Source organism: Rhodococcus sp. NPDC003382 (genome assembly GCF_053589135.1).
This window is the reverse complement of sequence record NZ_JBSFRH010000024.1, coordinates 1-99,328: the sequence shown is the minus strand read 5'-3', so window position 1 is coordinate 99,328 and position 99,328 is coordinate 1. Positions and strand designations below refer to the sequence as shown.

Here is a 99,328-nt window from a genome sequence, read left to right as displayed (position 1 = left end):
GTGCCTTTGTGGCGGCTGGGACCGCCACAAAGGCACACCGGGGCCGAAGGCCCACCTAGTTGCGTTCGACTTCGATGGGGTGCGTCGCGAGCAGGGCGAGCGGCAGAGGCTGGCGGCGCAGGACGCGGGCCCACAGGTCCAGGCGGGCCGGGGCGAGAAGGTCCTGCGGCAGTGCCGACAGGACCATCCAGTCGCGGTTCCTCAGTTCCCCCTCGAGCTGGCCGGCGCTCCAGCCGGCATAGCCCGCGAAGATCCGGACGCCTTCGACGACGGGTCCGACGACCTGCGGGTCGGTGTCGAGATCGATCATGACGACACGTCCGTCGACGCGGCGCACTCCGGGGATTCCGTCGGCGGAGGCGCCGATTCGGAGGGTGCCGAGGCACAGCGCGGAGTCGCGCCGGACCGGGCCGCCGACGAACAGGGCCTTCGGTTCGGCGGAGACCGGTACCCACTGGGGCAGGACCGCCCCGACGGCGGTGTCGCTCAGGCGGTTGAGCACGACACCGAAACTGCCCGATTCGTTGTGTTCGATGATGTAGACGACGGTGCGGCGAAAGGTGGGTTCGACCAGGTCGGTGGCCGACACCAGCAGGCTCCCGGCCCGCACGTTCGGCGTTGTTGCTGCCGTTCGGTCCTCGGGTTCGTCCTGGTGTTGCGCCACTCGGACATCATCCCACTGTCGCCACCCGGACGCCCGTAAGCCCCGCTCACGATTTTGGCGGTCCGGCCCTGAGACCGACCGTCTCGGCGAGGACCGTGAGATGGTGCTCGAAGAGGTCGTCGGGGGCGGCGAAGGTGTTCTCGCCGTATTGCCCGAACACCTCGAAACTCACCGCCCCGAACAGCGAGGACCACAGCAGAATGCCGCGGGCCAGGGCCGCGTCGGGCAGATCGGTGCCCGTTTCGCTGCGGATCCGGTCGAGGTCGGCGTGCAGGCTGCCGGGAATCCCGTCCGGCTCGGGCAGTCGCAGCGTGCCGTCCGCGTAGGCGCTGGTGAGAATCTCGACGAGCCGGGTCACGACGCGGGTGCCGGGTTCGGTGGTGCGCTCGGCCGGCGCGCGGTAACCGGGCACGGGACTGCCGAACAGCAGGGCGTAGCGGGCGGGCTCGCGCAGCGCCCACCGGCGGACCGCGCGGGCGAGGGCGCGGAAGCGTTCGGGCGCGTCGTGCGGGTCGACGACCACGACGGCGTTGTCGACGGCGTTGCCGAGTTCCTCGTAGGCGTCCACGACGAGCAGGGTGAGCAGTTCGTCGCGGTTGGCGACGTAGCGGTAGACGGCGGACGACACGACGCCGAGGTCGCGTGCGACGGCGCGGAGAGACAGCGCGGCGGCGCCGTGCACGGCGAGATGTTCGCGGCCGATGCGCAGGATGTCGGCCATCGTCTGCGCCCGGGCCCGGGCGCGAGGTGTCGTTGCAGCCATGCCTCCGAGCCTGCCCTCGTCCGTGAGCACTGTCAACAAAAGTGAGCAGTGCTCTTGACAGTGCGCATCCGGGGGCGCATGCTCGTTTCAAACGAGAGCAGTGCTCACATTTCGATGCAGAAGGAGAACACCATGTCGAATCTCCAGGTCGTGTGCGGTGCCGGACCCATCGGATGGACCGTCGCCCAGCAGCTCGCCGACAGCGGCCGCCGCGTCCGCGTCCTCACCCGCTCCGGCAGCGGACCGGACCATCCGCTCGTCGAACGCGTCCGCACCGACGTCTCCGATCCGGCCGCCCTCGCCGCCGCGTTCGGCGACGACACGATCACCGCCGTCCACATGTGCATCCACGGCTCCGCCTATCGGGCCGAGGCGTGGGAACGCGAACTTCCGGCCGCCGAACGCACCGTCCTCGACGCGGCCGGAAAGGCCGGAGCGGTCGTGATCTTCCCGGAGAGCCTCTACTCCTACAGCGAGCCCGACCGGGTCATGCGCGAGGACTCCCCGCGCAACGCCACCACCGGCAAGCGCGGCGTCCGTACCCGCCTGCTCGCCGAACGCGCCGCGCACACCACGCCCACGGTCAGCGTCGTCGCGTCCGACTACTTCGGCCCGCGCGCGCTGAACGCCCACGCCGGAGAGCGCATGGTCCCCACGATCCTCGCGGGACGCACCCCGCGGGTGCTCGGCTCGGCCGACGTCCCGCACTCGTTCACCTACGTGCCGGACCTGGCCGCCGCGATGATCGCCGCCGCCGACACCCCCGCCGTGTGGAACACCGTGGTGCACGCACCCACCGCACCGGCCGTCACGCAGCGCGAAATGGTTGCCGCGTTCGCGACCGCCGCGGGCGTACCGGTACCGAAGGTCGGCACCATCCCCGCGTGGGTGCTGCGCGGCGGTGCCCTGGTCAACCGCGACGCACGCGAGCTCGCGGAGATGCTCTACCAGTTCACCGACCCGTTCGTCATGGACTCGAGCCGCAGCGAGGAGGCACTCGGCGTGACGGCCACACCGCTGCCGGTGGCCGCCGCCGAAACCGTGCGGTGGTGGCGCGAGCACCGGGCGGCTGCCTGACGTTCCCACCGCCTCTCGGGCGGGGGATAGTGTCGGGTCGTGCAGGAGTCGAAGCGGCAGGCATTGCGATCCACAGCGACGGCTCTCCGTCACTCACCGGACCTCGCCCGGCTCACCACCGTCCGCTTCGCGAGCCAGTTCGGTGACGGACTGTTCCAGGCCGCGCTCGGCGGGGCGATCCTGTTCAACCCCGAACGGCACGCCGATCCGGCCGCCATCGCCGCCGGGTTCGCGGTTCTGCTGCTGCCGTACTCGGTCGTCGGACCGTTCGCGGGTGCGCTGCTCGACCGCTGGGACCGGCGCCTCGTGCTGCTGTGGGCCAACATGCTGCGCGGCGCATTCATCCTCTCCGCGGCCGCGGTGCTGCTCACCGGCGGGGGAGAGACCGCACTGCTCCTGCTGGCGCTCGCCGCCGTCGGCGTGAGCCGGTTCGTGCTCGCCGGGGTATCCGCGTCGCTACCGCACACCGTGGCCCAATCCTGGCTCGTACCGGTCAATTCCGTGCTCGCGACCGTCGGATCGGGGGTGTCCGCCGCGGGTGCCGCGGTCGCGGTGAGCACCATCGGGATCGTCGGCGCGGGCGACACCGGATCGGGAATCGCGGTCGCGCTGGGAGCGTCCGGATCGGTGATCGCGGCGGTCGCCGCCGGCGGCTTCCCGCGGCACGGTCTCGGTCCGGACGAGATTCTGCCGCGCAGCGCCGTGCGATCCGTCCTCGACGGACTGCACACCGGCGCCGTCGCGGTCTGGCAGGCACCCGGCGTCACCGTCGCGATGATCGGAATCGGCACCCACCGCATCGTTTTCGGCATCGACACCCTGATCATGGTTCTGGTGTTGCGCGAGGGCGGGAACGGCTCCGCGGCCGAAGGGCTCACCGGGTTCGGGGTCGCGGTCGCCGCGACCGCGACGGGCATGCTCGTGGCCGCGATCGTCACCCCGATCCTCCTGCCCCGGGCGGGACGGCCGCGCACGATCACCGGCGCACTGCTGACGGCCGCGATCGTGCAACTGCTGTTCGTCACGCTCCTCACCCAGACGGCGCTGCTCGTCGCCGCGTTCCTCCTCGGTCTCGCCGGGCAGGTCGTCAAGCTCTCGGGTGACGCCGCGATGCAGATCGAGATCGACGACGCCCGGCGCGGCCAGGTCTTCGCGCTCCAGGACACCGTGTTCAACATCGCCTTCCTCGCCGCGATCGCCGCGGCCGCCGTGGTCGTCGCACCCGATGGACGCTCGCCCGCCCTCGCCGTCGCGGGTGTCGGGATCTATCTGGCCGGACTCGCCGGGGTCCTCGCCGTGCGCCGCCTTCGGATGTGAACGGGCCCGATTTGCTAGGTTCTCCTGGTTCAGCACTCGAGTGCAGTTCCGTCAGGAGGCGCCCATGTCCCGTCGCGCGGTGCTCACGTCGCTGGCCCTCGTCTCGCTGACGCTGCCGCTTCTCGCGGTGCCCGCGAGCGCCGAGGGCGCAGCTCCGGTGAACTCGTGCGGGGAGACCGGTTTCGATCCGTCCGCCGAGAAGCCCGGATCCGGCGCGCCGCCGATCGAGATTCCGCGCGTCCTGGAACTGCCGGTGCCGTACCCGGAGTTCGTGCAGGTCGAGGTGCCGGGGCCCGCCCCGGACACCACGCGGGTACCGCAGGCGCCGCTGCCGGCGGATCCGTGCGCGGACCCGTGCCCGGAGACCCTGCCGAAACCGGACAGCCCGATCGGCGGCTCGAGCGGATCCAGCGGATCCAGCAGTGGGTCCTCTTTCCTCCCTCGCATCGAGATCGATCCGCAGCCCGAGACGATCCCCATCCCGGTTCCCGGTGGCGAGGCGCCGCCGCCGCAGCCGGCGCCGGATCCGGTCGCCCCGCCCGTCGAGCCCGGGGCGGCCGTCGCCCGCCTGGGCGCACCCGAGGTGGGCGAGGTTTCCCTGGTGTCGCAGTTGACCGGTCACGGCTCCGAGAACCGCACCGACTCGCGCTGGCAGGTCAACGGCACCGATCTCGGGATCTTCTGGGAATCGGCGCCCGGTGAGGTGGCCGTCGCGTTCGGCGACACCTTCGGCCACGAATGGGAGCCCCCGGGTGGTGCGGGCGGTGACTGGCGCAGCAACGTCCTCGCCTTCAGCACCGACACCGACCTGTCCGACGGCATGACCATCGATTCGATGGTCCAGGACAGCCCCTGCCACGCCGCCGAGATCCTCGATTCGCGGCACGTGCACAACTACGAGACCACCGTCATCCCCACGTCGGGATTCGCCATCGGTGACCGGCAGTACCTCAGCTACATGTCCGTGCGGCGGTGGAGCAAGATCCCCGGCATGTGGTACACGAACCTGGGCGGCATCGCCTGGTCCGACGACCACGGGCAGACGTGGACGAAGGACCAGCACGCCCGGTGGGACAACTTCTTCGGCGTCGGCCGGTTCCAGGTCGCGACGATGGTGCCGCAGGGCGATCACGTCTACATGTTCGGTACCCCCAACGGGCGCATCGGCACCGTCGGGCTCGCCCGGGTTCCCACCGCCGAGGTCCTGAACCCGACCGCGTACCAGTACTGGGTTTCCGGCGAATGGGTGCCTGCTGCAGAACATGTCGCGACGCCACTGTTCGCGGGCGTCGCGTCCGAACTGTCGGTGCGTTACGACGACGAGCACGACCGCTGGCAGATGAGCTACCTCGACCCGGTCGCGGGAAGCATCGTGCTGCGCCAGGCCACCGTCCCGCAGGGGGAGTGGTCCGACCCGTCCGTGTTGGTCCGCACCTCCGACTACCCGAAGGCCTACGGCGGATTCATCCACCCGTGGTCGAGCGGTGACGACCTGTACTTCACGATGTCGGAATGGGACAGCTACAACGTCTACCTCATGCGCGCCCACGTCGGCGGGTGACGGGAAGCGTCGTCACGCGGAGCGGTGAATGCCGATCTCGGTGGCTTTGACGACGAACCACACCTGAGCACCGGGTTCGAGGGCCAGGTCCGCGACCGCGGCGGCGGTGATCTCGGCGGCGAGACCGGTGCCGGCGGCACGGACCAGCACCGTGGCTCCGCGCGCCTCGAGGTCACCGACGGTGACCCGGAAACTGTTGCGGGGACTTCCGTGCGGTTCCTCGGCATACACCGCCACCGCGACGGGTGAGAACACCGCGACCGCGCGGTCGCCGGGCCGGCACCCCTCGTCGACGGTGCCGTGGACGGGACCGAACTCGGTGTCGAGACCGTCGGCTGCGACGGTGCCCGCGACCAGGTTGACACCGGCGATGCGCGCCGCGAACGCGCTCCGGGGTCGGGTGAGAACCTCACGCACCGAACCTGTTTCGACGACGCGGCCATCGTCGATCACCGCGACCCGGTCGGCCAGCGCCAGCACGTCGAGGGGGTCGTGGGTGACCACGAGTGCGGTGCGGTCCTGGTCGCGCAGGATGCGCCGCAACAACGAGCGGATCGCGGGGGCGGCGGTGACGTCGAGCGCCGACATCGGTTCGTCGAGCATCAGCAGGTGCGGCTGTGCAGCGAGTGCACGGGCGATCGCGACGCGCTGGGCCTGACCGCCCGACAACTCGCGCGGCCGGCGATACGCGAATTCCGTGGCATCGACGGCCTCGAGCCAGCGCATCGCCTCGCGGTGGGCCCGCCGCCGGCGCGTACCGGTGCTGCGCGGCGCGAAGGCCACGTTCGCGATCGCCGTGAGATGGGGGAACAGCAACGGTTCCTGCGCCAGCATGGCCACGGACCTGCGGTGCGGCGGCACGTCGACGCCGGCTTCGGTGTCGGTGAGGACGCGGTCGCCGAGGGTGATGCGCCCGGTGTCGGGGCACAACAACCCGGCGACCAGGTTCAGCAGCGTCGATTTCCCGGCACCGTTGGGTCCGAGAACCGCGAGTACACAACCGGATTCGACGTCGACGCTCAGATCGACGTCGCGCGCCGCGATCCGGGCCTCGAGGTGCAGGGCGCTCACAGTGCACCTGCGATGCGTCGTCCCCGCGCGGCGACCACGATCGCGACCGCGACGAGCACGAGCAGCAGCGAGAGGGCCACCGCCGCATCGGGATCGGTCTCGCGCTGCAGGTAGATCTCCAGCGGCAGGGTGCGGGTGACGCCCTGCAGGCTGCCCGCGAACGTGATGGTCGCACCGAACTCGCCGAGCGCGCGAGCGAACGCGAGGACCGCGCCGGACGCGAGGCCCGGGAGCACGAGTGGCAGGGTGACGCGCCGGAACACGGTGGTGGGTCGCGCACCCAGGGTCGCGGCGACGGCCTCGTAGCGACGGCCCGCGGTACGCAGGGCACCTTCGAGGCTCATTACGAGGAACGGGAGGGCGACGAACGTCTGGGCGAGCACGACGGCGGTGGTGGAGAACGCGATCCGGAGACCGAACGCCTCGAAGTACTCGCCGAGCAGCCCACGACGGCCGAACGTGTAGAGCAGGGCGATACCGCCGACGACCGGAGGCAGCACGAGCGGCAGCAACACCAGCGACCGCAGGACCGGAATGATCCGAAACGTGCTGCGCGCCAGGACCGCTGCCATCGGAACCCCGAACAGGACACACAGAACGGTGCTGGCGGTCGCGGTGCGCAGACTGAGCGCCAGCGCCTGCAGCGACGCCTCGGAGGTGACGAGTTCGGGGAACCGCGACCAGTCGACGGCCAGCACCATCGACACCAGCGGCAGGATCACGAACACGCCCCCGACGGCCGCCGGCAGGTAGATCCACCCCGGCAGGCCCGCCCGGCTTTCCGGCCTCGAGGTCACGGCGCTCCGAAACCGGCTTCCGCGAAGACCGTCCGCGCGTCGTCGCCGGTGACGAACTCGAGGAACTTCGACGCCAGCTGCGGATTCTGCGATTCCTCGAGCAGCGCGATCGGGTAGGTGTTCACGGTGTCGGCGGATTCCGGGAACGGCACCGCGGTGACCTTGTCGCCGGCGTTCGTGGCGTCGGTGACGTAGACGAGTCCGGCATCGGCCTGACCGGAGGTCACCTTGCCGAGCACGTCGGTCACCGACGATTCCTCGCTGACCGGTTGGATGTCGACCCCGGTCTGGGTTTCGATCCTGCTCGTCGCAGTGCCGCACGGTACCTGCGGTGCACACACGACGACCTTCAGGCCCGGGCGGGTCAGATCCGCGAACGACGTGATGCCCTGGGGGTTTCCGGGTTCGGTGACGATGGTGAGGGTGTTGGTCGCGAAGTTCACCGGGTCCCCCGAGACCACACCGGCTTCGACCGCCTTGTCCATGTTCGCGGTGTCGGCGGAGGCAAACACGTCGGCGGGTGCGCCCTGGGTGATCTGCGCGACGAGATCGGACGATCCCGCGAAGTTGAATTCGACGGTGCTGCCCGGGTGGGCGCTTTCGAACTGTGTGCCGAGTTGGGTGAATGTCGCCTTCAGCGAGGCCGCGGCGAACACCGTGATCGTCTCGGCGCTCTCCGGGGCGGACGCGGTCGTCTCCGACGCCGAGTCGTCACTCGTGCCGCAGGCAGCCAGTGTCAGAACTGTACCGACCAGGGCGGCAACGATTCTCGCGCGCATCACGACATCCCTCCGGGGGTTTCGACGATGACGGTGGTCGCCTTGACGACGGCCACCCCGATGCTGCCCGGTTCGAGGCCGAGTTCGTTCACCGCTTCGGTGCTCATGAGCGAGACGACGCGGTGCGGGCCGCACTGCATCTCGACCTGGGCCATGACCGTGTCCGCGACGACGCGGGTGACGATGCCGACGAACCGGTTGCGCGCCGAACTGCCGACGCCGAGCAGATCCGGGGCCGCGTCCGCCTGATGCCGCACGAATTCGGCCAGGACCTTGCCGTCGACGACCTTGCGCCCGGATTCGTCCCTGCTCGCCTCGAGCACACCCTGGTCGATCCAGCGGCGGACGGTGTCGTCGCTGACCCCGAGCAGCGCCGCGGCATCGCGGATCCGGAGGGCCGTCACCGTCGGCTCCGATCCGCACCTGACCGAAACACGAGCTCATTCATCCGCACATGCGTCACGGATCTGAGGATATACCCGCGGATGCGGCTACAGTGGATTCCGCTCAGTACACATCGCGGACGTAGCGCTTCTCGGAGGCCAGCTTGTCGACGAACGCGTCGGCGGCATCGGCGTCGAGACGGCCGTGGGTCTGCACGACCTCGCGCAGCGTCGCGTCCACGTCCTTGGCCATGCGGCTCGCGTCACCGCACACGTAGAAGTGCGCGCCGTCCTGCAGCCACTTCCACAACCGGGCACCGTGCTCCCGCATGCGGTCCTGCACGTACACCTTCTGCCGCTGATCGCGGGAGAAGGCCAGATCGAGGTTCGTCAGGAAACCGTCGGAGTGCATCGATTCGATCTCGTCGCGGTACAGGTAGTCGGTGTCCGAGCGCTGATCGCCGAAGAACAGCCAGTTCGCGCCGGTGTGCCCGAGTTCGCGCCGGTCGTGCAGGAACGCGCGGAACGGGGCGATGCCGGTTCCCGGCCCGACCATGATCATCGGGGTGTCCGAGGCGGAGGGCGGACGGAAATGCGGGCTGCGCTGCACGAAGATCGGGATGTCGACGCCCTTGCTGTGGTCGGCGAGGAAACTCGAGCACACACCGGCGCGTTCGTGCCCTTCGTATGCGTACCGCACCACCGAGACGGTCAACTGGACCTCGCGCGGATCGGTCTTGGGACTCGACGAGATCGAGTACATGCGCGGCTGCAGCCGGGTGAGGATGGGCATCCACTCCTCGATCGGGGCCTTGAAGGGGAACTCCGAGATCACGTCCATCGCCTGCTTGCCGTACAGCCACTGCTGCAGTTCGATCTTGTTGCCGGGACGGAGCAGCTTGCCCAGTTCCGCACTGTCACTCTGCTTCTGGACGAATCGCAGAAGGTCCTTCGTCACGCGGGTGATGTCGAGGAATCGGGTGGCGGCCTCGCGCAACGGGATCGTCGGCATGTCGCCGAGTTCGATCGGCGATTCCGGGTCGAGCGCGGTCACCTGAAGCCACTCGTCGACCGTGCCCGGGCCGTTCGTCGGCATCACGCCGAGGGCGTCACCGGCCTCGTATTCGAACGCCGGGTCGTAGAGTTCGAATCCGAACTGCCGCACGTCCTTCGACGATCCCGGACCGCTGAGCGGCACGTTGCGGGTCAGCCGGGTCACGAGCGGGGACTTGCGGGTGAACACGGGTTCGCGCACCGCGACCGGCGCGCCGCCCGAGATGCTTCCCGACGTCCCTGTTCCCCGGAACATCTCCTCGACGCCGTTGAGCCACGCGAAAGCGGCGTCCTGGTAGTCGGGTTCGCAGTCCACGCGCTCGGTCAGCCGGGTCGCGTCGAGTTCGGCGAGCCGCTCGTCGATCCGGCGACCGTGCCCGCAGAAGTCGTCGTAGTTGGAATCACCGAAAGCGAGCACCGCATAACGTGTTCCGGGAAGCTTCGGCGCGTCCTCCCGGCTCAGCGCCTTCCAGAACGCGCTTCCGTTGTCCGGCGCGTCGCCGTCGCCGAACGTGCTGGTGATGACGAGCAGATCCTCGATCTCTGCGAGCGAGGCGACGTCCATGTCGTTCATCCCCATCAGGGTCACGGCTCGGCCGGCCGCTCGGAGACGGTCCACGCACAGCTGCGCGAACTCCTCGGCGTTGCCCGTCTGCGAGGCCCAGGCGACGACGATCGCGGAGGACGAATCTTCCTCCAGCACCGTGGAATTCGAGTACCGCACCGCGACGGGAGCGTGCGAGAACAGGCCCGCGAGCAGCCCGTCGAGCCACACCCGCTTGGCGGCCGGGAACGGCGCGGACTCCGGCAGCACCGGCACCACCTCGGCCGGCGCGTTGCGCAGTCCGGCGAGCAGCCCGGCCAGATAGAGCTGCTCGTTGCCGTCGAAGACCGGCACGGCCTGTTCGTCGATTCCGAGGGCCGCGGCGAGACGATCCACGGCCGGCGCCGTCTGCACCTCGGGCTTCTCCGGTTCGGGAGCCGAGGCGACCTTCGTCAGCGACACCGCGCACACCTTGAACTCGGGTTGCTGCGAGGCCTGGTCGATCGCGTCGTTGGTCACCGCGTTGATCGCGAGGTATTCGCCGTAGATGTCGTTCCAGTGGAACGGCGCGAACACCGTACCGGGCAGCACCCGGTCGGTGACCACGGCGGGCAGCACGGCCCGGCCGCGACGCGACGCGATCTCCACCCGATCGCCGTCGACGATCGAATACTGCTGCGCATCAACGGGATTGATATCGACGAACGGATTCGGATTCAGCTTCTCGAGCTTGGCGACCTTCCCGGTCTTGGTCAAGGTGTGCCATTGGTGCTGCACACGCCCGGTGTTCAGGACGACGGGGTAGTCGTCGTCGGGCATCTCGGCGGGCAGCATGTGCGGGCGCGGGAAGAACACCGCCCGCCCGTTGTCGGTCGCGAACGCCAGGCGCGGCACCGAGCCGTCCTCCCGGACGACCAGCGATCGGCTGTTCCCGTCGTTGAGATAGCGGATGGGGTTGCGGTCGCTGTCGGCGTTCGGCGGGCAGGGCCACTGCACGGGCGTGTTGCGCAGCTGCTCGTAGGTGACGCCGCGCAGGTCGTACCCGGTGCGCGGATTCCAGAAGGCCTTGAGTTCCTCGAAGATCTCCTCGGCACTCGAGTACGTGAAAGCCTCGGCGTAACCCATCTCGCACGCGACCCGCGCGATGATCTCCCAGTCCGGCATGGCCTCGCCGACCGGATCGACGGCCTGCTGCAGGAGGGTCAGGTTCCGTTCCGAGTTCACCGCGACGTACTCGGATTCGGCCCACAGGGCACCGGGAAGCAGGATGTCGGCATACGCGTTGGTCTCGGTTTCGAGGAACACGTCCTGTGTGACGACCAGTTCGGCCTTCTCGAGACCCTCGAGAACGGTTTTCCGGTTCGCGACGCTGGCAACGGGATTGGTGCAGATGATCCAGCACGCCTTGATCTCGCCGGCCGCCATCTTCTCGAACATGTCCACGGTGCCGCCACCGACGGTGGTGCTCAGCGTGCCGCGCGGAACGTTCCAGACATCCTCGACGAACTCCCGATCGGCCTCTGCGAGCACGGTGCGCTGCCCCGGAAGACCCGGCCCCATGTAGCCCATCTCGCGCCCGCCCATGGCGTTCGGCTGGCCGGTCAGCGAGAACGGGCCGCTGCCGGTCCGGCAGATCGCGCCCGTCGCGAGGTGCAGGTTGCAGATGGCGTTGGTGTTCCAGGTGCCGTGAGTGCTCTGGTTCAGCCCCATGGTCCAGCAACTCATCCAGTTGCCGGCCTCTCCGATCCACTGCGCGGCGGTGCGCAGATCCGCCTCGGGGATCCCGGTGATCTGCGAGACCGTCGCGGGCGGGTAGTCGGCGAGGAACTCGGGCATCGCGTCCCAGCCGTCGGTGAACTCGGCGACGAACTGCTCGTCGACGTGCCCGTTCTCGACGATCAGGTGCAGCAACCCGTTGAGGAGAGCCAGGTCGGTGCCCGGCTTGATCTGCAGGAACAGATCCGCCTTCTCCGCGGTCGCACTGCGCCGCGGATCGACGACGATGAGCTTCGCGCCGGCCTTGACGCGGTCCATCATGCGCAGGAAGAGGATGGGATGGCAGTCGGCCATGTTCGAGCCGGTCACGAAGAACACGTCGGCGTGGTCGAAGTCCTCGTACGAACCGGGCGGACCGTCCGAGCCGAGGGACTGCTTGTAGCCGGTGCCGGCACTGGCCATGCACAGCCGCGAGTTCGATTCGATGCGGTTGGTGCCGATGAACCCCTTGGCGAGCTTGTTCGCCAGGTACTGCGCCTCGAGGGACATCTGGCCGGACACGTACAGCGACACCGCGTCGGGGCCGTGCGTGTCGACGATGCTCCGCAGACGCCGCGCGGTCTCGGTGATCGCCGCCGCGACCGGAACGGGCACGGGGTCGGCGCCGCGTTCGCCGCGGCGGTACGCGGTCTCGAGCCGGCCACCGGCGGCCAGCATCTCGGCGCTGGTGGCGCCCTTCGTGCACAGCCGGCCGAAGTTGGTGGGGTGGTCCTTGTCGCCGTATGCCTTCAGGACACGGCGTGTGCCCGTCACGGCGTCGGTCTCGACGTCGAGCACCATGCCGCAGCCGACACCGCAGTAGGAGCAGGCAGTCTTGACCGTCGTGATGTCGCCCCGCATTGCACCGCCCCTCGAGTGAACAGGCCGTCCGATTCCGGCCGCGTTCCATGCTGCTGATGCGGTGTTGCGGGGGCATTAACAGGGATGAGTCCCCCGTGACATCTGGCTCACGAAATCAGGGGAGACCGGGTGAGGTACCCGAAACAGTCCCGAACTGTCACGATTGTCCGGCTCGGCCGGAGTCGTAATTGTCCGGCTCGGCCGGAGTCGCGACCGCCCGGCTCAGCCGGCGGTCTGCTCCGCCCACCACCGCCGCAACTCGGCCTCCGCCTCGTCGGGCCCGAGCGGACCGCGGTCCAGGCGCAGTTCCTTGAGGTAGTTCCAGGCCTTGCCGACCTGCGGACCGGACCGAATCCCGAGGATCTCCATGATCGCGTTCCCGTCGAGGTCGGGACGGACTCTGGCCATGTCCTCCTTCTCCGCCAGCGCGACGATCCGCTTCTCGAGGTCGTCGTAGGTCGCCTGCAACGCGGCCGCGCGACGCTTGTTGCGTGTCGTGCAGTCCGCGCGCACCAGCTTGTGCAGCCGCGGCAGCAGATGCCCGGCGTCGTGCACGTACCGGCGCACCGCCGAGTCCGTCCACTGTCCCTTGCCGTAGCCGTGGAACCGCAGGTGCAGGTAGACGAGCTGCCCGACGTCCTCGACCATCTGCTTCGAATACTTCAGGGCCTTCATACGCTTGCGCACGAGCTTCGCGCCGACCACCTCGTGGTGGTGGAAGCTGACCCCGCCTCCCGGCTCGTTGCGCTTGGTGCCGGGCTTGCCGATGTCGTGGAGCAGCGCCGCCCAGCGCAGCACCGGGTCCGGGTCGCCGTCCTCGAGGTCGATGGCCTGCCGCAGCACCGTCAGCGAATGCCAGTAGACGTCCTTGTGCTGGTGGTGTTCGTCGATCTCGAGTTTCATCGCGGGGATCTCCGGAAGCACCCGGTCCGCGAGTCCGGTCTCCACCATGCACTCGATGCCGTCGACCGGGTAGTCGCCGAGAATCAGCTTGTCGAGTTCGGCCTGCACCCGCTCGGGGCTGATACGCAGGATCTCGTCGGCCATCTGCTCGATCGCCGTGTGCACCCGTTCGGTGAGGGTGAAGCCGAGTTGCGAGACGAACCGGGCCGCGCGCAGCATCCGCAGCGGATCGTCGTGGAACGAGTCCTGCGGCAACGCCGGCGTGTCCAGGACCCCGGCGAGCAGCGACTCCATTCCGCCGAGGGGGTCGACGAACTCCCCGACGCCGTCGGGTCCGATGCGCACCGCCATCGCGTTGACGGTGAAGTCCCGGCGGACGAGGTCGTCCTCGAGTCGCGTGCCGTACTCGACGATGGGATGCCGGGAGACGCGGTCGTACGCGTCGGTCCGGAACGTGGTGATCTCGATCTGCTCGACACCCTTGACGGCGCTGACCGTCCCGAAATCGATGCCGGTGTCCCACTGGTGATCGACGAATCCGTGGAGCAGTTCCTGGACCCGGGTGGGATGCGCATCGGTGGTGAAGTCGAGGTCGGTACCGAGGCGGCCGAGCAGGGCGTCGCGGACGCTGCCACCCACCAGGTACAGCTCGTGGCCGGCGGCGGCGAAACGCTCACCGAGCGGCGCCAGCACGTCGGACAGGGCACGCAGCGTGACATCGGCGCCGGCCAGCAACCGGGTGCGCCGATCGGCATCTGCGGAGGGAGAGTTCACGTCTTCGAACCTTACCGAGGCGGGCAAACGCGTGGTTCGGCCGGCAGCCACCTCACGCCAACTACTATCGACAAGGTGTCACCCGCCGAACGTGCCAACCGGAACCGCCGCAGCTCGCGGCGGCGTGGCGGCAGCGGCGGATCAGCCGTCCGCTCGGGGGCGAACCCCGCCAAATCCACGGCGAATCCTGCCAAACCCCAGTTGAGGACGGTGCGCGAGACGTCGGCCGGGGGACTGGTCGTCGACGGGCTCGGTGGCCCGCCCGAGCAGCTGTGCGCTGCGCTGATCGGCCGGACCGACCGGCGCGGCCGGCTGCTGTGGTCGCTGCCGAAGGGGCACATCGAGAAGGGCGAGACCGCCGAGGAAACGGCCATGCGCGAGGTCCACGAGGAGACGGGCATCCGCGGCAAGGTCCTCGCCGAGCTCGGCAGTATCGACTACTGGTTCGTCACCGAAGGCCGCCGCGTGCACAAGACCGTGCATCATTATCTGCTCCGCTACCTCGGTGGCGAACTGTCCGACGCGGACATCGAGGTCACCGAGGTCGCGTGGGTGCCCCTGACCGAGCTGCGGTCGCGGCTCGCCTATGCCGACGAACGCAAACTCGCCGACGTCGCGGATCAACTGATCGCCGAGATGACCTCCGCGTGGCGGCTCGGCACCGGCGGACCGGAGGCCCGTCTCGGATGACCCTGATGATGCACCGGGCCGGTGCTGCGGTGCTTGTCGTGCTCGCACTCGTGTTCGCGACGATCGGCGGCACCGTGATACTCGGGACGCTCGGCGGAGCGACCGCACGCGCCGATACCGAGTCCTCCCGATTCCTGGAACTGCTCATCGACGAAGTCACCCCGTCCGTCGTGACCGACGGCAGCGAACCGGTGGTGAAGGTGTCCGGGACCGTGCGCAACATCGGCGACCGGGACGTCTCGGACATCGCCGTGCGGTTACAACGCGCACCGATGGTCGCCGATACGACCGAACTGCGCACCTCCCTCACCCTCGACCAGAGCGGCTACGACACGGTCGGCGAATTCGAAGCGGTCGACGACCTGCTCGAACAGGGCGAGGAAGAACACTTCAGCCTGGAGATGCCGCTGCGCTCGGCGGCCGAACCGTCGCTCGGCATCGACACGCCCGGCGTGTATCCGCTGTTGGTGAACGTCAACGGCACCCCCGAGTACGGCGGGGAGGCGCGGCTCGACGACGCCCGGTTCCTGCTCCCGGTCCTCGCGGTGCCCGACGACGGCGAGGACCTTCCGCCGGTGTCACCGACGCAGGGCGATCCCGCCGTCGTGACGATGCTGTGGCCGCTGGCCGACGAGCCGCGGCTCGCGGCGGGGGTGGCGGGATCCGTCACCGACCCGGTGCGGTTGGTCGACGACGAACTGGCCACGTCCCTCGCGTCCGGCGGCCGCCTCGACGGTCTGCTGAGGGCCGCGGAATCGGTGGCCGGCGCCGACCAGGGCCGGCTCGGCGGGGCCCTGTGCCTGGCGATCGACCCGGACCTGCTGGTGACCGTGGCGAACATGACGCGGGGCTACCTCGTCGTCGACGACCCGGCCGATCCGCTGGGTGACGCGAGCGACGGCGCAGGCACCGAGGCGGCGATCGACTGGCTGGCCCGGCTGCGCGCCCTCGCATCGTCGACGTGCACCGTCGCGGTGCCGTTCGCCCAGGTCGATCCGGTCGCGCTGGCCGATGTCGCCGCGGCGTCGCCCGCGGGTGACACGCTCGCCGCGGCGGGGCTCACCGCGCCCGCCGACATCGTCGACAACATCCTCGGCGTCACGTCGATGCGGGGCGTCGTGTGGCCGGATTCCGGTGTCCTCACCGAGAAGGCCGGGCTGCTGCTGGCCCAGGACGGCCCGGTGACCACACTTCTCGCCGACAGCGGGGTCGACACCTCCTCGGCCACACCGTCCGTCACGCGCGTCTCGGGCGTGGACGGACTCACCGCCGCACTCTTCGACAGCTCGGCCGCCGCGGCGCTCGCCGCCGTCGGGGACCGCCCGTCGACGCCGTCCTTCGTGCCCGAGTCCGCGCGCTACGAACTCGGGGAGGATTCGGCGACCGCTCGCCTGCAGGACGCGCTGGGCGCTCTGGCGTGGCCGGCGCTGAACGGATCGGACGCGAACGGGTGGGAGGACGGCACGGCGAACCGTTCCGTGCTGTTCGCGCCGCCGCAGACGTGGACCCCGACCGAGGACGAGGCCACCGACATGCTGTCGCTGCTCGAGACCCTCATCCGGGCGGGGCTCGCGGTGCCGCGTCCGTTCGAGCAGGTCGTCGGGGCCGCGGCGGCGACCGTGAACGCCCCGGAGACCGTGCTGCTGTCGTATCCGGAGCAGGCGATCGTCGACGGTGCGTCGAACGTGGTGGTGGGGCACGCCGCCGAACAGGCCGGGCGACTCGACGCGCTGCAACTCGCGCTGGTCGAGGACCCGCAGGCCCAGCTCACCCCGCAGATGTTCATGGCTCCGCTGCGCGAGGACCTGCTGCGGTCGATGAGCCTGGCCGGTCGCCGGGGACCCGATCCGGGAGCGGCCGAACACGCCGCCTACACGCGGTCGAGGGCCGTCAGCGACGCAGTGGACGGGATGTTCGCGGGCGTGACGGTCCTCTCACCCGGCGGTGTCTACACGCTGACCTCGGAGCAGAGTCCCCTAGTCTTGGTCGCGCGCAACGATCTGCCCGTGGGCATCACCGTGCGGTTGCACGTGGACGCGCCCCCGGAGATGGAGATCACCGACATCGGGCCGACCCAGCTGCCGCCGCGCGGGAGCCGCACTCTCACGGTGCCCACGCAGATCAGCGACTCGCGGAAGCTCGGTGTGGAGTTCGCGCTCACCACCGAGTCCGGTTTGTCTCTCGGCACGCCGACGAGTGTGACGGTACGTTCCAATGCGTACGGCCAGATCCTCGCCATCGTCACCGGCTGTGCGGGGGCGCTCCTGCTGTTCCTTGCAGGGCGGCGACTCCTGCACCGGTTCCGCGGTGAACCGGATCCAGCCGACGAAGGGTACGAGAAGCGATGACCGGGAACCCGACCCGCGACGGTCGCGCGACGCCCATGCCCGGCGGCGCGTCGGCCGAGGCAGAGGCCGTGTCGACCCGAGCTGTCTCGACCGAGGCCGTGTCGGCCGATGTTGCGGATTCCGGCGCCGCCTCCGAGTCCGCCGTTTCCGAGTCACGGAAGACCTCCGGTCTGCTCGCCGCATCCGGCTCCATCGCGATCGCGACACTGATGAGCCGCATCACCGGGTTCTTCAAGCAGGTCCTGCTGCTGACTCTGCTCGGTGCGGGTGTCGCGAGTTCGTTCACGGTCGCGAACCAGATCCCGAACATGATCTCGGAGCTGGTGCTGGGCGCCGTGCTCACCTCGATCGTCGTGCCGGTGCTGGTCCGCGCGGAACGGGAGGACCCGGACGGCGGTGCGGCCTTCGTCCGTCGTCTGTTCACGATGTCGCTGACGGTCCTGGCCGTCGCCGCGTTGTTCGCGACCGCCTCGGCCTCGTTCCTGGTGACCCGGTTCTTCCTCGACGCGGACGGCGAGGTCTCGACCACGCTGACGACGGCACTGACCTATCTGCTGTTGCCGGCGATCCTGTTCTACGGCCTGTCCGCGCTGCTCACGGCGATCCTGAACACGCGGCAGGTGTTCAAACCGGGCGCCTGGGCGCCGGTGCTCAACAACCTCGTCGTGCTCGTGGTGCTGGTCCTGTACTTCGTGCTGCCCGGCGAGATCACGCTCGATCCGGTGCGGATGAGCGATCCGAAGCTGCTTCTGCTCGGCATCGGTGTCACGCTCGGTGTCGTCACCCAGGCACTGTCGCTGGTGCCGGCGCTGCGGCGCGAGAAGATCAGCCTGAAGCCGCTGTGGGGCCTGGACGACCGGCTGCGGCAGTTCGGCGGCATGGCCGCCGCGATCGTGCTGTACGTGCTGATCAGCCAGGCGGGAACGGTCTTCGCCACCCACATCTCCTCCGGTGCCGACGAGGCCGGTCCGGCGATCTACAACAACGCGTGGGCCCTGCTACAGCTGCCGTACGGCGTGCTCGGCGTGACGCTGCTGACCGCGATCATGCCGCGGCTCAGCCGCAACGCCGCCGACGACAACACCCCGGCCGTCGTCGACGACCTGTCCGTCGCGACGCGTCTGACGATGATCGCGCTGATCCCGATCGTCACGTTCTTCACGATCGCGGGACCTCAGATCGGCACCGCCCTGTACGGGTACGGCAGCTTCGGCTCCGTGAACGCCGACCTGCTCGGGCAGGCGGTGAGCTGGTCGGCGTTCACGCTGATCCCGTATTCGCTGGTCCTGATCCACCTGCGGGTGTTCTACGCGCGCCAGCAGGCGTGGACGCCGACGTGGATCATCCTGGGGATCACGGCCGTCAAGGTCGTCCTGTCGGCTCTCGCACCGGCCCTGGCGAGCGACAACGAGCACGTGGTGCTGCTGCTCGGTGTCGCCACCGGCATCGCGTTCACGGTCGGCGCGTGCATCGGCGGTTTCCTGCTGCATCGGACGCTCGGCAATCTGCAGATGTCGAACGTCGGCCGCACCGTCTGGAACGTGGTGATCGCGTCCGCCGCGGCCGCCGCGGCGATCCTGCTCGCGGACCGGTTGCTGCAGCTCGACGCGTTGAGCGAGCGTTTCGGCGGCATCGGATCGATCGTCCGGGTGGGCATCACCGGGGTGCTGATGATCCTCGTCGCGCTGACGGTGATGTGGGTGCTCAAGGTGCCCGAAGTGCTCGCGATCGTCGCCGCGGTCCGGCGCAAGGTCGAGGCGCTGCGCGGTCGCGGCGCCCCCGAGGTCGCCGAGGTCCCCGAGGCCGACCCGACCCGGGTGCTGCCGGCGAATCCCCCGGCCGCGCCCCGCCGCCGCTACCCGGAGAGCGACGCCGAGAAGACCGTCGTACTGCCGCGCCTCGATTACCTCTCGTACGGCGGTTCCCCGTACGACGCGATCACAGAAGTCATCCCTGTCATCCGGGACCGGCCTGGGGAACTCGATGCTCAGCAGCACCTCCCGTACCCTGGTCACCAGCAGGTTCGGCCCTCGCGGTACGGGTTGCAGCGGTTCCCGGGTCCGAGCGGTGCCCGTTTCCGCGCGCCAGGTGGACGAGTCGAAGAAGAAGGAGTCAGGGTGAGCGACGACCACGCTGCCGGCAAGTCCACGATCGATGCTGCCGTCCCCCCGGAGGCGAACGCTGCACCGGCGGACGAGTCCGCCGCGGCGAAGAACGCGCAGGCCACGCCGCCGGAGGGTGTCGCGAAGCCGAACCCGTCGACCGACCGGGTCCAGCCCCCCGCGCCGAAGAGCGCCGCCCGTCCGAAACGCGACCCCAACTACGACACCGGGGTCATCCCGATCGGGTCGCCGCAGCTTCCCCCGCTGCGGGTCTCCGGTTCGGCACCGCGGGCGCCGATGCGTGGACCCGAGCTCATTCCGGGTGCCTCGGTCGCCGGTGGCCGCTATCGACTGCTCGCCCCGCACGGCGGTGCCCGGGGGCTGCGGTTCTGGCAGGCCCAGGATGTCAAGCTCGACCGCGAGGTGGCGCTGACGTTCGTCGACGCCGAGCAGCAGTCCGCGAACGTCACGGGCCCCGACGGACCGCAGGCCATCCTGTCCCGCACGCTGCGTCTCGGCCGGATCAGCTCGCCGGGTCTGGCCCGCGTCCTCGACGTGGTCCGCGGCAGCTCGGGCGGCATCGTCGTCTCCGAGTGGACGCCGGGCCGGTCGCTGCGGGAGATGTCCGGGACCGAGCCGTCCCCGATCGGCGCGGCCCGTGCCGTGCGCGCGCTCGCCGCGGCCGCGGAGGCCGCCCACCGCGCCGGCAGCGCCCTGTCGATCGACCATCCCGACCGCATCCGCATCAGTGTCGCCGGCGACGCGGTCCTCGCGTTCCCCGCCACGTTCGCCGACTCCGACGCGGTGTCCGACGTGCGCGGCCTCGGCGCCGGCCTGTACGGGCTGATCACCGGCAGGTGGCCGCTGCCCGACGTGGCGGCGTCGGGAGCCCCCGCACCGGCGGGCGGAACCATCGGCGGCATGGCGCCGGCCGACCACGGTGCCGACGGCGCGCTCGTCGAACCGCGCGCGTTGCGGCCCGAGGTGCCCTTCGAGATCTCCGCGGTCGCGGTGCGGGCGCTCCAGAACGACGGCGGGATCCGGACCGCGGCGACCGTGCAGCACATCCTCGACCAGGCTTCGGTCGTCGACCAGAAGACGGACATGATCCCGGCGTTGCGACTGGGACAGCGGGCGGCCGCCGAGGCACACGCACTCTCCGATCCGGAAGCGCTCGCCGAGAAGAAGAAGCGCTCCGAGCGGATGCTCATGGCGCTCGTCGGACTGGGCATCACGACCGTGGTGCTGCTCGCGCTGATCGGCTGGTGGATCGCGAATCTCCTGGCCGGCGGCAGCTCCGACGAACCGCTCACGAGTCAGGAGTTCGGGCTCACTCCGACCGCGGAGACGCCCGCCCCCGAAGCGGCGGCACCGGCGGAGGAACCGGCCCCGGCCGGCCCGGTCTCGGCTACCTCGGTCGAGGTGTTCTCGCCGCAGGGCACTCCGGACTCGCCTGCGACGGCGTCCCTTGCCATCGACGGTGATCCCGGCACACAGTGGAGCACCGACGCGTACTTCGATCCGTTCCCGTCGCTCAAGAACGGCGTCGGCCTGATGTTCGGTCTCGCCGATCCGGTAGCGCTGCAATCGGTCTCGGTCACCACGGACGATCCGGGCACCGTCGTCGAAATCCGCAGTGCGCCTTCGGATCAGGCGTCGCTGGATCAGACGCAGGTGATCGGTTCGGCCACTCTGGGTTCCGGTACCACGGAAATCCCGATCAGCGCGGAGGGCAGGACGTCGAACGTGCTGCTGTGGATCACCGACCTCGCCACCAGCGGCGGCAGCAACAAGAGCACGATCGCCGAGGTCACCTTCACCGCAAGCGAATAACCGCTTCGCTCACCGCAGATTCCGCGGGCGGATCGGATACCATCCGCGCGTGCGAATTTTCGGGGGGATCGCAAAAATCGCCGTGTCCGATGCCGAGTTACTGGCAGCGCATGCGGCCGGGGACGACCAGGCGTTCGCAACACTGCTGCGCCGACACTACGACCATCTGTGGAAAGTCGCCCGGCGAACGAGTTATTCGCCGGAGGACGCGGCGGATGCACTGCAGGAGGCGCTGTTGTCGGCGCACCGCACCGCCTCGTCGTTCCGGGCGGACGCGGCGGTCCGGAGCTGGCTGCACACGATCGTCGTGAATGCGTGTCTCGATCGGATCCGCCGGAACCGGGCCCGGCCCACGGTTCCTCTCTATCTCGAGGACGGGGACGAACCGAGAACCGAACGCAACCACATCGCCGAGGTCGAGACCGCACTCGATGTGGAGGCCGCTCTCGAGGCTCTTCCCGACGATCAGCGGGTCGCGGTGGTCACGGTCGACATCGAGGGGTACTCGATTCGGGAGGCGGCCCGGCGCCTCGGTGTCCCGGAGGGCACCGTGAAGAGCCGCTGCGCACGCGGACGCTACAAATTGGCAGTACTTCTGGGCGATCTGCAGGACCCGGGGAACCGAACCTGAGTCCGGACCGTCTAATTGTCTCGAGAGGGCACCGAACCGCCGAGGAGGACTTCGCATGAACGAGGGCGAACTGCTGCGTCCGCCGTACCCTGCGGACCTGCTCGCCGACCTTCACGCAGGCGCGCTCGACGATGAGGTTGCCGAGCGTCTGTGGCCGCTGGTGCGCGAGGACTCCGACGCCATGGCCGTTCTCGACGCCCTCGACGCCGTGCAGGAGCGCCTGCGCGGGCTCGCGGATCCGGATGCGCCCGGCGAGCCGATGCCGGCCGAGGTGGCGATGCGACTCGACGACGCGGTCCTCGGTGCCGTCCGGGCCCACCGGCGCCGTCGTCGCATGTTCGCGGGTGCGGTGGTCGGTGCTGCCGCGGCCGTCGTCGCGGTGGTCGCGGTCGTGGTCGTCGGGGGAGTGGGTTTCCCGGGCCCGGATTCCTCGACCGAGGGACCGGTCACGCCGATCGCCGAGGGCCCGGACGACGCCGCGGCGCTCGAACCGGACACCCTGCGCAGCCTGGTCGGTTCCACCGATCTCGGGCCGCTGTCCGACGATCGCGCGCTCGCCGATTGCCTGGCCGCGAACGGCATCGACCCCGCGGGGCCGGTGCTCGGGTCCAGGACGATCGAGTACGGCGACCGGGACGCGGTCGTGCTGCTGGTGCCGGGCGAGGTCCCGCCGCAGCTCACCGCTGTGGTCGTCGGAACAGGTTGCGACGCAACACATCCCGAAACTCTGTACGTGACCTCGATCGGGTGAGGTCGGGGATCAGCGATCCGCCACGGGCAGCAGCAGTTCCAGGATCCGGGCCCGCAGCGCGGGCGTATCGTCCTCCGCGGCGATGAGGCTGCTGAACAACGCGGAGCCCGCGGCCATCACGAGAACGGCGAGCGCATCGAGCGGGTCCCGGTCGGTACCGTCGGAGAACAACGCGGTGCTCGGGCCACTGAAGGTGCGCCACAACGTATTCCGCAGATCTTCGTGGTCGCGGAGTGCGGTGAGCAGTCCGGGGAGCGCGGCCCGCACGTCCGGGCGGGAGAACAGTTCGGCGCTGCCGGTGACCACCCATTCGATCCATCCGCGCCGATCGATGCCGTCGTACGGTTCGAGATCCGGCGCGGAACCGAGCAGTGCGTCGAGCACGAGATGTTCCTTGCTCGACCAGCGGCGGGTCAGGGCGGCGCGGCCGACGCCGGCGCGGGCGGCGATGCCCCGCATGCTCAGACGTTCCCAGCCGACCTCGACCAGCATTTCTCGGGTCACGGCCAGTACTTCGGCGTCGATTCGGGGTTCGCGGGGGCGTCCGGGTGCGGCCAGCGACATACAGGTTGTATCTTTCCGTATGCGATGTGATCCAGACCATCGCGCAGGGCTATAGTTGAACGGCAATTACGATACCACTGGCATCGAAAGTAGGGCCATGTCTCCGTCGCGACCCCAAGTGTTCGAACCGGCTCGACTCGGACCACTCACGCTCCGCAACCGCATCGTCAAAGCGGCCACCTTCGAAGGGGTCATGCCGCTCGGCGCGATCACCGACGAACTCGTCGAATTCCACGCCGAGGTGGCTCGCGGTGGCACGGCGCTGACCACCGTCGCCTACTGCTCGGTCTCCCCGGGAGGTCGCGTCCATCGCGACACCGTCGTCCTCGACCGCGAAAGCATCCCCGGACTGCGCCGCCTCACCGACGCCGTGCACGCCGAAGGTGGCCTCGCCTCCGCCCAGGTCGGCCACGCGGGTCTCGTCGCCAACCAGATCTCCAACGGCACCAAATCGCTCGCCCCGTCCACCCGCATCAGCGCGCCCGGAATGGGCCTGGTCCGCGGGGCCTCCCTCGAACAGCTCGACCGTGTCGTCGAGGACTACGAGAACGCCGCCCGCAACGCCGTCGAGGCCGGCTTCGACGCCGTCGAAGTGCACCTCGGGCACAACTATCTGCTCAGCTCGTTCATGAGCCCCAACCTCAACAAGCGCACCGACCGTTACGGGGGATCCCTCGAGAAGCGCAGCGCGTACCCGCGCCGCGTGCTCGAAGCCGTGCGCAAGGCCGTCGGGGACAAGGTCGCGGTCATCGCGAAGTTCAACATGACCGACGGCGTCCCCCAGGGCCTGTGGCTCGACGAGTCGCTGCCCATCGCCAAGATGATCGAAGCCGACGGCCACATCGACGCGATGGAACTGACCGGCGGCAGCTCGCTGCTCAACGGCATGTACTTCTTCCGCGGCGAGGTCCCGCTGAAGGAGTTCGTGGCCTCGCAGCCGAAGATCGTGGGCTGGGGTCTCAAGTTCTACGGTCCCAAGATCTTCCCGACCTACCCCTTCGAGGAAGGCTTCTTCCTGAAGGAAGCGCGCCAGTTCCGCTCCGAACTGAAACTGCCGATCATCCTGCTCGGCGGCATCAACCGGCTCGACACCATCGAGAACGCCCTCGAGGAGGGATTCGACTTCGTCGCGATGGGCCGGGCACTGCTGCGCGACCCCGACGTCGTCAACAAGTTCCGGGACAAGAAGGCCGACGAAGGTCTGTGCATCCACTGCAACAAGTGCATGCCGACCATCTACTCCGGCACCCACTGCGTGATCCGCGAAGCGCTCCGCGAGGCACCCCAGACGGTCTGATCCGCTCCCGCGACACCGCTGCCACCGCCCGCCTGCGGACGGTGGCAGCGGTGTCACTGCACGGTGGCAGCGGTGTCTCTGCACAGTGGGGGAGGGGAGTGGTTCCGCCCCGGCAGCGGACGACGAACGGGCCCGAACGGACAGAGTGTGGTGTGACGCACGGCGCGGGCGGAACAACACCCTTTACCCTGGTGTTGTTTCTTTCGTTGCTGCACACCGACGCGCATCGCACCACCAGTCACAGACGAACCGGAAGGCCCGAATGACCACTCCGCCCACGATTCACGACCTCATCATCGTCGGTTCGGGACCGGCCGGATATACGGCCGCGGTGTACGCAGCCCGCGCCGAACTCGCGCCCCTCGTCTTCGAAGGCACCCAGTTCGGTGGCTCCCTCATGACCACGACCGAGGTCGAGAACTTCCCCGGTTTCAAGGACGGCATCATGGGCCCCGAGCTCATGGAGCAGATGCGTGAGCAGGCGCTGCGCTTCGGCGCCGACATCCGCACCGAGGACGTCGACGAACTGGACGTCACGGGTCCGATCAAGACGGTCGTCGCGAACGGTGAGACCTACCAGGCCCGCGCGATCATCCTGGCGATGGGCGCGGAGCCGCGCTACCTCGGCGTCCCGGGCGAGGAGCGGCTGCTCGGCCGCGGCGTCAGTGCGTGCGCAACCTGCGACGGCTTCTTCTTCCGCGACCAGGACATCGCCGTGGTCGGCGGCGGGGACTCCGCCATGGAGGAGGCCACCTTCCTCACCCGCTTCGCGCGCAGCGTCACGCTGATCCACCGCCGCGACGAGTTCCGCGCATCGAAGATCATGCTCGAGCGTGCCCGCGCCAACGAGAAGATCCGCTTCGTCACCAACGCGCAGGTCGTCGAGGTGCAGGGAGAGAACAGCGTCACCAACCTCGTCCTCGAGGACACCGTGACCGGCGAGCGCAGCGACCTGGCCGTCACGGGCCTGTTCGTCGCGGTCGGACACGACCCGCGCAGCTCCCTCGTCGCCGGTCAGGTCGACCGCGACGCCGCCGGCTACGTGCTCGTGCAGTCGCCGACCACGGCCACGTCCGTCCCGGGCGTGTTCGCCGCCGGCGACCTGGTCGACCGCACCTACCGGCAGGCCATCACCGCGGCCGGCACCGGCTGCTCCGCGTCCATCGACGCCGAGCGCTGGCTCGCCGAGCATGCGGCCGCCGACCTGTCCGCAGCCTCGGCAGAGGCCTGAGCGACAGCCTCGGCAGAGGCCTGAGCGACAGCCTCGGCAGAGGCCTGACACCCCCGCTTCGCCCATCCGAATTTCTAGGAGACATCGTGGCCAACACCATCACCATCACCGATTCCTCGTTCGTCGAGGACGTTCTGCAGTCCGAGAAGCCGGTCCTCGTCGATTTCTGGGCCACCTGGTGCGGCCCGTGCAAGATGGTCGCCCCGGTCCTCGAGGAGATCGCCGGTGAGCACAGCGACAAGCTGACCGTCGCGAAGCTCGACATCGACGCGAACCCCACCTCGGCCCAGGACTACAAGGTGATGTCGATTCCCACGATGATCCTGTTCTCGGGTGGCAAGCCGGTGAAGACGATCGTCGGCGCCAAGGGCAAGGCTGCGCTTCTGCGCGACCTGGGTGACGTTCTGTAGTAGCGTCCCACCGATCGACGCCCGGCGAAGGACACGACACCTTCGCCACGGATGCGCCCGGATTTCTCCTGTTCCGGGCGCATCTGCGACAATCGAGCGATGCGGCCTGCCCTGCGGGCACCATCAGGTCAGCACGGAAAGGCCCGAGACATGCACCGACTGCGTCACGGCGACCACGGCCCCGCTGTCGCCGAGATCCGCAGCACTCTTGCCGGTTTGGGCTTCCTCCACGACGCCACCGCTTCGCGGGACTGGGTCGGCTCCGACGTCGTCTTCGACCGTGAACTCGACGGTGCCGTGCGCGCCTTCCAGCAGCAGCGGGGGCTGCTCGTCGACGGGATTGTCGGCCCCGCGACCTACCGGTCGCTGAAGGAGGCGTCGTACCGGCTCGGCGCCCGCACACTGATCTACCAACTGTCGGCTCCGCTGTACGGGGACGACGTCGCCGCGCTGCAGACCCGCCTGCAGGACCTCGGGTTCTACGTGGACCGGGTGGACGGCTACTTCGGGCCCCGCACCCACGAAGCGCTCAGTTCCTTCCAGCGGGAGATCGGCCTCGCCTCGGACGGCATCTGTGGTCCGGAGACACTGCGCGCGCTGGAACTGCTCGGCACCCGCGTCTCCGGTGGTTCACCGCACGCGATCAGCGAAGAGGAAATCGTCCGCCGCTCCGGCCCACAACTCAGCGGCAAGCGGATCGTGATCGATCCCGGTCTCGGCGGCAAGGATCACGGCGTGATCGTGCGCAGCCGCCACGGTGTGATCTCCGAGGCGGACATCCTGTGGGACCTCGCCCGCCGGCTGGAAGGGCGGATGGCCGCCACCGGCATGGAGACGTTCCTGTCGCGGCCGTACCACGCGAACCCGACGGACATCGAACGCGCCGGCACCTCGAATGCGTTCGGCGCGGACCTGATGATCTCGCTGCGGTGCGATTCGAGCCCCAACCCGGCGGCGCGCGGCATCGCCAGCTTCCATTACGGCAACGCGCACGGCTCGGAGTCGATGATCGGTCAGGTCCTCACCGGCTACATCCAGCGTGAGATCGTCGCCCGCACCTCGCTGCAGGACTGCCGCAGCCACGGCCGCACGTGGGACCTGCTGCGACTGACCAACATGCCCACGGTGCAGATCGACCTCGGTTACCTCACCAGCCCGCAGGACGCGGCGCTGCTTTCGGATCCGCGATCGCGCGACGTCATCGCCGAGGCGATCCTCATCGCCGTCAAGCGTCTGTATCTGCTCGGACAGGACGACCAGCCGACGGGCACCTACACGTTCGCCGAGTTGCTCGCCGAGGAATTGTCGATCACCGAGACCCGCTGAGCGCGGTCCACCCCGAACACGAAACACCCCGCCGGCCTCGGGCCGGCGGGGTGTTTGTTTCACGTGAAACAGTGCGTTCGCGTCAGCGCGCTCCGACCGGGGTGCGGGACCCGTCGAGTTCCGCGATGGTGATCGACGCGGCCTCGATCAGCCGGTCGAGCGCGGCCTCGACCTCTTCCTTCCACCCGTGATCCCGATTCAGTTCGAGGCGAAGCCGGGGGAAGCGCGGGTGCGGGGCAACCACCTCGAAGCCCATGTCCTCCAGAAAATCGGCGGGGATCATGCACTCGAGGGGGGAGCAGTCGAGTGCCGCCGTCGCCGTCGGCACCCCGCTGTTCTGCTCGGCATCCTCGGTGGCCCGGATCCCGAACGCTTCCAGGGCGCGCACATTGCGCCGGACCAGATCGTCGACGACCGCGCGGATCAGTTGACTGCCCAGATCCAGGTCGTCGGCGTACGGCTCGATCCGCATGCTCGTCAGCAGGATCGCGTCGGCGCTGACCGGCGAGGTCGGGAACAGCTGCGCGCGCGGAACCATGTTGGGCGGAGCATAGAACGCGCAGCCGGCCGGCTTGTCGTCGACCGTCGCGAGCTGCGCGCACGAACCCCACTGCAGCATGACCATCGACAGCCACGCTTCCTTTTCGAACTCCGGATCGCAGAAATCGCGCGCACCGCGGACCGCCCCCGGATCCATCTCCCAGAACACACAGCGCCGCGCGTGCGCCGGCAACTGGTCGATTCCACTCAGCGTGAGTGATGTGACTCGAGTCGACACCGGTCTACTTCGCCTCCACGTCCGTATTCTCGACTGTCGTCCTGCATGGGCGGCCCGTCAAGAAGGATCGACCTGGGACTCCATCATCGTCACGATGCGCTGCAGATCGTCGACCGATCCGAACTCGACGACGATCTTGCCTTTGCGCTTGCCGAGGCTCACGGTGACGCGGGTGTCGAAGGAGTTCGACAGCCGCTCCGCGACATCCTGCAGACCGGGCATCTGGATCGGCTTGCGACGCTGCGGCGCGGCGGTGGGACCGTCACCACGGTTCGCGAGCATCACCGCCTCCTCGGTGGCACGCACCGACATGCCCTCCGCGACGATGCGGGCCGCCAGGGCCTCCTGAGCGTCGGCACCGGCCTCCAGAGACAACAGCGCCCGCGCGTGCCCGGCGGACAGGACTCCGGCGGCGACCCGGCGCTGCACCGCGACCGGAAGCTTGAGGAGACGGATCATGTTGGTCACGACGGGCCGCGACCGTCCGATGCGCGACGCCAGTTCCTCGTGGGTCACCTCGAACTCTTCGAGCAGCTGCTGATACGCGGCGGCTTCCTCGAGCGGGTTGAGCTGGACGCGGTGGATGTTCTCGAGAAGAGCGTCGCGCAGCAGCGCGTCGTCGTCGGTGTCGCGGACGATGGCCGGGACCGTTTCCAGGCCGACCTCCTGGCAGGCCCGCCAGCGGCGCTCGCCCATGACGAGCTGGAAGCGGTCGCCCTCCGTGCGGCGGACCACGATGGGCTGCATGAGCCCGAATTCGCGGATCGAGTGGACCAGCTCGGCGAGGGCCTCCTCGTCGAACACCTGACGCGGCTGCTTCGGGTTGGCCTCGATCCGGTCGATCGGCACCTCGACGTACACCGCTCCGGTGGGGGAGGGGAGGGGCTGCTCCGTCGAAGCAGTCGCCGGGGACGCAGCGTGTGTGGTTCCGTCGCCGATGATCACGTCGGCGGCGGCGGATCCGAGGCCGCTCGACGGGATCGTCATGCCGGACACACCGCTCGCCTTACGCGCCGCGGCGGTCTTGCCTGTGGTGTTGTTCTTGCTCGGCGCGTTCCCGGCGGGAGCCGGCGCAGAGGGAGCGGGTGCCGTCGGTGCCGTCGCGGTCCCGGCAGGAGCCGGCGCGGGTACCGGGGGTGCTTCGACCGGCCCGGTCGGGATGAGCGCCGCCAGACCCCGTCCGAGACCTCCCTTGCGTGTCGCGCTCATTCGTTCCCCTGATTCTTGTCGTGACCTCGCGCCGCCAGTTCGCGCCCGGCGTCGAGATAGCTCATCGCACCGCGCGAACCTGGATCGTAGTCGAGCACGGTCATTCCGTACCCGGGAGCTTCGGAAACCTTCACGCTGCGGGGAATGACGGACCTCAGGACCGCGTCCCCGAAGTGGGCTCGCACCTCGGCCGCGACCTGATCCGCGAGCTTGGTGCGACCGTCGTACATGGTCAGCAGCACGGTCGAGACGTGCAGTTCCGGGTTGAGATGCGACTGGACGAGTTCGATGTTGCGCAGCAACTGACCGACGCCCTCGAGGGCGTAGTACTCGCACTGGATGGGGATGAGCACTTCCTTCGCCGCGACGAGCGCGTTGACGGTCAGCAGACCCAGCGACGGCGGGCAGTCGATGATGATGTAGTCGTAGTCGCGATCACCGAGAGCAGCGGCGGTCAGCGCGTTCTTCAGCCGGTTCTCGCGGGCGACCATCGACACCAGTTCGATCTCCGCACCGGCCAGATCGATGGTCGCGGGAATGCAGAACAGCCTCTCGCTGTGCGGGCTCTGCTGGACCGCCTCGGACGCCTTCACCTCACCGAGCAGCACCTCGTAGCTCGACGCGACCCCCGAGTAGTGGGGGACACCGAGCGCGGTGCTGGCGTTGCCCTGCGGATCGAGATCGACGACGAGCACCGTCAGCCCCTGGACCGCGAGCGCGGCGGCAAGGTTCACGGTCGACGTGGTCTTGCCGACGCCGCCCTTCTGATTCGCGACGGTGAAGATCCGTCGTTCGGTCGGCTTCGGCAGAGAGTCTGCGGCGCTCGGGTGGAGGACCTGGCTCGCGCGATGGGCTGCGGCCCCGATCGGAGTGTCCGCCGCGGAGATTCCGTCGAACGGCACCGGGAAGAATTCGTCGTCGATAGCTTCGGTTTCACGTGAAACAGCAGACTCGGATCCACCCGACATTGAACGCTCCTTTATCGTCGACCCGCACCCGGGACGGTCGGCGTTGACGTGGTTGAGGCGCGAGATTGCACATCTCGATGCGACGCCCGAGGTCCGTCGAACCACCGCCGTCGCATTGGTCCCCTCTTTTCGTTCAGTATTCCATCCCGCATTCTAGGGCCACACGGTGACACTGCCGACTTTTCTGTTTCACGTGAAACATGGCGGGGCCGCGCCCGTGTTTCACGTGAAACACGACACTCCGAGAGCTGTCGCCGAGGTGCCCGTCACCGCTCCACCGCGGGCGGATAGGACGATCCATCGAAAGCCTCTTTGCAGGAACAACTTTCGACAGATATCTAGCCAAATCTATTGGCTTTCAAAGATTTCGGTATACAAACATGGCGATCCGGAGTTGCAGCACCCGAAAGTGGCGTCACAGTGACGAAATGAAATCGACCTCCCGGTACCACCGCGCACGCGACCGTTTTCGCCTCATTCGGCGTTCCGAAGTCGTCCCGAAAGATCTCGAGAGAATTACTCGAGCTCGAGATGCTCGAGGGACTCGAGGTTTTCTCGTATGTGTCGAACCTCGAGTTCGGTAGCAACACGAACCACAGGAATTCGGTGGCACGAAAAGACCCCTCCGCCACCCGGTGGGGTAGGGGAGGGGTCGATGTTTCACGTGGAACGTGCGCGTCTATTTCTTCTTGCGCCGCCGCGGCTGGCGTGCCATCCGTTCGGCCTTCACCACGATGGTGGGTGTCTCCAGCAATCCGACGCCACACTCGAGCACCTCGAGATGGCCGGCACCGAGTCGTTCGAGTTCGTCCCGGTCGCGTTCGATTTCCTCGGCAGCGGAGCTTCCCTTGAGGGCGAGCATCCGGCCACCCACCCGAATCAGGGGCAGCGACCACTTGGCAAGCTTCGCGAGGGGGGCAACCGCACGGGACGTGACGACGTCCGCGCCACCCGCCTCCTGCAGAACCCCGGGCTGTTCGGCGCGCCCGCGCACGACCAGAACGTTCTCGAGTCCGTGTGTTTCGACGAACTCCGCGAGGTAGACGGAGCGACGCAGCAGCGGTTCCACGAGCGTGATGTGCAGATCCGGACGCGCGATTGCAAGCGGAATGCCGGGGAGTCCGGCACCGCTGCCGACATCGACGACGCTCTCGTCCTTCTCGATGAGCTCACCGAGCACCGCGCAGTTGAGCAGGTGCCGGTCCCACAACCGCGGGACTTCACGGGGTCCGATGAGACCCCGTTCGACGCCGTCGGTCGACAAGGACCGGTGGTATTCCTGGGCGAGAGCGAACCGCTCGCCGAATACCTGATGCGCGACCTCGAGGACGCGTTCCTCGTCATGTTCCACGTGAAACATCCTCTCCCTACCGCCCATTGCCCCGGAACACCGGGGTCACACACGAACGGAGGGGCCCGACGTGACCGTCGGTGCCCCTCCGCTGTCGATTCTCACCGAATGCCTGTGGCGCTCAGTCCTTGATGACGACGACGCGACGCTGCGGCTCGGCGCCTTCGCTCTCGCTGGACACACCGGGGATCTTGGCCACGGCGTCGTGCACGATCTTGCGTTCGAACGGTGTCATCGGTGCGAGCGACTCGCGCTCACCGGTCTCGAGGACGCGCTTCGCGGCGGCCGTGCCGAGCTCGGTCAGCTCCGCACGCTTGCCCGCACGCCAACCGGCGATGTCGAGCATCAGCTTGCTGCGTTCACCGGTGGCCTGCTGCACCGCCAGCCGGGTCAGTTCCTGCAGCGCGTCGAGCACCTCGCCCTGCCGGCCGACGAGCTTCGTCAGGTCGGCGCCGCCGTCGATGCTCACGACCGCGCGATCGCCCTCGACATCGAGGTCGATGTCACCGTCGAAGTCGAGCACGTCGAGAAGCTGTTCGAGGTAGTCGCCGGCGATTTCGCCTTCCTCGACCAGGTAGTCGTCGTCCTCGGTGTCGAGGTCCGCGTCGAGCTTCGCGGAATCGGCCGTCACGTCGATGTCCTCCTGTGCCTTGTCCAGGTCACTGGCCATGGTTCGCCCTCTTCTACTTCGGTCAGCGCCGCTTGCGCTTGGAGTTCTTGGAGCCGCCCTGCTTCTTCGCCGTCGTGGACCCGGATCCGCCCGCGGGCTTCTCCGGTTCGTCGCTCACAGGCTTCTCGAGAGACAGTTCGTTCTCGTCGCTTCCAGGATTGTCGGCGATGGCGGGGTTCGCGCCCTTCTTCTTCGCACGATCCGGCCGAGCGCCCGGCTTCGGCGCGTTCTCGTTGCGACGCGCGACCACAGCCGCCTTCTTCTCGGCTTCCTCCTGGTCGATCTTGCGGAAGACGAGGTGCTGCTGGCAGTAGGTCCAGATGTTGTTGCTCACCCAGTAGATGAGGATGGCGATCGGCAGGAACGGGCCACCGACGAGCACACCGAGCGGGAAGACGTACAGCGCCAGCTTGTTCATGATCGCGGCCTGCGGGTTCGCAGCGGCCTGGGCGCTCTGCCGCGCAACCGACGCGCGGGAGTTGAAATGCGTGGCGATACCGGCGATGACCATGAGCGGAATCGCGACCGCGGCGATCTGCCAACGGGTGGGGATACCACCGAACGGTGCGAATGCTTCGAGCGAGGCCATCGGCTGGGTGATCCACGCCGAGATGGGGGCGCCGAACAGGCGGGCGCTCAGGAAGGACTGCACGTCCTCCGGGCTGAACGCGTAGTTACCGATCTGCGCATTGGTTACCGGGTCCAGACCGAGCTGTCCCATGCCGGTGCCCGTGCGGTTGAACGACCGCAGCACGTGGAACAGGCCGATGAACACCGGCACCTGCAGCAGAACCGGCAGGCAGCCCATCAGCGGGTTGAAGCCGTGCTCCTTCTGGAGCTTCTGCATCTCGAGCGCCTGCCGCTGGCGATCGTTGGCGTACTTCTTCTGCAGCGCCTTGATCTGCGGTTGCAGTTCCTGCATCTGCCGCGTCGTGCGGACCTGCTTGACGAACGGCTTGTACAGGATCGCCCGCAGCGTGAACACGAGGAACGCCACGGACAGCGCCCATGCGACACCGCTGTCCGGACCGAGGAAGGGGATGGCACCGAAAACTTTGTGCCAGACCCACAGGATCCAGGACACGGGATAGTAGATGAAGTCGAGCACGGCTCTGTGTACTCCTCTGGTCGTCCATGATCGCCACCCACGGCGTCGGTCTCAGGTCTACGCTCGCCCGTCCAGAACTCGGCCGGGGGAGCGGGGCCGACGTTCGGGCACCGGATCCCACCCACCAGGGTGCCAGGGCGCACACTTGAGCAGTCGCACGATCGCCAGACAAGATCCGACGACGACCCCTCGCGTGCGCAACGCCTCGACGGCGTATTCGCTGCACGTGGGAGTGAATCTGCAGGTCGGCATCCGTGTCGGCGACACGTACGTGCGGTACAGCTCGATGCAGAAGATCAGTGCCCGGGCCGGCGCCGAGCGGATCTTCGACCAGGCGGCAGTCATGCCGACTGCCCCGAGTCCGCGAACAGGCCGAGCTTGGTGAGACCGGAGCGAACCTGACGCTCGAGATCGCGGGAGGTCGCGGTGGCCGCACCGGGCAGAGCACGAAGGACGATGTCGGCGTCGGACGGAACGTCGTTGACGATGCCGGCACAGATATGACGAAGCCGGCGGGCGACTCGATGTCGAATCACCGCCGGCCCGACAGCCTTGCTCACGACCAGCCCGAAACGCGGGCCGTCGCTGTTCACCACGAACTCGGACCGATCCCTCTCGATCGCATGTACGACGAGATCGCGCCGACCTTGCCGGCGCCCGTGGCGGACTGTCTCGGAGAAGTCCGCGCGACGGCGCAGGCGGTGCGGCTCAGGCAGCACCCCGAGCTCCCGTTACCGGGATCAGGCGGTGAGGGAGGCGCGGCCCTTGCGGCGACGCGCCGACACGATCGCGCGACCCGCACGGGTGCGCATCCGGAGACGGAAGCCGTGAACGCGCGCGCGGCGGCGATTGTTCGGCTGGAACGTCCGCTTGCCCTTGGCCACGGTCGACACTCCTCGAAGTTCTGTGACGCCCGCAGGCGTCAGCGGTCTAACATTTTCGGAAATCGCATGACCCGTACCGAACGCGGCTGTGCAGCGACGCAGCACGGATCCGTCACTGCCGTATGAGTGACTGTTCGAGGCTACTCGGAGCGGGGTGCGAAATCAAACCGCGCCACCTCGGCGGACGCAACCCGACACGCCGCCTGCCTGCGGTTCCCCATGTCACGCAATGCATGTGACGACGGTCACCTGCGGTGTAGGCTCCCCTCATGGCTTCGCAGGGGACGAAGGTTCACGCGCACCACCGACTGTTGTCGCTGCCGGGTCACCGGCGATGTGTGCTGCCGTGCCACCGGCGATGTGCCCGCCCGCCGGTTTCGTGCCTCACTCGAGAACGACCCTGACCGAAGCGGTAAGCCGCGGTCCCACGGGGTGCATCGACAGGGGTGCCTCGACCCCGCCGCCGATCGGGCGTCCCCCGGACCCGCCGGTTCACTCGAACAGATCGTTCACCAGCGCCCTGCGACCTCCGCGACCCGCAGCAGGGCGTGACACGATGCTTGTCCACACCTGTGGATAATTGTGTGGAAACTCGAACCCAGGAACTGTGGAGGACAGCTACGTGACCGACGAGCCGAACGCGCTGGCCGATGTGTGGTCGGACGTCGTCGCCGAACTCACCGCCGACGGCGGTGCGCTGACCAAAGGCCAGAAAGCATGGCTTGCGCTGGTCAAACCGCTGACCCTCGCACAGGGATTCGCTCTGCTCTCGGTCCCGTCGTCGTTCGCGCAGGAGGCCATCGAGCGGGATCTGCGCGAGCCGATCCTGCGCTCGCTCAACCGTAATCTGGGCCATCGTGTGGAAGGCCTCGGAGTGCGGATCGAAGCGACCGAGGAGACCGGCGACCCCGGCGAGGACCCGTACGCGGTCCCGCGCGACACCCTGCCCCTGGAGGGGCTGCCGCTCGATGCCCGGCCGGCCGAGCCCCGCACCCGCAAGCCCAGCCCACGCGACATGGCTCAGCCCTTCCGGCACTGTCGTCTGTCGTCCCTCGACCACGAGGTGCTCGAGGTGGAGGCCGGCGAACTCGAGGAGGTCGACGACGATCGGGAGGCCATCACCGCCGTCCGCGAGTCGTGGCCGTCGTATTTCACCCAGCCGCCCGCCCCGAGCGCACCGACGCCGTCGGGCGGTAGCAGCAGCCTCAACGCCAAGTACACCTTCGACACGTTCGTCATCGGCGCGTCGAACCGGTTCGCCCACGCCGCGGCGGTCGCGATCGCGGAGGCACCCGCCCGCGCCTACAACCCCCTGTTCATCTGGGGTGCGTCGGGCCTGGGGAAGACCCACCTGCTGCACGCCGCCGGCCACTACGCGCAGCGGCTGTTCCCGGGCATGCGGGTCAAGTACGTCTCCACCGAAGAGTTCACGAACGACTTCATCAACAGCCTTCGTGACGACCGCAAGGTGGCATTCAAGAAGCGCTACCGCGAGACCGACATTCTGCTGGTCGACGACATCCAGTTCATCGAGGGCAAGGAAGGTATCCAGGAGGAGTTCTTCCACACCTTCAACACCCTCCACAACGCGAACAAGCAGATCGTCGTGTCCTCGGACCGTCCGCCGAAGCAGCTCGCGACCCTCGAGGAGCGGCTGCGCACGCGGTTCGAATGGGGCCTGATCACCGACGTGCAGCCGCCGGAACTCGAGACCCGCATCGCGATTCTCAGCAAGAAGGCCCGGATGGACCGGCTGGATGTCCCGCACGACGTACTCGAGCTGATCGCCAGCCGGATCGAACGCAACATCCGGGAACTCGAGGGTGCCCTCATCCGTGTGACGGCGTTCGCGTCGCTGAACCGGCAGCCGCTGGATCTCACCCTCGCCGAGGTCGTGTTGCGCGATCTCATCCCGGACTCGACGGCTCTCGAGATCAACTCGGCCACGATCATGGCCGTGACCGCGGAGTACTTCGGTACGTCGATCGACGACCTGTGCGGCCCCGGCAAGGCACGGCCACTGGCACAGGCACGGCAGATCGCCATGTATCTGTGCCGGGAGCTGACGGACCTGTCGTTGCCCAAGATCGGGCAGACGTTCGGCCGCGACCACACGACAGTCATGTACGCGGACAAGAAGATTCGCAAGGAGATGACCGAGCGGCGCAAGGTCTACGACCAGGTGCAGGAGCTCACGGCACGCATCAAGCAGCGGTCCAAGCGCTGAAGGAGACACTCACATCGAACGGGTCCGGACTCTCGAGTCCGGGCCCGTTTTCGTTCGTCCACAGTCCGTGCACAGGCTCTGCACACCTGTGAGGTATCCCGAATCTCGAGATCGGAAAACATCCTCACACCTGTGGACTAGCATGTGCAGAACGTGGAATCTCTGTGGACGAACGGTGCACCGATCGTGGATAGTCTCGAGATGTTCACATTCATCCTCGAGTAGTCCTCGAGTTCATCCTCGAGTCATCCACCCCGTCGGACCGCGCGTCACCAGCGTAGACGGTCGTTACTCCACAGATTCCACACCCCCTATTACTGCTTTTGAGTTTCTTTCAAGAAAAACTCTTTGAAAACAGGGGGTGTGGAGCACTCGAGTCCACAGGCCTCTCGAGAGCGCCGACTCGCTCGAGCCCTCGGCTTTCCAAGCCGCAGTCGAAGGCATACCGTGGAGCGACGTCCCCGATGCCACCTTTCGGTGTCGGGGCCCTGTGTCAGACTTCTAAGGACTTGGCAGCCCCCCGACGTGCACTGGAGCACGTCAGCTCGGACGAGAGGATCCACCGGCAGATGGAGCTTGGAACCATGAAGTTTCGTGTTGCTCGCGAGGACTTCGCCGACTCTGTCGCTTGGGTGGCTCGCAGCCTCCCGTCGCGTCCTCCGGTCCCGGTCCTCGGCGGGGTACTGCTCGCGGCCGACGAGCAGGGCCTGACCGTCTCCGGTTTCGACTACGAGGTCTCCGCGCAGGTGCACGTCTCGGCCGAGGTGATCACGCCCGGTCAGGTGCTGGTGTCCGGCAAGCTGCTCGCGGACATCACCCGCGCGCTGCCGAACAAGCCCGTCGACGTCGTGCTCGACGGCACCCGCGTGCTCATCAACTGCGGCAGCGCGAAGTTCTCGCTGCCGACGATGCCCGTCGAGGACTACCCGCAGCTGCCGGAGCTGCCGCAGCAGACCGGGTCGCTGCCCGTCGACGTGTTCTCCGAAGCGATCAGTCAGGTCGCGGTCGCGGCCGGCAAGGACGACACGCTGCCGATGCTCACCGGCATCCGCGTCGAGATCGACGGCACCGACATGGTCCTCGCGGCCACGGACCGGTTCCGTCTCGCGGTGCGCAAGGTCGAGTGGATGCCCACCGCGGAATCCACCAGCTCGGCGGTGCTGGTTCCCGCCAAGACTCTCTCCGAGGCGGCAAAAACCGTTGGTGGTTCCGGTAATTCGCCCGTCCAGCTCGCGCTGGGCAGCGGATCCGCGGTCGGTGCGGACGGGCTCCTGGGCATCGTCGCCGACGGCCGCCGCACCACCACGCGCCTGCTCGACGCCGAATTCCCCAAGTTCCGTCAGCTGCTGCCGACCGAGCACACCGCGATGGCGACCGTCGAGATCGCGCCGCTCGTCGACGCGATCAAGCGTGTCGCGCTGGTCGCCGAGCGCGGTGCCCAGGTGCGACTCGAGTTCGCCGACGGTGGCCTGCTGCTGTCGGCCGGTGGCGACGACGCCGGCCGGGCCGAGGAATCGCTGCCGGCCGAGTTCTACGGCGAGCCGCTCGTGATCGCGTTCAACCCCGGCTACCTGCTCGACGGGCTCGGTTCGCTGCACACCGAGAAGGTCTCGTTCGGCTTCACCACGTCGAGCCGTCCGGCGGTGCTGCGCCCGGCTCTCGACGAGGAGCCGGAGCCGGACGCGTCGGGCACCTTCGCCGCGCCGGAGAGCGACTACACGTACCTGCTGATGCCCGTGCGTCTGCCGGGCTGACCGGCACGGACGAGGTGAGCGGCCCGTGTACGTTCGCACCTTCTCACTGCGCGACTTCCGGTCCTGGGACGCCGTCTCGGTGAACCTGGTTCCGGGGCCGACGGTGCTGCTCGGGCGCAACGGCCACGGCAAGACCAACATGCTCGAGGCGCTGGGTTACCTCTCGACCCTGACCTCGCATCGCGTGTCCGGCGATGCGCCGCTGCTCCGCGCCGGCACGTCACGGGCGCTGGTGAGCGCACACGTCGTCAACGCCGGCCGCGAACTGGCCCTGGACGTCGAGATCAACGACGGCAAGAGCAACCGCGCCCGGATCAACCAGTCGCCGACGCGGCGGCCCCGGGAGATCCTCGGAATCCTCCGGACCGTGCTGTTCGCCCCGGAGGACCTGTCGCTGGTCCGCGGCGATCCCGGCGATCGCCGGCGCTTCCTCGACGAACTACTCACAACCCGTACCCCCAGGCTGGGGGGCGTTCGTGCCGACTACGACAAGGTGCTGCGGCAGCGGTCGGCGCTGTTGAAGACCGCCGGCGGTGCCCTGCGCCGGGGTGCCCGCTCGGCGGACGGTGCCGGGGCCCTGGCGACGCTGGACGTGTGGGACGGGCACCTGGCGTCGCACGGTGCCGAACTACTTGCGGCGCGTATCGCGCTGCTGCACGATCTGGCGCCGCACGTGGTCGCCGCGTACCGCTCGATCGCCCCGGAGTCGCGACCGGCGCTGCTGCGCTATCGCAGCAGTCTCGGCGACGCCCTTCCCCCGGAGTTCGCGGACCCGGCGCGCCGCCCCGAACCCGGGGACCGCGCGACGATCGAGGCGGCGTTCGTCGCGGCGCTGGCCGCCGCCCGGACCCGGGAGATCGAGCGGGGCGTCTGCCTGGTGGGTCCGCACCGCGACGAACTCGAGTTGGTGCTGGGTGATCAGCCGGCGAAAGGCTATGCCAGCCATGGGGAATCGTGGTCGTATGCGCTGGCGTTGCGGCTCGGTGCGTTCGAGTTGCTGCGGTCCGACGGCACCGATCCGGTGCTCATGCTCGACGACGTGTTCGCGGAGCTGGACCGGCGGCGGCGTACCGCGCTCGCGGCGGTCGCGGCGTCGGCCGAGCAGGTGCTGATCACCGCGGCGGTCCCGGAGGACGTGCCGTCCGAGCTTGCGGGGACCCGGTTCTCGGTGCGCGCCGAGGACACCGAGCGGGGCCGGTTGTCGGTGCTGACCCGAACCGAGGTCGAGGAGGTGCGGCCGTGAACGACGAGAACGGAAGCGTTTCTCCACATCATCCACAGGATGATCCACAGGAACCGTTGCGGGGCATCGATCTTGCGCGTCGTGCTCTCGAGGAGGCTCGAGCGGCCGCCAAGGCCAGCGGCAAGTCCGTCGGGCAGGGGCGTGCGTCGCGGGGACCGGTGCGGCCGCGTCGTCGTCGGCGTGGATGGTCCGGGCCCGGCCCCGACGAGCGCGATCCGCAGCCGTTCGGTGCGCTCGTGAACGCCCTGGCGAAGCAGCGCGGATGGTCCGGCCACGTGTCGGAGGGCACGGTGCTGGGCAGCTGGGCGCGTGTGGTGGGCGACGACATCGCCGCGCACGCATCCCCGACGACGTTGCGCGAGGGCGTGCTGCACGTGTCCGCGGAGTCGACGGCGTGGGCGACGCAGCTGCGGATGATGCAGGCGCAGATCCTCGCGAAGATCGCCGCGGCGGTCGGGCACGGGGTGGTCAAGGAACTGCGGATCACCGGTCCGACGGCGCCGAGCTGGCGCAAGGGCGAGCGGCACATCCGCGGTCGCGGACCGCGCGACACGTACGGCTGAGCCGCAACCGTAGATTTATCTATAACCGAGTGTTACGTTAAATTCGCCCAGGCCGGAAAGGGTCTCGCACGGCCATCGGCGGATCGCTGGAAACTGTTGTTGTTCAACGGTTTTCGTCGCTTCCTGTCACTCGGGAGGTTTCTGTGTCCACACTCACCGTCACCCGCGACTCGATCCGTCTCGAGGTCGTCGTCGAGGGGAATCCGCACGGCCCGACGCTCGTGCTCGTGCACGGCTGGCCCGACACGCACGCGCTGTGGGACCGCGTCGTGCCGCTGCTCACCGACGAATTCCGCGTCGTGCGCTACGACAACCGCGGTGCCGGAGCCTCGAGTATTCCGCCGCGGGTGCGGGACTACCGGCTCAGGGAACTGGTCCGGGATCTGAACGCGGTCGTCGACGCGGTCGGCGGGGGACCGGTGCACCTGCTCGGCCACGACTGGGGTGCGGTGGTGTGCTGGGAGGCGGTGTGGGAGCCCGGCGCGGCCGGCCGCATCGCCTCCTACACCTCGGTGTCCGGACCGAACCTGGACCATCTGGGGTTGTGGATGCGCAGGAGCCTGCGCTCGGGCCGATTCGCCGGCCCGCTCGCCCAGGCCGTCGCGTCCGCGTACACGCTGGCGTTCCAGCTCCCCGGGGTGCCGGTCCCCGTCCTGCGGTGGGTGCTCGCCCCGAACTGGGCGCGTTTCGTCGGCCTGTTCGACCGCGCCGATCCGTCCGTCGTGTCGCCGGCGCCCACCCTCGCCGACGACATGGTGCACGGCCTGAAGCTCTACCGCGCCAACATCCGGCGTCGGCTGGACTCGCCGCGGGAGCGCGTCACCGACGTGCCCGTTCAGCTCGTGCTGGCCGGCCGCGACCGGGCGGTGCGGCCCGTGGGATACGAGGACACCGAACGGTGGGTGCCGAACCTGCACCGGGAACGGCTCGATGCGGGACACTGGTCGCCGCGGACCCACCCCGGCGAGCTGGCCCGCCTGACCGGGAACTTCGTCCGGCAGACGGCCGAGCGGGAGTCTCCGCGGCAAATTTGATGCGACGGGCCGCGTGATCGCCGCTGCGTGGCAATGAGCGGGGCGGTAAGCCCGTCCTGTGTCGTCCCCGGCGCTTGTCGTCGCTGCAAGTAGGATGGGTGGACATGCGTGGCGCGAACGCGCGCGAGGCCGAGGCGGAGAAGGAGAGCTACCCACCCGTGGCTGCCCAGAAGTCGAACAAGAGCAAGAGTGACTACGGTGCTTCGTCCATCACCGTTCTCGAGGGACTCGAGGCGGTGCGCAAGCGCCCCGGCATGTACATCGGCTCGACCGGGGAACGCGGTCTGCACCACCTGATCTGGGAGGTTGTGGACAACTCCGTCGACGAGGCGATGGCCGGATACGCGACCAAGGTCGACGTGACCCTCCTCGAGGACGGCGGCGTCCAGGTCGTCGACGACGGCCGCGGCATCCCCGTCGGAATGCACGCCTCCGGTGCCCCCACCGTCGAGGTCGTCCTGACACAGCTCCACGCAGGCGGCAAGTTCGATTCGGACGCCTACGCCGTCTCCGGTGGTCTGCACGGCGTCGGTATCTCCGTCGTCAACGCGCTGTCCACGAAACTCGAGGTCGAGATCGACGTCGACGGCTACCACTGGGAGCAGACGTACACCGCGTCCAAGCCCGGTGAGCTGATCCGGGGTGAGGAGAGGAAGACCACCGGCACCACCGTGCGATTCTGGGCGGATCCGGAGATCTTCGAAACCACGACCTACAACTTCGAGACCGTCGCGCGCCGCCTCCAGGAGATGGCGTTCCTCAACAAGGGCCTCACGATCACGCTCACCGACGAGCGCGTCGCCCCCGAGGAAGTCACCGAAGAGGTCGTCAGCGAACTCGCCGAGGCGCCGAAGACCGCCGAGGAGCAGGAGACCGAGCAGTCTCCGGAGGCGCCGCACAAGGTCAAGTCCCGCGTCTACCACTACCCGGGTGGTCTCGAGGACTACGTGCGCCACATCAACCGCACCAAGCAGCCGATCCACAACTCGGTCGTGGGCTTCACCGCGCGCGGTACCGGCCACGAACTCGAGATCGCGATGCAGTGGAACTCGGGCTACTCCGAGTCCGTCCACACCTTCGCCAACACCATCAACACCCACGAGGGCGGCACGCACGAGGAAGGCTTCCGTGCGGCGCTGACCAGCGTGGTCAACAAGTACGCGAAGGACAAGAAGCTCCTCAAGGACAAGGACCCGAACCTCACCGGTGACGACATCCGCGAGGGCCTCGCGGCGATCATCTCGGTGAAGGTCTCGGAACCGCAGTTCGAGGGCCAGACCAAGACCAAGCTCGGTAACACCGAGGTCAAGTCGTTCGTGCAGAAGGCGTGCAACGAGCACCTGACGCACTGGCTCGAGTCGAACCCTGCGGACGCGAAGACGATCGTGACCAAGGCCGTGTCGTCGGCGCAGGCCCGCGTCGCGGCCCGCAAGGCCCGCGAGCTGGTGCGCCGCAAGAGCGCCACCGACCTCGGCGGCCTGCCCGGCAAGCTCGCGGACTGCCGGTCCAACGACCCGAGCAAGTGCGAGATCTACATCGTGGAGGGCGACTCCGCAGGTGGTTCCGCCAAGTCCGGTCGCGATTCGATGTACCAGGCGATCCTGCCGCTCCGCGGCAAGATCATCAACGTCGAGAAGGCCCGCATCGACCGTGTCCTCAAGAACGCCGAGGTCCAGTCGATCATCACGGCGTTCGGCACCGGCATCCACGACGAGTTCGACATCTCGAAGCTGCGCTATCACAAGATCGTGCTCATGGCCGACGCCGACGTCGACGGCCAGCACATCGCGACGCTGCTGCTGACGCTGTTGTTCCGGTTCATGCGCCCGCTCGTCGAGAACGGCCACGTCTATCTCGCTCAGCCGCCGCTGTACAAGCTCAAGTGGCAGCGTTCCGAGCCGGAGTTCGCCTACTCGGACCGCGAGCGCGACGGACTGCTCAAGGCGGGTCTCGAGGCCGGCAAGAAGATCAACAAGGACGACGGCATCCAGCGCTACAAGGGTCTCGGTGAGATGAATGCCACCGAGCTGTGGGAAACCACGATGGACCCGAGTGTGCGGGTCCTGCGTCAGGTCAGCCTCGACGACGCCGCCGCGGCAGACGAGCTGTTCAGCGTGCTGATGGGCGAGGACGTCGAGGCTCGCCGGAGCTTCATCACCCGGAACGCGAAGGACGTCAGGTTCCTCGACGTGTGATGCCGGTGTGACGGCAGGGCACGAGTTGTGTTGCAAATCACAGCTTTTGCCCTGCCGTTTTCGCGTGTCGGTGGCGCACGTAATAGCGCGGGCACATTACCGGTGAGTACTATCTGCTGCGATCGTGTGTTCGCGATTGTCGATCGGGGGACGGCGGTGCCGGGGGAAATGGAAAGTTCTTCCGTATTCCCTGTATGTCCCGCTAAGGTGCCCTCACCCAGGAACGCCTCATTCGACTGCTTCCACGCGGTGCTTCGCGCCCGGTCGTCGGATCGGGTCGGGTGGAGTGCAGTGCAGAGTCGTGATCGGGGTGGAAGGAGAGCTTGATCCATGAGTGACGATTCGCCGCCCCGGCAGCGGTGGTGGAACATCGAGGGGTGGGGTCTTCGCTGGAAGGTCACTGCAGTACTCGCCATTCCGGTAACGGTGGCGATGGTGCTCGGTGGTCTGCGTATCCAGGAAGAGCTCACCAACGCTGTTCACTTCTCGCAGGCTGCCGATCAGGTCGCGCACGTCCCTGATCTCGTCGACTTCGGTACCGCGCTCGGTACCCTCGCGGGTACCACCGCGGCGGGTCTGAGCACGCCGGAAGAAGTCGCTCGACTCGACGAAACACTCGAGCAGGTCCGCACCGTCGCGCTGAATCCGGAGCTCGATCCGGTCGTCGCGGCGGACCTCACCCGCGTGCTGGCGAGCGCCGAAGCACTCCGTGACCAGATGAAGGCCGGCCAGGTTCCGATCGCCGACCTGAATCAGCGCACCACCGAAGTGCGAAGCGACATGTCGAACATCGTGAGCGCGATCGTCGACCCGATCGAGGACGAAGAGGTGCTGCTCGAGGGCACCCGCCTCGTCGACGCGTGGGCCACCCAGCGTTACCTGTTCGACCAGGTGATGGGCATCGTCTCGATCCTGCGGGATCCCGATCAGCCCGGCACGCAGCTGGTTTCCGCGTCCGGTGCCGAGCTCGCCATGCTCGAGACGCTCGCGCGTTCCTACCCGCTGGCCGACGGCCAGATCGAGGAACTGCGCACCGCGGTGAAGACCCGCTCCGACATGGTCGACGCTGCCGGCGACGGTCCGCTGCCACTGTTGAACCTGCGCACCTCGATGATGCGAAGCCTCGAGATCTACGGGTCGCTGATCGAGCAGGCCACCGAGGGCATCACCAGCACCGTCGAAGAGCGTGCCGCGGAAACCCGCTCGGCCGCACTGCGCGACACCGCGATCGTTCTCGCGACGCTGCTCGCCGCTCTCGTGCTCGCGCTGCTCGTGTCGCGGTCCCTCGTCGGACCGATCCGCCGGCTGCGTTACGGCGCACTCAAGGTCGCGCGTCAGGAACTGCCCGAAGCCGTCGACCGCATCAAGCTCGGCGACAACATCGAGGACATCGAGTTCACCCGCGTTCCGGTGCACACCACCGAGGAGATCGGCCAGCTCGCCCGCGCCGTCGACGACATGCACGGGCAGGCACTGCGTCTCGCCGGTGAGCAGGCGCACCTCCGCCTCCAGATCAACGAGATGTTCGAGACGCTGGCCCGGCGAAGCAAGTCGCTCGTCGAGCAGCAGCTCGGCCTCATCGAACGACTCGAGTTCGAGGAGAAGGACCCGAGCCGACTCGAGAGCCTCTTCCGTCTGGACCACCTCGCGGCCCGCATGCGCCGCAACGGCGACAACCTTCTGATTCTCTCCGGTACGCGGGTGCGTCGCGGTCACTCCGCGCCCGTCCAGCTCGGCGACATCCTCCGCGCGGCCATGTCCGAAGTCGAGGACTACCAGCGCGTTCAGATCGGTTCGACGCCGGACGGTGCCCTCAGCGGCGCCGTCGCGACCGACATCGTCCACCTGCTCGCCGAGCTCGTCGACAACTCGCTGCGCGCGTCGCCGCCGGACAGCAACGTCACGTTCAGCTTCGCTCGCGCCGTCGACGGTGGCCTGCTCGTCGAGATCGCCGACCGCGGTATCGGTATCCCCGCCGAGGAACTCGAAGCGATCAACCACCGCCTGTCGCAGGGCGGCGAGGTCGGTCCCGACTCGGCCCGCCACATGGGTCTGTTCGTGGTGTCGCGGCTCGCGGACCGGCACGGTCTCACCGTGCGGTTGCGTCCGACCTTCGACACCGCACGCAACCCCGGTATCACTGCCAGCGTGCACATCCCGGACGTTCTGCTCGTCTCGCCGCTCGCGCTGTCCCACACCGGTCCGCAGCCCTGGCGCGGCACCGACATGCCGAACGATGCCCAGGAGCAGCCGGCATTGCCGCGCGTGGAGCGTGAGGTGGCGCAGCTTCCGGCCGCGACACAGCAGGATCGGCCGGGTTACCAGTCGGGCGAGATCCCGGAGGTGCCGCGTCAGGCCCGTCCCGAGATCTCGGGCGAGCTTCCGGTCACACCGGTCCAGCCCGTGTCCCAGCCTCAGTCGCTGCAGAAGCCGGAGCAGAACGGTCATCAGCTGCCGGAACGCAACGGCCACCACCGGGCGCCGAACGGCCGGCCGGTGGACGGTCTGCCGCAGCGTGAGCCGGGTGCGACTCCGGGTCTGCCGCAGCGTGAGCCGGGTGCGATCCCGGGTCTTCCGCGTCGCCAGCCCGGCGCGACCCCCGGTCTGCCGGTCCCGCAGTCGCCGGCTACGCCTCCGGCCGCGTCGACGCCGACGCCCCGGGTGCAGCCCGACGCTGCCGCGGCTCTGGCCTCCGCGCTTCCGTCGCGTCAGCGGCCTGCGGTCGAGTCGGATTCCGAACGCACGGTGGTCACGCCGAGCGTCGACTCCGGTCCGGTGCAGCGTCCGCAGGAGGGTGGTCTGCCGCAGCGTCAGCCGGGTGCCACCCCGGGCCTGCCGCAGCGTCACGCCCAGCAGCCCGCGCCCCAGCCCTCGACGTCACAGCCCTCGACGTCACAGCCCTCGACGTCACAGCCGGGTGCCTCGCAGTCGCCTGCTCCGCAGCGTCAGTCGCCCCCGCCGGGCCTGCCGCAGCGTCAGCCCGGTGCCACGCCCGGTCTGACTCCCGCTCCGGCAGGTTCCGGTGTGAGTGCTCCGGCGCCTTCCGAGCCGATCGCGCCGGTTGCACCGCTCGCGCCGGTCGGTGGACCCGTCACGGGTCTGCCGCAGCGTCAGCCGGGCTCGACGCCGGGTCTGCCGCAGCGTCAGCCGGGCTCGACGCCGGGTCTGCCGCAGCGTCACGCCCAGCAGCCGGCGCGGCGGCCTGAACCGGTCGCCGAAGCTCCGGTCGAGACGGCAACCCCGGCGCAGGTCAACGGCCTGCCGCAGCGTCAGCCGGCCTCGACTCCCGGTCTGCCGCAGCGTCAGCCGGGTGCCACCCCGGGCCTGCCGCAGCGGCCCGCGCAGTCGGATGCACCGCAGCCGGCCGCGACCGTCGGAGCCGCAGCTTCCGCTGCGCCCGCGCAGACTGCGCCGAGCATCGCCAACGGCGACTCGGTTTCGCCGCACAGTGAGGCCAGCCAGGCCGCACGGCACCGGTACCGGACGAACTCGGCGAAGACCGCCTCGTTCTTCCAGCCTCGGGGCGAAACCGGAGCCCTCCGCCGCCAGGCCGCAGCACCGCCGATCTTCAACGACGTGATGTCCGACTGGCTCGTCGACCCGACCAGCCTGCCGGAGGATCGGCGCAAGCGGGAATGGACGTCGGCGGCCGATGCAGGATGGGAAGCAGCGCAGCGCGCGGCCGAGGTTCCTGTGGAGGACCACACCACTGCAGGTCTGCCTCGTCGCGCCCCCGGTCACCGTCTGGTGCCGGGTGCGGTCGAACCCGTGGCACCCGTGGAACGGCCGACGATCCGACGGCGCGATCCGGAAGCCATCCGGGCGAACCTCAGCCGTCACCAGCAGGGTGTCCGCAACGGCCGGTCTACGGTGAACGCGACCACACGTGAGAACAACGAACAGGGAGTTCGATGAATATTGACCACGGATCCGATGTAACTCGTCCTTTGGACTGGTTGGTATCGAACTTCGCGCGCGAGGTTCCCGGTGTTTCCCACGCCGTGCTCGTGTCCGCCGACGGCTTGCTCATGGCCGCCAGCGCACACCTTCCGGTCGACCGCGCCGAGCAGCTCGCTGCGGTGACGTCCGGTCTCGCCAGCCTGTCCAACGGTGTTTCGCAGCTCTTCGACGGCGGCGGCGTGCTGCAGTCCGTCGTGGAGATGCAGCACGGTTACCTGCTGCTCATGAGCGTCGGCGACGGCTCTCACCTGGCCGCCCTGACCGCCTCGGAATGCGACATCGGACAGGTCGGTTACGAGATGGCACTCCTGGTCGACCGCGTGGGAGCGTCGGTCGAGGCGACCCCGCGGGTCGGCCAGGGGTCCTGACGTCGAGGTGGCCATGGAATCGCGCAAACCTGAGTCGGTGCCGGACCAACCCAGTCTGGTCCGCCCGTACTCGCTGACTTCGGGGCGAACGAACCCCGCAGTCGAACTGGCGTTGGAGGCGTTGATCCAGGCGATCCCGGGCACCGACGATCGGGCCCGGGACCTGGACAACATCAACGCCACCATTTTGGAGTTGTGCAAGGAGTCCCCGTCGGTAGCCGAGATCGCTGCTCGGGTGGGTGTGCCAATCGGGGTGGCACGCGTCCTCGTCGCGGATCTCGTCGAGGCCGGACACGTCCAGATCTTGGCCACGCTCAAAGACGATTCGAGCGACGCGGAGCGTCGTGAGCTGATTGAAAGGGTCCTCAGTGGACTTCGCGAACTCTAACGACCCCAAGCGGGTGACCTCGACCAAAATCGTGATCGCCGGCGGCTTCGGTGTCGGAAAGACCACGTTGGTGGGGGCAGTGTCGGAGATCGTCCCGCTGCGCACGGAAGCCTTGGTGACCAACGCCAGCGACGGCGTGGACAACTTGAGCGCTACGCCCCAGAAGGCCACGACGACCGTCGCCATGGACTTCGGTCGTATCAGCCTGGCCGAGGATCTCGTGCTGTACCTGTTCGGTACGCCGGGACAGCATCGGTTCTGGTTCATGTGGGACGACCTCATCCGCGGTGCCATCGGGGCGATCGTGCTGATCGACACCCGTCGCCTGGACGAGAGCTTCGCCGCCGTCGACTTCTTCGAGGCGCGGAACCTCCCGTTCATCGTCGCGATCAACGAGTTCGACGATGCGCCTCGTTACCCCGTGGAGGACATCCGGCAGGCGCTGGCCGTCTCGGCGGAGGTCCCGATCGTCTCGATCGACGCCCGGGCCCGCGAATCGGCGAAGTCCGCTCTGGTGACCGTCACCGAATATGCACTGAGGAAGTTGCACCAGCCGGTGGCCCGGTAGTGGACGCCGACATCCAGCTCTTCTCGATGGGGGCATGGGTGGTGGTCCTGGCGTTCGCGACGTCGTCGATCGGTCTGCTGGTCGGCCTCGTGAGCGCCAGGAAGGCACGATTCGCCACCACCGATCGGCAAGGGCTGTTGTGGATGCTGCTGGCGGCCGCGTGCGCGGGGGGAGTGGGGACGTGGCTCGCCCTGCTTCTCGCCGTCGCGGGATTCGGGGTCACCGACAGCATCGTGCGCCACGATCTGGTGACCATCGCGTTCTCGCTGGCGGTGGCGCTGGTGAGCTCGTTCGTCGCGCTGGTCGTCTCGATCAGCCGCGACGGGCATTCACCCGGCCGGTTGCTCGCCGGTGGGGTGCTGTTCGGCGCCGGGATCTGCGTGGTGTTCCTGTCCCTCATGTGGTCCGTGCGGCTGCAGGGCACGTTCACCTTCGACACCCCGTTCGTCATCGCGACCGCGGCGGTGTCGCTGGTCGTGGCGTTCTCCTTCCTGTGGCTCGTGGAGGTCGCGGACCGCACGCTCTTGCGCATCTGTGGAAGTGTCGTGACGGGCGCGGCCGTCCTCGGTGTCTACTTCCTCGGGATGGCGTCGGTGGAGGTGACACCGGACTCCTCGATCGCGATGCCCGGTGGGATCGAGCTCTTCTCGGTGTTGTTCGCGGTGTTCGTCGTGGGCACGGTGGTCATCACCCTGCCCATCGTGCTGACCCTCATGGACCCGGATCGTGTTGCGGCGCAACTCGAACGGGAAGTCGATCAGTGGGTCGCCGAACAGGGCGGAAACGACGAGGGCGCGCGGCTCGGTTAGACCGGTCCCGGCCCTCCCCGCCGGCACGACCGTCCTGTGTGCAACGTGATGGAAGGAAAGTGCCGTCCTTCTGGGTGTTCGCTGACCTGCACCTATAGACTCGGGTGGTTGCGAGACGTCCACCGGGCGACGGTTCCGGGTAGACGTTCGAGCCGAGTAGAAGAAGGAGCTCATGACCGACACCACGTTGCCGCCGGAGGGGCCGGGGCACGACCGCATCGAGCCCGTCGACATCCAGCAGGAGATGCAGAGCAGCTACATCGATTACGCGATGAGCGTGATCGTGGGCCGCGCGCTGCCCGATGTGCGCGACGGCCTCAAGCCGGTGCATCGCCGCGTCCTGTACGCCATGTACGACAACGGTTTCCGCCCGGACCGCGGTTACGTGAAGTCGGCCCGCGCCGTTGCCGAGACGATGGGCAACTACCACCCGCACGGCGACTCCTCCATCTACGACGCGCTCGTGCGTCTCGCCCAGCCGTGGTCGATGCGGTACCCGCTCGTCGACGGTCAGGGCAACTTCGGTTCCCCCGGCAACGACGGTGCCGCCGCGATGCGGTACACCGAGTGCCGCCTCACGCCGCTCGCGATGGAGATGCTGCGCGAAATCGACCACGAGACGGTCGATTTCCAGCCGAACTACGACGGCCGCACGCAGGAACCGACGGTTCTCCCCAGCCGTATCCCCAACCTGTTGATCAACGGGTCCAACGGCATCGCCGTCGGTATGGCGACGAACATTCCGCCGCACAACCTCAACGAGGTCGCCGAGGCGATCTACTGGGCGCTCGAGAACTTCGAGGCGGACGAGCAGACCACACTCGCGGCCGTGATGGAACGCATCAAGGGCCCGGACTTCCCCACGGCGGGTCTGATCGTGGGCAGCCAGGGCATCCACGACGCGTACACCACCGGTCGCGGTTCGGTGCGGATGCGCGCGGTCGTCGAGATCGAGGAGGACGCCAAGGGGCGCACCACGATCGTCGTCACCGAACTGCCGTACCAGGTGAACCCGGACAACCTGATCACGTCCATCGCGACGCAGGTCCGGGACGGCAAGATCGCCGGCATCTCCGAGATCCACGACGAGTCCTCCGATCGCGTCGGTATGCGCATCGTGATCACGGTCCGCCGCGACGCGGTCGCGAAGGTCGTGCTCAACAACCTGTACAAGCACACGCAGCTGCAGACCAGCTTCGGCTGCAACATGCTCTCGATCGTCGACGGGGTGCCGCGCACACTGCGCCTCGACCAGATGATCCGGTACTACGTCAACCACCAGATCGAGGTCATCGTCCGCAGGACCCGGTACCTGCTGCGCAAGGCCGAGGAACGTGCCCACATCCTGCGCGGCCTGGTCAAGGCGCTCGATGCGCTCGACGAGGTCATCGCCCTCATCCGTCGTTCGCAGACGGTCGACATCGCCCGCACGGGCCTGATGGACCTGCTCACAGTCGACGAGATCCAGGCCGACGCGATCCTCGCGATGCAGTTGCGCCGCCTCGCCGCCCTCGAGCGTCAGAAGATCATCGACGAACTGGCCGAGATCGAGCGCGAGATCGACGACTACAAGGACATCCTGGCGAAGCCGGAACGGCAGCGCGCGATCGTCCGTGACGAGCTGAAGGAAGTCGTCGACAAGTACGGCGACGAGCGACGCACCAAGATCATCGCGTCCGACGGCGAGGTGTCCGACGAGGATCTCATCGCCCGCGAGGACGTCGTCGTCACGATCACCGAGACCGGCTACGCCAAGCGGACGAAGACCGATCTGTACCGGTCGCAGAAGCGCGGCGGCAAGGGTGTCAAGGGCGCCGAGCTCAAGCAGGACGACATCGTGAAGAACTTCTTCGTGACGTCGACGCACGACTGGCTGCTGTTCTTCACCACCAAGGGCCGCGTCTACCGGGCCAAGGCGTACGAGCTGCCCGAGGCCAACCGCACCGCGCGCGGCCAGCACGTCGCGAACCTGCTGGCGTTCCAGCCGGACGAGCGGATCCAGGGCGTGATCCGGATCAAGTCGTACGAGGACGCGCCGTACCTGGTGCTCGCCACCCGCAACGGCCTGGTCAAGAAGTCGCGGCTCGCGGACTTCGACTCCAACCGGTCCGGCGGCATCGTCGCGATCAACCTGCGCGACGAGGACGAACTCGTCGGTGCGGTGCTGTGCTCCGCCGACGACGACCTGCTGCTCGTGTCGGAGCAGGGCCAGTCGATCCGGTTCTCGGCGACGGACGAGGCGCTGCGGCCGATGGGCCGCGCGACGTCCGGTGTGCAGGGCATGCGGTTCAACGGCGACGACAAGCTGCTGTCCCTCAACGTGGTCCGCGAGGGAACGTATCTGCTGGTCGCGACGTCCGGTGGCTACTCCAAGCGCACGCCGATGGAGGACTACCCGGTCCAGGGCCGTGGCGGTAAGGGTGTCTTGACGATCCAGTACGACCGCAAGCGTGGCACCCTGGTCGGAGCGCTCATCGTGGACGATGACGACGAGCTCTACGCGATCACCTCCGGTGGTGGGGTCATCCGTACCGCCGCCAAGCAGGTGCGCAAGGCCGGCCGCCAGACGAAGGGCGTCCGGTTGATGAACCTGGCCGAGGGCGACACGTTGCTGGCGATCGCACGCAACGCCGATGAGCCCGAGGAGGGCGCCACATCAGATGCGAAGGAGTCGTAAGTGAGCACTCCCCAAGGACCGAACGGTGCCGACAAGGGGTCGCCGGCACCGAAGGGGCCTAATGGGCAGGAGACGGCGAATGCGCCGGTGAAGCCGGACGCAGCGAAGCCGTCGTCGGCAGAGGCTCCGTCGGCCGCATCGGCTCCGGCGGCTCCGAAGTCGCCCGACGCTCCGAAGGCCCCCGCAGGCCCGGCGGCCCAGGCTGCGGCGAAGCCGGAACCGTCCGAGCCGTCGGATCCGCCCCCGACCGGTGCCGACAAGCCCGCTACGGGTGCCGACAAGCCGGCCGCCGGTGCCGACAAGCCTGCGGCGGGCGCTGCGGACAAGCCCGCACCGAATCCGACCGCACAGACGACACCGACCGTCCGTCCGGCCGCGGACAAGGGCGTGAACCCCGCGCAGTCCGGCGCCCAGCGCCCGGCTGCCGCCGGTCAGGTCCCGCCGTGGCAGCGGGGACAGCAGACCCCGGCCGCGCACCAGAACACTCCGCAGACGAACCTGCCGGGTCGTGGTCAGGGCGTCGACCGGGCGGTCACCGGGAACGCTGCTCCGCAGCGCGCCTCGGCCCAGCCCGCCAGCGCACGGCCGCAGAGTGCCCCGACGCCTCCGACACGGCCCGTCGTGACAGGTACCGCGGCGGCGTCGCTGACCGGCGGTGCGGATCGGACGTCCGTCAAGGCCAAGTCGGCGATCATCGACGGGCCGACGCGGCACATCGAACGTAAGGACCTCGCGAAGGACCTGCCGGACCTGTCGACGGTGAAGCACCCGCTTCCGGCTTCGGCACCGGTGGCCGGGGAGGCCTCTGCGGGCGCTCCCGCCGCGTCGTCCGCCACGGCTGTGACCGCGGCGGTGCCGATGGCCGGGGAGCCGCTGCGCGCGACCGTTCAGGTCCGTCGCATCGATCCGTGGTCGATGCTCAAGATTTCCTCCGTGATTTCCCTCTCACTCTTCTTCGTGTGGATGGTCGCGGTGGGTCTGCTCTACGGCATCCTCGCCGGCATGGGCGTGTGGGAGCGCCTGAACAGCGCTTTTACCGACATCGTGTCCGAATCCGGTAGTGGGGGCCTGATCAGCGCAGGTCAGGTCTTCGGCTACGCCACGGTGATCGGCCTGGCCAACACGATCCTGTTGACGGCCATGGCAACGCTCGGGGCGTTCATCTACAACCTCTGCACCGATCTGGTCGGCGGTGTGCAGGTCACTCTCGCTGACCCCGACTGACCTGGGAAAACGCTGCCCCGCCGAACCGATTTTGTTGTTCGCGGTTCGGTGGGGTAGTGTTCCGAATCGGTTCGAGGGCCTATAGCTCAGGCGGTTAGAGCGCTTCGCTGATAACGAAGAGGTCGGAGGTTCAAGTCCTCCTAGGCCCACTCCCCGTGCCGGAAGGGCAGCCAGCATGAAGGTTCTCGCATTCGTGGGAGCTGCAGTGCTGGTGGCCATCGGAATCGCTCGGATGCTTCGGAGCGAAGACGAATGGCACGAGGTCACCAGCCGCTGACGGCGGACGGGGCCTTAGCTCAGTTGGTAGAGCGCTGCCTTTGCAAGGCAGATGTCAGGAGTTCGAATCTCCTAGGCTCCACAATAGAAAACACAGTCTCCACAATCGAAGACACAGCAGAGGGCGCTTTCCCGGATCAGGGAAGGCGCCCTTTCTGCTTGTGGCCCTACAGCGGATTCCGGCGCGGACGCAGCTGCGCGTTCGGCAGCGCGGGCGCGGGCAGCCTCGCGACCTTCCCCTGATAACCCTCGACCCGGCCGAACCGATCGGATTCGCTCTCCCAGGCGTCGCGGAAACGGACGATCTCGTCGTGGCTGCGGCCCACGAAGTTCCACCACATGACGATCTCCTCGCCGAACGGGGTGCCGCCGAGCAGCACGACCCGGGCGGGGGAGTCGGTGAGGTTCGTGAGCGTCAGCGACGTCAGGCCGGTGCCCACATAGCCGAGCGTGCCGCGCGACAGCTCCGTGCGGGCGAGACGGACGGTGCCGGTGTCGACGAGGACACCGTGCTCGAAGGACGCGTCGACGTCGAGGTGCAGTTCGGCGTTGGCGTCGAGGGTGATCTCGGCGCCGAGCAGCGGCGTGAACGTCTCCACCGGCGACGTGCTGCCCGCGAGCGAGCCCAGGAAGACCTTCGCGGAACCGCCGTCGAGGTAGGTGGTCGCGGGCGCGTGGTGCTGGAAGTTGCGGGGTGCGTCGCGGGCGCTGTCCGGCAGCGCGACCCACAGCTGGACACCGTGCAGCGTCGTGGTGTCAGGGGTGGACACCTCGGAGTGGCAGATGCCGTGGCCACCGGTCATCAGATTGACCTCGCCGGGCCGGACGAACGCGTGCACGCCGTGACTGTCGCGGTGTTCGATCTCGCCGGTGAACAGCCAGCTCACCGTCTGCAGTCCGGTGTGCGGGTGGGGCGCCACGTCCATCCCGCCCGTGGCGGCGACGTCGTCGGGACCGTAGTGGTCGGCGAAGCACCACGCGCCGATGAGGGAGCGTTGCCGCTGGGGGAGGGTGCGCCGGACCGGCATCGCGCGGGGACCGCCGAGCGGCACCTCGCGGGCGGTGAGGATCTCGACGTAGGGATGACCTGCCTCGTCACGGGGACACGGACCGGTCTCGCAGGTTGTCTCGACCGGATGGACGTCGGTGTTGCTCATGCTCAGAGCGTGCCACCGATCGCGTGCGCGCGGCCGGCCGATTCCGGAATCGGCCGGCCGCGTCGACCCCGATGGCCGACAATCGTTCTGTGGCGAGCACCGAGCGCATCCCCATCGACAAGCAGACTCGTCCGGTGTACCGGGCACAGGTCGCCGTCGCGGTGGCGGTGCGGGACGCGGTGGCGCAGGCCGGTCTGGACCGCACGGTCGTCGAACTGGTGAACCTGCGGGTCTCGCAGATCAACGGGTGCGCCTACTGCCTGGACGTGCACACCCGCGAGGCGCTGAAGGACGGTGAGAAAGCGCAACGCATCGCGGTGCTGCGGGCGTGGCGGGACACCGACCTGTTCAGCGACGTCGAGCGGGCCGCGCTCGCGGTGGCGGAAGCGGTGACGGATCTGCCGTCGCCGGACGAGCAGGATCGTGTCTACGCGGCGGCTCGCAGGCACCTGACCGACGACCAGTTCTCGGCGATCGTGTGGGTCGCGATCGCGATGAATGCGTTCAACCGGGTGTCGATCGTCAGCCGGCACCGCGTCGATCCCGAGTCCTGGAAGTCCTGACCGTGCCGGACTACGGACACGAACTGCGATTCGGGGTATCCCTCACCCCGACCGCCGCCGATCCGGACGCAGTCGTCGAACTCGCACTCGTCGCGGAACGGGCAGGACTGGATCTGGTGACCGTCCAGGACCACCCCTACCAGCCGCGGTTCCTCGACACCTGGACGCTGTTGACCTGGATCGCGGCCCGCACGGAGTCGCTGATCCTGTCTCCGAACGTCGCGAACCTGCCGCTGCGCGGTCCGGTGATCCTGGCCCGCAGCGCGGCCTCGCTCGACCGGCTCAGCGGTGGGCGCGTCGAGCTGGGGCTGGGCGCCGGGGCGTTCTGGGACGCCGTCGCCGCGAACGGCGGGCCGCGGCGCAGTCCCCGGGAGTCGGTCGATGCGCTCGTCGAGGCGATCGCGGTGATCCGGACGTTGTGGTCCGATGACGCCGGGCCGGCGCGGCTCGACGGCACGTACTACCGGCTGGACGGTGCGAAGCGGGGGCCGCGCGCCGCCCATGAGCCGGAGATCTGGCTCGGGGCGTACGGGGACCGGATGCTGGCCGTCACCGGCCGGTACGCGGACGGCTGGCTGCCGAGTTCGTTCGCGGCGGCCCCGGACGCGCTCGGCACGATGACCGCGAAGGTCGATGCGGCCGCGACCGAGGCCGAGCGTGATCCGGCGGCGATCCGGCGGCTCTACAACATCGCCGGGAGGTTCGACGACACCGCCGACGGGACGTTCCTGCACGGACCTGCGGAGGTGTGGGCCGAGCAGTTGGCGGAGCTGACGTTGCTCCACGGCACCAGCACGTTCCTCCTCGGTTCGGATACCGCTGCCGACCTCGAACGGTTCGCCGGAGAGGTTGCGCCGGCAGTGCGCGAGCGCGTCGGAAACGAACGCACTGTTTCACGTGAAACACGAAGCGATTAGAAGCTCGTGCGTTCCGATCCCAACGCGGCCAGGTTCCGGATGGTGTCCAGCACCTCGTCGAGGCTGCGGCCGGATTCGATCAGTTCGGTGCCCTTGTAGACGAGGGCGTTGATGAACTCCGCGGTGAGTTCCGGGTCGGGCCGCCCCTGCTCGCGCAACGCGTCGAGCAGGGGGAGGACCAGCTCCTGATGCAGCGCGTGCATCCGTTCGTTGGTGAACGCCTGCGGGGTGAAGGTCGCGAGGACACCGATGACGGCGTGCTCGCCGTCGGCGACGAGCCGCAGGTTCACCTCGATGTAGGCGAGCACGCGTTCCGCGGGATCGTCGACGGCGTTCATCGCCGCGGCGATCTTGGCGTTCCAGCGCGGGAACATGTCCTCGACGACGGCGCGCAACAGATCGTCGCGGGAACCGAAGTAGTGGTACACGCTGGACCGGGCCAGACCGGCCCGCACGGCCACGTCGGCGAGGGAGGGGACCCGGTCCGGGGCTTCCGCGAGCAGGTCGCGCGCGGCGTCGAGGAGGGCCCGCCGCTGCGCGGCGCGGTGCTCGACGACCGTCGCCGCGGAGATCTTCGGCACGGACCCTCCTCTCGTATCCCGGCGGGTCAGTCGTGTGGTCCGAGCCCGCCGTCGACCATCTCGAGGACCCGATCGCAGTGGTCGAGCACGTCGTGGTCGTGGGTGACCATGATCGTAGCGACCCCCGCCTCGTGGGTTTCACGGGCGAGCAGTTCGACGACCTCGTGGCTGCGTTTGCGGTCCAGCGCGGCCGTCGGTTCGTCGACGAGCAGCAGCGCCGGCCGGGCCATCAGCGCCCGTGCGATACCGACGCGCTGACGTTCGCCGCCCGACAACTGTCCCGGCCGGCGGTCGGCGCGGTGGCTCATGCCGACGGATGCGAGCAGCTCGTCGGGGTCGCGGCCCTCGCGTCCGGTGATCTTCTCGACGAGCCGGAGCTGGTCGCGGGCCGTGAGCGCCGGGATCAGGTTCCCGGACTGGAACACGAACCCGATGCGATCGCGGCGCAGCCGGGTGAGCTCGCGCGGCTTCAGGTTCGTGATGTCGACGCCGTCGACGGTCACGGTTCCGGAGGTCGGCCGGGTGAGGCCGCCCGCGACCGCGAGGAGGCTGGACTTGCCGGCGCCGGACGGGCCGACGATCGCGACGAGTTCCCCGGCCGCGACCTCGAGGGTCACGTGGTCGAGTGCGTGCACGGTGCTGTCGCCGTCGCCGAAGCTCAGGCAGGTGTCGGTCAGGGCGAGCCCGGCGCGGGTGGAGGTGGCGGCGGTCAACGGTTTTCTCCCAGTGCGGTGAGGGGGTCGACGCGGGTGACGCGGACGACGGCGACGGCGGCTCCGACGAGGCCGAGCACGATGAGCAGCACCGCACCCTGCACGATCGGTCCGCTCTCGAGGGCGAACGGCATGCCGGAGCCGTCGAGGCCCGAACCGAGCCCGAGACCGATGAGCACACCGAGGGCGACGGAGGCGACGAGAACGACGACGGCCTGCAGCAGTCCGTCGCGCAGCAGGAAGCCGGTGGACGCACCCATCGCGCGCAGCACCGACAGTTCGCGGCTGCGCTGCACGGTCCAGATGCTGAAGAACGCGCCGACGACGAGGGCGGAGATCGCGTACAGGAACGCCTTGATCATCGACATGGTCATCATCTCGGCGGAGTAACCCGGCGACGAGTCGAACGACTCCTCGAGCGTCTTGGACACGGTGCCCGCGGCGGCATCCCCGGCGGCGAGGTCGGGCAGACCGCCGTTGACGCCCTGCAACGCGACGACGCTGGCCTCGCGGTAGATGTCCGGCTGCGGCTGTTCGCCGACCTTCACGCCGGCGTGGATCTCCTGCCAGGTGGACAGCGGCACGTAGGCGACGTCGACGTGCCCGAAGGTGCGCTTGTCGGAGGTGAACCCGACGACGGTCAGTTCGGTGCCGAGACGGTCGACGACCACCGTGTCACCGAGTTCGATGCCGGCGTCGCGCGCGCTGTCGCTGACGAGGATGTCGGTGGTCTGCTGGAGGGCGCTGCCCTCGGCCGCGGCCGGTTCGAGGAAGGAGCCGGGTTCGATGCCGAAGAGGGTGAGGTCGACGGGGATCCCGTCGCCGGTCTTGGCGTTGACGATCGCGTTGCCGAACAGGGCGGCCTCCGCGACGTCGGGTCGTTCCCGCCAGGCGGCGACCTGCTCGTCGGTGACGACGGAACGGGAGAACGCGGAGTCGGTCTTGGTGCCTTCGGCGAACGCGAACGCCTGTACGGGCGTGCGTTGCAGCGCGGAGACGCCGTCGGTGACCAGGCCGGAGGACAGGCCGGAGAGGATCACCATCAAGATCGAGATGAGTGCGACGACGGCACCCATCAGGAGGAATCGGGTGCGCGCGAACCACAGTTCGCGCAGGGTCAGGAACATGTGGGTCCTTCGCAGGCGAGGTCGGATGGGATGCGCCGGTTTGTCGACGTCTTGTCGCAATCATATCGACACTCTGTCGACAAGTTCCCGCGGACCACTACTACTGGCAGTCGTAGAAAGTCGTATCCTGTCGTCATGAGTACCGCCGAAGCCCTCGTCGCGCGCCTGCGCGGTGGGCTGACCGGCGCCGTTTCCGGAGCCGTGAGCATTGCGGCGCACGCACTCGGCGGCGGCGGTACTCCCTCCCAGAGCGCGGTCGCGCTGTTGATCGCGACGACGCTCGCCGTGGGTGTGGTGGCCGCCGGCACCCGGCTTCCCGTCGCGTCGATTCTCGTCGCCGGTCAGGTGCTCGGGCACCTCGTGCTCTCCCTCGACACCGGCCACTTCCACGTTCCCGGACCCGCGATGATCGCCGGCCACGCCGTCGCGATCGCGGTGGCGGCACTGCTGGTCGTGGCCGCCGAACGCGGATGCCGGTTCGTGCTCGCCGCGCTGCGTCGCGTCGCGCCGACCCCGTTCACGCCACTCCGCGTGCCCGGCGCAGTGCTCGTTGCTCCCCGGCCGCCGGTCCTGCGCGGTCTTCCCCGGTCCGCCGGCATCGTCCCGCGCGGCCCACCCGTCACGGTCTGACCCCGATTCCTTTCCTTTCACGATCGCCCGCATGAGGCGATCGCGCGCCCGCGTGCGCTCAGACCTGTACGGGAGACCCCCATGAAGAAGACCAAGTTCCTCGCGTTCGCCGCGATCGCAGCGGCGGCGCTCGCCGCCGCCGGGTGCGGATCCGAGGACCCCGCGACCGCGGCCGACTCGATCGTCGTGTCGTCGGCGTGGACCAAGGCCGCCGAGAGCGGAATGACCGGTGCGTTCGCCGAACTGGAGAACACCGGCGACCATGCCGTCCAGATCGTGTCCGTCTCGAGTCCGGTCTCGAGTCGGACCGAACTGCACGAGATGGCTCCCGCCGCCGACGGCGCGATGGCGATGCGCGAGATGGACGGCGGGCTGACCGTCGCCGCCGGTAGCCGGCACAGCCTCGCTCCCGGCGGCGATCACCTGATGCTGATGGATCTGATCGAACCCGTCACGCCCGGCACCGACATCGAGTTCACCTTGACCTTCAGCGACGGTTCGTCGATCGATTTCACCTCGCAGGTCCGCGATTTCGCCGGGGCGCGCGAGAACTACGTGCCGAGCGCCGAGGAGGGGGCGAACCACGGTGGCTGAGCTCACCCGGCGGCGCCTGCTCGGGGGCGGCGCCGCCGCGCTCGGCGTGGTCGGGCTCGGCGCCGCCGGAATCGGCCGCGTCACGGCCCGTGACGAGGACCCGCGCATCGTCGGGTTCCACGGCACCCACCAGGCCGGTATCGAGACCGAACCGCAGGCGTTCGCGTCGTTCGTGGCGCTGGACCTGCTGCCCGGCACCGATCGGCGCGCGCTCGTCGGCGTGCTGAAGGTCTGGGCGCAGGACTCGTATCGGCTCACCACCGGCACCGGGGGCCTCGGCGACACCGAACCCGAACTCGCGCAGGACCCGGCGAACCTGACCGTCACGGTCGGATTCGGCCCCGGGGTGTTCGGTCCCGCGGTGTTCGCGTCCGCCGACGCGGAGAAGGTTCGGCCCGAATGGCTGCGACCGTTGCCCGCGTTCGGCATCGACCGGCTCGAAGACCGTTGGAGCGGAGGCGATCTGATGCTCCAGGTGTGCGCCGACGATCCCGTTACGGTCGCGCACGCGGTGCGCACGCTGACCCGGACGGTGCGCTCGCAGGTGTCGGCGCGGTGGGTGCAGCGCGGTTTCCGGCACGCCCCCGGCACCCGCCCCGAGGGTGCGAGCATGCGCAACCTCATGGGCCAGGTCGACGGCACCGTCAATCCCGCCGCGGGCAGCACGGAATTCGAAGGCCGGGTGTGGAATCCGGGGTCGCCCCCGTGGCTGGCCGGTGGTTCCTCGCTGGTGTTGCGGCGGATCCGGATGGAACTCGACACCTGGGACGAATTGGACCGTCCGGCAAGGGAACTCACGGTGGGGCGCACGTTGTCGAACGGTGCGCCGCTCACCGGCACGGCCGAACACGATGATCCCGATTTCGACGCGGTCGACCGGTACGGCATCCCGGTGATCCCACCGGAATCGCACATGGCGCGGGCACGGCCGCGCAACGCGGACGAGCAGTTCCTGCGGCGCGGCTACAACTACGACGACGCCGACGGCGCGGGCCTGCTCTTCGCGGCTTACCAGGCCGACGTCGACCGTCAGTTCGTGCCGGTGCAGCAGCGTCTGGCGGACCACGACGCGTTGAACCCGTGGATCACCCCGATCGGTTCGGCGGTGTTCGCGATCCCACCCGGGTTCGGCGCCGGCGGCTATCCCGGCGAGACGCTGTTCGAGGGCTGAAAACGCAGGTCGGGGTGGTGATACGGGGTTAGCCTGGACGGGTGACCGAGGTATCACGGCGGCGAGACGGATTCGCGTCGCTGCGGGAAGGCGGACTGAACTGGGACGCCTTCCCGCTGCGCCTGTTCGCGAAGGGCAACGCCAAGTTCTGGGATCCCCTCGACCTGGATTTCTCGCAGGACGTCGCGGACTGGGCGGACCTGAACAGCGAACAGCAACGCAGCACCGCCTATCTGGTGACGCACTTCGCGGCGGGGGAGGAGGCCGTCACCCAGGACATCCAGCCGTTCCTGCACGCGATGGCCGCCGAGAACCGGCTCGGCGACGAGCTGTACCTGACGCAGTTCTGTTTCGAGGAGGCCAAGCACACCCAGGTGTTCCGGCTGTGGATGGACGCGGTGGGACTGACCGGCGACCTGCTGCCGTACGTCGCGGAGAACCCGCACTACCGCGCGCTGTTCTACGAGGAGCTTCCCGATTCCCTGCGGATTCTCGAACGCGACCCCAGTCCGGCGAACCAGGTGCGCGCGAGCGTCACCTACAACCACGTCATCGAGGGCAGCCTCGCCCTCACCGGTTACTACGCGTGGCAGAAGGTGTGCACGACCCGCGGGATCCTGCCCGGCATGCAGGAGCTCATTCGCCGGATCGGCGACGACGAGCGCCGCCACATGGCGTGGGGAACGTTCACGTGCCGCCGGCACGTCGCTGCCGACGACGCGAATTGGGATGTGGTGCAACAACGTATGGGGGAGTTGCTCCCGCACGCGCTCGGGGTGATCCAGTGGATCAACGATCAGTTCGAGGAACAGCCGTTCGGGTTGGACCCGGACGAGTTCGTGGCGTACGCGGCGGATCGCGCCCAGCGTCGGCTCGGTGCGATCGAGTCCGCGCGCGGCCGTCCCGTCGAGGAGATCGACCTGGACTACACGCCCGAGACGCTCGAGGAGAAGTTCGGCGAAGAGGACGCCGCCGAGCTCGCGTCGCTCACCGACGACGCCTGACCCGGCGTCTCACGGGCAAGGGTCTCACAGGAGAAACACGAGCAGGGGCACCGCGACCAGCGCGACCCCGGCGACGATCGGGATCAGCGGCTTGCGCGACCGCTTCTCGGTTTCGTCGTGCTCGGTCGCGTCCGGTTCGAGGTCGTTCTCGTCGTCCGGCTCGACGGCGAGCAACCGCGCCGCGACGACGTCGTTCTTTCCGGCCTCGAGCATCTCCTGTGCCCGGATGCGCGCGAGCCCACCGGTCAGCACGTCCGTCTCGTCGTACGACGGCGGAAGCCCGATGCGGGCACGCTTCGTCTCCCGGGCCGGCACGAAACCGGCGGCCAGGATCGCCGCACCCAGCGCGGCGGTCTGCTCCGGGCCCGGACCGACGAGGGTGCGGACCATCAGCTTCGTCGCGATGCTGTTCGCGATCTCCTGGATGTACGAGCGGTCGCGGGCGACGATCCCGTCACCCATCACGACGACCGCGTCGAGATTCGGCGGCAGCCACCCGAACGAGCCGAGCGCGGTCGCGAGCTGCGAGGCAGGTGACGGTGCGCCCTTCGTCGGTATCCGGAACGCCTTGCCCGCCGGTACCCCGGATCGCACCAGCGTCACCGTCGAACCGGCGTCGTCGATGTGGAAGACACCGATGAGCTGACCGGGGGTCTCGGAAATCTCGGAGGCATACCAGGTCGCGGCGCCCTGGGCGTCCGACGCCAGGTCCACGTGCCGCAGATCCGCGTAGTCGAGGGCCGCGCGCAGCGACGCGACCGCATCGGAATCCCAGTGGGAAGGGTAGGTCGCGGTGTAGCCGGGCTCGGATCCGTCGTCGGCGCCCCCGAACTTCGGCAGCGGTTCGGTCTCGTTCAGCAGGCACTGGATCGCGGTCGCCATCGCGTCCTCCGCCCGGTACACGCGACCGTCGCTGGCGGTGACACCCGCGGCGTCACCGACCCGGGCGAGGAACCCGGCGAGGGTGCGTGCCTCGTTGCCGGAGGAGTAGGAGCCGAGGGTGGTGGTGCCGTCCTCGTCGATGTGCAGGACCGTGTCCCGGGCGATCACCACGGGATCCTGGGTGCCCGGTTCGTTGGACGCGACCACTGCGGTGGACACGACTCTGCCGATCCGGAGCCCGACCCCGATTGCCATGACAGCCCTCTCGCCTCGCAGGTAACGAACCGCCTACATCTTGCTACCGAAACCGCTCATCCGGGCCCATACCGGACAGTAGCCGTGTACGGCGTGTCGATACGTACCGGACGGTTTCGCCCCTACACTCCCGAGGATGAGTGCCCCCACACGCGCCCGGGCCTTCGCGCGCTCGTTCCACCCGGTCGGTCTCGCGTTCGCACTGTTGTTCTTCGTGTGGTCGATGACCCCGTCCCTTCTGCCGCGCACCTGGTACCTGCAGGGAGTCGCGACGGGAATCGGCGTGGCGACCGGGTACGGCGTCGGCTGCCTGATCGCGTGGGCACTGCGGCGCTGCGGTGTGCACCCGGACTGGTCGCCGAAAACGCGCCGCATCGGCTGGTGGGTGCTCGCGGCCGTGGCGGTCGTGGTGGTTCCGACCTTCCTGATTCTCGGTTCGTGGTGGCAGCAGATCGTCCGCGACCTCGTGACCATGGAGCGGGTCGAACGGTCCCTCTACCTGCCGGTTCTGCTGATCGCCCTGGTGGTGGCGTTGCTGCTGCTGGCAATCGGGCGGGGCCTGCGGGCGGGGACGAACAAGCTCGCGCGGTTCGTCGACCGCTACACGCCGGCGCCGGTCGCGCGGGTGACCGCGCTCGTGGTCGTCGTGGCATTGCTCGTCGTGCTCGTCAACGGTGCGCTGTACCGGGGGATTCTCGGCGCTGCGGAGGAGGCGTCCGCGGTCGCGGACACCGGCACCGAGGAGGGTGTGGAGCAGCCGGCCGCGCCGGAACGTTCCGGGTCGCCGGAATCCGCGGAGGCGTGGGACACCCTCGGCCGGGAGGGGCGCACGTTCGTCGCCGGCGGACCGTCGGCCGCGCAGATCGAGGCCGTGACGGGACGGCCCGCCCGGGAACCGATCCGCGTGTACGCGGGCCGGGTCTCGGCGGACACGATCGAGGGCATCGCCGAGCGAGTTGTCGCCGAGCTGAAGCGAACCGGCGGATTCGACCGGAAGGCGCTCGCCGTCGTGACCACGACCGGTCGCGGCTGGGTCAACGGCAGCGTCGCCGACTCCTTCGAGTACCTCAACGGCGGGGATTCGGCGATCGCGGCGATGCAGTACTCGTACCTGCCGAGCCCGCTCGCGTTCATCGCCGACCGCGAGTCGCCGATGGAGGCCGGGCGGGCACTGTTCGAGGCCGTCTACGAGGTGTGGCTGAGTCTTCCGGAGGATGCCCGGCCGAAGCTCGTGGTCTTCGGCGAGAGTCTCGGGTCGTACGGCGGGCAGTCCGCGTTCGCGTCCGGTTCCGACCTGGTCGCGCGGACCGACGGCGCGTTGTTCGTCGGCACCCCCAACTTCTCGCAACCGTGGGGGCGGATCACCGAGCAGCGGGATCCGGGTTCGCCCGAACGTCTGCCGATCGTCGACGAGGGTCGGAACATTCGCTTCGCGTCGAGCCCGGACGACGTGAATCTGCCTGAGCCGTGGGAACTTCCGCGGATCGTGTTCTGGCAGCACGGCAGTGATCCGATCACCTGGTGGTCGTTCGATCTGCTGCTGCACAAGCCCGACTGGCTGCGCGAACCCCTCGGGCCCGATGTGGATCCGGGGATGCGCTGGATGCCGTTCGTGACGTTCTGGCAGGTGACCCTGGACATGGTGTTCTCGGCCGAGGTGCCCGACGGTTACGGGCATTCCTACGGCCCGGAGGCCGCGGATCTGTGGTCGGACATCCTCGACCCCGACGGGTGGACGGAGGCCGACATCGAGGCGGTGCGCGCCGCGCTGAAGGGCTGACCTGCGGATTCGTCGAGCGGTGCGCCGCAGAGGTTGGACCTTACGCATGGGTAAGTTACGTGTTACAGTCCGTACCGCTTGTGCGATGGGGCACACGCATCCCGCTTTCGAATGCAGGACACAGAACATCTGGGGGAAGTATGGCGATCGGCAGGGTCGGACGCTGGTTCTCCGCGGCGGTGACCTCCGCCACGGTGGCGGGGAGCGTGCTCGCGGCTCCCGCAATCGCCAATGCCGAGGGCGATTTCTACCTACCGCCGAGCCCGCTGTCCGCCGGCAACCCGGGCGACGTATTGCGCAGCGAGCCTTCGGATCTCGCGATCCGCGTGCCCACTACGAACGGCGTGTTCCCCGCCCAGGGCACCCGCCTGCTGTACCGCAGCCACGACGCCAACGGGGTTCCCAACGCGGTCGGCGGCACCTACCTCGAGCCGTCCACCCCCTGGTCCGGTCCGGGTGAGCGACCGCTGGTCGTGCTCGCCCCCGGCACCCAGGGCCAGGGCGATCGCTGCGCGCCGTCGAAGGCCCTGAACTACCTGGTGGACTACAACCCGCCGCTGGATCTGTTCACAGAGTACGAACTGATTTCCATCAACGCGATGCTGCTGCAGGGCATCGCCGTGGTCGTCACCGACTACGACGGTCTGGGTACCCCGGGACACCACACCTACGTCAACCGCCTCGCCGAAGGCCACGCGGTACTCGACGCGGCGCGCGCCGCCCAGCAACTGCCGGGCACGTCCATCCCCGACGACGGCCCGGTCGGCATCTTCGGTTACTCGCAGGGTGGCGGTGCCGCCGCGGCGGCCGCCGAACTCGCTCCGAGCTACGCCCCCGAACTCGACCTGCAGGGCGTCTACGCGGGTGCTCCGCCGGCCGATCTCGCCGCAACCCTGGCCCAGATCGACGGCACCGCGCTGACCGGCGTGATCGGCTACACGATCAACGGCCTGCAGGACGCGTACCCGGAGATCTCCGACGAGATCGACGCCGAGATCAACGACTACGGCCGCGAGATGCTGGCCCAGGTCGCGAACGAGTGCGTCCCCGAAACGATCTTCCGCCACGGTTTCCAGCGCACGAGCGACTACACCCGGACCGGTGAACCGCTCTCCGTTGTCCTCGAGCGCCTGCCCAAGGCGCGGGCCATCGTCGACGAGCAGCGCATCGGCCGCCTGAAGCCGCAGGTCCCGGTGCTGCTGCAGCACGGCACCCAGGACGACGCCGTGCCCTTCGGTCAGGGCCGTCAGCTCGCACTGGACTGGTGTGCCCAGGGCGCGACCGTCCAGTTCTCGCAGAACCTGACCCCGCCGATCCTGCCGGGCTTCGTCGTCAACCACCTGTCGCCGATGCTCGTCGGCATGCCCGAGTCGGTCTCGTACCTGCTCGACCGGTTCAACGGCGTGCCGGCACCGTCGAACTGCGGCGGGTTCTGACCTGCTGACGAACGGCCCGCACTCTCTTCGAGTGCGGGCCGTTCGCCGTTGCGGGGGATCTACTGGGTTCGATGCCGCGTCTCGGTGAAGTGGCGTGCCAGGTTCTCCTCGGTCGACGGTCCCGGCGCCCATGCCGCGATCCACGGCCCGGTGCCCTCGCTCGGATCGAGCACGCCGTGCTCGAGCCACGCGTAGCGGCCCTCGAGAATGCTGCTGGTCAGGCGCAGGTCGGCGTCGTCGGTGTTCGTCCACAACTCGTCGAAGAGCTTGTCGACGCGCAGCCGGGCCTGACGGCAGAACACGTCCGCCAGCTCGAAGGCACCCGCCGAATCCGGGTGGCCGTCGGCCCGCTGCCGTTCGGCCCTCACACAGGACGCCGCCATCGCGAACAGTTCGGCGCCGATGTCGACGATCCGGCCGAGGAAGTTCTGCCGCTTCTCGAGACCGGCCTGCCACCGGGCCATTCCGTAGAACGTGGAGCGGGCGAGCTTGCGGGAGTTGCGCTCGATGTACCGCAGATGGGGCGCGAGCTGCCCGAACTCGGAGAACGAGGTGGGCAACTGGCCCTTGCCCGTGACGAGCTTGGGCAGCCACTTCGCGTAGAAGCCGCTGGCCTTCGCCGCGGCCTTGGCCTTCTCCTCGAGATTCGCCTTCGGGTCGGCGAGCTCGCCCGCCGCCTTCAGGTGCGCGTCCACGGCCTCGCGGGCGATGAGCAGCCGCATGATCTCGCTGGAGCCTTCGAAGATCCGGTTGATGCGCAGGTCCCGAATCAGCTGCTCCGCCGGGACCGCCCGTTCACCCCGTGCTGCCAGCGACGCGGCCGTCTCGTAGCCGCGACCACCGCGGATCTGGACGAGTTCGTCGGCGATCCGGCAGGCGATCTCGCTGGACCACAGCTTCGCCAGAGCCGCCTCGATCCGGATGTCGTTGCGGTTCTCGTCGCACATCTGCCCGGACAGCTCGACCATGGACTCGAGCGCGTAGGTGGAGGCGGCGATGTAGGAGATCTTCGCGGCGACCGCGGCGTGATCGCCGACCGGCCGGCCCCACTGCACCCGGGTCGCGGACCATTCGCGGGCGATCTTCAGCGACCACTTGCCGGCCCCCGCGCACATCGCGGGGATCGCGAGGCGTCCCGCGTTCAGCGTGGTCAGGGCGATCTTCAGCCCGTCGCCTTCGCGGCCGATCAGGTTCTCCTTCGGAACCCGCACCCGGTGCATGCGGGTCACCCCGTTCTCGATACCCCGCAGACCCATGAACGAGTTACGGCGTTCGACGGTGATGCCCGGCGAGTCCGCTTCGACGACGAACGCGGAGATGCCGCCGCGGTGACCCTCGCTGCGCGGCACCCGGGCCATCACGACGAGCAGTTCGGCGACGACGCCGTTGGTGGTCCACAGTTTCACGCCGTCGAGTTCGTACGCAGAGCCGTCCTCGACCGGGGTCGCGGTCGACGCGAGCCGGGCGGGGTCCGAGCCCACGTCCGGTTCGGTGAGCAGGAACGCCGAGATCGCGCCGCGCGCGCAGCGCGGCAGGAACGCCTGCTTCTGTTCGGGGGTACCGGCCAGTTTCAGCGGTTCCGGAACGCCGATCGACTGGTGCGCCGACAGCAGCGCCCCGAGGCTGGGGTGCACGGACGCGATCAGCATCAGGGCACGGTTGTAGGCCACCTGCGACAGTCCGAGCCCGCCGTACTCCGGCGAGATCTTCATGCCGAAGCAGCCCAGTTCGGTCAGCCCGGCGACGTACTCGTCGGGGATTCGCGCATCGCGTTCGATGCGGGCACCGTCCATCTCGAGGCAGAACCGGCGCAGTTTCGCCAGGAATTCCTCGGTGCGGGCGTCCTCGTCGGGTGTGGGACGGGGAAACGGGTGGACGAGGTCGAGGGTGAGTCGGCCGAGGAACAGTTCCTTGGCGAACGAGGGTTTCTCCCACCCGGATTCGCGGGCCTCCTCGGCCACCGCCCGGGCTTGTTCTTCACTGATCTGAATGGGTTCTGACATCGCGGGCCTCCACGATCGGGTTGCTACTGGCCAGTATCCACGCCCATGTGAGGTAAAACACACGATCCGGAATATCGGTACCGACCGGTAACCTGAGGTCGTTGTGGCATGTGAACGGAATCACGTCCACTGAGTGGATGTGAGCCTGCCGGGCGGCCGGTGGGTCCGTACTCTTGATCATGTCGACGTTGACACCCCCGACCGTCCCCCTTCCCCCGGTGATCCCGGGTCGCCGACGGAGTCGTCACATGGAAATCCTTGCCGCAGTACCGATCCTGTTCGTGCTCCTCGCAGTGGTCTACGCCCTGTCCTGCTACATCGTCGACCGTCAGATCCGCGTCGCCGCCCGCGAGATCGACCGGCAGGCAGCAAACGACGACCCGGCCACCTGTACCACCGGGTGACCGGGCCGTCGTTCCGAACTCGAAATCAGTCGGTGCCCTCCGACACCGTGCCCTCGGACACCGGCCGAGCCTGATCGACGCGCGGCGGCTCCGGCGCCACCGGCGGATGCTCGTAACGCCGCGCCCGGAAGAACACGACACCGCCGGCCACGACCGCACCGACGGCGCCGGCCACGACCAAAGCCTTGCGACCGCGGCCGGTGCGGGTGCCGTCGGTCGACGCCAACGCCACCACCCCGGCAGGAGAAGTACGACGCGTGCGACTCAGCACCGTCTTCGCAAGGTCCGCCGACCTGCGGGCCACGAGCCTTCCCGCACTCAGGGAACCGTACGCGAGCGCGAGCGCACCCTGACTCACCACCTGTAGTGCACCACCGAGGCTGGTCGATTCCTTCAGCGGATTCACGAGCAGCGGACGTGCGAGCGCGGTGTGGGATCCACCATGGCTTCCGGACTCTTTCGAACGCGTCATCGTTCCACTGTGACACAAGGTGCGACACAAGTTGCGACGGCACAACGTGGCCCGGCACGGGCGCGGCGCGCACTTCGGGCACTCCTCCCGCGCGAGATGTCCGGATGGCACGATGGAGAGGTGACTTCACCTCTTCAGACCGCCACCGCCACGCTGCACACCAACCGCGGCGACATCGTGATCTCGCTGTTCGGCAATCACGCTCCCAAGACCGTCGAGAACTTCGTCGGCCTGGCGCAGGGCACCAAGGAATACAAGACGCAGAACGCCAAGGGCGAGACCAGCGGTCCGTTCTACGACGGCGCGGTCTTCCACCGTGTCATCGACGGCTTCATGATCCAGGGCGGCGACCCGACCGGTACCGGCCGCGGCGGCCCGGGTTACCAGTTCGGCGACGAGTTCCACCCCGAGCTGCAGTTCGACCGTCCGTACCTGCTCGCCATGGCGAACGCCGGTCCGGGCACCAACGGCTCGCAGTTCTTCATCACCGTCGACCGCACGCCGCACCTCAACCGTCGCCACACCATCTTCGGTGAGGTCGTCGACGAGGCCTCGCGCAAGGTCGTCGACGCGATTGCGACGACCGCGACCGACCGGGCCGACCGCCCGCTCGACGCCGTCGTCATCGAAAGCATCACCATCGCCTGAGAAGGAACTCCATGACGAACCCCGGCTGGGGCCCGGCGGCCGAAGGGGGCGGCCGGACGCCCCAGCCGCGGTGCGTTCGCCATCCCGACCGTCCGACCCTGCTCTCCTGCACCCGCTGCGGCAGGCCTGCCTGCCCCGACTGCCTGCGCGCCGCGTCGGTCGGACAACAGTGTGTGGACTGCGTCGCCGCAGCCCGTAGCGCCACCCCGCAGGCCCGCACCGTCGCCGGTGCCCCCGTGCGCAACGCGCATCCGACGCCGCTGGTCACCTACATCCTCATCGGACTGAACGTCCTGGTCTTCGCGATCACGGCCGCGCAGTCGTCGAGCGTGATGAACAACCAGCTGCGGTCCGGCCTGTTCCGCGACCTCGCGTTGTGGCCGCCGATGATCGCGGGCAACGACGAATACCTGCGCCTGCTCGGCAGCGGTTTCCTGCACTTCGGCCCGATCCACCTCGCGGTCAACATGTTCGCCCTGTGGGTGATCGGCCGCGACACCGAGATCGTGCTCGGTCGCTCCCGCTACCTCGCCGTGTACCTGCTGTCGTTGCTCGGCGGCTCCGCGGCGGTCGTGCTGATGCAGACCGATGCGGTCACCGCCGGCGCGTCCGGCGCCGTGTTCGGGCTCATGGGCGCGCAGGCCGTCATCCTGCTGCGGTTGCGGCGCAGCCCCGCGCCGGTGCTCACCGTCGTCGCCCTCAACGTGTTCATCAGCATCACCATCCCCGGCATCTCCCTGTGGGGACATCTCGGCGGCCTGGTGATCGGTGCCGCGGCGACCGCGGCGTTCCTCTACGGTCCGCAGGCTCTCGGCGCCGGAACCGACCGTGATCGCGTCGTCCGTACCGGCTGGATCGCGCTCGTCGCGGTCGCCGTCGCGGTCGTGCTGGTCATCGTGCTCGGGGTGCTGCGGCTGCGGTCTCAGCTGGGGCTGTGATTCAGCTCGGGCTCTGATCGGGCGCCAGGTCGCGCAGCACGAGCGCGTCGTACACGTCCCGCGGGTCGGCTCCGAGATCCCAGCGGCCGAAGATCATGAGGCGTTCGGTGCCGTCGGGATCGCGGGCGTCGATCTCGAGCATCGGCACCCGCCGGCCGAACCGCGGATACTCGACGATCCGCACCCGGGTCAGCGTCTCGCGGGGAAACACGCGGCGTCCGGTCAACCGGGTGCAGGCCAGCCCGGAACCGTCCTCGGTCACCGCGAGCCGCGGCCGCTGCCGGACGGCGAGCGCGGCGGTCGCCAGGACGAGCAGCGCGGCCGCCCCCGCGAGGAAACGCCCCGCCGGGTCCGCGGTGAACACCGCGGCCGACGCGAGCACCCCGCCGCCGACGACGAGTGCGGCGACCGCGACGGGCGGTGTCGACCACTGCGGATCGCTCACCGCCGGGTCCCCGTATGTACGGATGCACTGCTAGTGCACAGGTTTCTCCACAGCTGGGGATGAATCACAATTGTGTAATCTCAGCGCCACTTCATGGTCATGATCAGCCCAACGACCATGAGACCGAATCCGATGAGGAAGTTGTACGCGCCCAGATCGTTCATCCACGAGATCTGTTCGGCGGCCAGGTAGTAGACCACCAGCCACAGCAGGCCCAGGATCATCAGCCCCAGCATCACCGCGACGTACACGGTGCTGGACGGCCCGGCCTTGACCTTGACGGGAGTGCGGCTCACCGACTTGAGCGGCTGATCGCTCTTCTTCCGGACCTTCGACTTGGGCATGATGTCCTCGCTCGTGCGGAACCGCCCGCGTGGCGGGCAGAGTAGGTTGGGCAGCTACGTTTCCAGTACACGCTAACGCAGACCGGCGAGGGGAGGCTCGGGTGCCCGACGGGCGGATACGCACGCTGGCCTGGGGTTCCGCGGTCCTGGCCGTGTCCCTGGTCGCCGGATTGCTGCTCGGTACCACTCGCGGCGTCTCCGACGGCGACGAACTGCGCGCCTCCGACTCCACCCGCCTGTCCGATCTCGTCCGGGCCGCGCAGTTGCAGGTCGACGAGCTCGGCGAACTGCGTGACGATCTCACCGACCGCGTCGCCGCCCTGCAGAACCAGGCCGCGGCCACCGACGGCGACGTCGCGGAGGTGCTGTCCGAGGCGGACGCCCTCGCGGATCCGGCGGGACTGACCGCCCGCCGGGGGCCGGGAATCACCGTCACCCTCACCGACGCACCGCGCGGACCCGACGGCCGCTATCCGACCGACGCCGCACCCGACGACCTGGTGGTCCACCAGCAGGACGTGCAGAGTGTGCTCAACGCCCTGTGGGCGGGCGGTGCCGAGGCGATCGCGATGCAGGACCAGCGGATCGTCGCGACGTCGGCGCCGCGCTGCATCGGCAACACGCTGCTGCTGCACGGTCGCACCTATTCCCCGCCGTACGTGATCACCGCGCTCGGCGACCGCGCGCGGCTCGAGGCAGCACTCGCCGCGGAACCGGGCATCAACGTGTACAAGCAGTACGCGGCGCGGTTCGGGCTGGGGTACACGCAGCAGGCGTCGGACGATCTGACCGTCCCTGCCTACACCGGCAGCGCGACCGTTCGCTGACCGGTCGGTACGCTTCCTCCCATGCGCATTCTCGTGGTCGACAACTACGACAGCTTCGTGTTCAACCTGGTCCAGTATCTGGGGCAGCTCGGGACGCGAGCGGACGTCTGGCGCAACGACGACGAACGCCTCACCGCGCCCGGCGCCCTCACGGCCGCCGCGAAGGACTACGACGGCATCCTGCTGAGCCCCGGCCCGGGCACCCCGGAACGGGCGGGAGCGAGCATCGACCTCGTGAAGGCGTGCGCGGACACCGAAACGCCGCTGCTCGGGGTGTGCCTGGGGCACCAGTCCATCGGGGTCGCGTTCGGCGCGACCGTCGACCGGGCCCCCGAACTGCTGCACGGCAAGACCAGCCTGGTGCACCACAACGGCACCGGGGTCCTCGCGGGCCTGCCCGATCCGTTCACCGCGACCCGCTACCACTCGCTGACGGTGCTGCCGGAGACGATGCCGGCCGAGCTGGAACCGACCGGACACACCGAATCCGGTGTGGTGATGGCGTTGCGGCACACCCGGCTGCCGATCCACGGTGTCCAGTTCCACCCGGAGTCGGTGCTCACGCAGGGCGGTCACCGGATGCTCGCCAACTGGCTGGCGGTGTGCGGACAGGCCCCGGAAGAGGAGCTCGTCGCGCAGCTCGAAGCCGAGATGGCCCGTGCTCTCGACGGTGGAGCGGCCTGACCGGACGGAACCGTTCCGGAACGAACGAAGGGGCTCGGGCATCACGCCCGAGCCCCTGCTCGTTCAATGCTGCTACCGGACAGCGTTACCGGATTCCCAGGGCCCCGACCCCGACCGTGATGGTCTCGGTCTTGGAGATCTCCGAGCCCGGAGGCTGCTGCTGGGTGATGACCATGCCGACCAGTTCCGGGGCGAGCGTCGCCTCACGGGTCTGCTGCAGCTGTGAGGCCGATCCCGTCCAGCCCGCGGCCCGCAGCGCGGCCAGCGCCTCGGACACCGACCGGTTCGTGATCACCGGCATTTCGACGCGGTCGCCGTTGGACACCTGGATCGTGACGGTCTGGCCCTTCGTGGCGCTGGCGCCGCCCGCCGGACTGGTCGAGACGACGGTGCCCTCGGCCTGACCGGATTCGACCTGCTCCACCACGACGGTGAAGCCTGCGCTCTCGATGTTCTCCCGCGCGACGTCCAGGGTCTGGCCGGCCACGTTCGGTACCCGGACCTGCTCCGGGCCGGAACCCAGGGTGATGGTGACGGCGCTGTCGCGGTCGACGCTGCTGCCGGACGACGGCTCCTGCTTGACGATCGTGTCGACCTGCGCCTCCGTGGAGGGTGCCTTCAGCACGTTCGTGTCGAGCCGGAGCCCGACGTCGGCGAGTGCCTCCGCGGCCTCCTGCCGGCTCATCCCGCTCAGCCTCGGGACCTCGACCTGCTCGGGCCCGCTGGACACCTCCAGCGTCACCGTCGAGTTCTCCTCGACCTGCGAGCCGGCGACCGGGCGGGTGTTGATGACGTTGCCGGTCGCGACCACCGCGTCCGGTTTCGGCTGTACGGCCACGCGGAAACCCGCGTCCTGGAGCTGGGCCTCGGCGACCTGCTGCGCGAGATTTCGCACGTCGGGCACCGCAACCTGAGCCGCGGACGATCCGGGCCCCAGCGACCACAGGAACACCCCGACGATGCCGACGACGACCGCCGCGGCCACACCCAGCAGGATGCGTTTGGCGACCGCGCCGCCGCCACCGGAACCACCCGACGAAGCCGCCCCGGCCGGTGCCGCGCTGTCCCGGTAGTTCGAGCCGGTGTCGACGGCACCGAGGAAGGTGGTGCGTTCGTCGTCGGTCATCACCATCGGTGCGCTGGGCCGCTGCCCGCTGAGCACCCGGATCAGGTCGCTGCGCATCTCGGCGGCGCTCTGGTACCGGTTGGCGGGGTTCTTCGCCATGGCCTTCAGGATCACCGAATCCAGTTCCGGCGGCACCGCGGCATTCACCGACGACGGCAGCGGCGGATCCTCCCGCACGTGCTGGTAGGCCACCGCGACCGGCGAATCACCCTTGAAGGGAGGTTCGCCGGTGAGAATCTCGAAGAGCACGCAGCCCACCGAGTAGACGTCGGAGCGGGCGTCGACCTGCTCGCCCCGCGCCTGTTCCGGCGACAGGTACTGGGCGGTGCCGATCACCGCGGCCGTCTGCGTCATCGGGCTCGCCGCGTCCGAGATGGCGCGGGCGATGCCGAAGTCCATGACCTTCACGGCGCCGGCCTTGTTGATCATGACGTTCGCGGGCTTGACGTCGCGGTGCACGATCATGTTGCGGTGGCTGAAGTCCAGGGCCGCGCAGACATCGGCGATGATCTCCATCGCCCGCTTCGGCGCCATCGGACCCGTGCCCCGCACGATGTCGCGCAGCGTCTCGCCCTCGACGAACTCCATGACGATGTACGGCAGCGGGCCGGTCTCGGTCTCGGCCTCACCGGTGTCGTAGACGGCGACGATCGCCGGGTGGTTCAGGGCCGCCGCGTTCTGCGCTTCCCGGCGGAACCGCAGGTAGAACGTGGGGTCGCGGGCGAGGTCGGCGCGCAGGACCTTGATCGCCACGTCGCGACCGAGCCGGAGATCGCGAGCCAGGTGAACCTCGGACATACCACCGAAGCCGAGGATCTCACCCAGCTCGTAGCGGGAGGAGAGCTTGCGCGGTGTGGTCATCACGTTCCTGTTTCCGGCTCGGTGTTCGAATTCGTATTGTCGTTGGCCCCGGGTTCGACTTCCCCGCCACCGTTCTCACCCCCGGTACCGCCACCGCCGGCCGGTGCGGTCGTGGTGGTGGTCGTGGTCGTCGTGGCGGTGGTGGTCGTGGTCGTTGTCGTCGTCGGTTCCGGAGTCGTGGTGGTCGGTTCCGGAGTCGTGGTGATCGGCGGGGTCGTGGTCGGCGGCGGCGGTGTGGTGGTCGGCGGGATCGTCGTCACCGGTGGTGGCACCGGGATCGTCGGCTCCTCGGTCGTCGTGGTCACCGGTGGCCGCGTCGTGGTGGTCGTCGGCCGGGGCGTCGTGGTGATCTGCGTCGTCGGCGACGGACCGGGCACCGGTTCGTCCGAGCCGGCCCGGTCGAACAGCACGACGCCGAGCGCGATCGCTGCGAGCACGAGCGCGATACCCGCGGCCCACAGCAGCGCCTTCGAGGAGCGGCCGTTCCCGGAATCGCCGATCGGGGGCTGCGTGCCCGTCGCATAGTTCGGTCCCGTGTACGGGGTCTGCGGCGGCGGGGTCGCCCCCGAATACACGTCGCCGGTGTAGGCCTGCGGCGGCGTCGTCATGGCCCGGGTGGACGCGGTGGGCGGCGCCGTGCCCGGCACCCCGGGCGGCAGCACGCGGTTGGCGTTGGTGATCGGCGGTACGTTGCCGGGCGGTGGCACGGGACGCCCCGCGCGGACCGCCGCGATCGCGTCGGCGAACTCGCCGCCGCTGGAATAGCGGTGCGCAGGGTCCTTCGCCATGCCGATCTCGATGACCTCGCGCACGCCGGCCGGCAGATCCGTAGGCAGCGGCGCGGGCACCTCCTGCACGTGCTTCATCGCGACGGTGACGACGCTGTCGCCGAGGAACGGCCGCCGGCCCGACAGGGCCTCGTAGCCGACGACGGCCAGCGAATACACGTCGCTCGCGGAGGTCGCCTCCTGACCGAGAGCCTGCTCCGGCGAAATGTACTGGGCGGTGCCCATCACCATGCCGGTACGCGTCACCGGGGACGCGTCGACGGCCTTCGCGATACCGAAGTCGGTGATCTTGACCTGGCCGGTCGGCGTGATGAGGATGTTGCCCGGCTTCACGTCGCGGTGCACGACACCGCCGTTGTGCGCGGCCTGCAGCGCGCGGCCGGTCTGCTCGAGCATGTCGAGGCTGTGCCCCAGCGACAGGCGGCCGACGCGCGCGAGCACCGCGTTGAGCGGTTCCCCGTGCACCAGCTCCATCACCAGGTAGGCGATCGACTGGCCTTCGGCGTCGCGGATCTCGCCGTAGTCGAACACCCCGGCGATACCGGGATGGTTGAGCTGGGCGGTGGTGCGGGCCTCGAACCGGAAGCGGGTCAGGAAGTCGGGGTCGTCCGACAGTTCCGCCTTGAGGATCTTCACCGCGACCCGGCGGTCGAGCCGCGTGTCGAGTCCTTCCCACACCTGGCCCATGCCGCCGGTCGCGATGAGCCGTTGCAGTCGGTAGCGGTCGGCGATCATGGCGCCGCTGTTCACAGCCATGTCAGCCTCCCTGCAATCCGGCCGAGATGACGGCCCGTCCGATGGGCGCGGCCACGGAGCCGCCGGTGGCCGCGAGCGCCCGGTCGCCGCCGTCCTCCACGATCACCGCTACCGCAACCGTGGGCTGCTGCGCGGGCGCAAAGGCGATATACCACGTGTGCGGCGGAGTGTTACGGGGGTCGCTGCCGTGCTCGGCCGTGCCGGTCTTGGACGCGATCTGGACGCCGGGGATCTTGCCCGCGCCGCCCGCGAAGTTCTCGGCGCCGATCATCAGGTCCGTGAGGGTCGCGGCGACCTCCGGGGCGATCGCCTGGCCGGCCGACTCCGGCACCGTTTCGGCGAGAACCGACAGGTCAGGGGACTGCAACTGCTCCACCAGGTACGGCTTCATGCGCACCCCACCGTTCGCGACGGTCGCGGCGATCACCGCGTTCTCCAGCGGAGTCAGGGCCACGTCGCGCTGCCCGATGCTGGACTGTCCGAGTGCCGCACCGTCCGGAATCGGACCGATTGTGCTTTCTGCCACAGACAGCGGAATCGACATGTCCTCGCCGATTCCGAGCGCCTCGGCCTGCGCCGCGAGAGCCTCCCTGCCGGTGTTGATTCCCATCTCGACGAACGCGGTGTTGCACGAGCGGGCGAACGCCTCGCGCAGCGTCGCGGTCGGTTCGGAACCGCACGTCGAACCGGCGTAGTTCTCGAGTGTCGTTGTCGTGTCCGGAAGCGTGATGTTCGGGGCGGCGGTGAACCGGTCCTCCGGGCTCACCCCGTTCGCGAGGGCAGCGGCGGTGACCACGACCTTGAACGTCGAACCCGGCGGGTAGGTCTGCGACACCGCGCGGTTGAGCATCGGCTTGTCCGGGTCGGCGTTGAGTTCGTCCCAGGCGGCGCTGGTGGCGGCCCCGTCGTGCCCGGACAGCCGGTTCGGGTCGTAACTCGGTGTGCTCACCATCGCCAGAATCTTGCCGGTACTCGGTTCGATCGCGACGACCGCACCCGTGTAACCCTTGGCGGTCAGTTCGTCGTAGGCGACCTGCTGCATCATCGGGTCGATGGTGCTGACGACGTTCCCGCCGCGCGGGTCGCGTCCCGACACCAGGTCGAAGAAGCGGCGCCCGAACAGCCGGCTGTCCGACCCGTTGAGGACGGCGTCCTCGGACCGTTCCAGGCCGGTGCTGCCGTACTGCATCGAGTAGAAGCCGGTGACCGGTGCGTACGCGAGCGGGCTCATCGGCTGCTCCGGGGTGGCCGGATAGGTGCGCAGGTACTTGTAGCGGCTGTCGGTGGGCACCGATACCGCCAGCACCTGCCCGCTCGCGGAGATCTGGCCGCGCTGGCGGGAGTACTCGTCGATCAGCACCCGCGAGTTCCGCGGATCGGTGCGCAGATCGTCGGCCTTGATCACCTGCACGTACGTGGCGTTGGCGAGGAGAGCGGCGACCAGGAACATCACGGCCATCGCGACCTTGCGGAGAGGACCGTTCATTCGCGCCCCATCATCTCCGTCTGCGCGTCCGCGATCGGGGGCGCAGGCTTCTTGCGGGGGAGGACGGGTTCGCGGGCCGAGTGCGAGATCTTCATCAACAACGCCAGCAGTAGATAGTTCGCGAGCAGCGACGATCCGCCGTAGGAGACGAACGGGGTGGTCAGGCCCGTCAGCGGAATCAGCTTGGTGACACCGCCGACGACCACGAAGAGCTGGATCGCGAGGGTGAACGACAAGCCTGCGGCGAGCAGTTTACCGAAGCTGTCGCGCACCGCCAGCGCAGTGCGCAGCCCCCGCACGATCAGGACGAGGAACAGCAGCAGGATCGCGGCCAGGCCGATGAGGCCCAGTTCCTCACCGATCGCCGCGACGATGAAGTCGGTCTTCGCGAACGGCACCTGAGCGGGCCGGCCGCTGCCCAGGCCGGTGCCGCCGACACCGCCGGTCGCCATGCCGAACAGCGACTGCGAGATCTGGTAGCCGGTGTTCGCGTAGTCGGCGAACGGGTCGAGCCAGGTCTGCACCCGCACCCGCACGTGCCCGAACATCTGGTAGGCGAAGAAGAAGCCGACGGCGAGCAGACCGAAGCCGATGAGCAGCCAGCCCACCCGTTCGGTGGCGATGTAGAGCATCACCAGCACCGTCGTGAAGAGCAGCAGCGAGGTGCCCAGATCCTTCTCGAACACCATGACGCCGATCGACAGGATCCACGCGGCGAGGATCGGGCCGAGGTCGCGGGCGCGCGGGAAATCCATGCCGAGGAAGTGCTTGCCGGCGGTCGTGAACAGGTCACGTTTCGCGACGAGCACCGACGCGAAGAAGATGATCAGCAGGATCTTCGAGAACTCGCCGGGCTGGATGCTGAAACCGGGCAGCCGGATCCAGATCTTCGCGCCGTTGACCTCGGACAGGCTCGACGGCAGCAGCGCCGGGATGGCCAGCGCGACCAGGCCGATCAGGCCGAGGGTGTAGCTGTAGCGGGCGAGCAGCCGGTAGTCGTGCAGCAGCACCAGCACCGCGACGAACCCGGCGATGGCCAGCGCGGTCCACAGGACCTGCTGGTTCGCGTCGGGCGACGGGATGGGATTGCCCATGAACCGGGCGTTCTCCGCGTCGGCGAGGTCCAGGCGGTGGATCAGGACCAGGCCGAGTCCGTTGAGCAGCGCCACGATCGGCAGCAGCAGCGGGTCGGCGTACGTCGCGAATCGACGCACCGCCAGATGCGCGACGAGGAACAGCGCGGCGTACGTCAGCCCGTACTTGGCGAGGTCCCAGGTGAGAGCCTGTTCCTGGCTGGCCTCGACGAGCATCAGCGACACCAGCGTGATGCCGATCGCGGCGAGAATCAGCAGGAGTTCGGTGTTGCGGCGGGTGGACTGCAGTGGCGCAGGGGCAAATCCACCCGGTGGGCTCGGGAAAGCCCCCGCGACGTGAGACACCGACATCAGGCTCCCACCCTGCAGTTCTGGCCCGGTACCTGCGGTACGGCCGGGGTCGGGGAGGGTGTCTGCTCCGGAGCGGGCGGGGCGGCGGTGACGGGTGTCTGGCCCGGCGCCGGAACTACCGGTGCGGGCGCTGCGGCCTCGGCAGGGGGCGGGGCAACGGGGGTCGTCGGGGTGTCCGGCGCGGGTGCCGGGGCAGCCGTGCCGTCCGGAGCCGGCGCCGCAGAGGCGGGCGCGGGAACCGGTGCCGGTGCCGGCTTCTCCTCGATGCACACCGGAAGCAGATCACCGTCGACGAGCCGGCCCATCTGCGCTTTCGCGTCGTCCAGGTTGCCGGAGGGGAGACCGGCCCGCACCTGCTCGCGCGCGGCGGGCTGCAGATCGTCGACGACCATGACCCGGCAGTTGGCGTGGTCGGGTTCCATCAGCGTCAGCATGCCCTCGTCGGTGACGCATCCCACGAGCGCCTGTTCCTGCAACGAGTAGCCGAGCACGTTGCCGGGCACGCCCCGCAGCACGGTGACCCGGCCGTCGTCGGCGCCGACGTAGTAGTAGTTGCGGATCATCGTGCGACCCACGACCAGGCCGGCCGCGAGCAGCGCCAGTACGACGATCGCCCCGATGATCCACCACAGGCGGCTGCGCTTGCGCTTCGGTTCGGGTTCGGGCGCGCTGATCACCCGCTTCGGGGTGGCACGCGGCGGGCGCATCGCCGCGGCGCGACCGGCTGCGGTGTTCGGCGGGGGAGTGTCCTCGTCCTCACCGGACGCTGCGCCTGCGACGATCGGATGACTCTGCCCGTAGTCCAGGTCGATGACGTCGGCGACGACGACGGTGACGTTGTCCGGGCCGCCGCTGCGCAACGCCAGTTCGATGAGGCGGTCGGCGCACTCGTCGTGGGTGCCCTCGCGCATCGTGTTGGCGATCGTCTCGTCGCTGACCACGTCGGACAGACCGTCCGAGCACACCAGGTAACGGTCGCCGACGCGCACCTCGCGCACCGTGAGGGTCGGCTCGACCTCACTGCCGGTCAGCGCCCGCATGATCAGCGACCGCTGCGGATGCGAATGCGCCTGCTCGGCGGTGATGCGACCCTCGTCGACGAGGGACTGCACGAAGGTGTCGTCGCGGGTGATCTGGGTCAGCTGGTCGTCGCGCAGCAGGTAGGCGCGCGAATCGCCGATGTGGGCCAGGCCCAGCTTGCTGCCGGCGAACAGGATCGCGGTGAGCGTGGTGCCCATGCCGTCGAGTTCGGGTTCCTCCTCGACCTGATCGGCGATGGAGGCGTTGCCTTCGCGGACCGCGGCGGCGAGCTTGCCGAGCAGGTCCTCGCCCGGCTCGTCGTCGTCGAGGTGGGCGAGCGCCGCGATCATCAGTTGTGAGGCGACCTCACCGGCGGCGTGGCCGCCCATGCCGTCGGCGAGCGCGAGCAGACGTGCCCCGGCGTACACGGAGTCTTCGTTGTTGGAGCGGACCAAACCCCGGTCGCTGCGGGCGGCGTATCGCAATACAAGGGTCACGGGCGGAGCTCGATCACGGTCTTCCCGACCCGGACCGGGGTGCCGAGGGGTACGCGGACAGCGGTGGTGACTTTCGCACGATCGAGATAGGTCCCGTTGGTGGAACCCAGGTCCTCGACGTACCAGTCGGAGCCACGTGGCGAGAGCCGGGCGTGGCGGGTGGAGGCGTAGTCGTCGGTGAGCACGAGCGTCGAATCGTCGGCACGTCCGATCAGCACCGGCTGGGTGCCCAGCGAGATGCGGGTGCCGGCGAGCGCACCCTGTGTCACCACCAGGTACTTCGCCGTCTTGTTGCGACTCAGCGACGGCAGCACCGACTGCTTGCCCGAATAGCGAGGCAGCGGCCGGGCGGCGCCGGCGTAGATGTCCGAGCGCAGTGTGCGCAGAACAGCCCAGATGAACAGCCACAGCAGGAGGAGGAAACCCGCCCGGGTCAGCTGCAGAATCAGCCCCTGCACGGCTCATCCTCCTTCGGCATGATCGACCGGCGCACTCGCATCCGGTGTGCTGAGGTCACCCACAATACGGACTGTGTACGACTCGACGCATCGTCCGACGCGTCGGCTACGCGTCGGACAGGTCTCGAGTCGGGTCCGATTCGGTGTCGAATCCCGTTCAGAGGATGCGGACCAGGATCTCCGAGTGACCGGCACGGACCACATCGCCGTCGGCGAGCTGCCAGTCCTGCACCGGCGCGCCGTTGACGGTGGTGCCGTTGGTGGAACCGAGATCGGACAGCATCGCGACCGCGCCGTCCCAGCGGATGTCGATATGGCGACGTGACACGCCGGTATCCGGGAGCCGGAACTGGGCGTCCTGGCCGCGGCCGATGATGTTGCTGCCTTCGCGGAGCTGGTAGTAGCGGCCGCTGCCGTCCTCGAGCTGGAGGGTCGCGGTCAGCACACGACCCGCGGGAGCACCGGCCGGCGGGTAGGCGGCGCCGCCACCGTAGTTGCGGTCGTCGTAGCCGCCCTGCTGGCCGTAACCCTGCTGGTCGTAACCCTGACCCTGATCCGCGTAACCCGGGTCTGCATAGCCCTGGTTGCCGTAGGCCTGCTGGCCGTACGGCTGCGGCTGGTAGGCCTGGTCGGCGTAGCCCTGGTCGTAGCCACCGGGCTGGCCGTAGCCGTTCTGGTAACGGTTGTCGCCGTAGGGCTGCTGGTAGTCGCGGCCGTACTCCTGGCTGTAGGCCTGCTGCTGGTCGTAGCCGCCACCGTAGTTGCGGTCGTCGTAGCCGCCCTGCTGGGCGTAACCCTGCTGGTCGTAGCCCTGATCGGCGTAACCCTGGTCGTAACCCGCGGCACCGGCGGGCTGGCCGTAGCCGCCCTGCTGGCCGTAACCCTGCGCGTAGCGCTGCTCCTGACCGACGTGCGCGTGACCGTTGCGCGCGTACTGCGGCTCCGCGCGATCGGCGGGCTCGCGGCCGGGTTCGTAGCCGGGGTTTTGCGTCATGGGGGCAACTCCTGGGTCGGGTTTCACGGTCGGGCGATTCTGGGGCGAACGCGAGGCCGGGGCGCGCGCCGGTGAGCGCCCGGTATCGGGATCGACCGAGCCGCGAGTGCGGTACTGCCCTGTGTGCAGCGCCGACGACGACTCGAAGGCAACATTGATCTCACCGTAGGTCTGCCACCCTTGTTCGCGAATGAAGTCCTCAAGGTGACGGGAGAATGCCTTCACCGTCAAGTCCCTGTCTGCTGCCAGGGCCTCATGATCGGATTCGCTGATGGTGATGACGTACTTGTTCGGTGCGAGCATGAGCCCACGATCGAGCTGCTGGACACCATCCGTCGCTTCCTGTTGAAGCGCGGCTTCGACCTCTTGGGGGACCACACCGCCTCCGAAGACGCGCGCGAACGCGTCGCCGATTGCGGCTTGAAGCTTGCGTTCGAAACGCTGCGCGATACCCATGGCGGCCCCCTTCCCAGGTCTGTGCGTGTCGCGATGCAGTTCTCGCCCCTGCATGGTATCGACTTTTCGTCCGATCCGGCTCGGAGGATCGTGAGCGATTGTCCAACTCGGTACCGAGCCCTGTCGTTGGACCCCGAGAAACCCGCCTTGACCAGGCGAATCGTTATATCCGGGGATGATGTGTTACTGTTCTCCAGTCGCTCGGGCGAGTGGCGGAATGGCAGACGCGCTGGCTTCAGGTGCCAGTGTCCTTCGGGACGTGGGGGTTCAAGTCCCCCTTCGCCCACAGAGAGCAGTTCCACGAACTGCGACGAACGAGGTCACGAACTCGAAAGAGGTCGTGACCTCGTTTTCGTATGTGCGGTCGATAGCGGCTCGATTCCGATCGGCCGTTCGATATCGATCCGGCAATCGACGCGGTGAGTGCGAATTCGCTCACGCTGCAGTGTGGGCGAATTCCGAATCGCGCCGTGGATCGAGCGCGACAGCAGCAATTGCGGGTCGGTGTCACCTCGTCGTCAGGTCGAACGTCAGCAGAGAGGGGCGCAGATAGTCCGTCGGATCGACGAGCATGCGCACCTCGGGTGGATTCGGCAGGCTCGCCACTGCCTCGCGCAACCGCGGCTCGTACGCGGCGGCGGGCGCGGAGACGGGTGGGAGCCAGTTGTCGTGATGAGAGGGGACGAACACGGACGGGCGCAGCGCCCGGATGTAGTCGAGTGTGTCGCCGAGGCCGTTCGTGTACTGGTTGTAGCCCTGGATCGACCCGATCTGCACCGATGAGGCGGGCAACTCCCGCAGGGTGTCGAGGACCTGTGGTGCGTCGGTGACGAGCGGCCCCGAACTGTCGTGCCAGGTGAGCACGAAGCCGCCGACCTCGAACTGATACAGCAACGAGCCGCCCTCCTCGTCGCCGGCGTGGTCCGCCAGGTGCTGCAGATCCTGGAGCGTCGGGGGGTGCTCGACGGTCGGCGTGAAGTCGGGCGCGAGGACGAGCGGGGCCTGCTCGCCCCGGGGTGCGCGCAGTCCGGAGTGCAGGTGCCGCACCGCGCGCACGGTCACACCGCCCAGCGTGAATTCGGTCCGATCCAGGGACAACGGATGCGTCCGCAGGTCCGTGGCGGCCTGCTCGTCGAGTTCCCGGCAGTGCTCCTCGGTGCCGACGATCGTCGCGCCGGACAGTGACGCGATCTCGGCTGCGTCGGCGGCATGGTCGAAGTGTCCGTGCCCGATGAAGATGTGGCTCGGCGCCAACGCTGCCAGTTCGGTGGGGCTCGTCGGCACACGATTCGAGAACTCCCCGCGAGGCACCCACGCGTCCAGAAGGAAGACGTCCCCGGCGATCGCCATCGCGAAGCTCGTCACCCCGAACCACGAGAGGATCACCTTGTCGGGATCCACTCCTCCGGTGCGCGGGTCGACGTGCTCGGCTCCGAAGAATCGTTGGCGGGCAGCGATCGTCGGGTTCGCATTCGGCTCGGCAGAGGCCACCGGCCGCGCCGGGGTCACGACGGCGACGGCTGCGGCGGCCGCCGCAGCCACGAAGGTCCGGCGGCTGATCGCATACGAGGACATGGGCGCAGTCTAGGGCGACAGCGATCCTGATCCGAGAATCCACGCGGTGAATGCGAATTCGCTCATGCAACAACGTGAGCGGTTTCCGAATCGCGTCGTGGATCGGGACGAGCCAACCGAACGCAGGCCTCGCGCTACCGGGCCGCGACCGCGGTGCGCATGACCTCGAGGGCCTCCTCCTCATGAACCGGTCCGACGACGGTGACTTCCGCATCGGTCGCCGCGACGACGTCTGCGCAACCGAGGGTGAAATGAGGTCCCTCGGGGAGGATGGTCGAGAACCCTTCGGTCGACGCGGCGAACACGATCCGGGTGATACCGGCCCAGACGCACGCTGCGGCGCACATGGGACACGGTTCGCCGCTCGCGTACATCGTGGCGCCGGCGAATCGGTCGTCGTGCCCGTCGGCGGTTGCCCGGCGGATCGCGACGAGTTCGGCATGTGCGGTGATGTCGCCGGAGGAGGCGACTTCGTTGAGACCTTCGGCGAGCACCTCACCGGTGGCTGCGACCAGGACGGCGCCGAACGGGCGGTTGCCCGACACTGCTGCTTCTGCGGCGAGTTCGAGGCTGCGTGCGAGGAAGCGGGACTCGGGTGCGGGAACGGTCATGCGCTCATCTCTACTCTGGTTCCGATGTCGGCGGCGAGTGCGGCGTCGACGAGGATGCGGGCGGTCACGAGATCCTGCAGGCCGATGCCTACTGAGTTGAAGAGGGTGATGTCCTCGTCGCTGCGGCGGCCGAGCCCGCGATCGAGGACGACGTCGCCGAGTTCGACGGCCACCGCGTCCTCGGTGAGATGTCCTTCGCCGATGGCGAGCAGGACGTCACCGGACTTCGTCAGTGCGGTGGGGCGACTGTCGACGACGAGTCGGGCCGAACCCATTCCGACACCGTCGATCTCACGGTGATCGGCGCGCGGGGGTGCACCCACGGCGTTCAGGTGCAGGCCCGGCCGGAACCACGCGCCGTGGACGATCGGATCCTTCGACGGTGTCAGTGTGCAGACGATGTCGGCGGTCGACAGAACGTCGCGCGGCGATTCGGCGTGTTCGACGCGCAGGTCCAGATCGTGAACACGGCGGCGGAACTCGTCAATGGTCGCAGCGGAGCGGGACCAGACCGATACCTTGTCGATCGATCGGACGCGAGCGATCGCGCGAGTGTGTTCGACGGCGAGTGTGCCGGCACCGATCAAGCCCAGGGTCGTGCTCGAATCCCGTGCGAGGTGTGCGGTGGCGACGGCGCTCGCGGCGGCCGTGCGGACGGCGGTGATGAGCCTTCCGTCGAGGACCGCTTCGCATTCGCCGGTCCGATCCGACATCAGCAGGATGGTCGAGCGTTGGGTGGGTCGACCGGCGGCACGGTTGAACGGCATGTCGGACAGCACTTTCACCGAGCTGGCTCGCTGCCGGGTCGCGACTGCGGCCATCGGCAGGACCGTTCCCCCCTGTTCGAGGGGGAGGACCGCCGGTGCCGGATTGCATGCGGTGCCGGCGGACAGATCGGCGTGGGCGCGTTCGACGGCGTCGTAGACGGCGTGCCGGTCGATCAGGGCCTCGATGTCGGAATGGGTGAGGACGAGGGTCATCTGTTTGTCTGCCTCTCGGATTGATGTTCAGACACGGCCGATGTAGGGGACGGTGAGGCAGGACGGTGCTTTCCGTCCACCCACGAAGCCGCTGACCGCGACGATCGCAATGAGGTAGGGCAGCATCACGAGCACGGCGTAGGGGATGTTCACCCCGATCGCGGGGAGCGCGAACTGCATTGCACGGGCGACACCGAAGAACAATGCAGCCCAGAGGATTCCGGACACCTTCCATCGACCGGCGATCACGGCCACGACGGCGAGGTAGCCCATACCCGCAGTCATGTTCTCGCTGAACGAGCGGACCTCCGAGAGCGCGAGGTGAGCGCCGGCGAGGCCACCGGCTGCGGATGCGATGAGCACCCCCGCGACACGGATGCGGTTGACGGCCAGCCCGGTCCAGCCCGCAGACGTCGCGTCTTCACCGACGGCGTCGATCCTGATCCCGGGCATGGTGCGGCGGGAGAAGATCACTGCCAGTGCGGCGATGACCGCCAGGCAGAAGTAGCCGAGGAGGGTTTGCCCGAACACCGCGGGACCGATGATCGGCAGGTCGCTCAGGACCGGAATCCGGACGTCGGCGAAGGCGGGCACGTTCTGGCCCTTTCCGGCGTCGGGCAGGACCCGCGCCCCGAAGGTGGTGAGACCGAGGGCCAGTGCGTTGGCTGCGACACCGACGACGATCTGGTCGGCACGGAGCCGCACGCTCAGCAGTGCCTGGGCGAAACCGAAGATCAGGCCCGCGACGACGCCGGCGACCGCACCGAGCACTGCCGATCCGGTGCTGACCGAGGCGAGCACGCCGGCGAACGCTCCGGTGAGCATCATTCCTTCCATGCTCAGGTTGAGCACCCCGGCGCGTTCGGAGATCGATTCGCCGGTGGCTGCGAGCAGTAGGGGTATGGCGAATGCCACTCCGCCGGTGAGTACTTCGGTGATCATTGCGGTGTTCATACGAGCACCTCCCTGGCGGGGGCTTCGGTGTGGACCTCGGGACGGGATTTGCGTTGCGGCTTGGAGGTACTCGTCCACCATGCGGCACCGGCGATGAGGATGATCAGCAGGCTCTGGACGACGGTGATCGTGGACGCGGGTACTCCGGCGGCGAGTTGGAGGTTGATACCGCCGGAGACCAGGAAGCCGAACAGTGTGGAGACCGCGATGACGGCGGTCATCGATCCCCGAGCGAGGAGTCCGACGACCAGTCCGCTGAACCCGAATCCGGAGGAGAATCCGTCGGCGAGGACGAACGGTGCGGAGGCGACGAGCAGTCCTCCGGCCAGCCCGGAGAAACCGCCCGCCGCGGCGAGCCCGAGGAACGCGGTGCGATCGACGGGGACGCCGAATCGGGCCGAAGCGGTGCCGGACAGTCCCACGCTCCGCAGCCGAAGTCCGGTGATCGTGTGGTGCAACATGATTCCCACTGCGATCACCGAGATCACGGCGATCACGATCGCGATCGTGGCCGGGTTCCTGTCCAGGCCCAGCAACGGAAGGCGCGCCGAGACTGCCAGCGGTTCGGACTGGGGCAGGGTCTCCGAGGACGTCATCGGCTGGCGCAACAGCGACGGTTCCTGGACCATCAGCACCACCAATGCCAGGCCGACGAAGTTCAGCAGCAGGGTGGTGATGATCTCGCTGGTGCCGCGGCGGATCCGCAGCCAGGCCGCGATTCCCGCCCAAGCCGCACCTGCGAGGACGGCGGCGAGCAGAGCAGCGGCGAGACCGAGGGGGACCGGCACCGAATCGGGGATCGAGACCCCGACTGCGGTGGCGGCGATACCGCCCAGGCAGATCTGGCCTTCACCACCGACGTTGACGAGCCCGGCCCGGTAGGCGACGGTGAATCCGGCTGCCACCAGCATCAGGAGCGCGGCGTTGTTGAGCGAGGTTCCGATCGCGAACGGCGATCCCAAGGTTCCGTCGACGAGCGCGTCGACGACCGTTCCGGGGTCGGCTCCGGCGGTGGCAGCCAGAGCCAGACCCGCGACGGCCGATACGACCAGGGCGCCGAGGGCGATCACCAGCGGGTGGCGCAGGTGCAGATGTTGTATCGACGGCAGGAGGCGCAGCCGCGGGCGGCGGTCGGGTGTGATGGAGGTGGTCATGCGGGGACTCCGGTCATGAGGCTGCCGATATCGGTTGCGGCAGTGGGTGAGTCGGTGCGCACAGATCCCAGTAGTGCGCCGCGATAGGCCACGACGATCCGGTCGCACACGGTCAGCAGTTCGTCGATTTCGCTGGAGGTGATCAGGACCGCGGTACCGTTGTCGGCCGCGTCGCGCAATCGGTCGAGCACGAACGCGACTGCACCGGCGTCCAGGCCCCGGGTGGGTTGCGCGGCGATAACGACACGCAATCCGGCAGTGGACAATTCGCGGGCAAGGACGACCTTCTGCTGGTTGCCGCCGGACAGTGAACCGATCGGCGCGTCCGGATCCGAGGCCCTGATCGAGTACTCGGCAATCGCGTCGGCGGCGTCGGCGCGCATCCGGTTCCGATCGAGCAGCCCCCACCGGCGGTACTGCCGCAGCCGGGGCATCGCGAGGTTCTCGGCGATCGACAGGTCGGCGATCATTCCTTCGGCGTGCCGGTCCTCGGGAATCACCGCCATGCCCGCGGCGGTCCGTTGCGCCGGCGATGCATCGGTGATATCCGTGCCGTCCAGGGTCACCGTGCCGCTGTCGGCGGTCAGCGACCCTGACAGCACGGCGGTCAGTTCGGACTGTCCGTTGCCCTCGACGCCTGCGATACCTACGATCTCGCCGCGTCCGATGCCCAACTCCACGTCCGACAGTGCGGTACTGCCGTCCGGGCGGGTCACGTCGAGACCGCTCACCCGCAGGACGGCATCGGCGTCGCTGTGGGTATCGCGGCGCCGTCGTAGGCCGGCGGCGGGGTCGATCGGTTCCTTGTCGCCCAGCATCAGTTTCAGCAGCGAGGACAGCGGCACGTCGGCGAGCCGTCCTCCACCGACGACGGTGCCTCCGCGCAGGACGGTGGCCTCGTCGGCGGCGCGGGCGACTTCACCGAGCTTGTGGGTGATGAGGACGACCGACTTGCCGTCCGCGGCAAGGGCGGCGCACGTGGCGATCAGTGCGTCGATCTCGGAGGGATCGAGCACTGCGGTCGGTTCGTCGAGCAGGATCAGCCGTGGGTCACGCAGCAGGGCCTTGACGATCTCCACTCGCTGGCGGGCCCCGACGGTCAGCTCGCCGACCGTGGCCTTCGGGTCGACACTCAGACCGTAGTTGTCTGCGATGCGGTCGAGGTCGTCCGACAGCCGGCCCCGCGGCGGACGGAAGCCGTCGCGCCCCAGCAGCAGATTGTCGGCGACGGTCATCGTGGGGATCAGCGAGAAGTGCTGATGCACCATCGCGACCCCTGCCTGCAGAGCGTCCGACGGATTGCGTGGCCGGTAGTCGGCGCCGGCCAGGGTCATGCTGCCGGTATCGGGAGAGACGGTGCCGTAGACGGTGTTGCACAGGGTCGATTTCCCGGCACCGTTCTCTCCCAGAATGCAGTGCACGGAACCAGGTTTCACGGTCAGTGTCACCGCGTCCAGGGCGCGCACCGAGCCGAACGATTTCCCGATCCCGTTCATCGACAGCAGCGCGGTGGTGGTGGTCATCGTCATCGCCTCTCGTTCGGCTTCCGGCCGTCAGTAGGGCTGGACCGCGCCGGAGACGATCGCCGCCTCCGCATCGGACAATGCCCGGGCGACAGCCGGATCGGTCGAGCACACGATGAATTCGCTGCCGCCCTTGTCGGTCGTCACGCCGAACGGAACCTGCGCGGCCGTCCACGTGCCGTCGAGCACCGAGGACACCGCGTACTCGATTTCGGTGCCGATATCGGTGCGCACGAAGCCGGCGTAGACGGTGTTCGCGCAGTCACCCGGGATGGGCCCGCCGTTGAAACGGTTGCCCGATTCCCGCGCGGCCTGCTCGATGCCCTGCTTGCCGAGGTTGACGATCTGACCCAGTACGTCGGCACCACCGGCATAGGCGGCACCGGCGGCCTGCTTGGCCTTGGCCGGGTCGTTGAAGTCACCCACGTACTGCGGTGCGAGGACCTTGACGTCCGGCCGGACGAACCGAGCGCCGTTACCGAATGCGCTGGCGGCGTTCACGATCGCCGGAAGTTCCACCCCGCCGACGAACCCGACCGTCCCGTTCTTCGACGACATGGCGGCGACGGCACCGGACAGGAATTCGGCCTCGGCCTGCTGCGGGTCGTAGTAGGCCAGGTTCGGCAACGGTTCGGCGTCGGCGGGCCCGCCGATCTCCACGAACTTGACGTCGGGGAACTGCGGGGCGACCGCGCGCAGGTCGGCGTCGGTCTGCCCACCGACCGAGATCACCAGATCGTTCTGGGAGGCGAAGCGCTGCAGCGCCTGCTGATAGTCGGCGGCGGCGACCTGCTCGACGTAACTGACGTCGATCCTGTCCCCGTATTCGGCCTGGATGCGTTCCACGCCTGCGAATCCCGACTGCATGAATCCCGTGTCGTTGATCGATCCGGGCAGGAAGACGCCGACGGACAGGACGTCGTCGGACGAGTCCGCGTCAGAAGTTCCGCACGCGCTCAGTCCCACTGTCAGAAGACCAGTGGCTGCGACGGACATGACCTTGGTGGCGGTGGTGACCTTCATAGGGCTTCTCCCGATTCATCGATACCGATTAGCGGTATACCGTTACGAGAAGCGTGGTCCCGATCCATTTCTGTCAGATTGCGAGGCTGTAAGAATTCCATTACTGGTATACCGCTATTTTTCGGTGTCTATGCTGGTGACAGGCACGAAGAGGAAAGAGGTCGAACGTGACAACCGCAGTGGACGCAGCAAGCCGGAAGTCGCTACGGGACGTCGCCTATGACGAACTACGCTCCCGCATCATCGGCCTGGACCTCGCTCCGGGTACCCGTCTGATCGAGCGCGATCTTGCCGAGGAGCTGGCCGTCTCGCGCATTCCGCTGCGCGAAGCGATGCAGCGATTGGAACGGGACGGGCTGGTCGTCGTGGTGCCGCGCCAGGGTGCGATCGTCTCGCCGTTCACCGTCGACGACGTCCGGGACCTCTTCGACGTCCGCGAGAACCTCGAGGTTCTCGCAGCGCGACTGGCCGCCGAACGCGCCGACGAGGAGGGCCTGGCAGCTCTTGCCGCTCAACTGGATACAGCACGCGACGCGACCGAACGCGGCGACAAGGCTGCCATCGCCGCGGCGAACGCGAAGTTCCACGCCCTCATCGTCGATCTCGCCGCCAACCCGCTACTCGAATCGATCCTGCAACCGCTGGAAGCCCGGACACAGTGGCTGTTCCATCTGACCAAGGAGCGCGACGCCACGGTGCAATGCCGCGAACACGAGGAGCTGCTGGCCGCCATCGCCGACCACGACCCCGACCGGGCTGCCGAATCCGCTTTCCACCACGTGCATTCCGGACGCGAGGCCAGCCTGAGAATGGCCGCCGAATGGTCCGATGTCGACATCGACCCGGTACACCTCACCAAGGGCCGGCGACGCGGCGGCTCGTGACCATTTGGCGGGCCCACTACCGGTAAGGCGCTGGGACCTTCGCGATGAATCGGAGAAGGTGCTGGTCGGACCGGATCGACTATCCTTCAGCCGCTTCGAATTCGAGCTCGCCGAGCTGGCCGAGCCGGCTCTTGATTCGTTCGATGTCGACGGGTAACCGGCCGCTGCCGGCGAACGCGTCCAGCGGCGTGGTCGCGAGGAAAACGGTGGTGATGTCGCAGTCGTACAGCACGTCGACCACGTTGGCGAAGCGTTGCGCCGGCTCACGTCCTGTGGCTCGAAGGTCGGGCACTCCGCTGACGACCCAGGTACCGAATTGTCGTGCGAGGGCGAGGTAGTCGACCGGGGCCGTGGTGTTTTCGCACAGGTCGGCGAAGTCGACCCACAGGCACCCCTCCGCTGCGCGCAGGGCACGGACGGGATGCCCGGCCGGTGCGAGGACTGTGCGTTCGTCGGGAGTCGGCGAGCGCAGTCCCAGTCGGTCTCTCTGCTCCTGCGTGCCGGGGCTGACCCACCATCCGGCGGCGAAACCGGCCTCGTGACCGGAGGCGGTGCGGTAGTCCACAGGCCCGTCGACGGTGACGACGGTGAAGAACTGCTCGATCATCTCGATCGAGGGGATGAAGTCGTCGTGGAACAGCGGGTTGGGCATCAGGGATCGAGGCGGGTAGTTCGAAGTCAGGATCACCCGGATCTGCCGATCGAGAAGGGCGGGCAGGAGACGGGCGATGAACTTGCCGTCCGCGGGGTCGTGGACGTGGAACTCGTCGAAGCACACGAGATCCACCCCGCCCAACAGCTCGTCCAGAGCAGCGGCAAGGTTGTTGCGGTGCCGTCGGATGCCCAGATGCAGGTCGCGGAAGAACTCGTGGAAGTGAACCCGCATCTTCCGGTCGGTCGGCAGCGCGGCGAAGTACGTCGCCATCAGCCAGCTCTTGCCCCGTCCGACGGGACCCCACAGATACAGATTCCGATCGCCGGCGGCGAGGGCGGCCGCGGTCTCCAGCTGCGATCCGTCGAGGGTGAATCCCAGATCTTGTGCAGCGGTATCGAATGCAGCGCCGTCTACGAGCAGGGAACCACGTGGCGGTGACGTTCTGCGAGTCCGACGCATGGCTCGAAACTCTAGCATCGTAGAGTCTCGGGGAATGGAGGTGGATATGGCTGAACGTCGCTCCCGTCGAGAGCTGATCTGCGAGGCCGCGTTGGACCTGGCTGCCGAGGGTGGCAACCATGCGCTCACGCACCAGGGCATCGATGCACGCCTCGGTCTGGCCCGGGGCTCGACGTCGTACTACTACCGCACCCGTCACGCCCTGGTGTCCGCCGCGATCGCGCACCTGGCGCGCCGGTCCCGGGAACACTTCGACAGCGCCGCCTCCATCGTCCGGCCGCCCACCATCGAAGCGGCCGGGAATCTGATCGCGGACCAGCTCGAAACGCTGGTGACGGACCGACGCAGGGACGTCCTTGCCCGATACGCGCTCGTCGTCGACGCGGCCGCCGACGACGAGCTGAGGACAGGTCTGGCGTCGTGCCTGTTTTCGCTTCCCGCCGCGACCGCACTGATGGATGCCCTCGGCGCATCAGGACCTCCGGATGCCGCGCGCGACCTCATCAGTCTGCTCGAAGGGATGGTGTCCGATTTCGCGTTCGGGACAAGGGTTCTCGCACCAGGTGATTCGTTCGCCGAGCATCGCGAGTCGCTGCGGACCACGATCCGCCTGTGGATAGGCACTCTCGTTACGAGCCGATGACATCCGCGTTCGAGGTCACTCGGAAGGCGGGCTATCGACCGAGAATGCTGCGGCGTGCCCGGGCCCGTAAAGGGGCTTCGAGCCTGCTCGAGACGAAACTGCCCCGGATCGTATCCGGGAACAGGGACGTATGGGCTCGCGAGTCCACCGCCCGGTGCCCCGGCCCGACGTAAGCTCGAAAACGGACGGAAGTCCGAACCGTGCAGAGCTGCACTCGGAGGTCAGGACCGAAGTAGACGATGGCCGATACAGATCCCTTCGCGACGCAACGTGGCGTGGCCGGAACGGTCTCCGCGGAGCTGGAGGACGTCGGTTTCGAGGATCCGCAAGAGGTCGGCCGCGGCGGATTCGGCGTGGTCTACCGGTGCACTCAGCCTTCGCTGGACCGCGTCGTCGCGGTGAAGGTCCTCACGGCCGATCTGGACGAGGACAACCGCGCCCGATTCCTGCGTGAGCAGCGCGCCGCCGGCCGCTTGACCGGTCACCCCAACATCGTCAACATCCTGCAGGCCGGCATCACCGCCAACGGCCGGCCCTTCATCGTGATGCCCTTCGAATCCCAGGGCTCGCTCGAGACGCGGATTCGCCGGCAGGGCCCGCTCCCGCTGGAGGACGTCCTGCGGATCGGGGTCAAGATGGCCGGCGCGCTCGAGGCGGCCCATGCTGTCGGCATCATTCATCGCGATGTGAAGCCCGCGAACATCTTGTTCACGGACTACGGCGAGCCGGCGTTGACGGACTTCGGTATCGCTCACGTCGCGGGTGATTTCCGGACAGCCGTCGGGGTGCTCACCGGTTCGCCGGCGTTCACCGCACCGGAGGTGTTCAACGGTGCGCCACCGAGCGCCGCCGCCGACGTCTACGGGCTCGGGGCCACCCTGTTCGCGGCGGCCACCGGTCACGCCGCGTTCGAACGTCGCAGCGGTGAGCAGGTGGTCGCGCAGTTCGTGCGGATCGCCACGGAGCCGGTCCCGGATCCTCGTGACCACGGGGTCGCCGCCGACGTCAGTGCTCTGATCGGGGCCGCAATGGCCGGCGACCCGGACGACCGCCCGTCCGTGGTCGAGCTGGGGGGCAGGCTTCGCGAGGCGCAACGATCACACGGATTCTCCGTGGACGACATGACCGCGAGCGCGGGTGCCGGAGTTCCTGTCTACGCCTCGAGCACGGCGGGAGAGGCCACCCGGCCACCGACGGCGCGGACCGGCCGCACGCGAGACCTTCCGCTGGAGCTGACGAGCTTCGTCGACCGCCGCGAAGAGCTGGGGAAGGCCAAGAACCTCCTGGCGACCGCCCGTCTGGTGACGCTGGTCGGGGTCGGTGGGGTGGGCAAGACCCGTCTCGCGCTGAGAATCGCCCATCAGATGCGCGCCGCGTTCGCCGACGGTGTGTTCCTCGTCGAACTGGCCGAGCTGCAGGACGAATCCCTCCTGGTCGACGTGGTCGCCGGTGCGATCGGTCTGCGCGATCAGTCGACCACGCCGCTGAAGGTGGTCCTCGAGAACTACCTCGCGAAGCGGGAGGTGCTGCTCGTCCTCGACAACTGTGAGCATCTGATCGACGCGGTCGCGCATGTCGCGGAGTCGCTGCTGCGCGCGGGGCCGGGATTGCGGATCCTCGCGACCAGTCGTGAGCGGATCGGCATCGGCGGCGAGGTGGTGCTGCCGCTGGCGCCGCTGCCGATCCCCGATCTCGAGAATCTCCCGGCACGAGGACACCGCAACGACGCGATGACGCTGTTCGTCGAGCGGGCCGCCGCGGCGGTGCCCGGCTTCGTGGCCGGTGACGACGACGCGCTCACGATCGCCAAGATCTGCCGTCGTCTCGAAGGCCTGCCGCTGTCGATCGAACTCGCCGCCGCCGGGCTGCGGGCGATATCGCCGGAGCAGGTGTTGCAGCGGCTCAGCGACCGCTACGCGCTGCTCACCCGGGGTAGCAGGGATGCACCCGAGCGGCAACAGACGCTGAGGATGTGCGTCGACTGGAGCTACGAACTGTGCACACCGCTGGAACAGCGGATGTGGGCGCGTCTGTCGGTGTTCGTCGGAGGGTTCGAACTCGATGCCGCCGAGCACATCTGCGGCTCGGAGTTCTCCGCGGAGGATGTCTTCGACGCGGTGTCCAACCTCGTCGACAAGTCGATCCTGATCCGCGAGCAGTCCGGTCCGGTCGCGCGGTTCCGGATGCTCGAGACGATCCGGGAGTACGGACAGGAGAAGGCATCCGAGGCAGGTGATCTCGCGGATCTGCGACGGGCGTACCGCGACTGGTACGAGCAGCTGGCGCGGGACGCGGAGGCCGACTGGATCGGCCCGCGACAGCTCGATTGGATGAAGCGGCTCACCACGGAACTGGCCAACATACGGCAGGCGCTGGACTTCTGTGCCTCCGACGACCCGGAGGCCGGGGTCCGGATGGCGGGGGCGTTGTTCCCCTATTGGTTTTCGCGGAGTCTCATCGGCGAGTGCGGTCGCTGGTGTCACCGGATGCTGGAACAGGCGGTGGCGAAGCCGAGCGTCGACCGGGCGAAGGCGGCATTCGTGGAAAGCGCGATGGCCGGGCTGCAGGGAGATTCGGACGCCTCGGTGATCGTGATGCGGAACGAGCGCGCGTTGGCGGAAGGGACGACGGACCCCCTCCTGCTGGCGTATCTCGATCTCGGCGACGCCTACGGCACCCTGTTCAGTGGTGACCTTCAGCGCACGTGTGAATGGTTCGAAGGCGCATTGTCGACCTTCACGGATCTGAACGATGTCCTCTACCAAGTGGTTCCCCGCATCGGCATGGGACTGGCCTACGAAATCGTCGGTCGGACCGACCTGGCGATCAGCTGCTACGAGCGTGCCCTCGAGATCACCGAGGCTCGCGGTGAGTCCGTACACAGATCGTATGCGCAGTGGGCACTGGCGGTCGTGGTGTGGCGTCAGGGCGACCGCGACCGCGCGGAACAGCTTCTACAGCAATCACTTCGGATTGCGCGCAAGTACACGCCACGGCTCAACATCAGTTTGGTCCTTCAGGTGCTCTCATGGATCGCGATGGCGGATCGCAATGCCGAACGCGCGGTGGTCCTGGCCGCGGCCGCCGACCACCTGAGCCAGTCGATCGGAAGTCCGTCCGTGGTTGTGCCCGGTCTTGCCGAGAACCACGAAATGACTCTGCGTGCCGCGCGTGATGCACTGAGTTCGAGGGCGTTCGAGGCCGCTCGCCGGAAGGGCGAAGCGCTCGGCGTCACCGGCGCGGTCGCGTATGCGCTCGGGGAAAACTCCGGCGGATCCGGGTCGAAGTCTCCCCTCGCAAGTGCCCCGACGAAGCGGGAACTCGAGGTCGCCGGGCTGGTCGCCGAGGGACTGACGAACAGGGAGATCGCGGAGCGTCTGACGATCTCGCTCCGTACCGCGCAGGGACACGTCGAGCGTCTTCTGGGGAAGCTCGGATTCGCCAGGCGTTCCCAGATCGCGGTGTGGTTCACCGAGCAACGCGACTCCGGCGAGTGATCGGGAGTTTTTCCGGCGACACGAACGCGTGTTCGAGTTGACCCTCGACGCCACCCGTGGGACCATCCCTGCACCGGCCTGAATACAGGTCGACCCCGGAAGGTGCTACCAACACCGACCGGGGTCTGGGCACACGACAGATAGGCACTGTCATGCACCGTACGGTGGATTCTATCCACACGCCCCGCAGAGGCGTGCACGAGCAACGAGCCGCGAGCGCCTTCCGCGCCGGCCCGCACATCACCTGGCCACCAGGTTCGTATCCGACGTCCTGACCACGCAGCCCCTCGATCCCGCGACCCGCGGTCCGATCGAGGGGCTCGAGGTGTTCTCCGTCTGCCTCGGTGTGGGCACGGGCCGTTCCGGTGACCGTGGCGCATCGGGCGGGCGTCGTCGCTCGTCTCCCAGAGTCCGACGTCAGCGCTTCGACGCTGCGAACCGGGTGCCATTCCCGTGTTTCGAAACCGACTGGGCGCCAGTAACCCTCGTCTCCACAGCTGGTGGTGGAGCACCCGATCGTGCGGGTCGACACGAACGACCGGGTCCAGTACCTGCCGCACGTCCGCCGCGACGTGGGGCTACGAGTGCTGGCCGAGACGGTCTATCGGGGCATGGCGACCGGGCAGCGTTGGGGAAGGGGCCGGAGCAAGCTCAGGGACCCGTAGGGTCTCCGATCGGTCGGGGGCAGCCGCCCGCAGGGCGTCCGTCGATCTCCGGTTGTTCGAGCTCGGTCGGCTCACTGCAGGATTCGGGGACCGAGTTGGTGGGTGAGTTCGAGAGCCAGCATGAGTGCCAATCGGTGTTCACCGGGGTGGTGGCCGAGCAGTTCGGTTGCGCGGGCGACTCGTTGCAGGACGGTGTTGCGGTGCGTGTGCAGGCGAACCGCCGCCCGCGGGGCGTTGTCGGCTTCCTCGAGGTAGATCCGCAGGGTTTCGCGAAGGCGGGCGGCCGCGGGTGTGTCCGCCGCCAGAGGTCCGAGCGTGCTGGTGACGAATTCCGTTGCGCGGTCCGGGTCCTGGGCGGTCAACGCGGTGACTTCCAGGTCCCGGTACAGCGCGAGCCGGGCACCGCCGGGGTGACCGGCCAGCAGCCGCTGGATGGACACCGCGGCGGCATGTGATCGGCGGAATCCGGTGATGCCGGGTCGGGTGGGGCCCACCGCGACGCGGATGTGGGATTGCGCGTGCGCGAGGGCGTTTCGCATCGCCTCGTACGAGACGTCGGACTCGGTACCCAGCCACGCCCACAGGGCGGAGGTTCCCGCGGGGAGGGTGAGGGGACCGCGAGCACCGACGGCACGCGCCAGGACGGTGGCAGCCGACTCCAGAGCGCCCTGGATTTCGCCGACCGGTTGGGACCACAACACCAGCGCGGTGTGACGACGGGAGAGGTCGTACCCGAGTCGTTCGCCGGCCCGGGAACCGTCGATCGGCGCGCCGTCCAGGATCAGCCGGACCGTCTCGGTGCGGCGTGCGAGAGCGCCGCCGAGCACCTGTTCCCGCTCCCGTTGCGCTTCGGCGAGGACGCAGGCCACGACGTGGTCGACGTACTCGAATACGCGTTGCGAGGAGGCGTTCAGCAGTTCCATCAGCAGAGGGCTCGCCGGAACGAGCGCGGCGGCGAGTTTCATGTAGCGTTGCCAGGCGACGTTCTGCCCGCGACGGTAGGCCTGGAAGATCACGTCGAATTCGATGCCGCGTCGAGCAACGGTGCGGGCGATGTCGAGCGCTTCGGGCGGGACGTCGATCGGTGCGGTTCCACCTTCCCGTCGGGTGAGGGTGGTGAGCAGACGCAGTGCGTTCGCGCGGTTGCTCGCCGACATGTCCGCTGCGATCGCGGCATCCGTACCCAGTGCGGGGGTCAGGTCGACCACGGCGGCGTCCATCGCCTCGACCAGTTGGTCGAGCTCGGCGAGCATCGCCTCGGCCACCTCACCCATCAGTTCGATGACCTCGGGGGATTCCCCGGTCATGAGCAAATTGTGCCATCGCACATATCGAACCGGAAAGACTGAGCGTAGGCACATTCTTCTCCGATGGATCCGGCCGTAACGTGAAGTGCATCACGTTCGACAAGGAGGAATCTCAATGAAGTTGTCAAGCCGCCGCGACGGTAGACGCGGGCTGGTAGACCGCCTCGTCGCGGAGCATCGCCCACAACACGTTCACA

84 protein-coding genes and 3 tRNA genes are annotated in these 99,328 nt (G+C 68.4%); 44 read left to right on the top strand and 43 right to left on the bottom strand.

The window, feature by feature from the left end; all coding sequences use genetic code 11:
• Window positions 1-55 precede the first annotated feature (55 nt).
• Both ACWDUD_RS17540 and ACWDUD_RS17535 read right to left on the bottom strand, forming a co-directional pair.
• Window positions 56-664 (bottom strand): YqgE/AlgH family protein, encoded by a 609-nt coding sequence (locus ACWDUD_RS17540; protein WP_450110123.1) that lies wholly within the window; start codon window positions 662-664, stop codon window positions 56-58.
• 46 nt (window positions 665-710) lie between these two features.
• The gene (locus ACWDUD_RS17535) at window positions 711-1,427 is read right to left on the bottom strand and encodes a TetR/AcrR family transcriptional regulator (RefSeq protein ID WP_450110122.1); all 717 of its coding nucleotides are present in this window, start codon (window positions 1,425-1,427) and stop codon (window positions 711-713) included.
• A gap of 132 nt (window positions 1,428-1,559) precedes the next feature.
• Here ACWDUD_RS17535 and ACWDUD_RS17530 point away from each other — a divergent pair, with 132 nt between their 5' ends.
• The 3 genes from ACWDUD_RS17530 to ACWDUD_RS17520 all read left to right on the top strand — a co-directional run bounded on the left by ACWDUD_RS17530 (window position 1,560) and on the right by ACWDUD_RS17520 (window position 5,382).
• Complete coding sequence (locus ACWDUD_RS17530; RefSeq protein WP_450110121.1) at window positions 1,560-2,504, top strand: NAD-dependent epimerase/dehydratase family protein; 945 nt, start codon at window positions 1,560-1,562, stop codon at window positions 2,502-2,504.
• Window positions 2,505-2,543: 39 nt separating this feature from the next.
• Window positions 2,544-3,821, top strand: a complete 1,278-nt coding sequence (locus tag ACWDUD_RS17525; RefSeq protein ID WP_450110120.1) for an MFS transporter — start codon at window positions 2,544-2,546, stop codon at window positions 3,819-3,821.
• A gap of 64 nt (window positions 3,822-3,885) precedes the next feature.
• Window positions 3,886-5,382, top strand: a complete 1,497-nt coding sequence (locus ACWDUD_RS17520) for a DUF4185 domain-containing protein (RefSeq protein ID WP_450110119.1) — start codon at window positions 3,886-3,888, stop codon at window positions 5,380-5,382.
• 12 nt (window positions 5,383-5,394) lie between these two features.
• On the opposite strand, the gene ACWDUD_RS17515 is transcribed toward ACWDUD_RS17520, so the two are convergent.
• The 6 genes from ACWDUD_RS17515 to ACWDUD_RS17490 all read right to left on the bottom strand — a co-directional run bounded on the left by ACWDUD_RS17515 (window position 5,395) and on the right by ACWDUD_RS17490 (window position 14,302).
• Complete coding sequence (locus ACWDUD_RS17515; RefSeq protein ID WP_450110118.1) at window positions 5,395-6,453, bottom strand: sulfate/molybdate ABC transporter ATP-binding protein; 1,059 nt, start codon at window positions 6,451-6,453, stop codon at window positions 5,395-5,397.
• Window positions 6,450-7,250 (bottom strand): ABC transporter permease, encoded by an 801-nt coding sequence (locus tag ACWDUD_RS17510; RefSeq protein WP_450110117.1) that lies wholly within the window; start codon window positions 7,248-7,250, stop codon window positions 6,450-6,452. The genes ACWDUD_RS17515 and ACWDUD_RS17510 overlap by 4 nt, the downstream gene beginning before the upstream one ends.
• The gene (modA, locus tag ACWDUD_RS17505; protein ID WP_450110116.1) at window positions 7,247-8,029 is read right to left on the bottom strand and encodes a molybdate ABC transporter substrate-binding protein; all 783 of its coding nucleotides are present in this window, start codon (window positions 8,027-8,029) and stop codon (window positions 7,247-7,249) included. The genes ACWDUD_RS17510 and modA overlap by 4 nt, the downstream gene beginning before the upstream one ends.
• A complete protein-coding gene (locus ACWDUD_RS17500) occupies window positions 8,029-8,433 on the bottom strand; it encodes a TOBE domain-containing protein (RefSeq protein WP_307846544.1) in 405 nt (134 codons plus the stop codon). Before ACWDUD_RS17500 ends, modA begins: the two co-directional genes overlap by 1 nt.
• A gap of 103 nt (window positions 8,434-8,536) precedes the next feature.
• Window positions 8,537-12,625 carry a molybdopterin-dependent oxidoreductase gene (locus ACWDUD_RS17495; RefSeq protein WP_450110115.1) on the bottom strand — a complete coding sequence of 1,363 codons (4,089 nt, stop codon included), beginning with the start codon at window positions 12,623-12,625 and terminating at the stop codon, window positions 8,537-8,539.
• 222 nt (window positions 12,626-12,847) lie between these two features.
• Window positions 12,848-14,302 (bottom strand): CCA tRNA nucleotidyltransferase, encoded by a 1,455-nt coding sequence (locus ACWDUD_RS17490; protein WP_450110114.1) that lies wholly within the window; start codon window positions 14,300-14,302, stop codon window positions 12,848-12,850.
• Window positions 14,303-14,377: 75 nt separating this feature from the next.
• Between ACWDUD_RS17490 and ACWDUD_RS17485 the strand changes: the two genes are divergently transcribed.
• The 5 genes from ACWDUD_RS17485 to ACWDUD_RS17465 are packed head-to-tail and all read left to right on the top strand — an operon-like array spanning window position 14,378 to window position 22,657.
• Complete coding sequence (locus ACWDUD_RS17485) at window positions 14,378-14,992, top strand: NUDIX hydrolase (RefSeq protein WP_450110113.1); 615 nt, start codon at window positions 14,378-14,380, stop codon at window positions 14,990-14,992.
• Window positions 14,989-17,340: a DUF6049 family protein gene (locus ACWDUD_RS17480; protein WP_450110112.1), complete on the top strand. Its 2,352-nt coding sequence runs from the start codon at window positions 14,989-14,991 to the stop codon at window positions 17,338-17,340. Before ACWDUD_RS17485 ends, ACWDUD_RS17480 begins: the two co-directional genes overlap by 4 nt.
• Complete coding sequence (gene murJ / locus ACWDUD_RS17475) at window positions 17,337-21,275, top strand: murein biosynthesis integral membrane protein MurJ (protein WP_450110111.1); 3,939 nt, start codon at window positions 17,337-17,339, stop codon at window positions 21,273-21,275. The genes ACWDUD_RS17480 and murJ overlap by 4 nt, the downstream gene beginning before the upstream one ends.
• 49 nt (window positions 21,276-21,324) lie before the next feature.
• Window positions 21,325-21,906: an RNA polymerase sigma factor SigM gene (gene sigM / locus ACWDUD_RS17470; protein WP_450110110.1), complete on the top strand. Its 582-nt coding sequence runs from the start codon at window positions 21,325-21,327 to the stop codon at window positions 21,904-21,906.
• 55 nt (window positions 21,907-21,961) lie between these two features.
• Window positions 21,962-22,657, top strand: coding sequence for a hypothetical protein (locus ACWDUD_RS17465; protein WP_450110109.1), 696 nt, complete (start codon window positions 21,962-21,964; stop codon window positions 22,655-22,657).
• Between the two features lie 9 nt (window positions 22,658-22,666).
• Here the strand turns inward: ACWDUD_RS17465 and ACWDUD_RS17460 are convergent, their stop codons facing one another.
• Window positions 22,667-23,221, bottom strand: a complete 555-nt coding sequence (locus tag ACWDUD_RS17460; RefSeq protein ID WP_450110108.1) for a TetR family transcriptional regulator — start codon at window positions 23,219-23,221, stop codon at window positions 22,667-22,669.
• A gap of 97 nt (window positions 23,222-23,318) precedes the next feature.
• Here ACWDUD_RS17460 and ACWDUD_RS17455 point away from each other — a divergent pair, with 97 nt between their 5' ends.
• The 4 genes from ACWDUD_RS17455 (at window position 23,319) to ACWDUD_RS17440 (ending at window position 27,485) form a co-directional block, all read left to right on the top strand.
• Window positions 23,319-24,518, top strand: a complete 1,200-nt coding sequence (locus ACWDUD_RS17455) for an NADH:flavin oxidoreductase (RefSeq protein ID WP_197256369.1) — start codon at window positions 23,319-23,321, stop codon at window positions 24,516-24,518.
• Between the two features lie 262 nt (window positions 24,519-24,780).
• On the top strand, window positions 24,781-25,749 hold the full coding sequence (gene trxB, locus ACWDUD_RS17450; RefSeq protein WP_450110107.1) for a thioredoxin-disulfide reductase: 969 nt from the start codon (window positions 24,781-24,783) through the stop codon (window positions 25,747-25,749).
• An 86-nt stretch (window positions 25,750-25,835) separates the two neighbouring features.
• Window positions 25,836-26,159 carry a thioredoxin gene (trxA, locus tag ACWDUD_RS17445; protein ID WP_197256365.1) on the top strand — a complete coding sequence of 108 codons (324 nt, stop codon included), beginning with the start codon at window positions 25,836-25,838 and terminating at the stop codon, window positions 26,157-26,159.
• 150 nt (window positions 26,160-26,309) lie between these two features.
• Window positions 26,310-27,485 (top strand): N-acetylmuramoyl-L-alanine amidase, encoded by a 1,176-nt coding sequence (locus ACWDUD_RS17440; RefSeq protein WP_450110106.1) that lies wholly within the window; start codon window positions 26,310-26,312, stop codon window positions 27,483-27,485.
• Window positions 27,486-27,567: 82 nt separating this feature from the next.
• On the opposite strand, the gene ACWDUD_RS17435 is transcribed toward ACWDUD_RS17440, so the two are convergent.
• From ACWDUD_RS17435 to rpmH, 9 genes are all read right to left on the bottom strand, one after another.
• Entirely contained in the window at window positions 27,568-28,263 is a 696-nt protein-coding gene (locus ACWDUD_RS17435; RefSeq protein ID WP_450110105.1) for a GNAT family N-acetyltransferase, read from the bottom strand.
• Window positions 28,264-28,320: 57 nt separating this feature from the next.
• Window positions 28,321-29,472: a ParB/RepB/Spo0J family partition protein gene (locus tag ACWDUD_RS17430; RefSeq protein ID WP_450110104.1), complete on the bottom strand. Its 1,152-nt coding sequence runs from the start codon at window positions 29,470-29,472 to the stop codon at window positions 28,321-28,323.
• A complete protein-coding gene (locus ACWDUD_RS17425; RefSeq protein ID WP_248674542.1) occupies window positions 29,469-30,440 on the bottom strand; it encodes a ParA family protein in 972 nt (323 codons plus the stop codon). Before ACWDUD_RS17425 ends, ACWDUD_RS17430 begins: the two co-directional genes overlap by 4 nt.
• 679 nt (window positions 30,441-31,119) lie before the next feature.
• Window positions 31,120-31,800 carry a 16S rRNA (guanine(527)-N(7))-methyltransferase RsmG gene (gene rsmG / locus ACWDUD_RS17420; RefSeq protein ID WP_450110103.1) on the bottom strand — a complete coding sequence of 227 codons (681 nt, stop codon included), beginning with the start codon at window positions 31,798-31,800 and terminating at the stop codon, window positions 31,120-31,122.
• A 112-nt stretch (window positions 31,801-31,912) separates the two neighbouring features.
• Window positions 31,913-32,461, bottom strand: coding sequence for a Jag family protein (locus tag ACWDUD_RS17415; RefSeq protein WP_248674546.1), 549 nt, complete (start codon window positions 32,459-32,461; stop codon window positions 31,913-31,915).
• 22 nt (window positions 32,462-32,483) lie between these two features.
• Window positions 32,484-33,569 carry a membrane protein insertase YidC gene (gene yidC / locus ACWDUD_RS17410; RefSeq protein WP_450110102.1) on the bottom strand — a complete coding sequence of 362 codons (1,086 nt, stop codon included), beginning with the start codon at window positions 33,567-33,569 and terminating at the stop codon, window positions 32,484-32,486.
• A gap of 57 nt (window positions 33,570-33,626) precedes the next feature.
• On the bottom strand, window positions 33,627-33,914 hold the full coding sequence (gene yidD / locus ACWDUD_RS17405; RefSeq protein WP_248674550.1) for a membrane protein insertion efficiency factor YidD: 288 nt from the start codon (window positions 33,912-33,914) through the stop codon (window positions 33,627-33,629).
• Window positions 33,911-34,288 (bottom strand): ribonuclease P protein component, encoded by a 378-nt coding sequence (gene rnpA, locus ACWDUD_RS17400; RefSeq protein WP_197257101.1) that lies wholly within the window; start codon window positions 34,286-34,288, stop codon window positions 33,911-33,913. The genes yidD and rnpA overlap by 4 nt, the downstream gene beginning before the upstream one ends.
• Before the next feature lie 21 nt (window positions 34,289-34,309).
• A complete protein-coding gene (rpmH, locus tag ACWDUD_RS17395; protein ID WP_006550910.1) occupies window positions 34,310-34,453 on the bottom strand; it encodes a 50S ribosomal protein L34 in 144 nt (47 codons plus the stop codon).
• Between the two features lie 622 nt (window positions 34,454-35,075).
• Between rpmH and dnaA the strand changes: the two genes are divergently transcribed.
• The 15 genes from dnaA to ACWDUD_RS17320 all read left to right on the top strand — a co-directional run bounded on the left by dnaA (window position 35,076) and on the right by ACWDUD_RS17320 (window position 53,821).
• Window positions 35,076-36,680 carry a chromosomal replication initiator protein DnaA gene (gene dnaA / locus ACWDUD_RS17390; RefSeq protein WP_450110101.1) on the top strand — a complete coding sequence of 535 codons (1,605 nt, stop codon included), beginning with the start codon at window positions 35,076-35,078 and terminating at the stop codon, window positions 36,678-36,680.
• Window positions 36,681-37,249: 569 nt separating this feature from the next.
• Entirely contained in the window at window positions 37,250-38,434 is a 1,185-nt protein-coding gene (gene dnaN, locus ACWDUD_RS17385) for a DNA polymerase III subunit beta (protein WP_197257103.1), read from the top strand.
• 25 nt (window positions 38,435-38,459) lie between these two features.
• Window positions 38,460-39,677, top strand: coding sequence for a DNA replication/repair protein RecF (recF, locus tag ACWDUD_RS17380; protein ID WP_450110100.1), 1,218 nt, complete (start codon window positions 38,460-38,462; stop codon window positions 39,675-39,677).
• Complete coding sequence (locus ACWDUD_RS17375; RefSeq protein WP_197257105.1) at window positions 39,674-40,240, top strand: DUF721 family protein; 567 nt, start codon at window positions 39,674-39,676, stop codon at window positions 40,238-40,240. The genes recF and ACWDUD_RS17375 overlap by 4 nt, the downstream gene beginning before the upstream one ends.
• A gap of 143 nt (window positions 40,241-40,383) precedes the next feature.
• Window positions 40,384-41,274 carry an alpha/beta fold hydrolase gene (locus ACWDUD_RS17370; RefSeq protein ID WP_450110099.1) on the top strand — a complete coding sequence of 297 codons (891 nt, stop codon included), beginning with the start codon at window positions 40,384-40,386 and terminating at the stop codon, window positions 41,272-41,274.
• 158 nt (window positions 41,275-41,432) lie between these two features.
• The gene (gyrB, locus tag ACWDUD_RS17365; RefSeq protein WP_450110124.1) at window positions 41,433-43,469 is read left to right on the top strand and encodes a DNA topoisomerase (ATP-hydrolyzing) subunit B; all 2,037 of its coding nucleotides are present in this window, start codon (window positions 41,433-41,435) and stop codon (window positions 43,467-43,469) included.
• A 330-nt stretch (window positions 43,470-43,799) separates the two neighbouring features.
• Window positions 43,800-47,384: an ATP-binding protein gene (locus ACWDUD_RS17360; protein WP_450110098.1), complete on the top strand. Its 3,585-nt coding sequence runs from the start codon at window positions 43,800-43,802 to the stop codon at window positions 47,382-47,384.
• A complete protein-coding gene (locus ACWDUD_RS17355; protein WP_068159208.1) occupies window positions 47,381-47,797 on the top strand; it encodes a roadblock/LC7 domain-containing protein in 417 nt (138 codons plus the stop codon). Before ACWDUD_RS17360 ends, ACWDUD_RS17355 begins: the two co-directional genes overlap by 4 nt.
• 13 nt (window positions 47,798-47,810) lie before the next feature.
• Complete coding sequence (locus ACWDUD_RS17350; RefSeq protein WP_072808921.1) at window positions 47,811-48,185, top strand: DUF742 domain-containing protein; 375 nt, start codon at window positions 47,811-47,813, stop codon at window positions 48,183-48,185.
• A gap of 13 nt (window positions 48,186-48,198) precedes the next feature.
• The gene (locus ACWDUD_RS17345) at window positions 48,199-48,753 is read left to right on the top strand and encodes a GTP-binding protein (RefSeq protein WP_068159210.1); all 555 of its coding nucleotides are present in this window, start codon (window positions 48,199-48,201) and stop codon (window positions 48,751-48,753) included.
• A complete protein-coding gene (locus ACWDUD_RS17340; protein WP_197257108.1) occupies window positions 48,753-49,562 on the top strand; it encodes an MHYT domain-containing protein in 810 nt (269 codons plus the stop codon). Before ACWDUD_RS17345 ends, ACWDUD_RS17340 begins: the two co-directional genes overlap by 1 nt.
• A 172-nt stretch (window positions 49,563-49,734) precedes the next feature.
• On the top strand, window positions 49,735-52,239 hold the full coding sequence (gene gyrA / locus ACWDUD_RS17335) for a DNA gyrase subunit A (protein ID WP_197257110.1): 2,505 nt from the start codon (window positions 49,735-49,737) through the stop codon (window positions 52,237-52,239).
• The gene (locus tag ACWDUD_RS17330) at window positions 52,240-53,463 is read left to right on the top strand and encodes a DUF3566 domain-containing protein (protein ID WP_450110097.1); all 1,224 of its coding nucleotides are present in this window, start codon (window positions 52,240-52,242) and stop codon (window positions 53,461-53,463) included.
• 75 nt (window positions 53,464-53,538) lie between these two features.
• Window positions 53,539-53,612, top strand: a tRNA-Ile gene (locus tag ACWDUD_RS17325).
• A gap of 136 nt (window positions 53,613-53,748) precedes the next feature.
• Window positions 53,749-53,821 (top strand) — tRNA-Ala (locus tag ACWDUD_RS17320).
• 85 nt (window positions 53,822-53,906) lie between these two features.
• Here ACWDUD_RS17320 and ACWDUD_RS17315 read toward each other — a convergent pair.
• Window positions 53,907-54,896 (bottom strand): pirin family protein, encoded by a 990-nt coding sequence (locus ACWDUD_RS17315; RefSeq protein ID WP_450110096.1) that lies wholly within the window; start codon window positions 54,894-54,896, stop codon window positions 53,907-53,909.
• 71 nt (window positions 54,897-54,967) lie between these two features.
• On the opposite strand from ACWDUD_RS17315, the gene ACWDUD_RS17310 reads away from it, so the two are divergent.
• Window positions 54,968-55,459, top strand: a complete 492-nt coding sequence (locus tag ACWDUD_RS17310) for a carboxymuconolactone decarboxylase family protein (protein WP_450110095.1) — start codon at window positions 54,968-54,970, stop codon at window positions 55,457-55,459.
• A 2-nt stretch (window positions 55,460-55,461) separates the two neighbouring features.
• On the top strand, window positions 55,462-56,376 hold the full coding sequence (locus ACWDUD_RS17305; protein ID WP_450110094.1) for an LLM class flavin-dependent oxidoreductase: 915 nt from the start codon (window positions 55,462-55,464) through the stop codon (window positions 56,374-56,376).
• Here ACWDUD_RS17305 and ACWDUD_RS17300 read toward each other — a convergent pair.
• The 3 genes from ACWDUD_RS17300 to ACWDUD_RS17290 are packed head-to-tail and all read right to left on the bottom strand — an operon-like array spanning window position 56,373 to window position 58,797.
• Window positions 56,373-56,957, bottom strand: coding sequence for a TetR/AcrR family transcriptional regulator (locus ACWDUD_RS17300; protein ID WP_450110093.1), 585 nt, complete (start codon window positions 56,955-56,957; stop codon window positions 56,373-56,375). The genes ACWDUD_RS17305 and ACWDUD_RS17300 overlap by 4 nt on opposite strands.
• 26 nt (window positions 56,958-56,983) lie before the next feature.
• Window positions 56,984-57,670 carry an ABC transporter ATP-binding protein gene (locus tag ACWDUD_RS17295; protein WP_197257120.1) on the bottom strand — a complete coding sequence of 229 codons (687 nt, stop codon included), beginning with the start codon at window positions 57,668-57,670 and terminating at the stop codon, window positions 56,984-56,986.
• Window positions 57,667-58,797 (bottom strand): FtsX-like permease family protein, encoded by a 1,131-nt coding sequence (locus tag ACWDUD_RS17290; protein WP_450110092.1) that lies wholly within the window; start codon window positions 58,795-58,797, stop codon window positions 57,667-57,669. The genes ACWDUD_RS17295 and ACWDUD_RS17290 overlap by 4 nt, the downstream gene beginning before the upstream one ends.
• A gap of 135 nt (window positions 58,798-58,932) precedes the next feature.
• On the opposite strand from ACWDUD_RS17290, the gene ACWDUD_RS17285 reads away from it, so the two are divergent.
• From ACWDUD_RS17285 to ACWDUD_RS17270, 4 genes are all read left to right on the top strand, one after another.
• On the top strand, window positions 58,933-59,427 hold the full coding sequence (locus ACWDUD_RS17285) for a hypothetical protein (RefSeq protein WP_450110091.1): 495 nt from the start codon (window positions 58,933-58,935) through the stop codon (window positions 59,425-59,427).
• Window positions 59,428-59,508: 81 nt separating this feature from the next.
• Window positions 59,509-60,021: a copper chaperone PCu(A)C gene (locus ACWDUD_RS17280; protein ID WP_450110090.1), complete on the top strand. Its 513-nt coding sequence runs from the start codon at window positions 59,509-59,511 to the stop codon at window positions 60,019-60,021.
• Window positions 60,014-61,192 carry a Dyp-type peroxidase gene (locus ACWDUD_RS17275; protein WP_450110089.1) on the top strand — a complete coding sequence of 393 codons (1,179 nt, stop codon included), beginning with the start codon at window positions 60,014-60,016 and terminating at the stop codon, window positions 61,190-61,192. The genes ACWDUD_RS17280 and ACWDUD_RS17275 overlap by 8 nt, the downstream gene beginning before the upstream one ends.
• 41 nt (window positions 61,193-61,233) lie before the next feature.
• Window positions 61,234-62,196, top strand: coding sequence for a R2-like ligand-binding oxidase (locus ACWDUD_RS17270; RefSeq protein ID WP_450110088.1), 963 nt, complete (start codon window positions 61,234-61,236; stop codon window positions 62,194-62,196).
• A 24-nt stretch (window positions 62,197-62,220) separates the two neighbouring features.
• On the opposite strand, the gene ACWDUD_RS17265 is transcribed toward ACWDUD_RS17270, so the two are convergent.
• Window positions 62,221-63,333, bottom strand: a complete 1,113-nt coding sequence (locus ACWDUD_RS17265; RefSeq protein WP_450110087.1) for a hypothetical protein — start codon at window positions 63,331-63,333, stop codon at window positions 62,221-62,223.
• A gap of 136 nt (window positions 63,334-63,469) precedes the next feature.
• Between ACWDUD_RS17265 and ACWDUD_RS17260 the strand changes: the two genes are divergently transcribed.
• Window positions 63,470-65,113 (top strand): alpha/beta hydrolase, encoded by a 1,644-nt coding sequence (locus tag ACWDUD_RS17260; protein ID WP_450110086.1) that lies wholly within the window; start codon window positions 63,470-63,472, stop codon window positions 65,111-65,113.
• 140 nt (window positions 65,114-65,253) lie between these two features.
• On the top strand, window positions 65,254-66,549 hold the full coding sequence (locus ACWDUD_RS17255) for a lipase family protein (RefSeq protein WP_450110085.1): 1,296 nt from the start codon (window positions 65,254-65,256) through the stop codon (window positions 66,547-66,549).
• Between the two features lie 59 nt (window positions 66,550-66,608).
• On the opposite strand, the gene ACWDUD_RS17250 is transcribed toward ACWDUD_RS17255, so the two are convergent.
• A complete protein-coding gene (locus ACWDUD_RS17250) occupies window positions 66,609-68,552 on the bottom strand; it encodes an acyl-CoA dehydrogenase family protein (RefSeq protein ID WP_248674571.1) in 1,944 nt (647 codons plus the stop codon).
• Window positions 68,553-68,800: 248 nt separating this feature from the next.
• Between ACWDUD_RS17250 and ACWDUD_RS17245 the strand changes: the two genes are divergently transcribed.
• Entirely contained in the window at window positions 68,801-68,956 is a 156-nt protein-coding gene (locus ACWDUD_RS17245) for a hypothetical protein (protein ID WP_197257138.1), read from the top strand.
• Between the two features lie 25 nt (window positions 68,957-68,981).
• Here ACWDUD_RS17245 and ACWDUD_RS17240 read toward each other — a convergent pair whose 3' ends face one another.
• Complete coding sequence (locus ACWDUD_RS17240; protein WP_450110084.1) at window positions 68,982-69,428, bottom strand: hypothetical protein; 447 nt, start codon at window positions 69,426-69,428, stop codon at window positions 68,982-68,984.
• A gap of 120 nt (window positions 69,429-69,548) precedes the next feature.
• Between ACWDUD_RS17240 and ACWDUD_RS17235 the strand changes: the two genes are divergently transcribed.
• Entirely contained in the window at window positions 69,549-70,076 is a 528-nt protein-coding gene (locus tag ACWDUD_RS17235; RefSeq protein WP_307846616.1) for a peptidylprolyl isomerase, read from the top strand.
• 11 nt (window positions 70,077-70,087) lie between these two features.
• Window positions 70,088-71,014 (top strand): rhomboid family intramembrane serine protease, encoded by a 927-nt coding sequence (locus ACWDUD_RS17230; protein ID WP_450110083.1) that lies wholly within the window; start codon window positions 70,088-70,090, stop codon window positions 71,012-71,014.
• Window position 71,015: 1 nt separating this feature from the next.
• Here ACWDUD_RS17230 and ACWDUD_RS17225 read toward each other — a convergent pair whose 3' ends face one another.
• On the bottom strand, window positions 71,016-71,459 hold the full coding sequence (locus ACWDUD_RS17225) for a PH domain-containing protein (RefSeq protein WP_450110082.1): 444 nt from the start codon (window positions 71,457-71,459) through the stop codon (window positions 71,016-71,018).
• Window positions 71,460-71,539: 80 nt separating this feature from the next.
• Entirely contained in the window at window positions 71,540-71,803 is a 264-nt protein-coding gene (crgA, locus tag ACWDUD_RS17220; protein ID WP_197257153.1) for a cell division protein CrgA, read from the bottom strand.
• 101 nt (window positions 71,804-71,904) lie between these two features.
• Here crgA and ACWDUD_RS17215 point away from each other — a divergent pair, with 101 nt between their 5' ends.
• The gene (locus ACWDUD_RS17215; RefSeq protein ID WP_197257155.1) at window positions 71,905-72,630 is read left to right on the top strand and encodes a DUF881 domain-containing protein; all 726 of its coding nucleotides are present in this window, start codon (window positions 71,905-71,907) and stop codon (window positions 72,628-72,630) included.
• Between the two features lie 21 nt (window positions 72,631-72,651).
• Window positions 72,652-73,314, top strand: coding sequence for an aminodeoxychorismate/anthranilate synthase component II (locus tag ACWDUD_RS17210; protein WP_197257156.1), 663 nt, complete (start codon window positions 72,652-72,654; stop codon window positions 73,312-73,314).
• Window positions 73,315-73,399: 85 nt separating this feature from the next.
• Here ACWDUD_RS17210 and pknB read toward each other — a convergent pair whose 3' ends face one another.
• From pknB to ACWDUD_RS17175, 7 genes are all read right to left on the bottom strand, one after another.
• Window positions 73,400-75,301 carry a Stk1 family PASTA domain-containing Ser/Thr kinase gene (gene pknB, locus ACWDUD_RS17205; RefSeq protein WP_197257158.1) on the bottom strand — a complete coding sequence of 634 codons (1,902 nt, stop codon included), beginning with the start codon at window positions 75,299-75,301 and terminating at the stop codon, window positions 73,400-73,402.
• On the bottom strand, window positions 75,301-76,845 hold the full coding sequence (locus tag ACWDUD_RS17200; RefSeq protein WP_197257160.1) for a protein kinase domain-containing protein: 1,545 nt from the start codon (window positions 76,843-76,845) through the stop codon (window positions 75,301-75,303). The genes pknB and ACWDUD_RS17200 overlap by 1 nt, the downstream gene beginning before the upstream one ends.
• A gap of 1 nt (window position 76,846) precedes the next feature.
• Complete coding sequence (locus ACWDUD_RS17195; RefSeq protein WP_197257162.1) at window positions 76,847-78,331, bottom strand: peptidoglycan D,D-transpeptidase FtsI family protein; 1,485 nt, start codon at window positions 78,329-78,331, stop codon at window positions 76,847-76,849.
• The gene (locus ACWDUD_RS17190) at window positions 78,328-79,776 is read right to left on the bottom strand and encodes an FtsW/RodA/SpoVE family cell cycle protein (RefSeq protein WP_197257164.1); all 1,449 of its coding nucleotides are present in this window, start codon (window positions 79,774-79,776) and stop codon (window positions 78,328-78,330) included. The genes ACWDUD_RS17195 and ACWDUD_RS17190 overlap by 4 nt, the downstream gene beginning before the upstream one ends.
• Complete coding sequence (locus tag ACWDUD_RS17185; protein WP_450110081.1) at window positions 79,776-81,293, bottom strand: protein phosphatase 2C domain-containing protein; 1,518 nt, start codon at window positions 81,291-81,293, stop codon at window positions 79,776-79,778. Before ACWDUD_RS17185 ends, ACWDUD_RS17190 begins: the two co-directional genes overlap by 1 nt.
• Window positions 81,290-81,751, bottom strand: a complete 462-nt coding sequence (locus tag ACWDUD_RS17180; RefSeq protein ID WP_072809145.1) for an FHA domain-containing protein FhaB/FipA — start codon at window positions 81,749-81,751, stop codon at window positions 81,290-81,292. The genes ACWDUD_RS17185 and ACWDUD_RS17180 overlap by 4 nt, the downstream gene beginning before the upstream one ends.
• A 157-nt stretch (window positions 81,752-81,908) precedes the next feature.
• Window positions 81,909-83,201 carry a DUF3662 and FHA domain-containing protein gene (locus ACWDUD_RS17175; RefSeq protein ID WP_450110080.1) on the bottom strand — a complete coding sequence of 431 codons (1,293 nt, stop codon included), beginning with the start codon at window positions 83,199-83,201 and terminating at the stop codon, window positions 81,909-81,911.
• A 203-nt stretch (window positions 83,202-83,404) separates the two neighbouring features.
• Here ACWDUD_RS17175 and ACWDUD_RS17170 point away from each other — a divergent pair.
• Window positions 83,405-83,487, top strand: a tRNA-Leu gene (locus ACWDUD_RS17170).
• Window positions 83,488-83,708: 221 nt separating this feature from the next.
• On the opposite strand, the gene ACWDUD_RS17165 is transcribed toward ACWDUD_RS17170, so the two are convergent.
• The 7 genes from ACWDUD_RS17165 to ACWDUD_RS17135 all read right to left on the bottom strand — a co-directional run bounded on the left by ACWDUD_RS17165 (window position 83,709) and on the right by ACWDUD_RS17135 (window position 91,021).
• On the bottom strand, window positions 83,709-84,776 hold the full coding sequence (locus ACWDUD_RS17165; RefSeq protein ID WP_450110079.1) for an MBL fold metallo-hydrolase: 1,068 nt from the start codon (window positions 84,774-84,776) through the stop codon (window positions 83,709-83,711).
• 134 nt (window positions 84,777-84,910) lie between these two features.
• A complete protein-coding gene (locus ACWDUD_RS17160; protein ID WP_450110078.1) occupies window positions 84,911-85,387 on the bottom strand; it encodes a nucleoside deaminase in 477 nt (158 codons plus the stop codon).
• Window positions 85,384-86,367, bottom strand: coding sequence for an ornithine cyclodeaminase family protein (locus tag ACWDUD_RS17155; RefSeq protein ID WP_450110077.1), 984 nt, complete (start codon window positions 86,365-86,367; stop codon window positions 85,384-85,386). The genes ACWDUD_RS17160 and ACWDUD_RS17155 overlap by 4 nt, the downstream gene beginning before the upstream one ends.
• Window positions 86,368-86,394: 27 nt before the next feature.
• The gene (locus ACWDUD_RS17150) at window positions 86,395-87,321 is read right to left on the bottom strand and encodes an ABC transporter permease (protein ID WP_450110076.1); all 927 of its coding nucleotides are present in this window, start codon (window positions 87,319-87,321) and stop codon (window positions 86,395-86,397) included.
• Window positions 87,318-88,475, bottom strand: a complete 1,158-nt coding sequence (locus tag ACWDUD_RS17145; protein WP_450110075.1) for an ABC transporter permease — start codon at window positions 88,473-88,475, stop codon at window positions 87,318-87,320. Before ACWDUD_RS17145 ends, ACWDUD_RS17150 begins: the two co-directional genes overlap by 4 nt.
• On the bottom strand, window positions 88,472-89,998 hold the full coding sequence (locus ACWDUD_RS17140) for an ABC transporter ATP-binding protein (protein WP_450110074.1): 1,527 nt from the start codon (window positions 89,996-89,998) through the stop codon (window positions 88,472-88,474). Before ACWDUD_RS17140 ends, ACWDUD_RS17145 begins: the two co-directional genes overlap by 4 nt.
• 30 nt (window positions 89,999-90,028) lie before the next feature.
• Window positions 90,029-91,021 (bottom strand): BMP family protein, encoded by a 993-nt coding sequence (locus ACWDUD_RS17135; RefSeq protein WP_248676436.1) that lies wholly within the window; start codon window positions 91,019-91,021, stop codon window positions 90,029-90,031.
• A gap of 167 nt (window positions 91,022-91,188) precedes the next feature.
• Between ACWDUD_RS17135 and ACWDUD_RS17130 the strand changes: the two genes are divergently transcribed.
• Window positions 91,189-91,905, top strand: a complete 717-nt coding sequence (locus tag ACWDUD_RS17130; RefSeq protein ID WP_197257758.1) for a GntR family transcriptional regulator — start codon at window positions 91,189-91,191, stop codon at window positions 91,903-91,905.
• Window positions 91,906-91,984: 79 nt separating this feature from the next.
• On the opposite strand, the gene zapE is transcribed toward ACWDUD_RS17130, so the two are convergent.
• The gene (gene zapE, locus ACWDUD_RS17125) at window positions 91,985-93,019 is read right to left on the bottom strand and encodes a cell division protein ZapE (RefSeq protein WP_450110073.1); all 1,035 of its coding nucleotides are present in this window, start codon (window positions 93,017-93,019) and stop codon (window positions 91,985-91,987) included.
• A gap of 46 nt (window positions 93,020-93,065) precedes the next feature.
• Between zapE and ACWDUD_RS17120 the strand changes: the two genes are divergently transcribed.
• Window positions 93,066-93,662 (top strand): TetR/AcrR family transcriptional regulator, encoded by a 597-nt coding sequence (locus ACWDUD_RS17120; RefSeq protein WP_450110072.1) that lies wholly within the window; start codon window positions 93,066-93,068, stop codon window positions 93,660-93,662.
• A gap of 239 nt (window positions 93,663-93,901) precedes the next feature.
• Window positions 93,902-97,159 (top strand): protein kinase domain-containing protein, encoded by a 3,258-nt coding sequence (locus tag ACWDUD_RS17115; RefSeq protein ID WP_450110071.1) that lies wholly within the window; start codon window positions 93,902-93,904, stop codon window positions 97,157-97,159.
• A 736-nt stretch (window positions 97,160-97,895) separates the two neighbouring features.
• On the opposite strand, the gene ACWDUD_RS17110 is transcribed toward ACWDUD_RS17115, so the two are convergent.
• On the bottom strand, window positions 97,896-99,131 hold the full coding sequence (locus ACWDUD_RS17110) for a PucR family transcriptional regulator (protein ID WP_450110070.1): 1,236 nt from the start codon (window positions 99,129-99,131) through the stop codon (window positions 97,896-97,898).
• Between the last annotated feature and the right edge of the window lie 197 nt (window positions 99,132-99,328).

Coding starts and splice junctions, on each gene's coding strand:
- murJ (WP_450110111.1), top strand. CDS start 17,337: ATGACCGGGAACCCGACCCGCGACGGTCGCGCGACGCCCATGCCCGGC.
- ACWDUD_RS17315 (WP_450110096.1), bottom strand. CDS start 54,896: ATGAGCAACACCGACGTCCATCCGGTCGAGACAACCTGCGAGACCGGT.
- ACWDUD_RS17310 (WP_450110095.1), top strand. CDS start 54,968: ATGGCCGACAATCGTTCTGTGGCGAGCACCGAGCGCATCCCCATCGAC.
- rsmG (WP_450110103.1), bottom strand. CDS start 31,800: ATGTTTCACGTGGAACATGACGAGGAACGCGTCCTCGAGGTCGCGCAT.
- ACWDUD_RS17350 (WP_072808921.1), top strand. CDS start 47,811: ATGGAATCGCGCAAACCTGAGTCGGTGCCGGACCAACCCAGTCTGGTC.
- ACWDUD_RS17210 (WP_197257156.1), top strand. CDS start 72,652: ATGCGCATTCTCGTGGTCGACAACTACGACAGCTTCGTGTTCAACCTG.
- ACWDUD_RS17460 (WP_450110108.1), bottom strand. CDS start 23,221: ATGTCGCTGGCCGCACCCGGACGCCCCCGCGAACCCCGAATCGACGCC.
- ACWDUD_RS17425 (WP_248674542.1), bottom strand. CDS start 30,440: ATGTCGGGTGGATCCGAGTCTGCTGTTTCACGTGAAACCGAAGCTATC.
- yidD (WP_248674550.1), bottom strand. CDS start 33,914: ATGACTGCCGCCTGGTCGAAGATCCGCTCGGCGCCGGCCCGGGCACTG.
- ACWDUD_RS17430 (WP_450110104.1), bottom strand. CDS start 29,472: ATGAGCGCGACACGCAAGGGAGGTCTCGGACGGGGTCTGGCGGCGCTC.
- ACWDUD_RS17230 (WP_450110083.1), top strand. CDS start 70,088: ATGACGAACCCCGGCTGGGGCCCGGCGGCCGAAGGGGGCGGCCGGACG.
- crgA (WP_197257153.1), bottom strand. CDS start 71,803: ATGCCCAAGTCGAAGGTCCGGAAGAAGAGCGATCAGCCGCTCAAGTCG.
- ACWDUD_RS17415 (WP_248674546.1), bottom strand. CDS start 32,461: ATGGCCAGTGACCTGGACAAGGCACAGGAGGACATCGACGTGACGGCC.
- pknB (WP_197257158.1), bottom strand. CDS start 75,301: ATGACCACACCGCGCAAGCTCTCCTCCCGCTACGAGCTGGGTGAGATC.
- ACWDUD_RS17195 (WP_197257162.1), bottom strand. CDS start 78,331: ATGAACGGTCCTCTCCGCAAGGTCGCGATGGCCGTGATGTTCCTGGTC.
- ACWDUD_RS17145 (WP_450110075.1), bottom strand. CDS start 88,475: ATGACCACCTCCATCACACCCGACCGCCGCCCGCGGCTGCGCCTCCTG.
- ACWDUD_RS17440 (WP_450110106.1), top strand. CDS start 26,310: ATGCACCGACTGCGTCACGGCGACCACGGCCCCGCTGTCGCCGAGATC.
- gyrA (WP_197257110.1), top strand. CDS start 49,735: ATGACCGACACCACGTTGCCGCCGGAGGGGCCGGGGCACGACCGCATC.
- ACWDUD_RS17520 (WP_450110119.1), top strand. CDS start 3,886: ATGTCCCGTCGCGCGGTGCTCACGTCGCTGGCCCTCGTCTCGCTGACG.
- ACWDUD_RS17120 (WP_450110072.1), top strand. CDS start 93,066: ATGGCTGAACGTCGCTCCCGTCGAGAGCTGATCTGCGAGGCCGCGTTG.
- dnaN (WP_197257103.1), top strand. CDS start 37,250: ATGGAGCTTGGAACCATGAAGTTTCGTGTTGCTCGCGAGGACTTCGCC.
- ACWDUD_RS17480 (WP_450110112.1), top strand. CDS start 14,989: ATGACCCTGATGATGCACCGGGCCGGTGCTGCGGTGCTTGTCGTGCTC.
- ACWDUD_RS17155 (WP_450110077.1), bottom strand. CDS start 86,367: ATGACCCTCGTCCTCACCCATTCCGACATCGAGGCCCTGATCGACCGG.
- zapE (WP_450110073.1), bottom strand. CDS start 93,019: ATGCGTCGGACTCGCAGAACGTCACCGCCACGTGGTTCCCTGCTCGTA.
- ACWDUD_RS17535 (WP_450110122.1), bottom strand. CDS start 1,427: ATGGCTGCAACGACACCTCGCGCCCGGGCCCGGGCGCAGACGATGGCC.
- ACWDUD_RS17455 (WP_197256369.1), top strand. CDS start 23,319: ATGTCTCCGTCGCGACCCCAAGTGTTCGAACCGGCTCGACTCGGACCA.
- ACWDUD_RS17530 (WP_450110121.1), top strand. CDS start 1,560: ATGTCGAATCTCCAGGTCGTGTGCGGTGCCGGACCCATCGGATGGACC.
- ACWDUD_RS17115 (WP_450110071.1), top strand. CDS start 93,902: ATGGCCGATACAGATCCCTTCGCGACGCAACGTGGCGTGGCCGGAACG.
- ACWDUD_RS17280 (WP_450110090.1), top strand. CDS start 59,509: ATGAAGAAGACCAAGTTCCTCGCGTTCGCCGCGATCGCAGCGGCGGCG.
- ACWDUD_RS17245 (WP_197257138.1), top strand. CDS start 68,801: ATGGAAATCCTTGCCGCAGTACCGATCCTGTTCGTGCTCCTCGCAGTG.
- ACWDUD_RS17240 (WP_450110084.1), bottom strand. CDS start 69,428: ATGACGCGTTCGAAAGAGTCCGGAAGCCATGGTGGATCCCACACCGCG.
- trxB (WP_450110107.1), top strand. CDS start 24,781: ATGACCACTCCGCCCACGATTCACGACCTCATCATCGTCGGTTCGGGA.
- ACWDUD_RS17495 (WP_450110115.1), bottom strand. CDS start 12,625: ATGCGGGGCGACATCACGACGGTCAAGACTGCCTGCTCCTACTGCGGT.
- ACWDUD_RS17135 (WP_248676436.1), bottom strand. CDS start 91,021: ATGAAGGTCACCACCGCCACCAAGGTCATGTCCGTCGCAGCCACTGGT.
- ACWDUD_RS17255 (WP_450110085.1), top strand. CDS start 65,254: ATGGCGATCGGCAGGGTCGGACGCTGGTTCTCCGCGGCGGTGACCTCC.
- ACWDUD_RS17200 (WP_197257160.1), bottom strand. CDS start 76,845: ATGGCTGTGAACAGCGGCGCCATGATCGCCGACCGCTACCGACTGCAA.
- ACWDUD_RS17160 (WP_450110078.1), bottom strand. CDS start 85,387: ATGACCGTTCCCGCACCCGAGTCCCGCTTCCTCGCACGCAGCCTCGAA.
- ACWDUD_RS17175 (WP_450110080.1), bottom strand. CDS start 83,201: ATGGGTATCGCGCAGCGTTTCGAACGCAAGCTTCAAGCCGCAATCGGC.
- ACWDUD_RS17285 (WP_450110091.1), top strand. CDS start 58,933: ATGAGTACCGCCGAAGCCCTCGTCGCGCGCCTGCGCGGTGGGCTGACC.
- ACWDUD_RS17190 (WP_197257164.1), bottom strand. CDS start 79,776: ATGTCGGTGTCTCACGTCGCGGGGGCTTTCCCGAGCCCACCGGGTGGA.
- ACWDUD_RS17110 (WP_450110070.1), bottom strand. CDS start 99,131: ATGACCGGGGAATCCCCCGAGGTCATCGAACTGATGGGTGAGGTGGCC.
- ACWDUD_RS17355 (WP_068159208.1), top strand. CDS start 47,381: ATGAATATTGACCACGGATCCGATGTAACTCGTCCTTTGGACTGGTTG.
- ACWDUD_RS17260 (WP_450110086.1), top strand. CDS start 63,470: ATGAGTGCCCCCACACGCGCCCGGGCCTTCGCGCGCTCGTTCCACCCG.
- ACWDUD_RS17290 (WP_450110092.1), bottom strand. CDS start 58,797: ATGTTCCTGACCCTGCGCGAACTGTGGTTCGCGCGCACCCGATTCCTC.
- ACWDUD_RS17465 (WP_450110109.1), top strand. CDS start 21,962: ATGAACGAGGGCGAACTGCTGCGTCCGCCGTACCCTGCGGACCTGCTC.
- ACWDUD_RS17360 (WP_450110098.1), top strand. CDS start 43,800: ATGAGTGACGATTCGCCGCCCCGGCAGCGGTGGTGGAACATCGAGGGG.
- ACWDUD_RS17265 (WP_450110087.1), bottom strand. CDS start 63,333: ATGGCAATCGGGGTCGGGCTCCGGATCGGCAGAGTCGTGTCCACCGCA.
- ACWDUD_RS17165 (WP_450110079.1), bottom strand. CDS start 84,776: ATGTCCTCGTATGCGATCAGCCGCCGGACCTTCGTGGCTGCGGCGGCC.
- ACWDUD_RS17150 (WP_450110076.1), bottom strand. CDS start 87,321: ATGAACACCGCAATGATCACCGAAGTACTCACCGGCGGAGTGGCATTC.
- ACWDUD_RS17140 (WP_450110074.1), bottom strand. CDS start 89,998: ATGACCACCACCACCGCGCTGCTGTCGATGAACGGGATCGGGAAATCG.
- ACWDUD_RS17250 (WP_248674571.1), bottom strand. CDS start 68,552: ATGTCAGAACCCATTCAGATCAGTGAAGAACAAGCCCGGGCGGTGGCC.
- modA (WP_450110116.1), bottom strand. CDS start 8,029: ATGCGCGCGAGAATCGTTGCCGCCCTGGTCGGTACAGTTCTGACACTG.